Raw genomic sequence first — 113464 nt, forward strand, 5'->3', positions numbered from 1 at the left:
GCGGCTTCCGCGGCGGCCTGGACATTGGCGAGAATGACGCCGGCTTCGACCGTCATCGTGTCGGAAGCGGGATCGACCTCACGAATCTTGTCGAGCTTTTGCAGCGACAGCACGATTTGCGCGCCGCTGTCATCCGGCGTCTGGCCGCCGACGAGGCCCGTATTGCCGCCCTGCGGAACGACGCCGACGCCGGCCTCGTTGCAGAGGGCGAGAACGGAAGCGACCTCGCGGGCGCTTCGCGGCTTGACGATGCAAGGAGCGCGGCCGAAAAACGCGTCGCGCGGCTCACGGAGATAGGCGGCCATATCGCCGGGATCGACGATGACGCCGCCACTTCCCACGATCGCGCTCAGGCGATCGAGCAGCCCCGTGTCATCGCGTCCTTTTTCGACGGCGGTCAGCGAAGATTGCCTCGATTGTGGGAGACCCTTCGAAGAAGGTCACCAGTGGCGACGACGATGCGCTTCATCGGTGCGGCGGACCCGCACATAAGCGGCGGCGGCGACAGGAAGTCCGCCGAGGACGATACTGCACAATGTTGCGGCGAGAAGCGCATTCATGTGACCATCTCCTTCCAGATTCGAGCCTGGCCCCCCGAGGAGCCGGCTCCCCACGCTGGACATGGACGCAAATCCTATGCCCAACTCGACAGGGCTGGCAAGACAAATTCCCCGCCCAGCCCCGAAACACTTTCTGAAAACGGTCCGTCGTCACATGAAATGCAACGATTGAATGTAGGATTTGCGGGCCATTCCGCCATAGGCGGACCTACGAAAAATTGCGCGCCGCCGGCGCTCGCGTCAGCGCGACAATAGCCGCCGGCGCGGCGTGGCCTCGGACGCCCGCTCGAAGAGAGCGACGAGCTCGAGATGCGGCGAATGCCGAAATTGGTCGATCGGCGTGATGAATTTTGCGGCATATCCACCCTTGCTCAAAACAGCGGCGTCACGGGCGAAGCTCTGCGGATCGCAGGAGACGGCGACGATGCGGCGCACGGCGGAGGCGGCCAGCGCCTCGGCCTGCGCCAGCGCGCCGGCGCGCGGCGGATCGAAGACGACAGCGTCGAAACGGCTCAGCTCCTGAGGGTCGAGCGGGCGGCGGAAGAGATCGCGCGCCTGGGCGATGATCGGCCGCAGCCCCCGCGCCGTGCGGGCGGCGCGGTCCAGCGCCTCCACCGCGGCCACATCCGAATCGATCGCCGTCACTTGCGCCTGCGCCGCGAGCCGCAGCGCGAAAGCGCCGACGCCGCAGAAGAGATCGGCCACGCGCTTGGCCTTCTCGCCGACGCCCTGCGCGACGAGGCGGGCGATGGCGGCCTCGCCCTCCGCCGTGGCCTGCAGAAAGGCGCCGGGCGGCGGGAGGACCTGCGTCTTGCCGATCATCACGCCGGGCGGGAGGCGCAGCGTCACCAGTCGCCCATGATTGGCGAGACGGGCGAGATCGAGGGTCTCGGCGAGCTCCAGCAGCGCCAGAGTCTCGCGCTCCTCCAGCTCGCCGGCGCCGCGAATGTCGATATCGAGGCCGCCGGTCGCCGCGGTCACGGCGAGATCGAGCGGCTTGCCGCGCCCGGCGAGCGCCTGCGCCAGAGCGCGCGCCGCGGCGGGCGCGCCGGCGAGGCGCGGCTCGAGCAAGGGGCAGGCGTCGATCTCGACGAGATCATGCGAGCGCGCGCGCATGAAGCCGACGCGCGCCACGCTCCGCTCGAAGCGGGCGTGAAAGGTCACGCGCCGGCGCCCCGCGCCATGGGCGTCGATCAGCGGCTCGACCGGCCAATCGAGCCCGGCGTTGCGCAGCGCCGTCTCGGCGAGGCTGCGCTTCCATTGCGCATAGGCGGGCGCGGCCAAGGTCTGCACGGCGCAGCCGCCGCATACGCCGTAATGCGGGCAGAAGGCCTCGATGCGATCCGGCGAGGGCTCGAGAATATCCACGACGCGGGCGCGCTCGCCCTCGACCTCGGCGAGGACAGTCTCGCCCGGCAGAGCGAAAGCCGCGAAGACGAGCCCCTCCTCCGTGCGAGCGACGCCCTCGCCCTTATGGCCGAGACGTTCGATGACCAATCTTTGCAACATCAGGCCCGCCGCGCATGGAGGAGAAATTCACGATTGCCGTCGCCGCCCTCGATCGGCGAGGCGATGACGCCGAGCACAGGCCAGGCCAAAGCCTCGACCTCCGTAGAAATGCGCGCGCAGACCTCGGCGTGGACCGCCTCGTCGCGCACGACACCTTTCTTGCCGGCCTTGCGGCCGGCCTCGAATTGCGGCTTGACCAGAGCCAGCAGGCTCGCCCCCTCGGCCGCTAGCGGCAGAACCGGCGGCAGCACCAGCGCCAGCGAGATGAAGCTGGCGTCGATCACGATCAGCGACGGCGCCTCGGCCAGATGCGCGCGCGTCAGGGCGCGCGCGTCCTGCCCCTCCAGCGAGGTGACGCGCGCATCGCGCCGCAGCCGCTCGTGCAATTGATCGTGGCCGACGTCCACCGCGACGACATGGCGCGCGCCGGCGCGCAGCAGCGCGTCGGTGAAGCCGCCGGTCGAGGAGCCGACATCGAGGCAATAGCGATCACGCGCATCGACGGCGAAAGCCTCCAGCGCATGGGCGAGCTTGACGCCGCCGCGCGAGACGTAAGGATGCGGCGCCCGGGCGACGATCTCCGCGCCGGGCGCGACGAGCTGCGAAGGCTTGGCGATCCTGCGGCCGTCCGCCTCGACGAGGCCGGCGAGTATCGCCTCGCGCGCCTTGGCGCGACTCTCGAAAAAGCCGCGCTCGCACAAAGCCACATCGGCGCGGAGCGGCCCCTGCGCGCTCACCATCTCAGCAGTCGCGCGCCGAGCGTCGCTCCCGCGAGCGTGACGATGCCGATGGCCAGCGAATACCAGACGGCGACGAAGAGCGGGCTGTCGTCGGTGCAATGCGTGGCGTAGAAGCTCGCCGCCAGCGCGCCGGCGACGAGGCCGGCGACCGCGCCGGCCAGCGTCGGCCGGCTGGGCGCGCCGCGCCGCAGCGCCAGCATGAGAATGGCGAGCGGCCCCGTCGCGATCAACGGAATGAGCAGGACGCAGGCGCGCGCATTATGTCCGACGAGCCGCGCGCCCCAGCTCTCCGCCGGCGCGGCGACGAGCTCGAGGCCGACCGCGATGAGGAGCGCGAGCAGCGCCAGCAACGGCGCGAAACGCCAATAGCCGGGCACTGCGCCCGGCGTGGCGAGCCGGCGCAGCAGGCCGACGCCGGCGGCGAGCAGGCAGAGCGTCACCGCGAATTTGGCGAGAAAGCGCAGCGTGCGCATGGCCACGCCGAGATCGGCCCGCACGCCGATGAAGGCGAGGAGCACGGCGCCGGCGACGAGGGCCGCGGCGACGAGCGCGCCGGCGAAAATCTGCGCGAAGCGAAAGCGCGAGGGCGCATGGTCCGCGACGAGCGCGCCGATCAGCTCTTCCGTTCTCATTTCTCGCCCCTCCGATAGAGCGCCGCCAGAGCCTTGATCGCGCGATGCAGAGCGACGCGCACCGCGCCCTCGCTCATTCGATAGCGCTCGGCCGCCTCCTTCACCGAATGTCCGTCGATCGAGAGGTAGCGCACGAGATCGCGCTGACGCTCGCCGAGCTCGCCGAGCAGACGATCGACATCCTGCCGGTCGACGCCCTCGTCCGCCGCCTCGGGCGCCGCGAGATCGAAGGCGTCGTCGATCGGCAGCGGCGATTTGGCGCCGCGGCGACGGCGCGCGTCGATCAGCTTGTTGCGCGCAATGGTCATGATCCATGGCCCGATCGGCCGGTCCATGTCCCAAGTGTCGCGCTTGAGGTGAATGGCGAGCAGCGTCTCCTGCACGATATCCTCCGCCTCTGCGACATCGACGCCGAGCCGCGCGCAATCGCGCCGAGCGACGCCGCGCAGCGTCGGCGTCAGCGACAGCAGCAGCCTCTTATAGGCGCCCGAATCGCCCGCTATGGCGGCGCGCATCAGCACGGCCCATTCCTCCTCGGCGTCTCGCGCTCCCAAATGCCCACCTTGCCATTCGTGAAAAAGCGCTCTCTCGTTACGTCATGCGCGGGGGATGCGTCGAGAGGCGCGTTTTCGGTTCTCGGATTTTCGTTTTTCGGTTCTCGGATTTTCATGGCGCGTCACAAAAACGCCGGACTATTCGCGCCTTCTTAACGAAAGAATCGCAAATCTATCGACGCGCCGCGCGACAGCGGCCTCGCCCGCTGCGGGCGCAGTCGGATTGGAGCTCCCCCTTGCGTAGGTTTTCGAAGTCCGTCTTTTCGTTGAGCGTTCTCGCTCTCGCCGGCGCCGGGACGACTGCGGCGATCGCCGCGGGCGACGCCTATGACGGCCAGGCCGAATGGGCGCAGCGCTATGACGCCGACCCGAGACTGACCGTCTCGCGCTCGACCACCCCCATCCTCTCCGCGCAGACCGTCGCCGCGACCGAGGCCGCCATCACGCAGCTGCAGGAGATCGTCGCGCGCGGCGGCTGGCCCATGGTGCCGGCCGGCCAGCAGCTGCGGCTCGGCTCCAACGGCCCGGCCGTCTCGGCGCTGCGCCGCCGGCTCATCGTCTCCGGCGACATCGGCGCCGAGGCCGGCGTGAGCCCCGTCTTCGATTCTTTCGTGGAAGCCGCGGTGCGGCGCTTCCAGGCGCGCCACGGCGTCAACGCCACGGGCGTCGTCTCGACGCAGACCTTCGCCGCGCTCAATGTCTCCGCCGAGCTGCGCCTGCGCCAGCTCGAGACCAATCTCGTGCGCCTGCGCAGCTTCTCGCGCGATCTCGGCAATCGCTATGTGACGGCCAACATCCCGGCCGCCACTGTGGAGACGGTGGAGAACGGCGCCGTCGTCACCCATCATACGGCCGGCGTCGGCAAGATCGACCGCCAGTCGCCGGTGATGCAGACCAAGGCGATCCAGGTCAATTTCAACCCGTTCTGGACCGTGCCCGCCTCCGTCATCCGCAAGGATCTGATCCCCAAGATGCAGGCGGACCCCAATTATCTCTCGGACAATCACATCCGCGTCTACAACAAGGAGGGCGTCGAGCTCTCCCCGCAGCAGATCAACTGGAACTCGCTCGAGGCGCTGAACTACAAGTTCCGCCAGGACACGGGCGGCGACTTCAACTCGCTCGGCGTGGTGCGCATCGACATCGCCAATCCTTACGGCGTCTATATGCACGACACGCCGGCCAAGGGCATTTTCGGCGACGACTTCCGCTTCGTCTCCTCCGGCTGCATCCGTCTGCAGAATGTGCGCGACTATGTCGCCTGGCTGCTGAAGGAGACGCCCGGCTGGGACCGCGACCATATCGACGAGGCGATCCGCTCCGGCGAGCGCATCGATGTGAAGATTTCCCCCGCCGTGCCGGTCTATTGGGTCTATGTCACCGCCTGGGCGACGCCCGACGGGGTGATGCAGTTCCGCGAGGATATTTATCAGCGCGATGGTCTCGGCCTCGCCGCCTCCATCCCGCAGCAATCGGGCCCCGCGCCGACGCCGGCGCCCTCGCGCCAAGCCTCCCGCTCGCCGCAGCTGCTGCCGGTGTTCGGCGAGGAGGAGAACTGAGCGCATGCGTTGGGAGCAGGCGCTCACGATCCTGCTCCTGCTCGCATGCTATCTCATTCCATTCGCCTCGACGCTCGCGATGCGCGGGCGGCGGCCGCTCGCCGCCGTATCGATCTTCTGGCTCGCGATCATCGCATTTTTGGCGCAGCCACTCCTCGACCGCCCATCCGAACCGAGCTGCGGGCTAGGCGCGATGATCTCATTGATCGTCGCGGCGCTGGTCGCCGCAGCCTTCGCCACGGGCTTCATCGGACGCGTCCTGCTGTCGCGTGATCCGGCCATGACACGCACGCGCGCGGCGACAATCACCGTCGCGCTGGGTCTCACAGGCGTCGCCGGCGTCGCTCGGCTGTTTCAAGGCCTGTTCCGCTGAACGCGCAGGAGGCTCGCAAGGCTCTAAAGCCGGATCGACGAGCGGAGATGTTCCAGCGTCGCGCTTTGCGTCGGCATGGCCGAGGCGGCGGCGGCGCCGGCGCCGCTCCTCTTACAGCAGGCAATCCGTGAAGGCCGGGTCGACCGAGCGGCCCCAGCTTCCGTGATAGGCCTCGAGCCGCCGTTCCGCGAGCGTGCGGCCCGTCTCGGCGATCTCCTCCAGCGGCGCGAGATAGATGGTCTCGTCGCGGGCTTGCGCGTCCAGCCTCGCCCGACGAGCGAGGCCGCCGCGCGCCAGAGCCAGCATGTCGCGCGCAATATCGAGCGCCCGCCGTCCGCCGATGCGCGCCTCCAAGGCGAGGCGCGGAACATCGGCGCGCAGCGCCTCGCGCTCCTCGGCGCTCCAGCCCTCGATCAGCGCCAGCGCGCCGTCCAGCGCCGCGCGATCGTAGAAGAGGCCGACGAAGAGCGCCGGCAGAGCGGTCATATGGGAGCGCGGGCCGCCATCGGCGCCGCGCATCTCGAGATAGCGCTTCAGCCGCGCCTCCGGGAAAATCGCGCCGAGATGATTGGCCCAGTCCGACATTGTCGCGCGCTCGCCGGGCAAGGCCGCGAGCTTGCCGTCCAGAAGGTCGCGGAAGCTCGCGCCGGCGACATCGTGATAGACCTCGCCGCGCTTCACGAAATAGAGCGGCACGTCCAGCGCGTAATCCACATAGCGCTCGAAGCCCATGCCGGGCTCGAAGGCGAAGGGCAGCATTCCGGTGCGGCCGCCGTCGGTGTCGCGCCAGATTTGCGAGCGCTGCGACAGGAAGCCGCTCGGCTCGCCGTCGATGAAGGGCGAATTGGCGAAGAGCGCCGTGACCATCGGCTGCAGCGCCAGGCCGACGCGCAGCTTGTCCACCATGTCCTTCTCGGACGTGTAGTCGAGATTGACCTGTATGGTCGCGGTGCGGAACATCATGTCGAGGCCGAGCGAGCCGACCTTCGGCATATAGGCGGCCATGATCCCATAGCGCTGCTTGGGCATGGCCGGCGTCTCGCTGCGCCGCCATTTGGGGCTCGCGCCGAGATCGAGGAAGGAGACGCCGTAACGGCGCGCCACCGGCTCCAGCGCCGCGAAATGGGCGTCGAGCTCGGCCTTCGTCGCATGGACGGTGGCCAGCGGCGCGCCGGAGAGCTCGAACTGTCCGCCCGGCTCCAGCGACACGGCGCCCATGCCATGCGGATCATAGAGGCCGATGATGGCCTCCCTGTCGGTTATCGGCTCCCAGCCGAGCGCGGCGCCCAGACCTTCCAGCAGATCCTTTATGCCGCCGGCGGGCGACGTATAGGGAACCGGCGCGCGGCTTTCGTCGAAAAACGCGATTTTCTCATGTTCCGTCCCGACATTGAGATCGTCGGGCGCCTTAACGCCGGCCTCGAACCACTCCACGAGCGCATTGCGCGACGTGATCGGCGTCGTATCGTTTACGTCGCGAGCCATCAGCAACTTTCAGTGAGGACCGGCGCAGCGGTCCATATAGGTCGACTTCCCTTTCGGCGGGCGCGAAAGGGCGGGCGCGAACCACAGCGCTTCCGGCGTGGGCGCCGAAGCAATATGCGTTCCGGCTGCTGAATTGGCGGAAAAGCCGCCCGCGCGCAAGACCGCCCCGCCGCGCCCGGCGCCCGGGCGGCGCATGGCTTAACGCTTTCGAGACGAATTAAGCTTATGTTTCTGTTACCGAGACGGCCGTGTTTTCGTCAAATGAAATGCGACGCCCGCTCCCCGGCCGGCCCGCCCGAGGAATTTGATCCATGCCGAATTGCCTGCGCCGATTTCTGGCCGACGAGAGCGGAGCGACCACCCTCGAATATGCGATGATCGGCTTTTTTCTCTCGATCGTGATCCTGGCGGCGACGCGCATCATCGGCACAAAGCTCTCGGCGGCCTATTATCTGCCCGTCGCCAATAATCTGACCTGAGCTCTCAGACCTTCGCCGAGGCGAAGATCCGTCCCAGCAATTCGTCGAGATCGGCCTGCCGCTCGGCCGCGGGCGCGAGCGTCTCGCGAATTTTTGTTCGAGCGGCTTCCAGCGCGTCCACGGGCTCGGCGGCGGGCGCGGCCTGCGGCGGCGGGGCCGCCGGCTTCGTCCCGAACAAAGTTCCAAAAAGCGCGCTCAGCCAGCCGCCCGAGGGCGCGGGCGGCGGCGCCGGCGTGGGAGCCGGAGGCTCGGCGGCGCTCTGACGCTCCAGCGTCGAGCCGAGGCCGCCGGCGGCGACAGAGACGAGAATCGGCAGCAGGCGCTGCAGCACATCGGCGCGCAGGCCGCTGTCGCGCGCGACGAATTGCGAGACCTCGCCGGCGGCCGAGGCGGAGCCGAAGAGATGCGCGACAATGGCGTCGCCGCCCTCGACGCTGGCCTGCGAATGGGCCTCCTCGGCGCTCTCGAAAGCGGCGCGATGGGTGGAATCATTGGCGGCGTCGATGACGGGGCGCAGCGAATCGGGCTCTTCGGCCGCCTTGCTCAGCGCCGCGACCAGCGCCGGCAGCAGCGATTCGACCGCCGATCGCGTCTGCCAGGACGCGAGGCCGAAGCGCTCGGAGAGATTTTCGATGATCTGGCCGCCCTGGGCGGACTGTATTATATCGACGATATTCGACATATTCGCCCCCGTCCCCTCAATGGGCCGCGAGACACTCCGGCATTGGCGCGGCCAGTCTTCGTCGATCGCCTGTGTAGCAGATTTTTCGGCAGGCCGCGAGGGAGCGTGCAGAGCGTCGGGCCATCGTCCCCCAATGGCGCGCCCTCGGCTTGACACCTTTCCCTATGCGGGACACACAAAGCGGCGCGCTTCGGCCGCCCCCTTTTCGATCGAGAGGCGCTAGAGGATGAATATTCAGCATCGCCCGTCGTCAAAGCCGCCGTTGAAGATTCTGCTGTGCTCGCCGCGGGGCTTTTGCGCCGGCGTCGTGCGCGCGATCGACGCGGTGGAGCGGGCGCTCGCCAAATTCGGCCCGCCCGTCTATGTGCGGCACGAGATCGTCCATAATCGCTATGTGGTCGAGGCGCTGAAAGCCAAGGGCGCGATCTTCGTCGAGGAGCTGGAGGAGGTGCCGGACACCAAGGCGCCGGTGATCTTCTCCGCCCATGGCGTCGCCAAATCGGTTTCCGCCGAGGCCGCCGCGCGCAATCTTCTGGCGATCGACGCCACTTGCCCGCTGGTGACGAAGGTGCATCGCGAGGCGGAGATTCATCACAAGCGCGGGCGAAAAGTGCTGCTCGTCGGCCATTCCGGCCACCCGGAAGTGGTCGGCACCATGGGCCAGCTGCCGCCGGGCGCGGTCGTGCTGGTCGAATCGGTGGAGGCGGTGGCCGAGCTGCGGCTCGAGGATGTGGCCGATCTCGCCTATGTGACGCAGACCACTCTGTCGCTCGACGATTCGCAGGAGATCGTCAGCGCGCTGACGCGGCGCTTCCCGCAGATCGTCGGTCCGCACAAGGAGGACATCTGCTATGCGACCACCAATCGCCAGGGCGCGGTCAAGCAGGTCGCGCCGCAGGTCGATGCGGTGATCGTGGTCGGCTCGCCCAATTCCTCGAACTCGCAGCGCCTGCGCGAGGTGGCCGAGCGCGCCGGCGCGCCCGCCCAGCTGGTCCAGGGCCGCAGCGAGATCGACTGGAGCATGTTCACCGGCATCGGCTCGCTCGGCATCAGCGCCGGCGCCTCGGCGCCGGAGGTTCTGGTCGAGGAGATCATGGAGGCTTTCGCCGAGCGCTATGAAATTTCGGTCGAGACCGTCTCCGCCGCGCTGGAGGATGTCGCCTTCCCGCTTCCCAAGGAGCTGCGCGCGCACGCTTGACGCGCCCGGCATTTCTCCAACCGCGCGGAACTCATGGCCGTCTACACGGATGTCGACGACGAGGAGCTGATCGGCTTTCTCGCCGGCTACGACCTCGGCGCGCTCTTGTCCTGCAAGGGCATCGCCGAAGGAGTCGAGAACTCCAACTACTACCTGCATACGAGCGCCGGCAGCTTCATCCTCACCCTCTATGAGAAGCGCGTCGCCGAGGCCGATCTGCCCTTCTTCCTGGGGCTGATGGAGCATCTCTCCGCCAAGGGCCTCGGCTGTCCGCAGCCGGTGCGCGACCGCGCCGGCGCGGCGCTCGGGCGCCTCGCCGGGCGGCCGGCGGCGATCGTCACCTTTCTCGACGGCTATTCCATCCATCATCCCGAGCCCGCCCATTGCGCGCGGCTGGGCGAGGCGCTGGCGCAGCTGCATCTGGCGGGCGCGGATTTTCCGCTGCGCCGCGCCAACGCCCTCTCGGTCGGCGGCTGGCGGCCGCTCTATGCGCCTTTTTCCGCCCGCGCCGGCGAGGTGGCGGAGGATTTGGGCGCGATCGTCGCCACGGAGCTGGAGACGCTGGAGCGCGATTGGCCCAGCGGCCTGCCGGAGGGGGTGATCCACGCCGATCTCTTCCCGGACAATGTGTTCTTCCTCGGCGATCGCGTCTCCGGCCTCATCGATTTCTATTTCGCCTGCGTCGATTCGCTGGCCTATGATCTCGCCATCTGCCTCAACGCCTGGTGCTTCGACGCCGCCGGCGCCTATGACGCCGAGAAGGGCGCCGCGCTGCTGGCGTCTTACGCACGCGCGCGGCCGCTGACGGCGGCGGAGGCGGAGGCGTTTCCGCTGCTCGCGCGCGGCGCGGCCCTGCGCTTTCTGCTGACGCGCTTCGTCGATTGGCTGAATGTGCCGCCGGGCGCGCTGGTGCGGCCCAAGGACCCGCGCGAATATCTCGCCCGTCTGCGCTTCCACCGGACGATCCGCTCCGCGCGCGACTATGGCCTGAGCCCATGAGCGGGCGCGTCGCCATTTGGACGGATGGCGCCTGCTCCGGCAATCCCGGCCCCGGCGGCTGGGGCGCGATTCTGCGCTTCGGCGAGCGCGAGAAGGAGATTTGCGGCGGCGAGACGGGGACCACCAACAACCGCATGGAGCTGACCGCCGCGATCGAGGCGCTGGAGGCGCTGACGCGGCCCTGCAATGTCGATCTGCACACGGATTCGCAATATTTGCGCGACGGCATCACCTCCTGGCTCAAGGGCTGGAAGGCGCGCGGCTGGAAGACGGCCGACCGCAAGCCGGTCAAGAATGTCGATCTGTGGACACGGCTCGACGCTGCGGCCGAGCGTCACGAGATCGCCTGGCATTGGGTGCGCGGCCACGCCGGCGACGAGATGAACGAGCGCGCCGACGCCCTCGCCCGCAAGGGCATGGCGCCGTTTCAGACGAAAACGCGCTGATCGGGCGAGCGCGCCGATCGCCCCTTGTCGAATGAGACTCTAAATACCATATCGAAGAATGCAGAGCTCTTCTTCTTACTGGGCGCGGCCCTCGGGCCGCGCCCTTCTTATTTTTTGGAGTGTTTTCAGAACAAGGGAAACGAGAGCCTCAATCCAGCTTCAGCGGCAGCTCCACCCCGCCCTTTTCGGTGCGGATGGTCGCGCGGGCTTCGATTGCGCCCTGCTGCTTTCCTTCGCCGAGCTTCAGCTCGAAGCCGCCTTGGCCGTCGGCGGCGCTGTCGATGATGTAGGGCTCCGGCACCTCGATGAAGACATCCGCGGCCTTGCCCGGCCCGAGATAGCGCAGCCGCCACGCGCCTGCGCCGGCCCTCGCGACCTCCACGATTTTCTGCGCCTCGCCGGCGCCGATCGGCCGGGGAACCAAAGTCTCCGCCGCCGCCAGCCGCTCGGCGAAGGGCGAGGCCCCCGACTGCGGCAGCGCCAAGGAGAGCTTCGCCTTGGCAGGAAGGCAGATTTGCGCGCAGGCGGCATAGTCCAGCGCCAGCTTCAGCACGACGGGCGCGCCCGCCTTTTTCGCGGTGACGCGCAAGGGAAAAACCAGGCTCTCGTCATAGCCGGCGACCGTCATTCCGGCCTCGGCGATATGCTTGGGCGCCGGATACAGCGTATCCACGGCGGCGACATTCTCCGAGCCGGAAAAATCGAGGACGGGCGGCGCGCCGGCGTCGCCGGGGCTGCGCCAATAGGTGACGGTTCCCGGATCGAGCGCGATCTCGACGCCGAGCCGATAGACGCCGCCGCTCGGCGCGCCGGCCGAGAGGAGACGGGCCGACGAATGCGCCGCGCGAGCGAAGGGGGTGGCGAAGTCGGCGTCCTGCGCCGCCGCCGGCCCGGCGAGCGACGCCAGCGCGAGCGAGGTCGCAGCGAGCGCCGCCGCCAGATTTCGTGACTGCATTTCGAGGTCCTCGGGGCGCCCCCCGCGCCGGTTTTTACGTCGTCGAACGGCGCTTGTTATGCGTTTGCGCCGCGCGTAGTATGACCCTATGAGCCCGGTCGGCAAGAAACAAGGCCTCGAGAAATCGGCCGCCCGCGCAGCCCGGCGGCCGGCGGGCTCGCGCGTCGCCGGCTCCTCCGTTCCCATCATCCGCGGCGTCGAGAGCGCGCGCGAGACGGGCGCGGGCTCCAAATCCTCTGGCAGGCGCTATCTCGACGGGCAGATGCTGGTGGCGATGCCCGGCATGGTCGATGAGCGTTTCGCGCGCTCGGTCATCTATCTCTGCGCCCATTCGGAAGACGGCGCCATGGGCATTGTCGTCAATCAGCCCTCGCAGGTCCGAAATTTCCCCGATCTTCTGGTGCAGCTGCAGATCATCGCGCCGCAGGAGCGCATCAGCCTGCCCAAGGAGACCGAGACGATCCAAGTGCTGCAGGGCGGCCCGGTGCAGACCGACCGCGGCTTCGTGCTGCATTCCTCAGATTTCTTCATCGACAATTCGACGCTGCCGATCGACGATGGCGTGTCCCTGACCGCCACTATCGACATTCTGCGCGCCATCGCCTCCGGCGAGGGGCCGAATCGAGCGCTGCTGGCGCTCGGCTACGCCGGCTGGGACCCCGGCCAGCTCGAGAATGAGATCCAGCACAATGGCTGGCTCAACTGCCCGGCCGATCCCGCCATATTGTTCGACACCGATCTCGAGTCGAAATATGCGCGCGCCCTGCGCCTCATCGGCATCGATCTGGCGCGGCTGTCCTCGGCCGCTGGCCACGCGTGACCGGCTAATTCCCCTCTTTCGCCCCCGGCGCGTCCAGCCCGAAGCGATAGGCGAGCGCGAGCCGAATGGTCTCCTCCTTCAGGCGGATGCGATAGAGATTGCCGTCGAAGCTCGACGACGCGAAGGCGATCTCGCCGGGGCGGCCATGGCGATACTCCACGCGCCCGCTCCAGTGATCGGCGAGCGCATATTCGACCCCGCCGCCGACGGTCCAGCCGGTCTGCGCCCGATCGAAGGGCTCGCCCATCGCGGTCGCCGAGACGTCGGCGACCGTGAGGCCGCCGGTCGCATAGAATAGGCCGCGGTCGCGAGCGAGGCCGACACGGCCGCGCAAGGAGGCGCGGGCGTCATTGCGCAACCGCGCGCCCGCACGCGATCCGAAGGTCGCGCCGGAGGCGCTTCCCGCCTCCACATCGGTCTCCACGCCGAGCACCGCTGAGCCGAGCTGCGCGTCATAGCCGGCGAAGCCGCCGAGCGTCGCTCCGCGTGATCCGCTCGGCGCGTCCGGCGTCGCGGAATAGCCGACGACGAGCGTTTCTCCCGTGCGGCGAAAGAGACCGCCGAGCGAAAGTCCGGCGTGAAATCCAGACCAGTCGACGGACGCGGAAGAGCGCGGCGCTTCGCTCGCGCTTTTCGAAGCCTCTTCGCCATCGGTGACCTGAAAGCCGAGGTACCAGGTGAATTGACCGGTCTCCTTCGGACGCGTCAGGGCGCGACCGAGCGACGCCAGCAAATGATAGCGGGGCGAGAGATCGTAGATCGCGCCGACGTTGAAGCCCGTCGTCGCAGCAGCTCCGACCTCGCTGCGCGTCTGGTGAAATATTTCGGCGCCGAGCGTCAGCCGCTCATCGAGCTTGCGCAGCAGCGCCCAGCCGAGAAAGCCGAAGTTCCGCGCGCCGGGGCCGGGATTGATCCAATAGCCGCCGCCGCCGAAGGTCGACCAGTCGCCGAAATCCTTCTGCAGCCAGACAGGGAGAAAGACGCGGGCGCGACCGCCGCTAAGGCCGCGCGATGCGTCTCCCGTCGGCGTTTCGATCAGCGGATAAAAAGCCGCGGATGGCGCGGCGCCGTCCTTGTCCTGCTCGAGGAAGCGATATTTGACGCCGAGCTCGACATCGCCGGCGCCCCAGAACAGATCGCCGCCGCCCGGCCGCCGGAAGGCCATGCCGGGCTGCACATGGAATTGCACATTGGGGAGCACGCCGAAATTGCAGTCGCAAGCGGGCGCGACGCCGCTCGTCTCGCCGCCGGCGCGTGCGCCTTGCGAGAAAACGTAGAATTCATAATGGCCGTATTCGACCGGCTCGGGATCGTCGGTCAGGAATGGCGGCCCCGCCTTCGCGGGGGAGAAGGCGAAGGGAAAGCCCGCGATCAGGGCGAATGCGAGCCGCCTTCTCGCGTGGCCGCGAAATCGGGCGCAGCGCCCTTCGCTTCGTTTCACCTTCACGCGACGCACGCCTTTCGCACGTCCGGGGACTGTGACAGTCCCCGGGCCGCCTCACTCCGCTTCTTGAATTGTCGGCGTCGCAGTCGCCGCCGCCACTTCCGTCTTCGGCGTGCGCTTGAAGGTGGATTTGCGGCCGCGCATCGTCTGCAAAATCTTCGCGCCATTGGAGAAGGCGAGATAGATCATCAGCGGCGGCACCGAGACCATGGTCTTCACATAATCGGTCAGCGAGCCGCGCTTCAGCGCCAGATAGGGCAGAAGCGTGAAGCCGAGCACGACGACCAGCGTCTCGAGGAAGATGAACTCCAGCACCGGCAGATAGGGCGCCAGCGAGCCGCGCAGGATCACGCCGAGCAGCAGGCAGATGAGGCCGATCGCCGCCGTCGGGAAGAAGATCTGATGCACGATGAGCACGATTGCGGCGACGCGGCGGGTCAGCGACCAGGGCGCGTTCCACAGCGGCAGAACGGTCTTCTGCGCCACTTGCACGAAGCCGTTGGACCAGCGGCGCTGCTGGCGGCGATAGTCGCGCAGCCCCTCCGGCACCTGGCCGGGAATGGGCGGCTCGGAAACGAAGATGCCATGCCAGCCGCCGAGCGCCGCGCGCACGGTGAGGTCCAAATCCTCGCAGAGCGAGTAATCGGACCAGCCGCCGGCGGCCTCGATCGTCTGGCGGCGCCAGATGCCGCCGGTGCCGTTGAATTGGAACAGCCAGCCGGCGAGCGCGCGCGTGCGCTGCTCGACGAGGAAATGGCCGTCCTGCACGAGACCTTGCGCCCGCGTCAGCCAATTCTTGCGATAATTGGAGAATTCGCAGCGCGATTGCACGAAGCCGGCGCGATCGTCCTTCACCAGCAGCGGCACGGTGCGGCGCAGCCAGTCGGCCGGCGGGCGGAAATCCGCGTCCAGCATGGCGATATAGGGCGCGTCGAAGAGCTTCAGCCCCTCGGCGCAGGCGCCGGCCTTGAAGCCGGAGCGATCGGCGCGGCGCACATGATGAATGTCGACGCCTCTGGCGCGCAGCTCGATCGCCACCGCCTCGGCGCGCACGGGCGTCTCGTCGGTCGAATCGTCGAGCAGCTGAATATGCAGCCGGTCCTTGGGCCAATCGAGCTCGGCGACGCAGCGCAGCGCCTGCTCCGTCACCTCGGCCTCGTTGAAGACGGGGATCTGCAGCAGCACATGCGGCAGCTCCTCCTCGGGCAGGACGATCGCCTCGGGATCGCGCGCGCCGCGCAATTGATCGAAGAGGAAGCGGGCGATGATCGCGACGAAGCCGGCGCCGATCAGGATCATGATCAGCGCCGCGACGAGCCAGACGCTATCGACGAGAAACTGCAGAAGAGCGAGGATCAAGCGGTTTTATCCTTCTTCCTTCGCGACTTGCGGCTCCGTCGCGGCGGCCGCCTCGCCGCAGGAGCGCGTGTCGATCGTCGTCTTGGCCCAGACGACCTTGGTGGCTGTCCAAGCGTGCAGCCACACGGCGAACATCAACGCCTCGCGCGTCAGAAAAATCACCGGCGCGGACCAAGATACCTTCCACCCCTTGGCGATGGAAAGCAGCGTCTCCGAGCTTAGCCACAGACAAAAAGTGACGGTCAAGGCCGTCATCGGCGTCACGCCGGCGAGCGGCGAGCCGATCGCCGCCGCCGCGAAGGCCGGCAGCGCCTGGCAGAAGGGCTCGGCCAGGAAAGAGAGGATCTCGTCGTCGCGGCGCACCACGCTCCAGCGCAATTGCCGATTATAGACGTCGCGGAGATCGCGCTCGCCCAATTCCTGGCGCACCAGCCGATGCGAGAAGACGGTGCGAAGCTTGATGCGGCCCAGCGCCTTGGCGGTGGCGTTGTCCTCGCCCACCGTATGGGCGATGGCCGCAAAGCCGCCGGCGCGCAGAAAATCGCTGCGGCGAAACAGCATGATCTTGCCGACGCCGAAGCCGCCGCCGAGCGCGGAGGCCGCGAACAGCATGCGCTGATGCGGGCCGTTCATTATGCCGGCCTCGACCAGCGCGGCGAAATTCTCCGGCCGCGCCGCATAGGGAATAGCGCAGACCATGCCGACGCCGGGCTTCAAATGGCGCATCGTCTCGGAAAGGTCGTCCGGCTCCAGCACGATGTTGGAGTCCTTCATGAAGATCACATCGTTGCGCGCCGCGTTGACGGGCGCGAAGAGATTGTCGACCTTGGGACTCGCGGCGAAACGCGCCGTGGAGTGGAGAATGCGCGACTCGATCTGCGGATGACGCGCGAAAATGGCGCGCATCGCCGCAATGGCGGGGGAGTCCGCCTCCGTCGCCGAGGCCAGCGCCTCCAATTGTGGATAAGTCTGCGCGAGAGCCGATTCTTGAGCGCGCTCGAAGCCCTGGTCCAGCATTTTCACCGGCAGGACGAGCGAGACGGGCGGCTGCTCCCGGCTGGTTCCGCGCATGGCGACGAGCCAGGGATGGATGAGCGCCGCCGTCACCGAGAGAAGCAGCAGCAAGGCGGAGCAGGCCCAGAACACAGCCGACAGAACGACGAGCGAAGACAAGATGCTGTCGATCACGGCTTCTCCCGTTCATGGGTCTGAGGCACGGACACTTCGAAGAGCCGCATGACCGAATCGACAGTGCGGGGCGGCAGCATCGCAAACAGCTTCATCGCATAATAGACGAAGAGCGGAAAGGCGATCACCGCGGCGCGTCTGTCCAGACCGCGCATGATGATCTCCGCCGCTTTCTCGTCGCTGACCTTGCCGGCCTGCCACGCCTTCAGCTTGTCCGTCATCGGCGTCGCCACGAAGCCGGGGACGATCAGGCTCACATGCACGCCATGCGGGGCGAGCGCGCCGCGCAGAGAATCCGCATAGAGGTGAACCGCCGCCTTGCTGGCGCAATAGGCCGGCGAATAGGGCAGGCCGCGCAGCCCGGCCATGGAGCCGACGACGGCGATCTGTCCGCGCCGGCGGGCCGTCATCGCCTCTATGGCCGGCTCCACCGTGTTGAACACGCCGAGCACATTGATCGACAGTGTGCCGCGAACCGCCTCGGGATCCTCGGCGATCTGGCCGCGGGAGAGGCCGGTGGAGACGCCGGCGTTGGCGATGACGAGATCGAGCGGCTCGCGCGCGTCCGCCGCGGCGATGCGCTCCGCCATTGCGGCGCGGTCGCGCACATCGGCGATGGAGACGTCCGCCTCGGCCCCCTTGGCCCGGCAGTCGGCGGCGACCGCCTCCAGCCGCGCGGCGTCGCGGCCGAACAGCGCGAGGCTGCGCCCCTCCTGCGCATAGCGCAGCGCCAGCGCGCGGCCGATGCCGCTGGATGCGCCGGTGACGAGAATGCGCCGCGCCCCGCGCTTCACCGGCGGAGCTTTCGCGGCAGGGTCATCAGCGCCTCGCCGACGATCGCCGGCGCGCGCGTTTCGCCATAGGCCAGAAGTCGCAAGAACACTCCCTCCTCGGGGGATGAGCGCAGCACGCGGGCGGTGAGCGTCACCGCCTCGCCGCGCAGCACCGGCTGCACGAATTTGCCGGAGAGCCGCGCCAGAAACAAATCGCGCCGCCAGGCGCTGAGCAGCGGCTCGAAGGCGGCGAGAAGCTTCATGCCATGGACGGGCGGCGCGGGAAAGCCGATGGCGCGGGCCAGATCATCGTCGAGATGCAGCGGATTGGCGTCGCCGGAGGCCTCCGCATAGGCGGCGAGCGCGGCGGCGTCGAAGGGGCCGATCCGCCAGTCCGGCAGGCGTTCGCCGACCGCGGGCAGATAGGCGCCGCTCACGGGGCGCCCCCGACGCCCGCCGGGCGCGGCACGATGCGCAGAAGCGTCTCGGCGTGCAGGCGCGGCTCGCCGCCGATCGTCATGAGATTGGCGTTGACGGCGAGGCGCGGGGGCTCCGCCTCGCGGCGCATGGAGACGGTCAGATCATAGCTCTCGCCGACGCGCAGCGGCGCGAAATAATGGAAGCTCTGCGACTCGTGCACCGGAACCACATCGGCGTCCGCCAAAAAATCGCGGATCGCGGAGTCGATCTCCTCGGCGGTCAGCCACACCGCCGGAAAAGCGACCGGCACGATCTTCTCCAGCGTATCGGGAAAGCCGGTCTCGCGGCGGTAGCGCGCGATGCGCTCTTCGTCCGCCACGACGCGCAGCGGGCCGATCCGCGTCTCGCCGCTCTCGGGCGCTTCGGCCATCTAGGCCTCTCCCGCGAGCGCGCGCACGATCAGCACGGCGTTGATCCCGCCAAAGGCGAAGGAGTTGGACATGGCCGTGCGAATCTCGACGCGGCGCGCCTCATTGGGCACGGCGTCTATCGGGCAGCGCGGATCGAAGCCGAGGAAATTGATGGTCGGCGGCGCGATCTGCTCCTGCAGCGCGCGGATCGTCAGCGCCAGCTCGAGCCCGGCGCTGGCGCCCAGAGCGTGGCCGTGGATCGGCTTGGTGGAGGAGACCGGCAGATGCGCGGCGCGCTCGCCGAACACGCGGCCGATGGCGGCCGCCTCGGTGACGTCATTGGCGTGGGTCGCCGTGCCATGGGCGTTGAGATAGTCGATCGCCTCCGGGCCGAGCCCGGCGTCGGCGAGGGCCGCCTGCATCGCGCCGGTCATTCCGTCGAGATCGGGCCGCACGAAATCCTTGGCGTCGCTCGTCGTGCCATAGCCGGCGAGCTCGCAGAGCGGCGCATGGCCGCGCTTTTGCGCCGATTCCAGCGTCTCCAGCACGAAGACCGCGGCGCCCTCGCCGAGGCTCATGCCGTTGCGGCCCATGGAGAAGGGCCGGCAGAAATCCGGCGTCATCACGCGCAGCCCTTCCCAGGCGCGGATGGTGCCATTGATGACGCAGGCCTCGGCGCCGCCCACGATGGCGCGATCCATGAGGCCGAAGCGGATCATCTGCGCGCCGAGCCCCACCGCCTGGCTGGCCGAGGAGCAGGCGCTGCCGAGCGCGAAAGTCGGGCCATTGGCGGAATAGCGCATGCCGAGCGTCGTCGGCGCGGCGCTCGGAATGAGGCGCGGGACGCTGAACGGATCGGGCCTTATGCGCTCCTGATAGTAATGGCGCAGGCCATTGTCGATCGTCGTCATCCCGCCGATGCCGGAGCCGACGATGACGCCGACGCGCGGGCCGGAGAGCTCCTCGCGCGCAAAGCCGGCCTGAGCGACCGCCTCATCGGCGGCGACCAGCGTGAATTGCGTGAAAGGATCGCAGAAGGTGAGAAGCGCCTTCTCGAGATATTGCGACGGATCGAAGCCGGGAACCTGCGCCGCGATCCTGATGCGGCCGTCATAGGGATATTCGGTCACGAGCGGCCGGATTTGCGAGACTCCGTCCCGGGCCGCCGTCCACAGCGCCGCCGCGCCGACGCCCGCTGCCGAGACGGCGCCCATGCCCGAAATCACCACCCGACGCTCGCCGACGCCCCCGGACGAAGCGGCCATATTATTGTTTCTCTCTCTCTTTCGACACATATTCGGCGATGGCGTCGATCAATCCCTCGACATTCTTGGCGTCCTGAAGCGCGCCATCCATCGGGATATAGACGTTGAACTTTTCCTCGAGCGCCGTGAGAATCATGACGATATCGACCGATTTGAGGCCGAGGCTCTCGATCGTCGCATCGGGCGTGACCTTCGTGCGGTCGATCATGCCTTCCTTGGCGATGACCTCGATGATCTCTTCGACGAGCTTGGCCTTATCCTGCGGATCTTCAGCCACGTCCACCTCCGTTCAGGGTTTCTCAGCCAGTCGGGCCGCCTCCCTGCGGCGGGCGGCGTCGCGTTCTCGTTAAGGCGCCCGGAGGCGAAAATAAAGCCCGGCGCGGGAGAAGGCTGCGGATATGGGTGGCGGCGCGCGGCGCTTCATGCAAGAAGACGCCCGCAACCCCGTCATTGTTCGAGGCTCGCTCATGAGTTTGCAAGACGCGCCGCTGGCCGGCGTTTTTCCACCGGGAAACGAGGAGGGCTGGCGCAAAATCGTCGACCGGGCGCTCAAGGGCGCGTCCTTCGACCGGCTGATATCCAAGACCTATGACGGGGTGGAGATATCCCCGCTCTATCCGCGCGCGACCGCGCCGGGCCCGCGCGCGCTGCGCGCCGCGGCCGGCCGCTGGTCCATTTTGGCGCGGGTCGACGTTTCCGGCCCCGACGCCGCCAACGCCCTCGCGCTCGGCGATCTCGAGGGCGGCGCCGACGGCTTGCACATCGTCTTCGCTGGCGCGCAGGGCGCCTATGGGACGGGCCTCGCCGACGATGGCGAGGAGGCGCTCGCCCATGTCTTCGACAAGATCCGCTTCGACTACGGAATTCCCGCGCTGGTGGAGTTTTCCCCAGCCGCGCCGAAAGCGGCGGACGCGCTGCTGCGCATCCTCGATCGCGCCCATATAGAGCCGAGCATCACGCGCCTCTCCTTCGGGCTCGATCCGCTCGGCGCCAAGGCGCTGCACGGCTTTTCCCCCGCGCCTTGGGGCGAGGAGAGCAAATCCTTCGCGGCGCGCGCCAAGAGCCTCGCCTCCGCCGGCTATCGTTTCGGGACCGTCGCCGCCGACGCCCGCGTGATCCACGCCGCCGGCGGGACGGAGGCGCAGGAGCTCGGCTTCGCGCTCGCCGCCGCACTCGCCTATCTGCGCGCCCTCGAGGCGGGCGGCGTCGCGCTCGACGAAGCGCGCGCGCTGCTCGCCTTCCGCCTCGCGGCGGACGCCGATGAATTCGTCACCATCGCCAAGTTCCGCGCTCTGCGGCGCCTGTTCGCGCGCGTGGAGGAGGCTTGCGGCCTCGCGCCGGCGCCGATCTTCGTCCACGCCGAGACGGCGTGGCGCATGATGACGCGGCGCGATCCCTGGACCAATCTGCTGCGCGCCACGCTCGCCTCTTTCGGCGCGGCGATCGGCGGCGCCGACGCCGTGACCGTTCTGCCCTTCACCCAGGCGCTCGGCGCCCCGGATGATTTCGCCCGTCGTCTCGCGCGCGACACGCAGCTGGTGCTGCAGGACGAATCCCACATCTATACGGTCGACGATCCGGCGAGCGGCTCCGGCGGCATGGAGGCGCTGACCGAGGCGCTCTGCGAGCGCGGCTGGGCCGAGTTCCAGAGCCTCGAGGCCGAGGGCGGCCTCGCCGCGGCGCTGGAGAAGGGCTCTTTCCAGGGCCGCGTCGCCGAGGTCGCCGGTAAGCGCGCGCAGAATGTCGCGCGCTCGCGCGACAAGATCACCGGCTCCAACGCGTTTCCCGATATCGGCGAAGCGCCGGTGGCGACGTTGGCGCCTTTCGACGCCGCGCTCGCAGAGGCGCCCGCGCCCGCCGGCGCGCTGAAATCGCCGCCTCTGCGGCCGCGTCGTCTCGCCGAGCCTTTCGAGACGCTGCGCGAACGCTCCGACGCCGCTGCGGCGAAGGGCGCGCGCCCGCGAATTTTTCTGGCCAATCTCGGCGCGGTGGCCGTCTTCACCGCGCGCGCCAATTTCGCCAAGAATTTTTTCGAGGCGGGCGGCATAGAGGCCGTGTTCGGCGACGAGGGCGCGGATGTCGCGGCGGGCTTTCGCGCGAGCAGCGCGAAGCTCGCGTGCATCTGCTCGTCCGACGCGATCTATGCGGAAAAAGCCGAGCAGGCGGCGCGCGATCTCGCCGCCGCCGGCGCGCGGGTCTATCTCGCCGGCCGGCCGGGAGAGCTCGAGGCGGCGCTGAGAGCGGCGGGCGTTGCAGAATTTATTTACGCTGGCGGCGATATGTTCGACACGCTGCAGCGTGCGTTCGAGGAGGCCGGGTGATGCGGGGGCTGGGGATTTTCATTTTTGCTTCGATGATGGCGATCGGCGCCGCCCGAGCGGCTCCGCGCGAATCGGCGAGCGCTGCGCCCGAGGCCGGTCGCTATGACGGCGGCTGGGCGTTCGAGGCGCGCACGACCGTCGGCTCCTGCCCGGGGCTTCTGCCCGACTCGATCGAGATTCGCGGCGATCTGCTCGTCGGCACGCAGGCCGGCGCCGCGGCGCTCGCCGCCGGCCGCATGGCGCATTGGGGCTATGTGGAAGGCGACGGCGCCATCATGACGCGCTTCACCACGCAAGACGGCCGCGTGGCGCGCGCCCACGGCCATTTGCACGGCAACGCCGGGCAAGGCGCGTGGTCCTCATCCACCGACAAATGCGGCGGCACATGGCGCGCCCATCGCGGCGGCGCTCAGCGCGCGGGGAATTGATCTTTCGCGACCTTCCCTGTCTTTAGCGCGCGCGCCACGAGAATAGCGCGCGCGCTTTTCTCGTAGCGGCGAGCCGTCATTCGGCGCGCCGCGCGACAACCCCGAGCATAGGCGCAGAGCCGCGCACACTCCAAAGTCATCGCGAGAATGATGACGCGCGGCGCCTTTTGTTTTCAGCGCCGCCGATCTGTCTCTCGTGATCGCGCGCCGAGCAGCGCCGCGCTTCATTGCGGCGACGTCCACGACGTCACCCTTGTCGCATCGCAGCGACGCTGCGCACGCGCGCGCCATTGCTTCGGCGCGGGAGTCCTTTATGGACAGCACCGGCGGCGCCATGAGATAAACGGCCGCTTTCAGCTTTCGGAACGATGGTGGCCTATGCCGAAGATCGTCGACTGTGTTATCGGATTCAATGAAATCGACATGCTCATGGTGCGGGTCGCCGAGCTGACCAATGTCGTAGACGCTTTCGTCGTCGTTGAATCCTCGAAGACGCATACAGGCGCGCCCAAGCCGATATTGCTTCGTGACGCGGTCGCCGAGCTGCGCGACGCCGGCTATGACATTCTCCATTATTTGATCGACGACATGCCCGGCGCCTTCGGCAGCGCGCGCGAGCTCGGATGGATCGTCGAAAATCTGCAGAGAAACTGCATTCTGCGTCCGCTCTCCTTGATGGGCCTTCCCGACGACGCCATCATCATGGTGTCGGACATAGACGAAATCCCGCGCGCCGAATGCGTGAAGCAGCTTCCCGCGCTGCTCGACAATCCGCGCAACATCGCCATCTTCGACATGGTGATGAAGAAATACTTCGTGAACAATGAGACGATCAGCCACTTCAACAATCTGCCTTGGCTCGGCACTGTCGCCTGCGGATACGGCCTGCTGAAGAACATCATGCCGCAAGGCGCGCGCATGGGCGATCCGATCAGCCCGCGCAGCGGCTGTCTCAATCTCGGCTATGATCGCGAGCTCTATTCCTACGAGCGCCGCGTGCCCAATGGCGGCTGGCATTTCTCCAGCATGGGCGGCATGGAGGCGCTCGCGCTGAAGATGCAATCGATCGTCGAGCGCACACGCGACAATACGGAAGTGGTGGCGAAGCCGACTCGCTTCGGCAAGCACAATTATCGCGGCTTCCGCGAGTCGAACGCCGAGGTCGTCGCCAAATTCCTGGCCGAGCATACGCCCGAGCTGAAGAATGTGAACGCGCCGACATTGAAGGACGTCGCCGAGCTCGACATTCCCGACGTGCTGAAGACGTCGCCGCGCCAATTCGACTTTCTGTTCTATTTCACCGAGGCGATCGACGAGAACAACGCGCCCGTCGACGAGCTGCCGCCGATCGAGAAGCTTCCCTATCCCGGACCGCTGCTCAATTACGCGCCCAATTCCATCGAGCGGATTCGCGGGCATGTGAGCCTCGCCGGCAAGAATGTGCTGCTCGTCGGCTATTCGGAGGCGCAGGCGCAATCGCTGATGGCGCAGGAGCACATCGCCTCCGCCAAGCGCCTCGCTCTGTGGGAAGACCACATCGACGCGCAAGGCTCCGCCTTCCCGGTCATCATCGGCGATATTTGCAGCCGCACCTCATTCGACGACAACTCCTTCGACGCCGTGATCTTCATGTCGGTGTGGGAGCATATGCACGATATCGAAGGCGCCTGCCGTGAATCCGCGCGCCTCACCAAGAATGGCGGCGTCGTCTTCACCGAATTCGGCCCGGTGTGGACGGGCGCGACCGGCCATCATCTCTATCTCGACGGCGGCAATCCAGCGCTCGATTTCACGCAACGCCAGCTGCCGAGCCATATGCATCTTCTCTATGATCGCGAGACGATCGCGCGCTATCTCTCCGATCATCGCGGCATTCACCCGCATCACGCCGATCAAGCGGTGGAGTTCATCTTCGACTCCGACAATTTAAACCGCCAGCCCGCGCCCGCCTATTTCAAGGCGGCTCAGCACTTCCGTCCGATCGTGACCGAGGATTATGTGTCGCCGGTGCGGCTGGACATTCTGCGCCATTTGCGCGCGCGCTGGCCGCAGATCGATCGCTTCGATCTCGACGGCGGCGCCTGGGCCTTCGCGGTCGAAAAGCCGTCCTGACGGAGCGCTTCTCCGACGCGGAGCCCCTTACGGCCCCCCACCCCCGGCGAGAGCCGGCCCTGCGCAGCAGCGTCATGCCCGGGCTCGTCGTGGACGAGCCCGGGCATGACGTCGCGAGCGCAAAAAGGACCTCGAGAGCGGGCGCGCCTTCAGCGCGCGTAGAGGCCGGGGGCGCTCGGCGCGCGCACATAGGAATGGCCGATCGGCCGCACGCCCGCCTGCCCCCAGCCGGGGCCGAGATCGCCGGCGCGCACATGGCCGCCGAGACGCACGCAATTATCCGAGCCGGAAACCGGGACGAAGCCCTCGCCGAAACGGGCGCAGCGCCCGCCGGAGGGAATCGAGCCGGTCGTCTGCGCCTCCGCGGCCGGCGCGCCGAAGGCGGCGCAAAGGCATAGGCAAGCGAAAAGACGGCGGACGTCGAGCCCGCGAGCTTCGGCGGTGAAAACGGTCATTCGCAGATCAGCCTCGAAAATGTCTCGCATCGCAACAACCGAGTCGACGCGCCTTGCGCGCCTCCCGATGTTGCCGCCGGATGTTTACCAACTCGTTACTTCGCACGCTTCGACGCGAGGGGTCACGCGACGGCGACCACTTAGGTCCAATAAGGTCGAACAATCGTGGCAGGATCGTGTCGCTCGAGGTCGTCATCAGCGCCAATCGCCGAGAACCGCCTGCACGACCGTCAGCGCCGCGACGGCGGCCGTGTCCGCCCGCAAGATGCGCGGGCCGAGCGAGAGGCGCGCGACCAGCGGCGCCGCGAGGATCGCCTCCCGCTCGGCGGGATCGAAGCCCCCCTCCGGGCCGACCAGAACATCGACGCCCGCATGCGCCGGCGCCGCGCGCAGGGCCGCGACGGGATCGGCGCGCTCGGCGTCCTCGTCGCAGAAGACGAGCAGCCGCCCCGCCTCGCGCGCGGCGAGATAGGCCTCCAGCGCGACCTCCTCCGCCACCTCCGGCACGCTCAGCACGCCGCATTGCTCGGCCGCCTCCACCACATTGGCGGCGAGGCGCTCCAGATTGACGCGGCGCGCCTGTGTGCGGCGGGTGATGATCGGAGCGAGGCGCGCAGCGCCCATCTCTGTCGCCTTTTGGGCCATATAGTCGAGCCGCGCATGCTTGAGCGGCGCGAAGCAGTAGTGGAGATCGGCGGCGAGGGTCTGCGCGCGCAGGCGCTCCTTGGCGACGAGAATCGCCTTGCGCTTGGCCACCTCCTCGAGATTCGCGCGCCATTCGCCGTCGCGGCCGTTGAACAGCAAGATCGCGTCGCCCTCGCGCAGGCGCAGCACATTCAACAGATAATTGAGCCGGTCGGCGTCGGGAATGATACGCGCTCCGGCCTCGAGGCGCGCCTCGACGAAGAGCCTCTGCGCGGAGAAATCGTAACGTGACACGAGCTTTCCCGGAGGGTGAGAGCGGAGCGCCATCAAGCCGCCGCTTTATCCGCGAAACTGCCGGATGCTTGCAAGAGGCGCAAGTCTCTTGCTAAGACCGCATAAACCATAACAAGGGGATCGCCGCCATGAGGGCCAAGGGTGCAATCGCGGCCAGGAGCAGACAGCGGGCGCGAAAAGTCGCAGGCATGATCGCCGGCGCGCCGATTTTGGGACTTCTTCTCGCGACGGCGGGAGCGTCGACCGCTCTGGCCCAGTCCTGCCAGGAGGATTTTCAGAAGCTCTCGCAGCGGCGCATGTCGCAGATCCAGACGCTCAACAATATCGGCAAGGCGTCCAAGGGCAAGATGGACCCGGTCGCGGCCTGTCCGGTGGCGCGCAAGCTCGTCGCCATAGAGACCGAGATGGCCGCCTATATCGATAAGAACAAGGACTGGTGCAACATACCGGAAGCCATGGTCGACGGCTTCAAGCAGGCGCGCGGCAAGACGCAGACTTTCGCCGCCCAGGCCTGCGCGGTCGCCGCCAAGGCGAAGAAAATGCAGGAAGAGGCGGCCGCCGGCATCGGCCCGCAGGCGCAGAAGCTGCCCGCCGGCCCGCTGTGAGCGCTGCGGAACGGCCTCAGGACGAGCCGCGGCTGCCCGACGCCGTCGCCGACCATCCGCTGTGGCGCCTCGCGCCGGACCCGCTCCGTCCCTATGTGCAGCTCGCCCGCCTCGATCGTCCGATCGGCTGGTGGCTGCTGCTGCTGCCCTGCTGGCAAGGCAGCGCGCTCGCCGCAGCGGCGCTCGGCGCGCCGCTCAATGTCTGGCATTTGCTGCTCTTCTTCATCGGCGCGGTCTCCATGCGCGGCGCCGGCTCCACCTATAACGACATCGTCGACCGCAAGATCGACGCGAAGGTGGAGCGCACGCGGCTGCGTCCGCTCGCCAGCGGCCGCGTCTCCTTGCGCGCCGCGATCGCCTTTCTCGTGGCGCAATGCCTCGTCGGGCTCGGCGTTCTTCTGTCCTTCAACGGCTTCACCATCGCGCTCGGCTTCGCCTCGCCGCTGATCGTGCTGATCTATCCTTTCGCCAAGCGCGTCACCTCCTGGCCGCAGGCGGTGCTGGGGCTGGCTTTCGCCTATGGCGCGCTGCTCGGCTGGACGGCGCTCGCCGGCGGGCTCGGCCTGCCGGCCGTCCTCCTCTACGCCTCGGCGATTTTGTGGACGATCGGCTTCGACACGATCTATGCGCTGCAGGACAAGCGCGACGACGCCATTGCGGGCGTGCGCTCGACGGCGCTGCTGTTCGGCGCGCGCGTGCGGCTCGCGGTCGGCGCGCTCTATCTCGGCTCTGCGGTCTTCGCGGAATTGGCGCTGCTGTCCGCCGATGTCGGCGGCTTCGCGCAGATCGGCCTCGCCGCCTATGCGGCGCATTTTTGCTGGCAGGTCTATCGAACCAGCGCCTCCGCCGCGCCGGAGACGGCGCTCATGCTGTTCCGCTCCAATCGCGACGCCGGTCTGCTGCTGTTCGCCGGCCTCGCGGCGCAGAGCGCCATCCTCGCTTATTCATAGCAGACGATCTCGCGCTCGCCCTCATAGACCGTCGCCATGCGCTCGCCCTCGCCCTGCTTGCGGCGCGCGCAGAAGCGCGGACGGCGCTTGATGACGGTGGCGTTCTTGCGGCGCGCGATCGTCTCGCGCAGCGCGACGCCGCCGAGGCGCGGATCGATGGTCTCCAGCTCGCCGCCGCGCGCCGCGAGGCGCGGCAGATCGAGATAGGACGCCCAATATTTCCAATCCGCCGAGATCGCGCCGCCATCGGCCGTCTCGGTGAGAACGACGTCGAGATCGGGGTCCTGATGGGCGAGCGACAGGCGATAGGAGGCGCCGCCGTCCAGCCTCGGCTCGACATCGAGAGCGACGCCGCGATAGGCCTGCACGGGCACGCTGATCATCATGGACATTCCGGCGAAACGCCGGGAAATCAGAATGTCGCGACGGCCGACGCGCACCTGGCGCTGGCCGCCGTCGGCGCGCCGATCGCGCTGAACGGCGAATTGAAGCTGCGTCTCCGCCATGACTTTGGTCTCGAACATGCGCTCGCTCCCCGAGATGTGACCTTCGCGACTGATCTCGCGTTTCATGGGTCGCATGTTGGGCGACGGTTGCGGCAAAGCTCGCTAACAAGGCTGGTGAATCGCCCGTAAACCATTGCCTTTTCGACCGATTCGCGAGCTTTGGGTTAGCGCCCGGCAAACGAGATCGTCGAAATTCGCGGCAATTCGCCGAAAAGACCGCCTTGCGGGAGGGGCTCCGCTCGCTTAACGACTATAGCAATGGCCGACAATGCAACCGACTTCGCGGCTCAGCTGCCGCAGCTCGAGGCCGTCGCGCGGCGAGCGGGCGAGATCGCCATGGGCTTCTTCCGCCCGGGCGAGAAGACCAGCGCGGCCGTCTCCTATAAGGACGGCGGCTCGCCCGTGACCGAGGCGGACATGGCGGTCGACCGCTTCCTGCAGGAGGCGGCGCTGGCGCTGTTCCCGGACGCCGCCTGGCTCTCCGAGGAGACGGCCGACAATAAGGAGCGTCTGCTTCGCCCCCGGCTGCTGGTGGTCGATCCGATCGACGGAACCCAGGCTTTTCTGCGCGGCGACAGACGCTGGGCGGTCTCCATCGCGCTGATCGACCAAGGGCGGCCCAAGCTCGGCGTCATTCATGCGCCGGCGCTGGAATGGACCTTCGCCGCCGCCGCCGGTCGTGGCGCGGCGCTGAATGGCGCGCCGATCCGCGTCGCCGCGCGCGCCGTTCTGGCGGGCGCGCGGCTGGAGGCGCCGCGCGGCTTGGCGGCGCGCTTCGCCGGTTCCGAATATAAATTCGCGGTTCAGGACCGCACGCCCTCGCTGGCTCTGCGCGTCGCCGACGTCGCCGCCGGCCGCAATGATCTCACCATCGCTTCCGCGGATTCGAAAGACTGGGACATTGCCGCGGCCGATGTGATACTCACCGAGGCGGGCGGCGTCTTGTCCGAGCTCGAGGGGCTTCCCTTGCGCTATAATCGTCCGCAGCTGCGGCGCGATATGCTCGTGGCGGCGCCGCAATCGATCTTTCCCGAGAGTCTCGCGTTGGCGCGAGCCGTTTCCAAGGGCGTGATATGAGCGAAACGACGACACTGAACGGCGGCGCGCCGCAGGCGCTTCATCTCGTTTTCGGAGGCGAGCTGATCGACCTCCAGGGCGTCGCCTTCCGCGACCCGACGAAGCTCGACATCGTCGGCATTTATTCGGACAACGCCTCCGCGCTCGCCGCCTGGAAGGCGAAAGCGCACGCCACCGTCGACAACGCCCATATGCGCTATTTCGTCGTGCAGCTGCACAGCCTCCTCGATCCCGAGACGAATTGAGCCTCCTTCCGCGCGGCCGATCGACGGCGCGCCCGACGGCCCCGCTGGGCCGGGGCGTCGCGATCGGCCCTTTCATTCGAACACGGCGCGGCGAGAGCTCGGCCGTGGCATTATTGGCGAGTTCACCGGGGCGTCGATGCCGGTCTTGACGATTTATCGGTTGCTGACCATCGGTTTGGCGCCACTCGCCGGCGTGGCGCTGGGCTGGCGCGCGAGACAAGGCAAGGAAGATCCCGCGCGGCTCGGCGAGCGCATGGGCGCGCCGAGCCTCGAGCGTCCCGCCGGACGGCTCGTTTGGCTGCATGGCGCGAGCCTCGGCGAGAGCCTCGCTCTTTTGCCGCTGGTGGAGCGCTTCATTCAGCGCGGCGTCGAGGTTCTCGTCACCACGGGCACGGTCTCTTCCGCCAAAGTGCTGCGGGCGCGGCTGCCGGCCGGCGCCGTGCATCAGTTTCTGCCGCTGGACGCGCCGCAATTCGTCGAGCGCTTTCTCGAGCATTGGCGTCCCGACATCGTGCTCTTCGCCGAGTCGGAGCTGTGGCCCAATATGATCCGCGCCATTCATGCGCGGCGACTGCCGCTCGTGCTCGTCAACGCCACCATCTCGCGCCGCTCCGCCGCGCGCTGGCGGCGCCTGCCCGGCGGCGCGCGAACCTTGTTCGGCGAGATCGATCTCTGCCTCGCGCAGAACGCCGAGAGCGCCGCGCGCTATCTGGGCCTCGGCGCGCCGCGCGTGCGCGTTTGCGGCAATCTGAAATTCGATGTGCCGCCGCCGCCCGTCGGCGCCGGCCGGCTCGCCGAATTCAACGGCGCCATCGGCCCGCGTCCCGTCTGGGCGGCGATCTCCACCCATGCGGGCGAGGAGGAGATCGCGATCGACGCGCATCTCTCGCTTTCCAGCGAGGTCCCGTCGCTGCTGACCATCATTGTGCCGCGCAAGCCCGAGCGCGGCGCCGAGATCGCCGCTCTCGCCAGCGCCAAAGGTCTCGCTGTGGGCCTGCGCTCGCGCGATGGCGAGCCGCGCCGCGGCGTGCAGATCTATGTCGCCGACACAGTGGGCGAGCTCGGCCTGTTCCTGCGCGCCGTCAGCGTCGTGTTCACAGGAAAATCGCTGACCGCGGAGGGCGGGCACAATCCGATAGAGCCGGCCAAGCTCGGCTGCGCGATCCTGCACGGGCCGCATGTCGAGAATTTCGCCGATATTTATGGCGAGCTGGCCGCCGCCCGCGCCGCCGCCCGCGTGAGCGACGCGGAATCGCTGGCGCGCGCGTTGCAGTTTCTGCTGTCCGACCCCTCTCGCATGCGCGCGATGGGCCGCGCCGGCGCCGAGGTGGTGCGAAAGCTCGGCGGCGCCTCGCAGAGCATTATGGCGGCGATCGAGCCTTATCTCGCGCAATCGGCGCTGGAGCAGAAATGAGCCCGCGGCGCCGCATCGCCAATGCGCGCGCCTGACTTCTGGCGACGCGCGCCGGCCTCGCCGCTGGCGCGCGCTCTGGCGCCATTGGGCGCGCTCTACGGCGCTGCCGCTTCAGCGCGCATGAGACGGAGGGGCGCGCGCGCCGATCTTCCGACGATCGTGATCAGCGGCCCGACGCTCGGCGGCGACGGCAAGACGCCGGCCGCGCTCGCCATCGCCGCTCTGCTCGCGGAAATGGGCGAGCGGCCCTTCTTCCTCACCCGCGGATATGGCCGCCGCAATGCGCGGCGCGCGCCTTTTCTCATCGATCCGGGCATTCATGACGCGCGCGAGACGGGCGATGAAGCGCTGCTGCTGGCGCGCTGCGCCCCGACCATCGTCGGCGCCGATCGCGTGGCCGGCGCGCGGCTCGCGCGCGCTCTCGGCGCGACGGCGCTGGTGCTGGACGATGGCTTGCAGAGCCGACGGCTCGAGCCCGATCTCGCATTGATGGTCGTCGATGGCGCCTATGGCGCCGGCAATGGCCTATGCCCGCCCGCCGGCCCGCTGCGCGCGCCCTTGCGGCGCCAACTCACGGCTGTGGATGCGCTCGTGCTGATCGGCGAAGGCGCGCCGGGAGAAGGGGTCGCCCCACATGCGAGCGCGGCGGGAAAGCCCGTTCTGCGCGCCAGCGTCGCGCCCCTCCCCGCGCGCCTCCCGCAGCGCGCGCTCGCCTTTGCGGGGATCGCGCGGCCGGAAAAGTTTTTCGCGACTCTGGAGGCTTTGGGGCTCGAGATCATGGGCCGAAAAAGCTTCGCCGATCATCACGCCTTCACGGCGCACGAGATGGCGGCGCTCGAGCGCGAAGCCGCGCGTCTTCGCGCGACGCTGGTCACGACAGAAAAAGACGCGGCGCGTCTTTCGCCCGACATGGCCGCGCGCGTGGACGTTGTGCCGATTCGTCTGATCCTGGAAAGGGACGAGCCGCTGCGCGCGCTTCTACGCCGCGCGCTGACGCGGAGTTGAGAAGGCTCAGGGCTTCTTCGGGAAGCTCACGCCAATGCGGATGAGCTTGGCGTCGGTGCTCGAATAGGCCTCTTGCAGGTCGACGTTCCAATAGCGGAGCTCTTCCAGCAGTATGGGCTCGCCGGTCACGGCGCAGCGCACGAAGGCGCCCGGACGGCGAATGCGGAAGTCGCCGTCGCGATATTCGACCTCGGCCTCGACCGCGGCCTGCGGCTGTCGTTCGAACCGGTTCATGCGGATCCTGCGTCTCGCCCGCTCGGTTAAGCGGCGTACTGACGAAATAAACGAGGTCATGCCGAATTTTCAATAGGAGAGACGCGATTGGCAAGGCCGAATCGCATTTGGGCGGCAAAGCTTGCGCCAGCGCTCGCCAAAAAACCCGCGCCCGCGCCAGAAGCCGTCTCGGACGAGCGTCATTGGAAAGGAAATCGCCCCAAAACGCGAATGGCCGCCCCAAAGGGGCGGCCATGAAGATCGATTCGATGTTGTTTCGACACGCTCTCACCAGAAGACGTTGGCGCGGGCAAGGAACAAGCTCGGATGCTCTCCGTTGAGATAGGGGCGGTCGGAGGGCGCAACCAGCGTCAGCGCCTTCGTCCAATTGGCCTGCAAGCGGAAGCCGTTGACCGGATACCAGTTCAAGCCAATCGTCAGATTGTCCTGACGGCCGCCGAGCGTCGCTGTGCTGGCGAGCGCTTTTTGAGCCGCCGTGCCTGCCGCCGTCGCCGCATAGACGAAATTGCCATCGACGAGGCCGCCATTGTTGAGATTGATCTCGCTGTAGCGCGCGGCGAGCTCCCAGGCGCCCCAGCCGCCCTTGTTGACGGGGTCCTTGATCTGAATCGGGCCGAAAGTGCCGGGCGTGAAAAAGTTCTTGTCGTAGCTGCCATAGACGGCGGCGCGCGATTCTCCGGTCAGGAACCACGAACCTTGGACATAATAGCCGCTGTATTGGAGGCTCGAGCCGCCGCCATTGCCGAGCAGGAGGCCGTTGAGCGGATCGCGCTCATATCGCGTGGCGATATATTCGCCCTGCAACGAGACGGGGCCATAGCTGGCGGCGGCTTCGAAGCCGTAGCTATAGGCGTATTTCAAGCAGCCGTTCTTCAGGACGAAAGGCGCGGACAGGAGACCGAGGCCGGTCGCGTTCGTCGCCAGGCTGCCCGAGGCCGCGCAAGTCAAATCCTGCGCCGCGGACACGCGCGTCCACGTGCCGCTGCCGCCCAGAACATCCGCCTCCTCGCGCTCCGTGCCGGCGCCCGGCCGCAGGAAGGCGGAATCGGTGGCGGCCGTCGTGTTCTCCGGCTTGTGATAACGGAAGGACGAGCCGAGATGCAGCAGCTTGTCCTCCTCCTGAATGGGCGCATAGGTGGCGCGCACCGCCGCGTCCCAATATTGCGCGCCGCCAGTGGGCGGAGCGACCGCTGTATCCTGCGGCGAGGTGGAGAAAATGCCGGTCTTCACCGTCCACAGCTTGTCGCCGATGGTGACGGCCGCGCCCGTGTGACGGCTCGGCGCGAGCACGGTCGGCAGCGCGCGCTCGAGGAAGGTGATATTGCTCGTTGAGCTGTTCGTCTCCATGCTGAACGGCTCGAAGAAATTGCCGACCTGGAAGGTGACGGGCTGCTTGGAGATCTCTTCCGGCAGCAGCTTGGCGCGATAGCCGATATAGGCGTCGCGTATGCCGGTCACGCCGGAGTTGGTGAAGTCGTATTGGAAGCGATAGTACCAGTCTTTGTAGGCCTTGCCCTCGAGCCAGATCTGCGCGCGGCGGAAGCCCACATTGCTGCGCGACATCGTGTCGGCCGAGCTGGCGAAGCCGCCGTCGATCTGCATGCGGCCGCCGAGCTTGAAGCTGAACGCCTTGTCCTCGGTCTCGACGAAGAGGCCGTTGCGGAAGCTGACGAACACCGGCGGCGGCGCGACGAGGCCCGGCTGGGTCTTGGCGGAATTCAGCGCGTTCTTGACCTGGGCGTTGGTCTTGGCCTGCTCGGTCATCCGAGCCTCTAGGCGCTTGATCTGCTCCTTCAGCGCCTTGATCTCGCTCGCCGTGTCCGCCAGCGCCGACGCCGGAGCGCCCACCATCCCGCAGAAGGCGGCGAGCGCGACGCCGCCCGAGAGCCGCCGCGTCATTTTCGACCCGATAGTCTGTTCTCTCATCTCAGCCCCCTGCGCTCGGCGATTGCATGGCGCCTCGGACGTCCGCTCGCCGGACGAGATTTGCATTCCGGTCGAATGAATATCTCGCGTCGACGACAGGTCTCCCCAGCCCGAAGAATACATGCAAGGCGCGCGACGATTGCACATTTTGCCTACTAAACATCTGATGATGCCCAAATTATCGCCAGATGCGCCCGCATGATGGGCTTCTAACAGCGAAATGTTCTTTGGATACACCACATGTAATTGTCTTACATTTCGATCGGCCGTCCGCGCAAGGCCGGAATCGGCTTCTCTTAAGGATTTTCACGTATGTGTTGCCGATTCGACACAATCGCAATGTGGCGTCGCTGTGAGGCCCGACGATATTGCGGCGCGCGACCGGACGCTCGGGCGGGATCGAAGGCGACAGCTTTATCGCGGGCTTATCACGGACTTGCCGCTCTCCCGTCACGCCGACGACGTGGCATTTGGGCAACACCCTACGTGGAAACCGATGTCACAATCCGCCGCCGCCGTCTTTTGTGATGATTGTGTCACACAACGCCTCTAGCCGTGCCGTAGCGGTAAGCAATTCAAGGCAGAGGCTGACATGAGACAGGTACCGAACGTTCAGACGATCGCGAAGGGCGCGACGCCTTCGAAGCTGCTGGGAGGCGTAGCGGTCCTCGCCCTCGGCGCGTTCGGCGCGCCCGCGGCGGCCCACGCCGACACGGCGAGCGAGATCAAGGCGCTCAAGGCCGAGCTGAAGCGGCTCGAGCATCGGCTCGAGGAGCAGGCCAAGACGACCCATCAGGTCAAGAACGCGCTGAACTCGGCCAAGGCTGCGCCGGGCGGCAACGCTCCGCCGCCGGTGTTCGTCAGCTTCAAGAATGGTCTCTATGTCGAGACCGAGGACAAGAGCTTCGACTTCAAGGTCGGCGGCCGCATCCAGGCCGACGGCGGCTTCACCAGCTATCCCTCCGCCTCCGGCGCCCGCAGCAACGTCGGCTTCCGCCGCGCTCGCCTCGAGGTCGAGGGCAAGGCGTATAAGAACTGGTTTTACAAGTTCCAATACGACTTCACCGGCACCGGCGTGACCGGCATTCGCGACGCGTTCGTCGCCTATCGTGACACGCTGCTGCCGGAGTCCATCACCAAGCAGCCGGTCACCTTCCAGGTCGGCAGCCAGTACGAGCCGTTCAGCATGGAGACGGTGACCTCCTCGAAGCACATCACCTTCATCGAGCGCGCGCTTCCCGGCGCTCTGGCCCCGGATCGCCATGTCGGCGCCAAGGTCGGCCTCGGCGACAAGAATTGGAGCGTGCAGGCGGGCGTGTTCTCGACCAGCTTCGGCCAGGACTCCGCGCAGGCTCCCGCCGTCACCGGCCATCAATATTGGGACCTGACGACGCGCGCCACCTATGCGCCGATCGTCGAGGAGGACAAGCTGCTGCATTTCGGCGGCTCGTTCATGTATCATAAGCCGAACGACTCGACCGCCGCCCAGGACCCGAACAATCTGCTGCCGGGCACCGGCTCGCGCGACGAGACCGACATTCTCAACAACCGCTATGTCGTCGTTCCGGCGGCGCAGGCGCTCAATTGCAGCCCCGCTTTCAAGGCGGCGTCCGGCGTCGCGCTGCTGTGGACGCCCGGCTATCTGCAGAACGGCTGCTTGAAGTCGAGCTTCAACTATAACTTCGAAGTGGCGGCCTCTTACGGGCCGTTCTCGGTCCAAGGCGAATATTCCGGCGCTCATTACGAGCGTGATGCGGGAACGGCCTTGGCGCTCGGCACCAATGGCGGATCGAGCCTCAATTACAGCGGCTATTATGTCCAAGGCTCGGTGTTCCTGACCGGCGAGTCCCGCGCGGCCTCTTATAGGGGCTACGACAAGGACTGGAACACGCCCGGCACCTTCAGCGACGTCGCGATCCTCAATCCGCTCAGCAAGGGCGGTCTCGGCGCCTGGGAATTCGCCGCGCGCTACAGCGAGCTCAACCTCAACAATGGCGGTCTCGTCGACGGCAATTTCGCCTATTTGGCGACCGTCGCCGGCAATGCGGCGCAGAAAGCCCTGGCGAGCACGGCGACGCTCGGCGGCCGCGAGGAGAACCTCACTCTGGCGCTCAACTGGTATCCGGTGAAGGGCGTCCGCTTCCAGGCCAATTGGACGCGCGCCATGACGCTCGTCGCTCCGTCCGACAAGCCTTATCTCAACGGCCAGCATCCGAGCACCTTCCTCGCCCGCGCGCAGGTCTTCTGGTGAGCGAAATCTCCGGCCTTCGCAGGCTCGGCGAGACGATCGAATCACGAAAGGCCGCCCTTCGGGGCGGCCTTTCTTCGTTATGAAACTGATATTTATAACGTGACATTTCCGCAACAGAGGCGGCGGAAACGCCGCCGCGGCGGCGCGGCTCGGCCCCACATCTCTAGTCAATCCCTATAGTCCATGGTTAAGGAATTTTACTGATCCGTTCATATGGGGACGAACATGAAGAAACACGGCGATATCGGCGGCTCGACCGCGCGCCTCTCGGGCGGAGTCGCCCTCGTCGCATTTTGCGGGCTGCTGGGCGTTCCGGCCACGGCGCTGGCGGATACGGCGAGCGAGATCAAGGCGCTGAAGGCGGAGCTCAAGCGGCTCGAGGCCAAGGTCTCGCAGCAGGCCAAGGACAATGCGCAGGTCAAGAATGCGCTGAATTCCGCCAAGGCCGCGCCCACCAACGCCCCGCCGCCGGTCTTCGTCTCCTTCCGCAACGGCCTCTTCGTCGAGACCGAGGATCAGGACTTCAATTTCAAGGTCGGCGGGCATCTGCAGATCGACGGCGGCTTCGCCTCCTCGGCCGACACCATCTCCCGCTCCAATGTCGGCTTCCGCCGCGCCCGCCTCGAGATCGAGGGCAAGGCGTTCAAGAACTGGTTCTACAAGGTCCAGTACGACTTCACCGGCGCCGGCGTCGCCGGCATTCGCGATTTCTATCTCGCCTATCGCGACAAGCTGCTCCCCTCGGAGATCAGCTCGCAGCCCGTCACCTTCCAGATCGGCAATTTCCGCGAGCCCTTCAGCCTCGAATCGACCGAATCGTCGAAATATTTCACCTTCATCGAGCGCTCTCTGCCCTCCGTTCTCTCGCCGAGCCGCCACACCGGCGCCGCGGTCGCCGTCGGCGACAAGCAGTGGAGCGTCAAGGCCGGCATATTCTCGACCAGCCCGCAGGACACGGCGACCGCCCCGCCCACGGGCGAATCGCAATATTGGGATGCGGCCGTGCGCGGCGTCTATGCGCCGATCACCGAGGAGGACAAGCTGCTCCATCTCGGCGGCTCCTTCAAATATCACAAGCCGAACAACACCACCGCGGCGACCGACGCCGCCAATCTGCGCCCCGGCCAATCGCCCGAGCGCGAGGAGACCGACGTGCTCGGCGGCGGCGGCGCGCTCACCCGCGTCTCCGCGGCGCAGGATCTCTCCTGCGGCGCCTCGGCGGCCAGCCTCAACATCACGACCACCGGAGCGGGCCAGCTCATCGCCCCCTTCGCCCGTCGCTCGAGCTGCCTGAAATATTCCTACAACTACGGCTTCGAGGCCGCCGCCGCCTATGGCCCGGTCTCGCTGCAGGCGGAATATATCGCCGCCCAATATGAGCGCGACTTCACCAACGCCCTCATCTTCGGCAATGGCGGCGGAACCAGCCTGCGCTATAGCGGCTATTACGTTCTCGGCTCCCTGTTCCTGACCGGCGAGTCCCGCGCGGCCTCCTACAAGGGCTACGACAAGGACTTCAACACGCCGGGCAGCTTCGGCGAGGTTCAGATCAAGAACCCGCTGAACAAGGGCGGCTATGGCGCCTTCGAGCTGGCGGCGCGCTACAGCGAGATCAATCTCAACAATGGCGGTCTCGTCGACGGCAGTTTCGTCTATGCAGCGACCGTGGCCGGCAACGCCGCGCAGAAGGCTCTGGCCAGCACGGCGACGCTGGGCGGACGCCAGGACAATTTCTCCCTCGCGCTGAACTGGTATCCGGTGAAGGGCGTGCGCTTCCAGGCCAATTGGACCAAGACGCTGACGCTGGTCGCGCCCTCCGACCGCCCCTATCTCAATGGCGACCGGCCGAGCCTCTTCCTCGCGCGGGCGCAAATCTACTGGTGAGAGGCGCTCGATCGAGGCGTCTTATATTACGCCCCAATTCATGCGGCCGCCCCTTCGGGCGGCCGTTTTTTTGGGCGATGCGACGCAGCGGCGGACGTTTGCATCCTGTAGAAAACATAATATCAAATTAAGAAATTCGCGTCGCCGATTCGGCGCAGCGTAGGTAATCGGCCTATTTACTTAAGCGTAAATACGTAATTCGATTCCTTTTTGCTGCGGCGGATCTCGAATATGTCCAATATATTCCGTATTTTTATTGTCATCGTGACAGTCGCGCAAAGCGTCGCCGCGGGGCGCGCCGAAGAGCTTCCGAAACGGCAGGCCGCGCCCGTCGAATATGTCCGCATCTGCGACCAATATGGCGCGGCCTTTTTCTATATCCCCGGCAACAACACCTGCCTGCGCATCGGCGGCACCGTCGTCGCCGAATGGCGCTCTTGGAGCACCTCCTACCGAATGTCGCGCAGCATCATCGCGACCGACAATCCTTTCGCCTTCGGCCCCAGCATCAACTCGAATCCGCTCGGCATTCCGGGACATGTTCCCATCCTGGGCTATTCCAATCCGCGCAGCGGCGACAATTCCGGCTTCGTCGGCCTCGGCCGGGTGGAGATGGACGCGCGCGCGCCGACCGACTACGGCACGATGCGCGCCTTCGTGCGGCTCGAATCGCAATTCGGCTCGGACAGCAGCGCCGCGACCGGCTCGATCAGCGGCTCGCAATATTTCGGCGCCGCCAATTACTCCAATGGCACTGTATTCCGCACGACGGCGCGCGAGACGACGATCCTCAACAAGGCCTTTGTGCAATTTGGCGGCGTTACCGCCGGCCGCGTGCAGTCCTTCTTCGATTTCTACACGGACAATATCGATTGGGAGGCGCTGCGCGGCTCCAACGCCACCGTCGGCGCGCTGGCCTATACCTACAGCTTCCGCGACGGTGTCTCTCTGAGCTTTTCTCTCGAGGACAATGTCTCGCGGCGCGGCTTCGTCGGCTCGACCATCGGCGCCTTCAATTATGTGGCGGCGGTCTACGGCCTCTCGGGCGCGGCCGCGGACGCCGCCGCAGCGGCCTGGGGAACGCGCTTCACCGGCGTGCCGGACGGCGTGCAAATTCCAGAGATCGTCGGCGCCTTCCGCATCGACCAGCCCTGGGGCGCCGTGCAGCTGTCCGGCGCGGCCCATCAGCTGCGCACATCCACCTACACGCGCAACGCCACAGTGGCGACGCCCGTCACCGGCCTGCCGCTCGGCACCGCCATCCCCGTCGTTTCGCAGGAGGATTACGGCTATGCGTTTCAGCTCGGCTGGCAGTTCAATCTCGACAAATTCGCCCCCGATATTTTTTCCGAGGGCGACAAATTATGGGTGCAGGGAACCTACGCCCGCGGCGCCGTCGGCTATCTGATGGGCAATAATCTCAGCTTCAACGGCGGCCCCGTGAACGGCAACGCCTTCTACGGCTATGGCAATGGCGGCGTGAAAGCCAGCAACGGCTGGGAGTTTCTGAGCTTCGACTGCATATGGACCGCCGCCGCCCATTGCGACAAATCGATCGGCTGGGTGGGGCTGGCCGCCTTCAAGCATTATTGGACGCCGACGCTCTCCTCCGGCGTCTACGGCTCGCTGATGGAGCTCTATTACAGCCCGAGCTCCATCGCCGATTTCGGCGGCGGCGTCGGCGCCGTGAACACGACCGAATATCGCGTCGGCTCCAATCTCGTCTGGACGCCGATCAAGAATTTCGACCTCGGCGGCGAGCTGATGTATCTGCGCGACAATCATCACAGTCGGCCGGTGGGGCTCGCGCCGGACATAGCGCTGTGGTCGGTCGGCCTGCCGTCATGGAAGGGCGCGAATGCGACGGTGGAGGGCCGCCTGCGCCTCCAACGCTCCTTCTGACCTGCTGGGCGTCGCCTCAACCCGCGCGCGGCGTGAAGACGCCGTCCGCCTCCATCATCTCGAGCAGCATGCCCTCGCGCAGGCCGCGATCGGCGATGCGGGTGCGGGCCGCGGGGAAGACGCGGCGTATCGCCTCGAAGATCGCGCAGCCGGCGAGCACGAGATCGGCGCGCTGCGGGCCGATGCAGCCATTGGCGGCGCGCTGATCGAAATCCATGGCGCGCAGCGAATCGATGGCGCGCGTGGCGTCCTCGTCCGAGAGCCAGAGCCCGTCGACGCGCCAGCGATCATAGCGCTCGAGGCCGAGATGCACGCCGGCGAGCGTCGTCACCGTGCCGGAGGTGCCGAGCAGATGGAAACGCTCGCAGCGCCGCTCCGCCGCCGTGCGCTCGGCGAAGGCGGCGAGCCCCTCGAGCGCGCGCGCCGTCATCGCCTCATAAATGTCCGGCGTCACGCTCTTGCCGCCGAATCGCTCCGCCAGCGAGACGACGCCGAGCTCGAGCGAGGTCCAATGGCGCAATTCGCCGCCCTGCGCGTCGCGCGTCAGCCACACGAGCTCGGTGGAGCCGCCGCCGATGTCGAAGAGCAAAATGCTCTCCGCGCGCGGATCGGCGAGCGAGCCGCAGCCGCGCGCGGCGAGGCGGGCCTCGGTCTCGCGATCGATGACCTCGAGCAGCAGGCCGGTGCGCTCGCGCACGCGCTCGACGAATTCCGCGCCATTATCGGCTGCGCGGCAGGCCTGGGTGGCGATCAGCCGGGCGCGGGAGACGCCACGGGCGCTCATTTTCTCGCGGCAGACGTCCAGCGCCTCCAGCGTGCGCTCGATCGCCTGCTCGCAGATGCGGCTCGAGGAGCCCATGCCTTCGCCGAGCCGCACGATGCGCGAGAAGGCGTCGACGATGCGCAGCATGTCCGTCTTGCGCCGGGAGCGCTGCTCCGGCCGGGCGATCAGCAGCCGGCAATTATTGGTGCCGAGATCGAGCGCCGCATAGACATGATCGTCGCGCCGCTCGCCCGGAAGGCGAGCGCTCCGCGCGGAGACGTCCGCAGCGCAAAGGGGATCAGATGGGCGGACAGGATCGCCCGCGCCGTCCACGGATGCGCGCGCCCCCGCTCCAGCGCGCGGCGCCTCGCCTCCGCCCAGGCCCCCGCCCCAATGTTCCGGCTTTTTCAACCCGCCTCCCGATCGGCCTTTTTTCCTTCGCGCCGCCGCGCCGCCGATCCCCGTCTCGACGAACTCTCATGGCCGATCGCGGGAAGTGTAGCAAGGCCGGCGCGAATGCCAAGGAGCGCGTTTACGGGCCGCGCCGGCGGGCGCGAGCGAGGCCATCGTGAAAACCAGCAAAGGCCGCGCCACGAACCGCGCCGATCAAACCGCGCCGATCATGTTGACAGAGGCGCATCCTCTCTTTAGATCACCGCGACGCGCCGCTTCGCCGCGCGACCGTTGGGGGATAGTTCAACGGTAGAACAGCGGACTCTGACTCCGTTAATCTTGGTTCGAATCCAGGTCCCCCAGCCACAAATGCTTGCCCTTTAAAATCAGCTTGTTATGCAAATGCCGCGAAGAGATGCATTCTTTGGGGGGCTTGATCTTGCTTGTTTTTCTCGTTTGAATCCAAGTCCCTTGTCGATTGCCGAGGTTCATTGAGCCCAATTGAAAAGGCCGCTCATAATGAACTGACCCCATTTAGTTGGACGGTTTAAGGCTAAAGCCGCGCACGACAGAGCTCTATGGTCGCGCCGGCGATGTTGAATATTGAGGAGCGCTGGAGGAGCTCAATCTTCGGAAAGATCGGCGAATTTTGGCGATACGCATTTGCGTATAAGGCGCAATTATACGGTTGCGCGTATAAAATGTGTATATGCGCAATTGCGTATATTGGCAATTTATCGTCTCTATGTCATATTTCTCAAATGGATATGATTGCCCGCACGACAAAGCAGGTTGGGACCGTTTTGCGCCGTTGCCGTCGCCAGCAGAAGCTGACGCAGGACGAGCTGGGGCGCAAAGTGTCCGTGCGGCAGGCGACGATCTCAAAACTGGAAGCGGGCGAGCCTGCGACGCAGCTACGCACGCTGATGGATACACTCGCTGCCCTTGATCTCGAATTGGTCATTCAACCCCGGAGCAAGGCAGCAATTACGGAGATTGAGGAGGGCTTCTGATGGCTCGCCGTCCTCGACCGCCGCTCAACGTCTATTTGAATAACCGCCTTGTTGGCCGCCTTCGCCGCGAAAGCAGCGGAGCCATCGATTTTCGCTATGACGAAAGCTGGCTCGATTGGGAGGGGGCCATTCCCGTATCGCTTTCTTTGCCGCTGCGCGAAGATCGCTATATCGGCGCGCCAGTGATCGCGGTCTTTGAAAATCTTTTGCCCGATAATTTAGATATTCGGCGACGCATCGCCGAGCGATCAAACGCAGGCGGTTCCGACGCTTACAGCCTGCTTGCCGCGATTGGGCGCGATTGCGTCGGGGCTCTCCAGTTCGTTCCCGAAAATGTGGAGCCTACACATGCGGGACAAATCGACGCGCGTCCGGTCTCCGATGACGAGGTTGCGGCGATCATCGCTGATCTCGGACGCAATCCGCTTGGGGTGGGGAGCGACAGCGAATTCAGGATTTCACTCGCCGGCGCGCAAGAGAAGACAGCCTTGCTGTTCCTTGATGGCCGCTGGCATGTCCCGCACGGCACGACGCCGACCACCCACATCATCAAGCCAGAAATAGGCCTATTGCCGAACGGCCTCGATCTCTCGTTGAGCGTCGAGAACGAGTATTTCTGCCTCCGGCTCGCTGCCGCCTTCGGGCTTCCGGTAACTAACGCTGAAATGGCGGAGTTCGCCGGGAAAAAGGCGCTGGTCGTCGAGCGCTTTGATCGCTTGTGGACCAAGGATCAACGGCTGCTGCGGCTGCCGCAGGAAGATTGCTGCCAGGCTTTGTCGGTGCCACCGTCGCTGAAATATCAATCCGACGGTGGCCCCGGACTTGTGGACATCGCAGGCTTGGTGAAGGGAAGCGACACGCCGCTGGACGATCTGCGGCTTTTACTCAAAGCTCAAATCGTTTTCTGGCTGCTCGGCGCGACCGACGGGCATGCGAAGAATTTCAGCCTGCGGCTCGCGGCGGCCGGGCGGTTCCGGCTCGCGCCACTTTACGACATCATGTCGACGCAGCCGAACCTGGACGCTAGCGAGATCGACCGAAAACAGATGCGCATGGCTATGTCGGTCGGCAAGAACAGACATTATATCGTCGACACAATCGTCGGGCGGCATTTCGAACAGACGGCGGCACTTTGCGGTTTTCCGGTGCAAGAGCTGTCATTGATTATGGACGAATTGACGGAAGCGGCATCGTCGACGATCGAGGCCACTCTTTCTCGTTTGCCGGCGAATTTTCCGGAATCACTCGCCGCCTCGATTGTCGAAGGTGCGACGAAACGACTCAAGTCGTTGCATGCGTCCGGAGACGAGTGAGGAGATCGGGCAGCTCATTTTGATGCGTCAAAAAAGCGTACGGCGTGGCTCTGTTTTGACGAGTTCGAGAGTCTTTTGTTGGCCGGCGTCGATTTTACGAAAAAATTGGCATCATGGAGCTGGTCTTGCGCCGATCTCAAATGCGCCTTCGTTCCAAAAGTGTTGAATCATAACGCGAATTTTCTGTATGTAATCAAGTGTTGCAGCCATTTACGTCCGAGCTTTCGCAGAAAGCTCGCGGCCGAGCTCTCCTCGCCCGCCTCTCGCCTCCTCACTCGAAGGTCACGCTCAGCCCGTGGCGCTCGAGCTCTTCTTCTATCGCTTCGAGAATCGACTGCAGCTCGACGATGTCGATGGGGATTTCCTGGTCGGGCGCGTCCCAATGGTCGATGTCGTCGAGGCGAATGAAGAAATCCGTGTCCTCCTCGGCGTCCGGGGGCGGCGCGCTATTGGCGATGGTCAGCACATGGCCGCCGGAGAGGACGCGAATCGCGCCTTCCGTCATCTCGATCTGGATCGATTTGCGCCGCGCCATGCAAAATGCTCCCGCTTCAGCTCACTCTACGATCAAACCGGCCCGCACCGCCACTTTTCGCATCAAGGTCGGCAGCCCTTCCTCGGAAAGGCGCGCCAGAGGCGTCCAGCGGCCGTTCTCGATATGGGGCGGCGGCGCCGGAAGCGTCGCGGCGAATATGGTCAGCCGCAGCGAAAAATGCGTGAACACATGCTCGACCTCCCCCGGCAACGCGCGCCAGCGCGCCGCGGCGGGCTCATGGGCCTGGGCGCGGGAGGGGTCGAAATCGACGCGAAAGGGCGTCGAGGGAAATTCGCTCATGCCGCCGAGCAGGCCGCGCGGCGGCCGCGTGCGCAGCAGGGCCGCGCCGCCGCAGGTGAGGACGAAGGCCGCGCCGCGCCGCAGCGGCTTCTCGAGCTTTTGCGCCTTTACCGGGAAGCGCTCGGTCTCGCCGCGCCGCGCCGCCTCGCAGCCGGATGCGAAAGGGCAGAGATCGCAGCGCGGCCCGCGCGGCGTGCAGACCGTCGCGCCGAGATCCATCAAGGCTTGCGTGAAATCGCCGGAGCGCGCGGCTGGAAGCAGCGTTTGCGCCGTCTCGCGCAATTCGCGCTTGGCCTCGCGGATCGGGCGGTCGATGGCGAAGAGCCGAGCGACGACGCGCTCGACATTGCCATCGACGGCGACGCAGGGCGCGTCGAATGCGATGGCCGCCACCGCCGCCGCCGTATAGGGGCCGACGCCGGGCAGAGAGAGGAGATCGCCCTCCTCCCGCGGGAAGACGCCGCCGCGCTCGAAAGCCACCTGCTGCGCGCAGGCGTGGAGATTGCGGGCGCGGGCGTAATAGCCGAGGCCGGCCCAGGCTTTCATCACCTCCTCCAGCGGCGCCGCGGCGAGCGCCTCCACGCTCGGCCAACGCGCGAGAAAGCCGAGGAAATAGGGCTTGACCGCCTCGACCGTCGTTTGCTGCAGCATGATCTCCGACAGCCAGACGGCGTAAGGGTCGGCCCGCTCGCCGGGCGCTGCGCGCCAGGGCAGATCGCGGCGACGACGGTCGTACCACGACAGCAGCGCGCGCGGATCGGGCCGCGGCGGCGATTTTGCGGGCGACCTTGCGGCCGACGACTTGGCGGGGGCTCTCGGCATGGGCTAACCTGTCCTTACCGAGATCAGAGCCGATCGCGCAAGGAGAGAGCATGACCGAAGCGGCGGCCGGACGCTCGAAAATGCGGCGATCGCGCCTCCTCGGCGAATTCGTCGACAAGACGCTCGATCCTCTCGCCGCGCGCCAGGGCTTCAGCGAAAGCTCGCTGCTGCTCCGCTGGGAGGCGATCGTCGGCGCGCGCGTCGCCGCCATTTGCGAGCCGGTGAAGCTGCAATGGCCGCCGCGCGCCAAAAGGCGCGCGACCGACGAGAACCAAGCCGGCGGCAAAAGCCGCCCGGCCGAGAAGACAGACGAGCCGGCGACTCTGGCGCTGCGCGTCGAGCCGGGCTTCGGCCTCGACATTCAGCATATGAGCGCCGCCATCATCGAGCGCGTGAACACGCATCTCGGCTGGCGCTGCGTCGCCAAGATCACGATGAAGCAGGAGCCACTCGCCCCCCGCCGCGTCCGGCCGACGAAGCCGCCGGTCGATCTCGCAGCGCGCCGGCAGGCGGAAGCCGTGACCGAAGGCGTCGCCGACGAGAGGCTGCGGGCCGCGCTGGTGGCGCTGGGCGAGCGCGCGCTGGCCAAGCCGGCCCGCTGATTATTGGATGATCCAATAAGCGTCGGGATCGCCGCGCATATGCACCTTCACCAGCCGGCTGAAGGGCGGAACCACCTCGACGATGATGTCGCCGCCGAGCACGCGGCAATCCTTGCTCTTCAAGCCGCGACGGATGATCTCGCGCGCCGCCTCGAGATCATATTGCTCGGCGAGATCGACGACGCGCTGCATATCCGCGCGCTCCTTGCAGCCGGCATAGCCCGGAAAGCCTTCGTAGATGACGGCGACCTCGACGGCCGCCGCGGGCGCCAGAAGAAAAGGCGCGAGCGCCGCGCCGAGAATGAAAGAGAGCTTCATATTCGTCTCCAATGAAAAATCGGCTCGCCGTCAGGGGACGCGCACGCATTCAAAAAAGGACAGCCGGACGATCATCGACGCCGAGGCGAATCACTGCGCGCCATGGTCGCTCATTCGGCGAAAAAATTCCGTTGTGGATTATCGAAATCGCTCGACCGCATAGGGCGCCGGATCGGTGAAGGGCGCCTCCCCGGTCATCATCTCGGCGAGCAGCCTGCCGCTCACCGGGCCGAGCGTGAAGCCATGATGCTGATGGCCGAAATCGAACCAGAGGCCCTGATGGCGGGGCGCCTTGCCGATGATCGGCAGCATGTCCGGGAAGCAGGGCCGGCAACCCATCCAGGGCTTGGGGTCCAGCCGCTCGCCGAGCGGGAACAGCGTGCGCGCGAGCGCTTCGTCCTTTCCCACCTGCACGGGCGTGGGCTTGGCGTCGCGGCGAGCGAATTCCGCGCCAGTGGTGAGGCGCACGCCGCGCGTCATCGGCGCCAGCACATAGCCATTGTCGGCGTCGAGAACGGGATGGAAAAGCCGCGCGCCCTCCTTGGTTCCGTAATGCATGTGATAGCCGCGCTTGACCGCGAAGGGCAGATCATAGCCGAGCGGGCGGAAAATCTGGTCGGACCAGGGGCCGAGCGCGACGACGACATCGCGGACAATCAGCGCGCCATCATGCGTGGGCACGCTCCAATGTCCGTCGCGCGTCTGCGCGAGGGCGCGAACGTCGCCGGCGAGGAAACGCCCGCCGCGACGCTGGAACAGCTCCGCATAGGCCTGCGCCACGGCGCAAGGATCGGCGACCGAGGCGGTGTCACGAAAATGCACGGCGCCGACGACAGGCGCTATGTCGGGCTCCAGCGCCGAGAGGCCGGCGGCGTCCAGCTCCTCGACGCGCAGCGAAAAGTCGCGCAGCCGGGCGGCGTCGACGAGCCCTTTGGCGAGGCTTTTCTCGCTGCGATAGAGCTTGATCCAGCCGGTGCGGCGCACGATGTCGCCGGCGCCCGAGAGCTGGATCAGCGCGTCATGCTCCTCGAGGCAGCGCTCGACCAGCGGCAGCGCGTCCAGAGCGTGATGCTTGGCGCGCTCCGGCGCGCTCTCGCGAAAATAGCGCCACAGCCAGGGCGCGACGCTGGGCAGGGCCGAAAAATGATAATGCGCCTGCGGCGAGAGATTGAGCGCATAGCGCAGGAGATCGCCGAGATCGCGCGGGAAGAGATAGGGGAAGACGGAGGCGCGCTCGATGAGCCCGGCGTTGCCGAAGCTCGTCTCCAATCCGGCCGCGCCATGCCGATCGACGAGGACGACGTCGCGCCCCCGCGCCTGCAGATGCAGGGCGGCCGAGACTCCGACCATTCCCGCGCCCAGCACGGCGACATCGGCGGTCTGCTGCATAAGGTCCTCCGGGCGAACACATTCTGAAACCGAGATATGGCGGCCCGAGCGGGCGAACGCCAGCGCTGGCGTTGGTTCATCCGCAGCAATATTTCGGCCAGAGAGGGTGTCTCGAATTCCGGCGGTCCGGCCGGCGAAGGCGGCTCAAATGACCTCGATGAGGCTTTCGCCTCGCTCCAACGCCGCCAAAATCTCGGGAAGCATCGTCTCGAACCAGGCCAGAAGCTCCCGCTTCCGCGTGTTCGGAACCCGCACCCAGACGACTGGCGGTCCGCCACTCTCGAGCGCTTTCCGCTGCGCAAAATCCTCGTCTTTGGAGATAACGACGGCGCCGGCCGCGAGAGCATAGCTCCAGATCGAACTGTCGCTGGCGTCTCCGAGACCGACATCCCCGACGTGCTCCGCCTCATGTCCCGCCGCGGAGAGCCAACGCGCAAGCGCCGGCGGCAGCTGCGCATCGACGAGAAAACGCATCAGGCGACGCGCAGGATCGGATGATCGCTCTGGCGCGCGGCGAATTCGAGGACCGCAATGATATCCGCCGCCTCGAGCAGCGGATAATCCTCGAGAATCTCCTCATTCGAGGCCCCGGCCGCCAGAAGGTCCAGAACGTCTTTGACGCGAATGCGCAGCGAGCGGATACAAGGGCGTCCGCCGCATTGCTGCGGATCGACAGTGATACGCTCGAGCTGGCTCATTTCGACCTCCGGTTCCCTTTCAATATATCGCGAGGCGCGCTCGGGGTCACCCGGGCCTTCGCCCGGAACGCCAGCCCCGCACCGCGCCTTGCTATCTTTAGGATATGTTCACCACGAAGACTGGAAGCGGAGCCGGCCCCGCCCCCTTCACTCCACCCGCGGAAGGGCCTAAACGATCGTCTTCCCGCCGAACCGGCCGCACGAAGACTTTTCCAAAGGACGCCCGAGCCCATGATCCCTCGCTATTCCCGCCCCGAGATGACCAAGATTTGGGAGCCGCAGGCGCGCTTTCGCATCTGGTTCGAGATCGAGGCCTATGCCTGCGACGCGCTCGCCGAAATCGGCGTGATCCCCAAGGAGAGCGCCAAGGCGATCTGGGACAAGGCCGATTTCGTCACTTTCGACGTCGCCCGCATCGACGAGATCGAGCGCGTGACCAAGCATGACGTCATCGCCTTCCTCACCCATCTCGGCGAGTTCATCGGGCCGGATTCGCGCTTCGTGCATCAGGGCATGACCAGCTCCGACGTGCTCGACACATGTCTCGCCGTGCAATTGGCGCGCGCCGCCGATCTTCTCATCGCCGACGTCGACGGTCTGCTCGCCGCGATAAAGCGCCGCGCTCTCGAGCATAAATATACGCCGACCATCGGCCGCTCGCATGGCATTCACGCCGAGCCGACGACCTTCGGCTTGAAGCTGGCGCAAGCCTATGCCGAATTCACGCGCTCGCGCGAGCGGCTCGTCGCCGCGCGCAAGGAGGTTGCGACCTGCGCCATTTCCGGCGCCGTCGGCACTTTCGCCAATGTCGATCCGCGCGTCGAGGAGCATGTGGCGAAGCAGCTCGGCCTCGCGGTGGAGCCGGTCTCCACGCAGGTCATTCCGCGCGACCGTCACGCCGCCTTTTTCGCGACGCTCGGCGTCGTGGCGTCATCGGTGGAGCGGCTCGCGATCGAGATTCGCCATCTGCAACGCACAGAGGTGCTGGAGGCGGAGGAATATTTCTCGGCCGGGCAGAAGGGCTCCTCCGCCATGCCGCATAAGCGCAACCCCGTGCTCACCGAAAATCTCACCGGCCTCGCGCGGCTCGTGCGCGGCATGGTGACGCCGGCGCTGGAAAATGTCGCGCTGTGGCATGAGCGCGATATTTCGCACTCTTCCGTCGAGCGCAATATCGGCCCCGACGCGACAGTGACGCTCGACTTTGCGCTCTCGCGTCTGACCAGCGTCATCGATCAGCTCATGATCTATCCCGAGAACATGCAGAAGAATCTCGACCGCCTCGGCGGGCTCGTGCATTCGCAGCGCGTGCTGCTGGCGCTGACGCAAAAGGGCGTCTCACGCGAGGATGCTTATTCGCTGGTGCAGCGCAACGCCATGCCCGTGTGGCGCGGCGAAGGCGAGTTCCGCAAGCTGCTCGGCGCCGACGCCGAGGTGATCGCGAAGCTCTCGCCCGCGGAGCTCGATGAATTGTTCGATCTCGCCTATCACTTCAAGCATGTCGACACGATCTTCGATCGCGTGTTCGGCAAGGCGTGACGCTGCTCGCGGACGCTCGCTCCGCAAAACCCGACAATCGCCGCGCGTCATCGCGAGCGGAGCGAAGCGATCCAGAGCCATGGGGCGGCTCCTGGACTGCTTCGTCGCTACGCTCCTCGCAATGACGGCGAACCGATCGTCCGCAAAAGCCTTCCTGCTCGCGCGCTCCGCCCGACCTACGCCGCCCTCACGCCACCGTCTGCTTGCCATTCTCGTCGAACAGCACCTCGGTCTCGTCCTCGCCCATCAGAATGAGCGCGCGGGCGAGACCGCCCTCGGCGCGATATTCATATGCGTGGCGCAGCTCCACCTCGCCATAGACCATCTTCTCGCACAGAAGCAGACGCTCGGCCTCGTCATAGCGGGCGCGAAAGAATGTGTTGCGATTGTTGAGGTCGTTCGGATCGAGCGGCGACGTCAATTTGAGCGGAAGGCTCACGCCGCTATAGGTAAGGAAATAGTAATAACCGTCACTGTCCGCTTGCATGCGCTTCTCTCCCGTCGGACCGGCATTGGCGCTCCCGCCGGCCTCGTCGGAGCCATTGCGTAGCGCGCCGCGCGCAAAAAGAAAACCGCCTCGCTGCGACCAATTCTGCGCTTGACGAAATCGAGAATCGAGATCACCATTTCATCATCGCGTCACAGGGGGCCGCGGGAAACGGCGAGGAGCCGAGAACCGTGCGAACCGATCGAGCGGGACCTCGAGGGATGAGAACGCGATGGGCGGGCCGGCGTGGCAACGCACGCAGGCCTCGAGTCGAGCGATACATGCGAGAGGAGCATGACGCCACCGGGTCACACCGTTTGACCTCAGCCGAGGTCGATGGCGCAGCGAAGAAATCGAGCGCAGATTTCCTCGGGCGCCGACATTCGTGACATCCCGACGGGCGGCGAAACGCGAAGGCCAAGCGCGACGCCTCCCAATCTTCCGAATCTGGAGCTTTCCGGAGATTCGCATTCTGCGAAACAAGCGGCCCCGCCAGCCTCAGCGCTGCGGGGCCATCTCATGACATCCCCTCTTCTACCCTCGCCCGCCGAAATCATTTGTAATTGGTCCGCATATTCGCTAGCGCCTGCCTGCGGCGCAGCGTCGCGGAGGCGTCGGTTTGAAAATCGTCATCGTCGATGAAAGTCCGGTGCGCGCTGCGATCCTCGAGGATGGATTGCGCGAGGCCGGCTTCACCAATGTCGAGCGCATCGCCGAGATGCGCAGCCTGCTCGCGCGCATCTATGCGATCGACCCCGACGTCATCCTCATCGATCTCGAAAATCCGAGCCGCGACATATTGGAGCAGATGTTCCAGGTGAGCCGCGCCGTGCGCCGGCCCGTCGCAATGTTCGTCGATCAGAGCGACGCCGCCTCCATTCAGGCCTCCGTCGACGCCGGCGTCTCCGCCTATATCGTCGACGGGCTGAAGAAAGAGCGCATCAAATCCATTCTCGATCTCTGCGTGTCGCGCTTCAACGCCTTCTCGCGTCTGCAGGACGAATTGGCGCGCGCCAAATCGGAGATCGAGGAGCGCAAGACGATCGACCGCGCCAAGGGTCTTTTGATGAAGGCGAAGAACCTCAGCGAGGAGGACGCCTATCGGCTGATGCGCAGCACGGCCATGCGCGAGAAGAAGAAGATTTTCGAGATCGCCCAGGCGATCATCACCGCCTCGGAGCTGTTCAAATGACCGCGGAGCGCGAACATTTACGCATCGGCTTCATTCCGCTCGCGGACGCCGCCTCGCTCTTCGTCGCCGTGGACAAGGGTTTCGCCGCGCAGGAAGGGCTGGACGTCGAGCTCGTGCAAGAGATCTCCTGGTCCAATGTGCGTGACAAGCTCAATATCGGAATGTTCGACGCCGCGCATCTTCTCGCGCCCATCGCCGTCGCTTCCAGCCTCGGCGTCGGCCATGTGAAGACGCCGATTGTCGCGCCCTATAATCTCGCCATGAATGGCAACGCCATCACGATCTCTCCCACGCTGCATGAGGCGATGCGGGCGCGTCTCGACGGCGATGCGCTCGATCCGCTGGCCACGGCGCGCGCGCTCGCCCGCGTCGTCGCCGATCGCAAGGCCGCGCAGGCGGAGCCGCTGACCTTCGGCATGACCTTCCCCTTCTCCGGCCATAATTACCAATTGCGCTATTGGATGGCCGCCGGCGGCGTCGACCCGGATGAGGATGTGCGCCTCGTCGTGCTGCCGCCGCCCTATATGGTCGGCAGCCTGGCGCAGGGACATGTCGACGGCTTTTGCGTCGGCGCGCCGTGGAATTCGGTCGCGGTCGATCTCGGCGTCGGACATATTCTGCATTTTTCTGTCGAGCTGTTCTCGCGCTGCGCGGAAAAATCGCTGGCCATGCGCGAGAGCTTCGCGCTCGAGCACCCGAATGTCGTCGCCGCTCTGCTACGCGCTCTGCATCGCGCCGCGCGTTTCATCGGCGAAGCGGATCCGCATGAGATCGCAGCGCTGCTCGCCCGGCCAGATCGCGTCGGCGTCGGCGCAGATGTGATCTTGCGGACGCTGCAAGGCCGGCTCAAGATCACGCCCGGTGGCGCGACGCGCGAGAATGCGCGCTATCTGCTGCTCGGCCAGGAAGGCGCCGAGCGGCCGGACCCCACCCAGGCCGCATGGCTCTATGCGCAAATGGCGCGCTGGGGACAGGCGCCCGTCTCGGCCGCCCTTCTCGACGCGGCGAAAGCCGTGTTCCGCGCCGATCTCTTCGACGCCGCTTTGCCTGCAGCGCCGCGCCCCGGCGACGCCATCGGCGCCTTTTGCGGCCCGGAATTCGATGATCGCGACCTCGACGCCTATCTCGCCGCCTTCCCCATTCGCCGCGCGCCATAGCCTGTTTTTTATCGGTTCGGCGCCCGCCTATTGGGCAAGGCGCCGATACAGACGTCGCGCCTCGCCGTGACGGTTCCGCCGAAATACGTTGAATTACAAATGAATGCAGGCTCACGGCCTTTTGGCGCGCAGCTTGCTATATTCTTCTCGACGATGCGCCTCGCGCATCTTTCCATTTGTCCAACGACGGACGAACAGCAACGCCGCTGTCCCAGGGAGCTCGAGCGCCATGCGCTCTCCCGAGGGAAGCGGCTTTTTGCGTTTCGCGCCGTCGACCAAAGGACGGCGCCGACTCGCCCTGACCGATGCGCTCGCAGCGCGAAGAGGACGACGGTGACGATGACAGACGAAACAAGCTCAGCGAAGACCAATGCGGCCATGACGCTCGATCGCCGCGCGCTGCTGCGTGGCGCCGCCGGCGCCGCCGCGAGCTTCGCCGCCATTCGTGCGGCCTTCCCCGCCGGCGCCTTCGCGCAAGGCGCAGGGCCGGAAACGACGAAAGCGATCCTCGGCTATATCGCGCTGGTCGACGCCGCGCCGCTCATCATCGCCAAGGAAAAAGGCCTTTTCGCCAAGCATGGCATGCCGGATGTCGAGGTCGTCAAGCAAGCGTCCTGGGGCGCGACGCGCGACAATCTCGTGCTCGGCGGCGCCGCGAACGGCATAGACGGCGCGCATATTCTCACGCCCATGCCCTATCTCATCACCACCGGCAAAGTGACGCAGAACAACACGCCGACGCCGATGTACATACTCGCGCGCCTCAATCTCGACGCGCAGGGCATTTCCGTCGCCAATGAATATAAGGATCTGAAGATCACGACCAACGCCTCGGCGCTGCGCGACGCCTTCGCCAAGAAGAAGGCTGAAGGCAAGGAAGTGAAGGTCGCCATGACTTTCCCCGGCGGCACGCATGATTTGTGGCTGCGCTATTGGCTCGCCGCGGCCGGCATCGATCCCGACAAGGATGTCTCGACCATCGTCGTGCCGCCACCGCAAATGGTGGCGAATATGAAGGTCGGCAATATGGACGCCTTTTGCGTCGGCGAGCCGTGGAACGAGCAGCTCGCCAATCAGAACATCGGCTACACCGCCTGCGCGACCGGCGAAATTTGGTCGAAGCATCCAGAAAAAGCGCTCGGCCTGCGCGCTGATTGGGTCGACAAAAATCCACGCGCCGCACGCGCGCTCACCGCCGCTGTTCTGGAAGCGCAGCAATGGTGCGACAAAATGGAGAACAAGGCCGAGCTCGCGGAGATCGTCGGCAAGCGCCAATGGTTCAACGTGCCCGTCGCCGATATCGTCGGCCGCCTGAAAGGCGATCTCAATTACGGCAATGGACGCATCGAGAAAGGCACGAAGCAGTTCATGAAATTCTGGCGCGACGCCGCCTCCTATCCGTTCAAGAGTCACGACGCCTGGTTCGTCACCGAGGACATTCGCTGGGGCAAGCTCGAGCCGACGACGAATATCAAAGCGCTGGTCGACAAGGTGAATCGCGAGGACATTTGGCGCGAGGCGGCGAAGTCCATCAATGTCCCCGCCAAGGAAATTCCGACATCGACGTCGCGCGGCAAGGAGACCTTCTTCGACGGCAAGGTCTTCGACCCTGAAAATCCGCAGGCCTATCTGAAGAGCCTGTCCATCAAACGCGCGCAAGTCTGATCGAAGAGGCCGAAATGACGATGCAAATCACCAAGGACGCTCTCGTCGACGCGGCGCAGGCCGACGATCGCTCGATCGACGAGCTCTATGCGCGCCGGCGCACGCCGCTCATCGAGAAGCATGGCGCGCGCATTCGCGCTTTCTTCGCCGCCGTGCTGCCGCCGATCATCGTGCTCGCGATATTGCTCGGTCTCTGGCAGCTTCTCTGCATCAAGCCGACATCGGCTCTGCCGTCGCCGTCGCGCATATGGAGCGAGGCGAATGATCTCATCCTGCACCCGTTCTTCGTCGCTGGACCGCAGGATATCGGCCTCGGCTGGCGCGTGCTCACATCGTTGCAGCGCGTCGCCGTCGGCTTCGGCCTCGCCAGCGTCGCCGGCGTGCTGCTCGGCGTCATCGTCGGTCAATCGCGCTGGGCGATGCGAGGGCTCGATCCGCTGTTCCAAGTGCTGCGCACCGTGCCGCCGCTCGCCTGGCTGCCGATCTCGCTCGCGGCGTTTCGCGACAGCCATCCTTCGGCGATCTTCGTGATCTTCATCACCTCCATCTGGCCGATCATCATCAACACCGCCGTCGGCGTGCGCAATATTCCGCAGGATTATCGCAATGTCGCCGCCGTGCTGCGGCTCAATCACCTCGAGTTCTTCTGGAAGATCATGATTCCCTCGGCCGCGCCGTATATTTTTACCGGTCTGCGCATCGGCGTCGGCCTCTCCTGGCTCGCCATTGTCGCGGCGGAAATGCTGACCGGCGGCGTCGGCATCGGCTTCTTCATCTGGGACGCCTGGAACTCCTCGCGCCTGTCCGACATTTTCGTCGCCCTCGCCTATATCGGCGTCACCGGCTTCGTGCTCGATCGCATCGTCGCCGCGATCGGCGCATTCGCCACGCGCGGCGCGCAAGCTTCCTGAAAGGATTCGCCATGAGCTATCTTCGCATCGATCATGTCGACAAAATCTTCGCGAGCGGCGCCCGCACGACGAAAGTGCTCGAAGCCGTCGATCTTTCCGTCGAGAAGGGACAATTCGTCACCATCATCGGCCATTCCGGCTGCGGCAAATCCACTCTGCTCAATATCGTCGCCGGGCTGGTGAGCGCGAGCGCCGGCGGCGTCGTGCTGGAGAATCGTCAGGTCGATACGCCCGGGCCGGATCGCGCCGTCGTCTTCCAGAACCACTCACTACTGCCTTGGCTCACCGTCTACGACAATGTGCGCCTCGCGGTGGACAAGGTGTTCTCGCGCAAAAAAAGCCGCGCCGAGCGCCATGATTGGACCATGCGCAATCTCGAGCTCGTGCAGATGACGCATGCGAAGGACAAGCGTCCGAGCGAGATTTCCGGCGGCATGAAGCAGCGCGTCGGCATCGCCCGCGCGCTCGCCATGGAGCCGAAGGTTCTGCTGCTCGACGAGCCCTTCGGCGCGCTCGACGCGCTCACCCGCGCGCATCTGCAAGATCAGGTGATGGCGCTGCATCGCACGCTCGGCAATACGGTGATGATGATCACCCATGATGTGGACGAAGCCGTGCTTCTCTCCGACCGCATCGTGATGATGACCAATGGCCCCTGCGCCACCATCGGCGAGACGCTGGATGTCGCTCTGCCGCGCCCGCGTGATCGCGTGGCTCTTTCCACCGATCCTCTCTATCTCGAATGCCGACGCCGCGTGCTGCAATTCCTCTATGAGCGTCATCACTACGTCGAAGCGGCGTGAGGCGAGCGAAAAATGAGCGAGCCTCTCGTCATCATCGGCAATGGCATGGCCGCCGCGCGTCTCGTCGACGAATTGTCGAAGCGCGCGCTCGGCCGCTACGCCATCGCCGTCATCGGCGAGGAGCCGCGCCTCGCCTATAATCGCGTGCAGCTCTCTTCCGTGCTCGCCGGCGACGCGGACATGGCCGAGATCGAGCTGAGGCCCGCGAGCTGGTGGCGCGACCGCGGCGTCACGCTTCTCTACGGCGCCAAGGCGCGCGCCATAGACGTCGCGACGAAGAGCGTGTCGCTGGAGAATGGCGAGAACATCGGCTTTTCCAAGCTCGTGCTCGCAACCGGCTCCCGCGCGCTGCGTCTGCCGCTCCCCGGCGCGCAGCTATCCGGCGTTCACGTGTTTCGCGACGGCGCCGATGTCGACGCGCTGAAGCGCCTCGCGGCGCAGCGCAAGAAAATCATCGTCATCGGCGGCGGCCTGCTCGGCCTCGAAGCCGCCTATGGCCTCGCCAAAAGCGGCGCCGAGGTCACGCTCGCGCATGTCACCGATCGGCTGATGGAGCGGCAGCTGGACAAGGAAGCAGCCGAGCTGCTGAAGCTGCTCATCGCGAGCCGAGGAATAGAAATTCTGCTGGAAGCGCGCACGACAGGCATCATCGGCGACGAATGCGTCCGCGCGATAGAGCTCGCCGATGGCCGCCGGCTCGCGGCCGATGGCGTCGTCTTCGCCGCGGGAATTGCGCCCAATATGGAGCTGGCGCGCGACGCCGGCGTGAGCGCGCAAAGAGGCATCATCGTCGACGATCATATGGAAACCAATATCCGCGACATTTTCGCGCTCGGCGAATGCGCTGAGCACAGAGGCGTCTGCTATGGCCTCGTCGAGCCCGCCTATGAGCAGGCGCGCATCCTCGCCGCGAGACTCTGCGGCGAAAGCGATATTTACGAGGGCAGCGTCGTCTCCACCAATCTGAAGGTCTCCGGCGTCAATGTCTTTTCCGCCGGAGATTTTATGGGAGGCGACGGCGCCGAGACGATCTCCTGGCGCGACTTTGGGCTCGGCCTCTACAAAAAGCTCGTCATAGAGAATGGCCGTCTCACCGGCGCCGTGCTCATCGGCGACACCAGCGCGGCGCTCTGGTGCCTCGAGCTCATTCGCTCGCGCGCCGATGTGACGCAATGGCGCGATGCGCTGATCTTCGGCCGCAGCCTCTGCGAAAGAAAGGCGGCATGACCATGGCCGGCGATTTCACTGCCGAGCAGAAACGCTATCTCGAAGGATTCGCCTCCGGCTTTCAGGCCTCGCGCGCGCGACGCGATGCGCCGACGAAGGAAACGCCAATCGGCCCCGACGCCATTCATTTCGCGGCGCAGGATCGCGCAATCGCCAATGGCGGCGCGCTCAACGAGCAAGAGAAGATCAAGCGCGAGGAGCATCCATTCGACGCCTATGCGCGTCTCGTCGCGCAGGCGAAGCGCAATGAGCCGCCAAAGCCGGCCGATAATTTTCGTTGGCGCTATCATGGGCTGTTCTATGTCGCGCCGACGCAATCCTCCTATATGTGCCGCCTGCGCATCCCCAATGGAATTCTCACCCATTGGCAATTCGCCGGCCTCGCCGATCTCGCCGACGGCCATGGCGGCGGCTATCTGCATGTGACGACGCGCGCCAATCTGCAAATTCGCGAGATCGAGCCCAAGAGCGCCGTCGCGATGATCGAAGGCGTGCAGAGCCTCGGCCTGTGGACGCGCGGCGCCGGCGCCGACAATATTCGCAACATCACTGGCGCGCCGACCGCCGGAATCGATCCGCAGGAGCTCATCGACACGCGCCCCTTCGCGCGCGCGATGCATTTTCATATTCTCAATGACCGCTCGCTCTCCGGCCTGCCGCGCAAATTCAACATCGCTTTCGATGGCGGCGGCCGCATCGCCGTGCTCGAGGAGACCAATGACGTCGCCTTTCAGGCGATCGAGATTCGCGACGGACATGGGATCGCGCCGGGCGTCCACTTTCGTCTCGCGCTGGGCGGCATCACTGGTCACAAGGATCTCGCGCGCGACACGGGCGTGATCGTTCCGACGGACGAGGCCATCGAGATCGCGGACGCCATATTGCGCGTCTTCATCGACGCAGGCGACCGCACCAATCGCGCGCGAGCGCGATTGAAATATGTGCTCGATCAATTGGGCTTCGATCGATTTCTGACGCTGGTCGAGGAGAAGCTCGGCCGTCCGCTGCTGCGCGCGCCGCAAGAAGCGATTGCGCAACGGCCTGGCTTCGACAGGCTCGCGCACATCGGCGCGCATGCGCAGAAAGAGGCGCAGAAGAGCTGGATCGGCGTCGCATTGAAGCTCGGTCGCCTGACGAGCGACGAAGCGCGCGGTCTCGCGACGATCGCGCGCGAGCTCGGAGATGGCGACATAAGGCTCACTGTCTGGCAAAATCTGCTCATTTCTGGAATTGCCGACGCGCGGATCGACGAGGCGCTCGCGCGGATCGAAGCGCTCGGCCTTGCGACAAAGGCGTCGCCGCTCCGCGCCGGTCTCGTCGCCTGCACGGGCAACGCCGGCTGCCGTTTCGCCGCCGCCGACACCAAAAAGCACGCGGACGAGATCGCCACGCATTGCGAGGAGAGAATAGAGATCGACACGCCGATCAACATACATTTGACCGGCTGCCGTCACTCCTGCGCGCAGCATTACATCGGCGACATCGGCCTTGTCGGCGCGCGCGTGCCGATCAATGAAGAAGGCGATACGGTCGAGGGCTATAATATGGTCGTCGGAGGCGGCTTCGGGACGGAAGGCGCGATCGGCCGCGAGCTGCTCGAGAATGTCGCGGCGACAGATGCGCCGCGCAAGATCGAGAGCCTGTTGCGCGCCTATCTCGCACATCGCGCGACCTGCGCAGAGAGCTTCGCCGCCTTCACGCGGCGCCATGACGCAGAGGCATTGCGACGATTGATCTTTGAGGCGGAGCAATGACCAAGATCACGCAGCCGCAACGTCTCGATCTCATTCCGCCTTCGGCTCCCTTCTCCGAGGAGCAGCGCGCGTGGCTCAATGGCTTTTTCGCTGGTCTGATGTCGATGGACGACGCCGGCGTCGTCGCTCTGTCGCCAGCGGAAAATGCGGCCCTCGCCGGCGACGCCGATGACGGCGCCGCGCCCTGGCATGATCCGACGCTGCAATTGCAAGACCGCATGACGCTCGCGCAAGGCCGTCCGTTGCATCGAAAGATGATGGCCGCAATGGCGCAGCAGGATTGCGGCCAATGCGGCTATGATTGCCAAAATTATGCGGAGGCGCTGTTCGCCGGCAAGGAGGAGCGTCTCAATCTCTGCGCGCCCGGCGGCAAGGACACAGCGCGCATGTTGAAGACGCTCGCGCAAGAACGCGACGCGGCGCCATCCGCCGAAGATGCGAGCCTGAAGGCGCGCGGTGCAGAGCCGAAATCAGACCACGCGCTTTCCAGCGCGCATCCCAAGTCCGCGCCCGGCCATTCGCGCGACAATCCGGTCGAGGCGATATTTCTGTCGCGTCGGAGGCTGAACAAGCCGGCCTCGGAGAAGGAGACATGGCATATAGAGCTCGATCTTTCGAAGAGCGGGATCGATTACAGCGTCGGCGATTCGCTCGGCGTCTTCGCGCAGAATGATCTCGGCCTCGTCGATCAGATCATCGCCATGATCGGCGCCTCGCCGCTCGCGCCGGTGAAGGGCAAAAGCCTGCGTGAAGCGCTGCGTGACGATTGCGCGCTTTCGCCTGCGCCCGATCGGCTGTTCGAGCTGATCTCCTTCCTCACCGGCGGCGAGACGCGCGCAATGGCGCGCGCGCTGGCGCAAGGCGAAGATAGCGACAATGACGCCGCCGATCTCGACGTGCTGGCGGCCTTGATGAAATTTCCCGGCGTGCGGCCGCATGCGGAAGCTTTCGTCGAGGCGCTCGAGCCTCTGCAGCCGCGGCTCTATTCCATCTCCTCCTCGCCGAAAGCGGCGCCGGGGCGCGTGTCGCTCACGGTCGACGCCGTACGCTACAAAATCGGCAAGCGCCTGCGCAAAGGCGTCGCCTCCACTTTTCTCGCGGAGCGCATCGAAAGCAACGCGCCGCTGAATGTCTATGTGCAGGCGTCGCACGCCTTCTCGCTTCCGAATGACCCGAATGCGCCGATCATCATGATCGGTCCCGGCACGGGCGTTGCGCCGTTCCGCGCCTTTCTGCAGGAGCGGCAGGCGATCGGCGCGCGCGGGCGCAATTGGCTGTTCTTCGGCCATCAGCGCAGCGATTGCGATTTCTTCTACGCAGACGAGCTGAACGCGATGAAGTCATCCGGCCTGCTGACACGCCTCTCGCTCGCCTGGTCCCGCGACAGCTCCGAGAAATTCTATGTGCAGGACCGCATGCGCGAGGTGGGGCGCGATCTCTTCGCCTGGCTCGCCGATGGCGGGCATATCTATGTCTGCGGCGACGCCAAGCGCATGGCCAAGGACGTCGAGCGCGCGCTCGTCGATATCGTTGCGCAATATGGCGCGCGCGCGACGGATGAGGCCGTCGCCTTCGTCGCCGAATTGAAGAAGAGCGGCCGCTATCGACAGGATGTCTATTGATGCAGCGGGTCGATCCACGCAGCGCCTCGGTCGCGACCATTTGCCCCTATTGCGGCGTCGGCTGCGGCGTGCTGGCGACGCCGGATGGCTGCGGCGGCGCGGCAGTCGCCGGCGATCCCGCGCACCCGGCCAATCACGGGCGGCTGTGCTCCAAAGGCTCCGCTTTGCATGAGACGCTGTCGCTCGACGAGCGCCTGCTGCATCCTATGCTGCGCGACGGGGATGGGCTGCGACGCGCGACATGGGACGCGGCGCTGGATCATGTCGCGCAGGGCTTTGCGCGCATCATCGAAACGCATGGACCGCAGGCGGTCGCCTTCTATCTCTCCGGCCAATTGCTGACGGAGGATTATTACGCGGCCAACAAGCTCATCAAAGGCTTCATCGGCTCGCCGCATGTCGACACCAATTCGCGGCTGTGCATGGCCTCGACAGTGGCGGGACATAAGCGCGCCTTGGGCTCCGATGTGGTGCCGGGATGCTATGAGGATCTCGACTGCGCCGATCTCATCGTCCTCGTCGGCTCCAATGCGGCCTGGTGTCATCCGATTCTGTTTCAGCGCATGTTGCGCAATAAGCAGGAGCGTGGCGCGAAGATCGTCGTCATCGACCCGCGCCGCACGGCGACGGCGGAAGAGGCCGATCTCTTTCTGCCCATCGCGCCCGGCGGCGACGTCGCGCTCTTCTGCGGCCTGCTCGTGCATCTCGTCGCCAATGGCGCGACCTGCGACGACTATATCGCGCAGCATACCGAAGGCTTCGCGCAGGCGCTCGACGCCGCGCGCGAAATCGCGCCGACCATCGCGGCGACAGCAACGGCGACCGGGCTGCGCGAGGTCGATGTCGCGGCTTTCTTCGAGCTCTTCGCGACGACGCCGAAGACTGTCACGGCATTTTCCCAGGGCGTCAATCAATCCGCGCAGGGAACAGACAAGGTCGACGCGATCATTCATTGTCATCTCGCGACGGGACGCATCGGCGCGCCGGGCGCCGCGCCCTTCTCGCTGACCGGCCAGCCCAACGCCATGGGCGGACGCGAGGTCGGCGGCCTCGCCAATCAGCTCGCCGCGCATATGGGTTTTTCGAGCAAGGAAGTCGATCGTGTGCGGCGCTTCTGGAATGCGCCACGCATCGCTGCGCATGAAGGCCTCAAGGCCGTGCAAATGTTCGAGGCGATTGCGCGCGGCGAGATTAAGGCGCTGTGGGTGATGGGGACAAATCCCGCCGTCTCGCTGCCTCGAGCCGATGATGCGCGCGCGGCGCTGGCGAAGCTCGATCTCTTCGTCGTCTCCGACAATGTGCTGTCGAACGACACGATAAACGCCGGCGCGCATGTGCTGCTGCCGGCGCAAGCCTGGGGCGAGAAATCCGGCACGGTCACAAATTCGGAGCGGCGCATCTCGCGTCAGCGCGCCTTTCTGCCATCGCCCGGCGAGGCGAAGCCGGATTGGCGCATCGTCAGCGACGTCGCGACGCGCATGGGTTTCGGCGACGCCTTCTATTTTCGGTCGGCCGCGGATGTGTTTCGCGAACATGCGGCGCTCTCCGCTTTCGAGAATGACGGCGCGCGAAGCTTCGACATAGGCGGGCTCGCAACGCTCTCGGATGAAGCCTATGACGCGCTGCATCCGACGCTATGGCCGATCCGCGCGGGAGAGACGAAAGGGCGCGAACGATTTTTCGGCAAAGGCGGCTTTTTCACCGCCAATGGCAAGGCGCGCTTCGTCGCGCCGGAGCCGCCGTCGCTGAAAACCGCGACGACGGCGGCCTTTCCCTTCCGCCTCAACACGGGGCGCATTCGCGACCAGTGGCACACGATGACGCGCACGGGCAAAAGCCCGCGTCTCGCGCGGCATTCGCCCTTTCCCTTCGTAGAGATTCATCCGGCCGACGCGGCGCCGCTCGGCCTCGTCGACGAGAGCTTCGCCTGCGTTTCGACGCGCCATGGCGAGTGCCTGCTCACAGTGTCCGTCACCGATCGGCAGCGGCGCGGGCAATTATTCGCGCCCATTCATTGGAGCGACGAGACGGCTTCTTTCGCGCGCGTCGGCTCGCTCGTCGCCGCGATCGTCGATCCGCATTCGGGACAGCCGGAAGCGAAGGCGACGCCGGCGCGCATAGATGCGGTCGCATTCAAATCGCGCGGCTTTCTGCTCTCGCGCGCGCCGCTGCGGCCGACGATCGCCGCGCTCGGAACCAAAGTCGCCGTCGCTGGCGGCCATGGCCTTCTCTTCGCCTCGGACGCCGCTCTCGCGTCATGGCGCGATTATGCGGCGTCGCTCGGCTGTGAGGCCGATATTGCGGAATATCTCGACGAGGCGCGCGGAATCTATCGCGTCGCGCGCTTTCGTGAGCAGCGCGTCGATTTCTGTCTCTTCGTCGGAAAAGAGGATGCGCGCGGCGCCTTCGACGCGGCGACGGCGCTGTTCGAGACAGAGACGCTCGGCGTGGAGCAGCGCAAGGCGCTTTTGTCGGGGCGCTCGCCCGACGGCGCGGCGCAGGATGGTCCGATCGTCTGCGCCTGCTTCGGCGTCGGCGCCAGGGCGATCGATACGGCGATCGCGAATGGGGCGCGCAGCGTCGCCGCGATCGGCGAGACGCTGCGCGCCGGCACGAATTGCGGCTCCTGCATTCCAGAGCTGAAGCGCGCCATCGCCGCGGCGCGCGCCTGTTGCGCCGAGTGACGCCCCGTCATTGCGAGGAGCGTAGCGACGAAACAATCCAGAGACCGCTCCACGGCTCTGGATTGCTTCGCTCGCAATGACGGGTCGGGTCGTTATTTCGTCAGCGCCGCGACGCCGGGAAGCTCCTTGCCCTCGAGCCATTCGAGGAAAGCGCCGCCGGCGGTCGAGAGGTAGCTGAATTCCTGGGCCGCATGGGCCTGATTGAGCGCGGCCACAGTGTCGCCCCCGCCGGCGACGGAAAGGAGCTTGCCTTCCACGGTCAAACGCGCGGCCGTCTGCGCGACGGCGTTGGTGCCTTCGTCGAAGGGCGGCAGCTCGAAAGCGCCGAGCGGGCCGTTCCAAACCAGCGTCTTGGCCTTGGCGAGCAGGCTCTCTATATGGGCGATGCTCTTCGGCCCGACATCGAGGATCATGTCGCTTTCGCCGACATGCTCGATCGCGACGATATGCGAGGGCGCATGCGCCTCGAATTTCTGCGCGACAGTGGCGTCGATCGGCAGCACGATCTCGCAATTGGACGATTGCGCATCGGCGAGAATGGCGCGCGCCTTCTCGAGCAGATCATGCTCGCACAGCGATTTGCCGACCGGCTTGCCCTGCGCGGCGAGGAAAGTATTGGCCATGCCGCCGCCGATGACGAGAATATCCACCTTGCGAATGAGATTGCCGAGCAGATCGAGCTTGGTGGAGATTTTCGCGCCGCCGACGATCGCCATGACGGGACGCGCGGGATGTTCCAGCGCCTCCGAGAGCGCCTGCAGCTCCGCCTGCATGGTGCGGCCTGCATAGGCCGGCAGAAGATGCGCGAGCCCTTCCGTCGAGGCGTGCGCGCGATGCGCGGCGGAGAAGGCGTCGTTCACGTAAATATCGCCGAGCTTGGCGAGCTGCGCCGCGAAGGCGGGATCGTTCTTCTCCTCGCCCTTGTGGAAGCGCGTGTTCTCGAGCAGCAGAATGTCGCCATTCTTCAGCTGCGCGATCGCCGCGCCGGCGACATCGCCGACGCAATCATCGGCGAAGGCGATTTTGCGCTTGGCCGTCTCCTCTATCGCGGAGACGATTGGCTTCAAGGAATCCTCTTCCTTGCGCTCGCCCTTGGGACGGCCGAAATGGGCGAGAAGGATGACCTTGCCGCCCTTTTTCGAAATATCCTCTATCGTCGGCAATACGCGCTCTATGCGCGTCTTGTCGGTGACGACGCCATTCTCGGTCGGCACATTGAGATCGACGCGCAACAGGACGCGCTTGCCGTCGAGATCGGCGGAATCGAGCGTTTTGAAAGACGGCATGATCGTGCCCCGGTGAATGAGGAAAAGAATCGCATCTAGATGAGCCTGGCGATCGTCGCGGCGACATCCGTCATGCGGCCGGAGAAGCCCCATTCATTGTCGTACCAGGACAGGACGCGCACCAGCTCGCCCTCGATCACCTTGGTCTGATCGAGATGAAACACGGATGAACGCGGGTCATGGTTGAAATCGACCGAGACATTCTTGTCGCTCGTGTAGCCCAGAACGCCTTTCAGCGGGCCGTCGGCCGCGGCGATGATGGCGGCGTTGATCTCTTCCACGCTCGTCTTGCGCTTGGGGACGAATTTGAGATCGACGGCCGAGACATTGGGCGTCGGCACGCGAATGGCGGCGCCGTCCAGCTTGCCCTTCAGCTCCGGCAGCACCAGGCCCACGGCCTTGGCCGCCCCGGTGGAAGTGGGGATCATGGACAGAGCGGCGGCGCGGGCGCGGTAGAGATCCTTGTGATAGGTGTCCAGCGTCGGCTGGTCGCCCGTGTAGGAGTGGATCGTCGTCATGAAGCCGCGCTCTATGCCAATGGCGTCATTCAGCACCTTGGCGACGGGCGCGAGGCAATTGGTGGTGCAGGAGGCGTTGGAGATCACGAGATCGTCCTTCGTGATCTTGTCCTGATTGACGCCATAGACGACGGTGATGTCGGCGCCTTCGGAGGGGGCGGAGACCAGCACGCGGCGCGCGCCGGCTTCGAGCAGCGCCTTCGCCTTGTCGCGGGCGGTGAAAAGGCCCGTGCATTCGAGCGCAATGTCGACGCCGAGCGCCTTATAGGGCAGCTCGGCCGGATTTTTGATCGCCGTCGCCTTGATCGGCCCCTGGCCCACGTCGATCGAATCGCCTTCGACCTTCACCTCGCGGGGGAAACGGCCATGCACGGAATCATAGCGCAGCAGATGGGCGTTGGTCTCGACAGAGCCGAGATCGTTGATCGTCACCACCTCGAGGTCGGTGCGGCCGGTCTCGACGATGTAGCGAAGAATATTGCGTCCGATGCGTCCGAACCCATTGATCGCCACTCTCACGGCCATAGCGGTGCTCCTTCTCATCTGCTCGCTCGGGCGGGGCCGGGCGGTCGCCGAACCGCCCAAAATCGGGGCTTTGCCCATATTGCCGCATTTTCTGGCGGCGAACGCCCGCTCGAATGAGCGGCTTGATAACAGGTCGCGCCCCCCTGTCAACGCGGTCTCCGGTCGCTCCGCGGCGGAGTCGCGGCTCGGATTGGGGTTTACGCGATTGCTGCTAGGCGTTAACGATTCGTACGTGCGAATCTAATCGCGATCGGTCCGGTTTCCATATGACACAAGTCCCACACAGGCTCGACGATGCGCTGCAAAGGCTGTCCGCCGCGCTGGAGCGGCTGGAGGAGACTGTCGCGCGACGCATGGAGGTCGAGCTGTCGCAAGCGGATCTCGAGGAGGAGCTCGCCGTCATGCAGGACGACCGCAGCCGACTCGGCCTCGAGCTCGACGCCGCCCTCGCGCAGAACAGCGCGCTGGAGAAGGCGCGCGACGAGGTGCTGACGCGTCTCGACCGCACGAGCCTCGGCATTATCGCCGTGCTCGGCGACGAGGACCGGGCGCAGACGTAGCGAGAGGCGGCGAATGGCGCATGTTGTGGTGACGATCGCGGGCCGGACCTATCGCATGGCCTGCGAGGATGGCGAGGAAGCCCATCTCGACGAGCTGGCCAAGCTCGTCGAGAACAAGATTTTGACCTTGCGCGAAGGCTTCGGCGACATTGGCGAGCAGCGCATCACCGTGATGGCGGCGCTCACCCTCGCCGATGACGCGTCGATCGCGACGCGCAAGCTCGAGGCCCTGCAGGCGGAGCTGGCGACGCTGCGCGAGAACGCCGCCGCGGCGCAAGAGGCCGAAGCCGCTCTGGTGGAGAAGCTCGCCGCCGCGCTCGAGGATGCGACGACCCGCGTCGAGCGTCTCTCGCGCGATCTTCAGCACGGGGGCGCGGAGGCGCCCCCAATGCTCTGAGATCAGCGGCCCCAGGCCTCGAAGGCCGGCTCGTGCTTGACCTTCTCGAGATCGTCGGCCTGCTGCGACAGCTGAATATGCCGGCGCTCGGCCGCGTCGCGCTCCGCGCCGTCCTTGAGAATGGCGATCTTGAGCTGCTCGGTCGCCTTGCGGGCGAGGCCGTTGATCCAGCGGTTGATATTGGTGACGACCAGATTCTTGCGCGCCAGCTCGGCGTCGCGGCCGGTCTCGTCGCTCTTCAAAATGTCGCGCTCCTTGACCGCCGCGGCGAGCTGCGCGTCGAGATCGGCGAGCTTGTCCGGCGCGGCGCCGGCGCGCGCCTTCTCGATGGCGGCGATGCCGTCCTCCAGCCAGGAGATCTGCTGCGCGAGCACGCCGTCCTTGATCGGCCCTTTGACGTCGAAGGAATTGGGCAGCGGAAAGAAGGGGCTGATCTCCACCGCACGCGCCGGAGCGGCCGCGAAGGGCGCCGAGATCATTACGGCCAGAGCCAGTGTGGCGAATTTCGACATGTTTCTCTCCCATGCCGGCGGGTCGTTGCGTCATGAAGGCGCGCGTTTTCCCCAGCGCGCCGCCGCCCGCGGCTGCGCAAGACTGGGCCAATGACGTGACCAAGGCAAGTCGGTCCGCGCGCCTTACGCCGCGCCGCCCTGCGAGGCGCCCCAGAGCTATTGCGCGCGAGCGCTGACGGAGCCGGACCTGCGCCCACGATCATCTTGATCCAACGGCGATATATTGCGCTCCAGCTCCGCCCTACACAACGGCTGGCGGACATGCGATAATAGGTTTTGTCGAAGCGCACGCTCGGCGGCCACGATCGACAGGACCGCGCCGGCGCATTATTTTCACCGACGTGAGGATCATCGTCTCGCCGCCGACCCTGGCGGCTGCTTTTCAATTCTTATGGTTACGATCGAGATACGCAGAAAATAATGAGATTGTCTTCAAAGGCGAGGCCAATGCTAGAACTCGACTGTGGTAGCTGCTCGAACGCCACTATGCAGGGTCTCCGAGCGCTTCAGCATGATGTGCTCGAGCGTCTGGCGCGCGGCAAGCCGCTGCGCGAGACCATGGCGGAGCTGTGCCTTCGCGCCGAGCAGCTCGCGCCGCAGGCCACATGCTCCGTTCTCACGGTCGATCGCGAGGGCCGTCTGCATCCGCTGGCCGGTCCGAGCCTGCCGTCGCATTATTCCGACTCGCTCGACGGCCTTCGCATCGGGCCGGACGTCGGCTCCTGCGGCGCCTCCGCCTATTTCGGCGAGCCCGTCGAGGTCACGGACATGGCGAATGATCCGCGCTGGGCCGCCTTTCGCGCCCAGACCGCTCCGCTCGGCCTGCGCGCCTGCTGGTCGTCGCCCATTCGCGCCTCGGACGATCGCGTCATCGGCACTTTCGCCTTTTATTATCGCACCTGCCGCGGCGCGAGCCCGCTCGAGCGCACGATCGTCGAGACCTGCGTGCATCTCTGCGCCATCGCGCTCGAGCAGGAGGAGCGCAAGGAGCGCATCCGGCGGCTCGCCTATTTCGACGCCATCACCGGCGTCGCCAACCGCGCCTCCCTGGAGCAGCAGGGCGAGATCGTCATCGCCGCCGCGGTGGCCAATGGATTCGGCGCCGCGATCCACTGCATCGACCTCGATAATTTCAAGGAGATCAACGACACTCTGGGGCACAGGGCCGGCGATATTCTGCTGCGATCGGTGGCCGAGCGCATCTCCTCCATCGTCGGCGCCGCCGATATCGTCGCCCGCATCGGCGGCGACGAATTCGCCGTGGTGCAATCCCACGCCGGCTCGCTCGCCGATGTCGGCGCCTTCGCGATGCGATTGATGGAGGCGATGGCCGCCCCTTTCGATCTCGAGGAGGCGATGGCGACGGTCGGCGTCAGCGTCGGCATCGCCCGCGCGCCGGAAGACGGCCTCGATCTGCGGACGCTGATGCGCAAGGCGGATTTCGCCTTGTACGAGGCCAAATCCAGCGGCCGCGCCCATTTCCGCTTCTTCGATCCCGACATAGAATCGCGCATCGCCGCCAATCGGCGCATTTGGCAGGATTTGAGGGAGGCGGTCGGCGCCGGCGAGTTCGAGCTTCATTTCCAGCCCATTGTCGCGCTCGGCGTCACGCGCGTCTGCGGCTATGAGGCGCTGCTGCGCTGGCGGCACCCGCGCGACGGCGTGCGGACGCCGGAAGATTTCCTCCCCGTCGCGACAAAGGCCGGCCTGCTCTATGAGATCGGCGCCTGGATATTGAACGAGGCCTGCGCCAGCGCCGGCGCTCTGCCGCCCGACGCGCGCGTCAGCGTCAATGTCACCCAGCCGCAATTGGAGAAGACCGGCTTCGCCCGCGACGTCGCCGAGGCGCTCGCGGCCTCCGGCATGGATCCGAGCCGGCTGGAGATCGAGATCGCCAGCTCGGTCCGCCTCGCCGACAATGCCGAGATTCTGGGCTGCCTCGCCGCGATCCGCGCGCTCGGCGTCTCCATCGCGCTCGACGATTTCGGCGGCGGCGGCGCCCTCGCGCATCTCCACGCCCTGCCGATCGATCGCATCAAGCTCGGCCGTTCGCTGACGCAGCAGGCGCAGGCCGATCCGCGCGCGGCGACCATTGTGCGGTCGGTCGTCGCCCTCGCGCATGAGCTCGGCGTTGTGGCGACGGCCGAAGGCGTCGAGTCGGACGCGCAGCTGCGCGTTCTGCGCCAGCTCGGTTGCGACGAAATTCAGGGCTATGTCATCAGCCCGCCACAACCACTCCGCGCATTCGTCGAAGGCGTCGCGCCGGTCGGCCGCGTCCACCCGCCCGTCTCGCTCGCCTGAGAGTATCGCTCGCGCCATCCGCGCCCTTCTCGGGCGCGGACTCCGCTCCCGAGCGCAATGCGCTAGATTCCTCCTTCGGAGAAACATCTTCGGAACGCGATACGGACATTTTGCAAACAAATCGCGCCGCCAGCCTCCTCCAGCGGCGGGAGGCGCGTCGAAGGGTCGGGCATGTATCGGTATGAGCGCGACTCGCGTTCCGAGGAGCGGGACCTCGATCCCGAGGAGCTCGCCGCCGCGATCCGCGCGGATCAAGCGCAAATGCTCGCCACCGGACAATCGGTGCTGGTCTTCAACGCGGCCAACGCCGCGATCGTCGCGAGCATTTTTCACGATTTCTACCCGCGCGCGCTGATCGTCGCCTGGCTCGTCGCCATCGCGCTCCTCGTCGTCGCGCGCATCGTCCATGCGCGCCGCTTTCGCGCCATGCATCCCACGCCCGAAGCCGTGCGGCGCTTCCTCGCGCTGTGGACGCTCGGCTCGACGCTGACCGGCTGCCTCTGGGGAGCGGCTTCATCGGTCCTGTGGCTGACGCCGGACCCCGGCTATCACGCCTTCGCGCTTTTCGCCGCCGGCGGCATGGCGGCGGGCGCCATCGTCACCAATTCCGCCTATCTGCCGGCCATGTTCGGCTATATCGCGCCGGATGTGCTGCCCGCCATCGTCGGGCTCTTCGCGCGCGCGGAGCCGACCGCGCTGGCGATGGGCGCGCTGCTCACGGCCTTCACCGCCGTGCTCGTCATCATCGGCCTGCGCGCCCATGGCTGGCTGGTCTCGGTGTCGCGGCGCCGGCTGCAGCAGGAGGCGCTGTCGGCGGCGCTGCATCAGCGCAACGCTCTGCTGCACGCGGTCTCCACCGCCGCGACCGAGCTCACCACCGCGGCTCCCAGCGCCGCCGCAATTCCCGATCTGCTCGAATCCGTCGGCGCGGCCATCGACGCCGATCGCATTCTCGTCTTCGAATCCGGCGCGGCGCCGGATGAGCCCCCGTCCCTGCTGCATTTCTGGCGGCGCGCGGACTCTCCGGTCGCGCTGGACGCCTCCTTCTTCGAGGCCGATGGGAGGCGCGCCTTTCTCTCCGGCCCTCTGCTCGTCGCTCTCGCCGAGCGCCGGCCGGTGACGGCCGCGACGCGCCTGCTCGAGCCCGGCCCCGCCAAGAGCTTTCTCGAGCGCGCCGGCGTGCGCTCGGCGCTGTTCGCGCCCATCGTCGTCGACGACGCGCCCTGGGGCTGGGTGGAGGTGGAGGATTGCCGCAGCGAGCGCATTTGGAAGCCGGCCGAGATCGACGCGCTGCGCATACTCGGCGATCTCATCGGCGGCTCGCTGGCGCGGCAGCGCTATGTCGACCGGCTCCGCGACGCCAATGAGGTGGTGGAGCGCAGCCCGACTCTGCTGTTCCGCCTGCGCATGGACGGCAAAAGGCCGCGCCTCGTCTATGTCTCCCACAATATCGCGCTGTTCGGCTATGATCCCTGGGAGCTGACCGATCCGGCGCGCAGCCTCGCCGATTGCGTCCACCCCGAGGATCTCGACAAGGTCGGCGCCTCGCTGGCGCGGGCGGCGGCGGACGGGCGGCGCGGCGGCATGGTGGAGTTCCGCTTTCGGCGCCGCGACGGCGGCTATCGCTGGCTCGACGCCCGCTACGCCGCGCGCGATCGGGCCGGCCGCTCGCAGCTGATCGAAGGCGTCGCGCTGGACGTGACCGAGCGCAAGGAGGTCGCCGATCAGATCGCCATCCTCGCGCAGACGGATGCGCTCACCGGCCTCGCCAATCGCCGCAGCTTCATCGACGCGCTGCGTCACGCCTTCGCCGGCGCCGAGGCCGGCGGCGAGCCCTTCTCGCTGCTCTATATCGACGTCGATCATTTCAAGGACGTCAACGACCGGCTGGGCCACGCCAGCGGCGACGCGCTGCTGGAAGCGCTCGCGACGCGGCTGAGGAGCCATTGCCGCGCCGGCGATGTCGTCGCGCGGCTCGGCGGCGACGAATTCGCGATATTGCAATCCAGCTCGCGCGACGCCGCCAGCGCCTCCGTCATGGCGACGAAAATCTGCGCGCTCTCGGCCGAGCCCTATCGGCTGCCCGGCGGCGCGCGGCGCGCCACGGTGAGCGTCGGCGTCGCTCTCTTCGCCTCTGCTCTGGAGGGGCCGGACGCCATGCTGGCGCGCGCCGACCGCGCGCTCTATCGCGCCAAGGAGAATGGCAGAAACCAATATCGCATCTATTCCGAGACGCAGGAGCCGGCGAATAGCTTCTCGATTTGAATTTTGCGGACCGCGCCGCCATCATAGGGGCGCGCAAGCACGCAGCTGATTTCACACAGGCGATTTCATTCAGGTGACTTCATGCCCCCGACGCTCTCCACTTGGGCCTTTGTGCTCGCCGTTCCCGATCTCGACGCCAGCGCCCGCTATTTTCGCGACGTGCTCGGCTTCGAGCTGCTGTGGCCGGAGGCCACGGATTGGCGCCTGGTCCAGCGCGACAATTTCCGCGTGATGCTGGGCCATTGCCCCACCGACGCGCCGCCCGCCACGCTCGGCTCCCACAATCTGTTCGGCTATGTGAATGTGGACGACATCGACGCGCTCCACGCCGAGATCGCCGCCCGCGGCGCGCTCTGCACACCGCCGGCCGATCGCCCCTATGGAATGCGCGAGATCGTCGTGACGACGATCGACGGGCATCGCATTTTGTTCGGGCAGGCGATCGGCGGCGGGGCGGGATGATGGCTGCGATGCGCCGATTTCGGCCGTCCAGCGATCACGGCGTAAATTTCTGCTTGTCACCGAAACCAGCCATTATCTCGTCAAGGAGCGGAACTTCCATTTCGCGCAATCTTCAAAAATACTGTTTGCGTTGCAATGCTGGCGGTACCGGCCATATCGGGCTAGCCTCGCTCTCATGATTGGAATAGTTATGCCGCCGAGTCGCCGTCTACATCGTGCGGCATATTATATATAGCCGGAGGCGTGTTTGGAGGGCTTTCTACGGAAGCGCGCTGGACTGCGGGGACAAGAGTCGCCCATTCGGCTGCGAGCGGAGAATGGGGATGTATTGATGGCGGAGCGTAAGGCAATACCGGCTGCAACACGACTACGTTTATTTGCTGCGGCATCAGGCCACTGCCAGAAGCCGGATTGCCTTGACGCCCTGTTCCCAGTCGAAATGGGCGGCGACAAGCACATTGCTGAAATGGCGCATGTCATCCCCCATGGCGATGCCGGGCCGCGCCACGAAGATCGACCGCATGGGGATTTCGACGCGGATTCATTTGAGAACCTGATCCTTTTGTGCCCGACATGTCATACGAAGATCGACAAGGACCCCGAGGCTTTCCCTCGCAATATGCTGCTCCATTGGAAGCATAATCACCTCGCGAACTTGGCGCACAAGCAAGGGATCAGGGAATATGACGATCGTGGGCACGCGAGGGATGCGGTCACCGGCATACTGGCCGAAAACAGGGCCATTTGGGAAAGATATGCGCCCGCAGACGGAACCAACTTCGACTATGATCCAGAGTCCGAGGCTGCGAAGGTGTGGAGCCAACGAATGAGGAGCGTGATCCTACCCAATCACTACCGCGTTCAGGCGATCATCAAGGCCAATCTGAGATTTGCCGTTGACGAAGAGCGTCGAACCTTCGCGGAATATCAGGAACATGTGCGCGGCCTGTCGGAGCGACACGTTTGCGGCGTCGCAGGTCGTGCAATTCGTTTCCCAAAATTGATGGAAAGCATCTTCTCGTGAAATGGCAAGTAAATTACGCGCTGGCTAATTTCGCAGCGTCGGCGACTTCATCCGCGGAGCATGTAGAGGGCGACCTGATCAAGGTCATGACTGGAAACCAACCGGATGTGCTGGCCGCAATATCGCCCGATGAGACTATCGATTTGCCTACGGCGACCCGTTACAGAGAGCGATTACCAGGATTGGATTTCCTGTGTGGCTATCGGGCGAGTTGCGTTTGGGAGGGTGACGCGATCAATTACCTTGAAGAAAATCGCGTGGGCTGGGGAAATTTCGGGACGCTTTGCTCGGCGGCCCTAGACGGAAATGCCAACACTGCATCCCACAAGGTCTATAAGTTTTCCGACAGGCTTCTGCGGCAATTTCGTCGCCTGGAGCAGGTCATCCGGGAGTTCGACCGCGTTCACCGTGTCACTATCAGGGGCGGGGGCACTCTCAGGATAGGCATGATCGCGGAGTATGAACCCACCGCTGATGCTGTCCGCAGCCTTTGGGCGCGGTTCGGTCCGGTAGATATTGCGTGGAACATCAATCCCAACGGAAATCCTACGGTAGAAGCGGTTGATGCGGGACGTGAACTCGGATGCGAAGTGATAAAATGGGACGAGTTGAAGAACCGCATCACGAATGTCTGATGACGGCTAGTGAGATTGCCGCCCATCTATTGGGGTCTTGCGAATCACTGGCGCATTTCGATTCATACATGTTCGGTTCGACACTGAGCGGAATCGGCGAGGATATAGACATTCTAGTCGTAGGCCCCGACGGCGAAGATCTTTTCCGGCTCAAAGAGGAGATGCGGTTGGCAGGGGAAGACTTGCCACTGCACGTTCTCTACATGCGGCCGTCCGAAGCGCGCTACACCGGGTTCGTGGCTAAAGAGAAGTGCGTCCCGCTTGCGCAGCTGGCTTTGCCTACGACTTCATGTAGTGGGCGCAGCTAATCGTCGGCGGCTCAGTGCAAATGGCTGTATCGCGTCACTCCGCCGCCCCCATTCCCGTCCCCGCCTCGTCGCGATAGACTCTCCCCCATGACCGACTCCCCCATCCGCTATGTCGAGCCCGTGTTTCGCCCGCCCAGCGAGGCGGAGTCGCTGATATTGCCCGTCACCGATGGATGCTCGTGGAATCGTTGCAGCTTCTGCGAGATGTACACCGCGCCGCAGAAGCGCTTCCGTCCGCGGGACGAGGCGGAGGTGATGGAGAGCATAAAGCGCTGCGGCGAGATTTATGGGGCCTCGGTCGCGCGCGTGTTTCTGGCCGATGGCGACGCCATGACCTTGTCGAGGCGCCGTCTCGCCGCCATTCTCGAGGCGATCCGCCGCGAGCTGCCGGGCGTGCGGCGCGTGTCGAGCTATTGCCTGCCGCGCAATGTCAGCCGCAAATCCGTCGCCGAGCTGCACGATCTCGCCGCGCTCGGCCTGTCGCTCGTCTATGTCGGCGCGGAATCGGGCGATGACGATGTGCTGGCGCGAGTCCAGAAGGGCGAGACCTTCGCCTCCAGCCGCGACGCGCTGGAGAAGCTCGGCGCGGCGGGAATCAAGCGCTCGGTGATGATTCTCAACGGGCTCGGCGGCGCCGCGCTCAGCGAGCCGCATGCGGAAAATTCCGCCGCGCTGATCAACGCCGCGCAGCCGGAGTTTCTGGCGACTCTGGTGGTCAGCTTCCCCCGGGGCGAGGCGCGGTTTCGCGCCGATTTCCCTGATTTCGCGCCGCTCGACGTGCCGGGGCTGCTGCGCGAGATGGAGCGCTTCCTCTCGCGGCTGGAATTGCGGCGCACCGTGTTCCGCAGCGACCACGCCTCCAATTGGCTCGTGCTGCGCGGCACGCTCGGCGCCGACAAGCCGCGCCTGCTGGAGCAGCTCCGCGCCGCCATCGCCGCGCCGGAGGCGGCCCCGCTGCGGCCCGCCTGGGCGCGGGGGCTGTAGGCGTCCTTCCGCACTATGCGCCAGCGCACATCGCCCTCGGCGAGCAGAACCTATGCTGCCATTCGGTCGATCGGAATCGGCCGGTCGATGAGGAAAGATGCGCGCATGATCAGAATCGAGCTCGAGCCGCAGATCGCCAAGGAGCTGCTGATCGTCCTGGAACGGCGCCTGATGACGATTCACGAGGTGGAGCAGCGGCTGAAATCCGCCGAGTTCGGCTCGGCCGAGCAGGAGAAGGAAGCGCTCATTCCGATCATCATCGCGCTGGAGACCGCGCTGAAGATCCCGCCGCATCAATAGGGCGCGTGCGCCCGCGCGAGAGAGCGGCTATGCTCGCCGTCTCTCTCCCCGCAAGAGGCGCCAATATGCAATTTCTCCACACGATGATCCGCGTCGGCGATCTCGACCGCTCGCTGGACTTCTTCTGCAACAAGCTCGGCCTCGTCGAAGTGCGCCGCACCGAGAATGAGAAGGGCCGCTTCACCCTCGTCTACCTCGCCGCGCCGGACGATCTTCCGCAGGCGAAAGACGCGGGCGCGCCGCTCGTCGAGCTCACCTATAATTGGGACGAGCATGACTATGCGGGCAGCCGCAATTTCGGCCACCTCGCTTTCGCCGTCGACGACATCTACGCCCTATGCGCGCGGCTGCAGGCGGCCGGCGTTACGATCAATCGTCCGCCGCGCGACGGCTATATGGCCTTCATCCGCTCGCCCGATCAAATCTCGATCGAGCTGCTGCAGAAAGGCGCGCCGCTGCCGCCGGCCGAGCCCTGGAGTTCCATGCCCAACACCGGCGCCTGGTGAACGCTCGAACTTTCGTTCGTTGGAGCGAATTCTGATCGATCGAACGATTCCGTTCGATCGGAAAGCGCCCCAAAAAGCGCTCAGTAATAATAGTAGCGACGGCGACGCCAGTAACGCGGCCGATAATACCGGCGCCAGTAGCGGCGACGCCAGCGCGGCCGCCAGACGCGGCGGCGATAGTACCAATAGGTCTTTTCGACCTGCGCCCGCTCGATATCCTCCGCCGTCGCCACGGCGGCCTCGGGAGCCGGCTCCGGCGCCCGCGGCGCCTCGAGCGGCGCGATCGAGGTGAGGGCGTCGGCAGGACCGGCGACCAGCGCCGCCGCCGCGCCGATGACGAAAAATTTCATGAAAGAGCGACGTTCCATCGACTTTCCTCCGTAAAAGCCGTCGCGACCGGCGCGGGACGCGCCCGCGCGAGCGGCTCATCCTCAAAGAAATCGGGCCGTCCCGGCGGCCGGCAAGGCCTTCGCCGTTTTTCCGCCGCGCGCCGGGGGTAAAAGGGCGGATGACGATGAAACCTTTTTGGAACTACGGCGTTTTGCTTACGCGGCGCCGGGCGGGACAGCCGAATGATCGAATAGATTCGAATGAAACGGAGTTTTGTGACGATAGAGCGGTAAACATGACGACAGCGCTTCTCGAAATTTGGTCCGGCTTTTGCGTGGGCGTCGCGGTTCAGGCGGCGGAGCGGCGTCTCGGACGGAAGCCGACAATCGGACGCCATGAGAAGACTATGGGAATTCCGAAAATGCATTCCGACGGAGCAGGAGAGTTTCGTTCGCAGGACGGAGAAAAGGTCATGCTCGTCACCGATCTCATCCATTCATGCTCGAACGACAAGGTCGCGCAGGCGGCGACTTTCTGCATCGGAGGCGTTTTCGCCGAGAGAGTCCGCGCCGTCGCGCAGGAGAATGGCGTCAGCGAGGGACGTTTCGTCTCTGTCGTGGTGCGCGATTTCGCGCAGAGGGCCGATGAGGCGGAGCGCGCGCAGCTGGCGCGCGAGATGGCCGGCTCCGATCAGCCGATCCTCAGTGGGCTGCGCAAGGTGGTCGAGAAGGCGCTGGAAGGCGGCGCGCAATTCGCCGATGACGTGAAAGGCTTCGGTCTGCCTTTCCTGCGCGACGGCGGGCTCTCCTTCGACGCCGCGGCTCGCCTGCAGCGCGCCGCGCGCTGAGGCGCGCTTCGCGCTTCTCGCCAGCGGCCTCTCTTGCCGTCGGCGCGCCGAGCGGCGACAATAGCGCCGCTCGGCCGTCTCATGGTCGAATCGGCAAAGGCGGGGCATGGCCGGACTGATCGACGAAGCGCAGATCGTCTCCATTCTGACGACCTATGGCTATTGGGCCATATTCTTCATCGTCGCGCTGGAGAGCGCCGGCATACCGCTCCCCGGCGAGACGACATTGGTCGGCGCGGCCATTTACGCCGGCCACTCCGGCAATATGGACATTCGCTTCGTCATTCTGGCCGCGGCGGCCGGCGCGATCTTCGGCGACAATATCGGCTTTTGGGTCGGGCGCGAGTTCGGCGTGCGGCTGCTGATGCGCTATGGCTCGCATATCGGCGTCGGGCCGCCGCAATTGCGGCTCGGGCAATATCTCTTCATGCGCTGGGGCGGCGCCATCGTGTTCTTCGGCCGCTTCATCGCGCTGCTGCGCATATTGGCGGCCGTGCTCGCCGGCGCCAATCGCTTCGATCCGGTGAAGTTCCTGGCCTACAACGCCGCGGGCGGCATTTGCTGGGCGTTGGTCTTCGGCCTCGGCGGCTATGTCTTCGGCGCGGCCATCCATCGCATCGCCGGCCCGATCGGTTGGCTCGGCCTCGCCGGCGCGATTCTCGGCGCCTTCCTGCTGTGGCGCTATTGGAAAATCCACGAGGAGCGGCTGACGAAGGAGGCCGAGGCGCATTTCGAGCGCATCGATCATCGTCCGCCGTGACGCCAGACGTCAGCTATGCGCGAGGCGAGCGAGCGCCAAAACAGCTCCGAGAATGACGAGCGTCTGAAAGCCGATCGTTCCGAACAGCCATTTGATGATCTCGGCTTTCGTGGCCTCGATCTTCGCCTCGAGGCGCAGCTCGGCTTTTTCGATCTTCGACTCCAGGTCCGTCTTTACGGTGGCCAGATCGGCTTTCGTCGCCAGCTCCTGGCTCGTCGCCTCGGCGAAAGCCTCCGCTGTCGCCTTGGCCTGAGCATGCGGAACGCCCGCGGCCTCGAGCTTCTCCATGCCTCACGCCTCGCTGTCGGCCGGCCGCGGCGCGAGGCGCCCCGCCTCCCAGCCGATGATCGCCTGCTTTCGCGTCAGCCCCCAGTGATAGCCGGTGAGCGCGCCGCTCGCTCCGAGCACGCGATGGCAGGGCACGATGAAGGAAACGGGATTGCGCCCGACAGACGCGCCCACCGCTCGCGCGGCGCCGGGCTTGCCGAGCCGTCGGGCGATCACGCCATAAGTGGTCGCCCGGCCCATGTCGATGTCGAGCAGCGCCTCCCAGACCGAAACGTCGAATTCCGAGCCGATCAGCACGAGGCGCAAGGGCTGGTCCGGCCGCCATTCCGCCGGATCGAAAGCGCGCCGCGCATAAGCCGCGGTCGCCGCGCCATCGAGCGAGAATCGCGCCTTCGGCCAGCGGCGGCGAAGATCGTCCAACGCCTCCGCGCGCGCGCCGTCGACGAAGCCGAGCCCGGCGAGGCCGCGCTCTGTCGCGACCAAAATCGCCTCGCCGAAAGGCGAAGGGTGGAAGCCGTAGCGCATCTCCAGCCCCTCGCCGCCGCGCTTATATTCGCCCGGCGTCAGCGCCTCATGCGTCACGAAGAGATCATGCAGGCGCGAGGGGCCGGAAAGGCCGAGCGATAGCGAGGCGTCGAGCAGGCTCGTCTCGCCGCCGAGCAGCGCGCGCGCATGGCGCAGAGTCAGCGCCTCGAGGAAGGCCTTGGGCGAGAGTCCCGCCCAGCGCCGGAACAAGGCGCGCAAATGCGCTTCGGACAGGCCCGCCGCCTCCGCCATTTCCTCGACCGAGGGCTGCCGACGCCAATTCTCGCCGATGAAGCGGATCGTCTCCGCGACCTTGGCGTAATCCTCCTGCGGCCGCGTTTCGGCGAGAGGAGGGATGATGTCGGTGCGCAGGGTCATGCGGCGCATCATGGCGCGCGCGGCCGAGCGCCGCCACCCGAAAACGAGCCGCCACCCGAAAACGCGTCAGGAATAGAAAGGCCCGCGCTTGGCCGTCGCCAGCGCGCGCGAAAGCTCCTCGGCGAGCGCGGCCTTTTGCTCCGGCGCGAGAAAGCCGCCGATCTCGATACGCTCGCCGCGCGAGACGAGCAGCACGCGCTGCATGCCGAACTCCTCGTCCTCTTCCGTCTCGAGCCGCAGCCAATAAGTGTCGAAGCGCCGCTCCCGCCGCAGGCCATAGGCGCTCTTCTTGACGATGACGAGCTCGAAAGGGGTGAGGCTGATGCTCTCGAAAGCTCTGGCCGAACGAAAGCTCACGCGCAGCGCGACATAGAGCGCCAGCACGTCGAGCCCCATGAAGCCGACGACCGGCCAGGCGCCGAGAATATAGAAGGGAACCGACAGCGCGCATGTGCCCGCGCCGAACAGCAGGATGAACACATGCGCCTGCCGCGGCGTCATCGAGCGATGCGGGATCAGCCGCGTCTGATAAATGGCTTCCGCAGAAGGTGCGCTCGCTGTCACGCCGCCGCCTTTCGTTCTCCAGAATGCCGAGTTATAACGCCTTTATGCCGAACGAAAAGAGCTCGCTCGCCAAGGCGCGGCGTCCCGCATCGCCGCGCAGCCGCGAGGCTGCGCGCATCGATGAGATTTTCGCGCGTCTCGAGGCGGCCGATCCGCATCCCAAAGGCGAGCTCGAGCATGTGAATGTCTTCACTCTGCTCGTCGCCGTGGTGCTCTCCGCCCAAGCGACCGACGTCGGCGTCAACAAGGCGACGCGCGCTCTGTTCCAAATCGCCGACACGCCGCAAAAAATGCTCGCGCTCGGCGTCGAAGGACTCTGCGGCTATATCAAGACGATCGGCCTCTATCCCACCAAGGCGAAGAATGTCATCGCCCTCTGCGCGCAGCTGATCGAGAAGCACGGCGGCGAGGTTCCCTGCGACCGCGAGGCGTTGCAGGCGCTGCCCGGCGTCGGCCGCAAGACCGCCAATGTGGTGCTCAACATCGCCTTTCATGTGCCGGTGATCGCGGTGGACACGCATATTTTCCGCGTCTCCAACCGGCTGCCGCTGACCAAGGGCAAGACTGTCGAGCAGGTGGAGGCCGGCCTCGAGAAAATCGTGCCCGAGCGCTTCAAGCTCCATGCGCATCACTGGCTGATCCTGCATGGCCGCTATGTGTGCAAGGCGCGCCGGCCGGAATGCGAGCGCTGCATCATCGCCGATCTCTGCCGTTTCGAGGGCAAGACGATCTGAGAGGGCAAGACGATCTGACGGCCAGCCCGCCCTTTTCGGGCCGGAATGTGCGCCAGCGCACGAACGCCGCCCCGCTCTCCCGCTAAACCACAGCCATAGTCCGGCCGCGTGGAGGGAGGGGTCATGGGTTTCGAATTCTCCGCCCCTCGCGCGCGCCGCATGCAGGCCACGAATCAGAAACCAATCATTAACGTAGCCCATAAAAAAGGCGGGTCGCGGCCGGTTTCGCAGGCGCCTGCGCGGACCGGCCTGAAGTGGATTATTTTCAGACAATTAGAGAGAAACCAAAGGCCGGCCGAGCACAATCTCTGCGCTTGTCGCGCCGCGCGCGCCGACTTATACGAACGTCTCCGCTTTCGCGCGGCCAGGCGCAGTTTCCAGCGTTTCGCCGTCACATCACGGCTCCATGCCCACTCTCTATCATCATCCGCTCTGCCCCCATTCCCGCTTCGTGCGGCTGATTCTCGCCGAATACGGGATCGAGACGACGCTGGTCGAGGAGCGGGCGGCCGAGCGGCGGCGGGAGTTTTTGACGCTCGACCCGGCCTGCAAGACGCCGGTGCTCGTCGACGACGACGGGACCGTGATTCCGGGCGCGAGCGTCATCGTCGAATATCTCGAGGATTGCCTGCCGCCGGATTTCCGCGGCTTGCGGCTGATGCCGCTCGGACTGCACGAGCGCATAGAGACGCGCCGGCTGATCGAATGGTTCAATGTCAAATTCTTCGACGAGGTGACGAATTATCTGGTCACCGAGAAAGTCTACAAGCGCTTTCTCGCGCCGGAGATCGGCGGCGGCGCGCCGGACATGGATCTGCTGCGGGTCGCGCGCGCCAATTTGCGTCCCCATATTCGCTATATCGGCTATCTGACCGAAGCGCGGCGCTGGCTGGCGGGCGAATCCCTCACCTATGCGGATTTCGCCGCTGCGGCTCATCTCTCCTGCGTCGACTATCTGGGCGACGTGCCATGGGACGAGGACGAGACGGTCAAGCATTGGTATCAGCGGATCAAGTCGCGGCCGGCCTTCCGTCCCCTGCTGGCCGATCGCGCGCCGGGCATGACGCCGGGGCCGGTCTACGCCGAGCTGGACTTCTGAGCCTCGAGCAGACGCTGCGCGGCCGCGCGGCCGCGCTCGGCTTCGATCTCTGCGCCATTACATCCGCCGACGCTCCCGCCGAGGCCGGCGAGCGCCTCGCCCAATGGCTCGAATCCGGCGCCCATGGCGATATGGAGTGGATGGCGGAAACCGCCGAGCGCCGAGCTGCGCCGAAGGCGCTGTGGTCGCAGGCGCGCTCCATAATAATGCTCGGCGTCGATTATGGCGCGTCCGGCGATCCGCTGGCGACGCTGGAGAAGCCCGATCGCGGCGCCGTCTCGCTCTATGCGCGCCGACGCGACTATCACGAGGTCATCAAGGGTCGGCTGAAGCAGCTCGCCGGCTTTCTGCTGGCGCAGGCCGGCGGCGGCGAGGTCAAGGTCTTCGTCGACACGGCGCCGGTGATGGAAAAGCCGCTGGCGCAGGCGGCCGGGCTCGGCTGGCAGGGCAAGCACACCAATCTCGTCTCGCGGCGCTTCGGCTCCTGGCTGCTGCTCGGCGCGATCTTCACCGATCTTTCGCTCACGCCCGATGCGCCGGAAGAGGATCATTGCGGCTCCTGCCGCGCCTGTCTCGACGCCTGCCCGACCAAGGCCTTTCCGGCGCCCTACCGGCTCGATGCGCGGCGCTGCGTCGCCTACCTCACCATAGAGCACAAGGGCCAGATCCCGCGCGAGTTCCGCGAAGCCATCGGCAATCGGATCTTCGGCTGCGACGATTGCCTCGCCGTCTGCCCCTGGAACAAATTCGCGCGAGCGACGCGGGACGCCAAGCTCGCCCTGCGCGAGGATCTCTCCGCGCTCCCCCTCGCCGATCTCGCCGCGCTGGACGACGCCGGCTTTCGCGCGCTCTTCGCGGGAACGCCGGTGAAGCGGCTCGGCCATGCGCGCTTTCGGCGCAATGTGGCGATCGCCATCGGCAATTCGAAAAACCCACGGCTCGCCGCCGCTCTCCGGCCGCTGCTCTCCGATTCGTCGCCGCTCGCGCGTGGCGCATCCGTCTGGGCGCTGGCGCGGCTTCTCCCTGCGGGAGATTTTTCCGCTCTCGCCGGGAAAGCTCTCGCTGAGGAAAAAGACGTAGCGGTGCGCGACGAGTGGGCAAAAGGACACACCTGACGAAAAAGTGACGCCGCGACGCAGATTGCCGCGGCGCAACGCCGGCGCATCCATGGATTCGCCACAGCACAAACAGTAGAGTTCTCTGCGCCGCCCTCGGGCGCGCGCCTCACGCCGAACGCCGCCGCCATGCCCAATGTTTCGCGACGCACAATAGATGATCCAGCCGCCGAGGCGGCGCGCCTTTTGGCGCGTCTCAGCATCATGCTGCTGTTCATCATCTCGCAGCTCGCGCCGATCCTGACGCGGCAGACCATCTATATTCTGCTGCCCATCGGCGCCGCCCTGCTGCTGCTCTCGGCCAGCCTCGCGCCAGAGTCGCGGCGGCTCCGCGAGATCGCCGTGCTGGCGCTGACGCCGACCGCCCTCGCCGCTTTCTTCTTCGTCGGCTGGACGGGATTGTCGCTCGCCTGGACGCCTTTCGGCGCCGGCCCGGCGGAGCGCTACGCCAAGAGCGCCGCGACCTTGGCGCTGGTCGCCGCCGCCTGCGCTCTGCTGCCGGCGCGCACCAAGACCTCCAATCTCAATCTCCTGCCGATCGGCACGGGCGCCGCCGCCGCGGCCCTCGCCGCCGTCGCTCTGCTCTCGGCGAATGGCGGCGATCCGCCGCTCGATCTCGACAGCAATGCGCTGCAGCGCGCCGGCCTCGGCCTGGCGCTGGCGATCTGGCCTGCGCTCGGCGCGCTGGCGCTGCGCGGACGCTGGGTGTCCGCCGCCCTTCTCGCTCTCGTCAGCGTCGCCGCCTGCCTGCTGGCGCGCGCCCCCAATGCGCTGCCCGCGCTGATGGTCGGCGCGCTGGCGCTGGCGCTGTCCTTCGGCAAGGCGCGACGCGCCGGCTCGCTGCTGGCGATCCTCTCGGCGGCGCTGATCCTGCTGGCTCCGCTGGCGCCGATTCTCGTGCATCTCGTCGCGCCCGAGCGGCTGCCGGCCTTCGCCGCCCCGCTCGAGACATGGGGACGAATCATCGCCAATGACGGGCCGCGGCTCCTCATCGGCCATGGCTTCGGCGCGGCGGTCTTCGGCGTCGCCGGGCATTATCTCTACCCGGACACGCCGCGCAGCCTGCTGTTCCAAGTGTGGTTCGATCTCGGCGTTCTCGGCGCGCTCGGCCTCGCCGCCGTCGTCGCCCGCGCCTTCTATGTCATCGGACGGACGCGGCCGGTGCTCGCGCCATTCCTGCTCGGCGGCCTGGCGACGGGTCTGACGATCTGCGTGCTGGGACCGGCGGCCGAGCAGCTCTGGTGGCTGACGCTCGCCGGCCTCAACGCGATCGCCTACGCTCTCGTGCTGAAGGGGCAGTTCCGCACGCGCCGCCCGCGCCTCGAGCCCAATGGCGGCATGGGGCGGCTCGTCGTCCGCTGAAACGGGCTCGTTATTGCGGGCAGGCGATTCCGCGGGCGACGCTGACCTGACCGTCCGAGCCTTCGACGCGAGTGACCGCCAGCACGCAATCCTCGTCATCGGCGCCATAGGCGCGGCCGATCAGAATCGCCGGACCATCGCCGAAGGGACGCAGCACGGTCGCGCTGTCGCCGAGCGTCGTCCTGGTGATGAGAGAGGGCGTAGCAGGCGCCTCGAAACGCGCGCCGAGCGACGGCGTGGCGGCGACGGACGCGCCGAGGCTGGCCGCGACCGTCACGGCGAGAAGAATTCGTGAATTTCTCGACAGGACCGAATTTCTCGACAGGACCATGATTCGACGCTCCCGGCGAAGGGCCGACTGGAGCGAGGAACTCTCCCCGAAGCGTCGGCCGCGCCTCTCATGGGCTGTAACGCGGCGACGTCGGCGATGGTTGCAGAGACCGTAGAAACCGAAAGGCGAGGCCGGAGCCTCGCCTCAATGCCTCGCCTCGCGCCTCACTCGCAGACGCGAGTGGGACGATAGCCGACGACGACGCCATATTCGTCGAACACCGGACGACGCTCGCGCCAGCAGCGATAGGGCGGCGGCGCTTCATAGACCGGGGCCGGATAATAGGCCGGCGCGCCATAATAGGGCGGGGGCGGCGCAACCGGACGCGCTGCGCCGCCGGCGAGCGCGCCGAGCGCGAAGCCGCCGATGCCCGCGGCGATGGCCGCGCCCGGATCGCCCGCAGCGGCCGGCGCGGCCGTCACGATCGGCGCGACGCCGAGGCCGAGCGCGACGAGCGCGCCCGCGATTTTTCGTGCCGAAATCTCCCTCATGACTCTCTCCATCACACCAGGGGCGTCGCTCGAACGGCCTGTCCCCGAGTCGCGCCCACTAGCCGCGCGCCGAGCGCGTCGATGAAAGCCAGAAAACGTAAATGAACGGCGAAAACGTGGCCGTGCCCCGCGCGTTTTTCTAATTTTCGACGGGTGATGCGCTCACGCCACAGCGTCGCGGCGCGGCGGCTCGGGAATGGGAAAACGCAGCGCGATTCGCGTGCCCTTGCGACGGATGGCCGGGCTCTGCGCGACGATGGAGCCGCCCATCGCCTCGACGAGGCCCCGGCAGATGGAGAGGCCGAGGCCGGTGCCGGCCTTGCGCCCGTCGATGCGCCCGCCGCGGTAGAATTTCTCGAATATGCGCTCGAGATCGGCCGGCTTCACCCCCGGCCCTTCGTCGGTAACGGTGAGCAGCAGCTCGTCGCCGTCGCGGCGGGCGTAGACCGAGGCCTGGCCGCCGCCATATTTATGCGCATTGTCGAGCAAATTGAAAACGATCTGCCCCAGCAGGCCGGCGTCGCCGCGAATGGCCGGCAGATCGGGCGCGAGGCTCGCCGAAACCTTCAGCTGCGGAAACTCCTTGCGGCTGCGCTCCATCGCGGAGCGCACGGCGTCGCCGACATCGACGAGCTCGCGCCGCGGCGCCAGCGCGCCCGATTCGATGCGCGACATATCGAGCAGATTGACGACGAAGCGCGACAGCCGCGCAGCCTCCTCCTCTATGGACACGAGCAGATCGAGCCGATCCGTATCGGCGAGCCGATCGCCGAGCTGGCGCAGGCTGGTGACGGCGCCGGTGATGGAGGCGAGCGGCGTGCGCAGATCATGCGAGAGCGAGGCCAGCAGCGTGCTGCGCAGCTTCTCATTCTCCTCGAGCGCGGCGGCGCGCACCGATTCCCTCACCAGCAGCGCGCGATCGACCGCTATGGCGGTCTGCTCGAGAATTGCCGTCAGCATGCGCTCATTCTGCGCCGAGGGCGTCTCTTGCGCATTCTTCGGCTCGAGGCCGATCACCGCCACGACGCCGCGGGTCGTCGCCAGCGGACGAAACGCGAAACGAATGTTCGGCAGCGTACCGCTGCGCAATCCCGCCGGTTCGGCGCGCTCATAGGCCCAGCGCGCGGCGCCCGCCTCCTTGGCGTCCAATTGGTCGATCGGCGGCCAGGCGGCGGCGATCGTCAGCTCGCCGTCGTCGGGCGCGAGAAGCACGGCGCTCTTGGCGTCGAGCGCCTTTTGCGCATGCATGGCGGCGGCCCACATCACCTCGTCGAGCGAGGCCGCGCTCGACAATTTGCGCGAGAATTCGAACAGCGATTGCGCCGCCTCCGCCCGCGCGCGCATGGCGCGCGACTGCTCGCGCACGCGGCCGGCGAGCGTGCCGGTCACTATGGCGACGAAAGTATAGACGAGCAGCGACAGAAACTCGTGCGCCTGCGAGATGGTGAATTCATAGCGCGGATCGACGAAGAAAAAATCGAAGGCGAAGAAGGAGAGAATGGAGGCCGCGACGGCCGACCACACGCCGGCGGCGAGCGCGCAGAACACGACGGAGGCGAGAAAGATCATCCCGAGGTTGGGAAGATGCAGCCACATGTCGAGCGGCCAGGCGACGAGCGTGGCGCAAGCGACGGAGGCGAATGTCGCGCCGACGCCGCGCCAGAATTCGCCATGAGCGGAGCGCGCCTTGCGCGGCCGCGCTTCTTCCTCGGCCTTCGCGCGGCTCTCGGTGATGACCTGCACGGCGATATCGTCCGAGCGCCGCACGATCTCATCGGTCAGCGATTTGCGCCACAGCCGCGCCAGCTGACCAGCGCGCGAGCGGCCGACGACGATCTGCGTGATGTTCTCGCGCCGCGCGAATCTCAGCGCCTCGCCGGCGAGATCATGGCCGGAGACGCGCTCCACCGTCGCGCCGAGACGCTCGGCCAATCGCAGCGCCTCGTCGATGCGCCGCGCGCGCTCGGCGTCCTGCTCCTCTTCGCCCGCGCGCTCGAGATGCAGCGCGATCCAGGGCGCATTGAGCCCGGTCGCGAGACGCGCGCCGGCGCGCACGACGAATTCCGACAGACGATCGGAGCCGACGCAGACGAGCAGCCGCTCCGATGTCGCCCATGGCCCTTCGATCGCGTTCTGCCGCAGATAATCGACCATCTGATCGTCGACGCGCTCCGCCGTGCGGCGCAGCGCCAGCTCTCGCAACGCCGTGAGATTGCGCGGCGTGAAGAAATTCTGCACGGCGCGGCGCGCCATGTCGGGCACATAGACCTTGCCCTCTTTCAAACGCTGCAGCAGCTCGTCCGGCGTCACATCGACGAGCACGACATCGGCCGCGTCCTGCAGCACGCGATCGGGAACCGTCTCGCGCACGGCGACGCCGGCGATGCGCGAGACGACATCGGCGAGACTCTCGAGATGCTGAATATTGAGCGCGGTCCACACGTCGACGCCGCTGTCGAGCAGCTCCTCGACGTCCTGCCAGCGCTTCGGGTGTCGGCTGTCCGGCGCATTGGTGTGCGCGAGCTCGTCGACGACGATGAGCGCGGGATGACGCGCGAGCGCGGCGTCGACGTCGAACTCCTCGAGCGTGCGGCCGCGATATTCGATCTTGCGGCGCGGCAGAATCTCGAGGCCTTCCGTCAGCGCCTCCGTCTCGCGGCGCCCATGCGTCTCGACGAGGCCGATGACGACATCGACGCCATCGGTCTTCAAGGCGCGAGCGCGGGCGAGCATTGCGTAAGTCTTGCCGACGCCCGGCGCCGCGCCGAGAAAGACGCGCAGCTTGCCGCGCTTCTCGCGATCGGCGAGCGCGAGCAGCGCGTCCGGGTCCGGCCGACGTTCGAATTCGCTTCCCGTCTCCGCCATTGTCCTTTAGCTCTCGCACACGCTGCGTCACGACAAAATGCGGGAGGCGCGCCGCACGCGCAAGCGCGGACACGGCGAAATCTCGCGCTCACGCCCGATCTTTACGCAGCCCTTATGCGCCTCCCGCAAATCGCGAATGGCTTCCTTACGGCGAGGCGACGCATCGTGCGGCCGTCCACCCTTCTCGAGGAGACGAGCATGTTTCAGATCATCAGCGCGGCGATCGCCGGCTCTGCGCTCATCGTCGCCTATGCCGCGGCCTGGCGCATCTATCGAAGCGCCTGGGAGCGAAAGGCGACGCCCGCGCTCGCCCCAAGACTCGTCCCAAGACCCGCGACCCGCGCGGGCGCACTCATCCTGCTGCTGCGCCGCCGTCGCCTGATGAGGGCCCGCCACGCCGGGCCGCGCGGCGGAGATCTCGCAAAGGCGTGATATCGCAGAGCGCGGGCGGCGCGATGCGCCGCCCTCTTCCGTCCGGCGACGCGAGGCCCTATTGAAGGGCCGACCTCAATTGTCCCGGATCACAGGATGAATGTTCTCCTCATCGGCTCCGGCGGCCGCGAGCATGCGATCGCCCGGGCGCTCTCGAAAAGCGCGCTTCTCACTCGACTCTACGCCGCGCCGGGCAATCCCGGCGTCGCAGAGATAGCGGAGCTCGCGCCTCTCGATGTTTCGGATCACGCGGCCGTCGCGGCTTTCTGCGCAGAGCGGCGCATAGAGCTCGTCGTCGTCGGGCCGGAGCAGCCGCTCGTCGAAGGGCTCGCCGATTTCTTGCGCGCAAAGGGAGTCGCGGTCTTCGGACCGTCCAAGGCTGCGGCGCAGCTCGAGGGCTCCAAGGGATTCGTCAAGGATCTCTGCCGCGCCAACGCCATTCCGACCGCCGATTATCAGCGCTTCGACGATGAGGCGAAAGCGCTCGCCTATTTGCGCGCGAAGGGCGCGCCGATCGTGGTGAAGGCGGACGGTCTCGCGGCCGGCAAGGGCGTCGTCGTCGCCGAGACTCTCGAGGAGGCGGAGGCGGCGGTCGCGGCCATGTTCGCCGGCGCCTTCGGCAAATCCGGCGCGGAAGTCGTCATAGAGGAGAAGCTCGAGGGCGAGGAAGCCTCCTTCTTCGTGATCTGCGACGGAGAGCGCGCGCTGCCTTTCACATCGGCGCAGGATCACAAGCGCGTCGGCGACGGCGACACGGGGCCGAACACGGGCGGAATGGGCGCTTATTCTCCGGCGCCCGCCTTCACGCCGCAGATAGAGGCGCGCGTGATGCGCGAGATCGTCGCGCCGACTCTGCGCGCCATGCGCGAGATGGGCGCGCCGTTTCAGGGCGTGCTCTTCGTCGGGCTGATGCTGACGAAGGATGGGCCGAAGCTCATCGAGTTCAATGTGCGCTTCGGCGATCCCGAGACGCAGGCGATGCTGCCGCGCCTCGAGGATGATCTGCTGGCGCTGATGCGCGCCGCCGCCACGGGCGCGCTGCCGGAGAAGCCGCTGCGCTTCTCGCCGCAGACCGCGCTCACCGTGGTGCTGGCGGCGAAAGGCTATCCGGGAACGCCATTGACGGGCGCGGCGATCAACGGACTCGCGCGCGCCAGCGAGATCGACGGCGTCTTCGTCACCCATGCGGGCACGCGGCGCGAGGGCGACGCGCTCGTCGCCGCCGGCGGACGCGTGCTCAATGTCACCGCGCTCGGCGACACGGCGCAGGCGGCGCAGACGCTCGCCTATCGCGGCGTCGACGCGATCGACTGGGCCGAGGGCTTTTGCCGCCGCGACATAGGCTGGCGCGCGATCACGCGCGAAACATGAAACGCGAGAGGAGGAGGCCGCATGGACAAGATCGCGCCCAATCTCACCGGCGTGCCGGAAACCATGTTGTGGACGCTGCACAATCGCGCCGGCGAGGCGTTGCGGCCGGACGGATTGCTGCATGATCCGCGGCTCGTCGAAATCTATCACGCGCTCGACTATGATTATGAGGCGAGCTTCGGCAAGGCGCAGCCCTCGCACGCCAATCGCGCCGTCGTCTTCGACACTGCGCTGCGCGCCTTTTTGGCGGCGCATCCAGACGGCGTGATCGTCAATCTCGGCGAAGGCCTGGAGACCCATAGATTCCGCGTGGCCGACACGGGCGAGGCGCTGTGGATCACCGTCGATCTGCCGGAGTCGATCGCCATACGCGAGCGCTTCATAGAGCCCGACGAGCGCCATCGCCATGTCGCGCTGAGCGCGCTCGACCGCCGCTGGTTCGAGGAGGTTCCGCGAGAGCGACCCGTCTTCGTCACGGCGCAAGGGCTGTTCATGTATCTTCCGCCGGAGGAAACAGCGTCGCTGCTGCGCGACATGGCGCAGCGCTTTCCGAAGGCGAGCCTCTTGTTCGACCATGTGCCGCGCTGGCTCTCGAAAGAGACGCTGAAGGGCCGCAAGCTGACGCCGAATTTCACCATCCCGCCCATGCCCTGGGGGATCGACCGCAGCGAGATCGCGCCCACATTGCGAAGCTGGGCGGCGATCGAGACGGTGGAGCATTTCGACTACAGATTGTATCGCGGATGGCGCGCGCTGCTGTTCGGCGGACTCATGCGCCTCGCGTTTTTCCGCGAGCGCATGCCCGCGATCACGCGCGTGACCTTCGCCTGACGCGCGACCGAGCATCGGCCTTATTGTCGCCACGGTGAAGCTGAAAGGCTTCGATGCGTTACGCCCTTCGACAAGATTGACGAAATTTGTCCGAACGCCATTTCGACGATCGAAAAGCTCCTTACGGCGCATGTCGATCGGAATTTCGTAAGGAGCCGATTCATGAGCGACGACAGCTGGGATCATGACGAAGCAGCCGATTTCGTGAAGAAAAGCGCGCAGCCGGGCATGGCGCGGGAGCTGCTGCGCGCCGCCTCGGCGCCGCTCGACAAGAATTATCCCAATATTTTTATCGCCTATTACTCTTTGCCCGATTGGCTCGCCACCTACAGCCAGCCCGGCCCGTCACGGTTCCTCGCCTCGTCGCAACCGCATTTCAAACGCACGGCCGTCCGCCGACGTCCATTCCCGCAAGTCGTTCACGAATACCGATTTGCCGCGCATAAATATCAGCAGGATGTCGTCGACGCATTCGCGCCGATCCGGGGCGCCAAGACCGGGCAGGCGCTGCTCGGGGAGATCGCCGCCAATAAGCGTCGCTCCGTTTCGATCATGCCGCATGATCATTGGGCGCATGTGTTGCTGCCCGGCCCGCTCAACGCCACGCCGCGGCCGATTTTTCCCAAGACGGACCTCGGATATGTGACCGACGGCTTGCGCGGCAATAATGCGGATTCCTATGCGAAAGGCGCGCCGATCCGTGACGACGACAACGCGCCCGCCGGCGGCGTCGGCACGGGGAGAGGCTCCGATGTCGTGCTCTACTATTCGCCCGCGGATTGGCTGGCGAAAAACGCCTCTTCCACTGGAGCGCTGCCAGACGAAGTGCTGTTTCACGAGCTTATCCATGTGACGCGGGAGCTGCGCGGCCTGCAGACGCGGCTCCCCGTGGACGGAGGCGGCGGTTATGGAAACGAGGAAGAATATCTCGCCACGATGCTGACCAATCTCTATCTGTCGGAAAAGGGCGTGGCTCTACGCGGAGCCTATGACGGCCCTGGCGGCCGCCCGGGCAAAGTCGAGGTGAATGGCGAGACCATGTTCTATGTGATCGCCGCTCCGCCGAAGAACTGGGATGTCATGACGAACCCGGACGCGTTCTACGACAATCCCGGCAAGACGAGCATGTCTCCCGAGGCTCTCATCACGCGCTTCATGAACGGCCAGACCGGCTTTTATCGCGATTTGGCGATGCTTCCCGAAAGCCGGCCCAAGTTCAATCCGATCCGGCAATATGAGTTTCGTCATCGGCCGAGATCGGGCGCGCGTCGTTCCTATTTCATCGACGGCGTCTGAATTTCTATCCGAGACTGAGACTTGACAGTTCGGGGCGGCTGCCGATTATGCAGCCATGACGAAGCGACGGCAGAGATTCAGCGCGAGAGGGCTCCCGACATTCGGGCGCATCGTCGTGATTTTGTCCCTGCTTCTCGGACTTGCGATCAGCGTCGCGCCCGGCTTCGCCGCGCGCGCGGCCTATGTCGACGAGGCTTCGCTCGTCGCCGCGGAGCCGGAAATCTGCGCGCTCTCGCATCACGCATCCGACTCCGACCATAGGCGCGAAGGCTCGGGCTGCTGCTGCCTGCAGGCGACGACACGACGCGATGTGACATTCTTCGTCGCGATCCTGTGCGGCGTCGCCAAATTCGCCGCTCCCGACACGCCGTCATTCGCGGCGCGCGCCGACGCCACGCGTCGCGCCGGCGTCGCTCTGCCGACCACGCCCTGGCTTTCGCGGGCGCCGCCCTCCTTCTCCTGATCGGTCCGCTGCGGCTTCGCCGCCACACCCTTTAGACCCGCGCGCGCTCACGCCGCGCCAGGAGATAATTCGTCATGACCAGAAGCATTCTCTCGCGCGGCGTTTCCGCCGGCGCGCTCATCGTCGCGTCTCTTTCCTCCGCCATGGCGCAGGAGGCGCTTCCCTCCATCGACGTCGCCGGCGAGGGCGTCCCGCGCGATGCGGGACAAACCATCGCCGCGCCGGGATTTTCTCCCGAGAAAAAGGCGCTGCCCATCTATCGCGATCCGACAGGACAGACCTTCACCACCGTCAAGCGCGAGGATTTCAAGACCTCGCCGCTCGTCACCATCGGCGATCTCGTCGAATACAGCCCCGGCGTCTCCTTCAAGCAGGGCAATGGCCCGCGCGACATGACGCTTTCCATCCGCGGCTCCGGCGCGCGCATCGGCGGCGCCTTGCGCAATATCGTGCTGCTCGAGGACGGCTTCACCATGACGCAGCCGGACGGATTCTCGCGCACCGACACCACCGATCCGCACGCCTATGCGGCCGTCGACGTCTATCGCGGCCCCTCCTCCGCTCTGTTCGGCAATTGGGCCAATGGCGGCGCCATCAACTTCCGCACGCGCACCGGCGCGGAGATCGACGGCGTGGAGACGGGCCATGAGGCCGGCAGCTTCGGCTATCTCACCAATTACACCGCCATCGGCAAGAAATACGGCGATTTCGACATCGCCCTCTTCGCCAGCGACGCGCGCGGCGAAGGCTCCACCACCCATACGGATTTCAACACGCAGACGGTGAATCTGAAGGCGAGCTACGAGGCGACGCCGACCGATCGCTTCACCTTCAAATGGGTCCATAATCAGCTCTACGGCAATGTGCCGGCGCGCATGTCGCTCAATCAGTTCTACTTCAATCCCTATCAGCGCGGCTGCTACGGACTGCCGACGCCCTCCACCGCGATCAGCCGCAGCCTCTGCGGACAGACGGCCGTCTTCCTCAACGGAACCAATGGCGCGACGGCGCAGGTCTCCGCGCTGCAATCGGGCTGGCATCGCAACGACCGGCGCGACATGCTGGGCCTGCGCTGGGAGCACGACATAGACGCGCAGACCGTTCTGCGCACGCAATTCATCTATGACGACAAGGATTTCTACCAACCGATCGACACGCCGGTCACTTATGGCGACGCGCCCTCGATCAACATATCGTCCGACCTCACCCATCACGGCGCGCTGCAGGGCCAGCAGCTGACCAGCAATTTCGGCGTCTGGTACAATCACGCGCGCTTCACCACCTATTCGCAAAATCTGCTCGGCTGGGGCAATGGCGATCTCGGACCGCTGCTCACCAATAAGCAGGAGATCATGCATTCCAATCTCGGCGCGCGCTTCCGCGAGGAGCTGGAGCTGGCGCCGGATGTGACCGGCGTCATCGCTCTCGCGAGCGAGATGAGCAAGGTCGCCGCGCTGTCCTCCTCCGTCTCCTATCCCTCCGGCGCGCTGACCGCCGTGCCGGCCAATCGCACCTATTGGAATTTCGCGCCGGAAGCCTCGGTGACATGGCGGCCCGATCGCGAGTGGAAATTCTACGCCCGCGCCTCGAGCGGCTATGGAACGCCGCAATATGGCTTCCTCTTCGTCAATCAGCAGGGGCTCGACGGCAATAACACCGGCCTCAAATCGCAGCGCAACTCGGGCTTCGACGCCGGCTTCGACTGGACGCCGACGGAGACGTTGAAAGTCACGCTCAACGGCTTCTACGAATGGTATCAGAACGAGATGCTGACGCAGTCGCCCGGCAACGGCCTCAAGAACTACACTTATAATGCGCCGGGCTCGGTCCATCGCGGCGCGGAATTCCTGCTCGACTGGCGGCCTTTCGACGGTTGGCGGCTGCTCGCCAATTACGCCTACAATAATCAGATCTTCACGAGCTTCATCGAGCAGCGCGGGCCGAGCTCTTACTTCGACCGCGCCGGCTATAAGATTCCCGGCGTCGCTCCGCATGAGCTGACGACGCGCATCGGCTACGACATTCCGCAAGGCGACTTCAAAGGCGTCGGCGCCTATTTGGAATATGTGCTGAAGAGCTCCTATTTCATCGACAATGGCAATCAGCTCACCATTCCGGGCTATGGCCTCGTCAATCTCAACTTGCATTATGATCGCGACGTCTCGATCGGCTTTCTGAAGAACATCTCCGCCTTCGTCGAGGTGCGCAATGTGTTCGACCGGACCTATGTCGCCTCGGCGACGGTGATCTCCAACTCGCTCACCTCGGGCTTTCAAAATCCCGGCTTCGTGCTCGCGCAGAATGGGACCAGCTCGATCTATGCGGGCCAGCCGCGCGCGATACAGGGCGGGGTGCGGTTCAAATTCTAAAAACTGTCAAATCGGTGGCGTGAGCGCTAGATCAGGCGCGCGCCGCCGCTCCGCGCGCGCATCATTCACACGCCCCGCTTATCCCCAATTCTCCTCATCGACATGCGCCGACAATCCGAAGAGGCTCGGCGCAACATCGTCTCTCAACCTGCGCCGATCGAGATAATCGCCGCCATTCTGCGATCGGAACGGAATGGGCGCATCCTCGAAGAGGCCTTCGACTCGACGCCGCCAAGCTTGTTTCGTCATTTCAGCCTCCGCAGCGGTCGCGATATGGGCCGCGCCATAGACGACATGAGTCGGGAGCACGTCCATTCCCGGATAGAACAATGCGCCATGCGTCAGCGGAAACAGAATATGCTCTATCGGGCCATTGACGCCGCGCAATCCGTAATCCGCCGCGGCTCCCCCGGCGCAAACCGAGACGAGCGCTCTCTTGCCTTTCAGCGCGCCGTCGCCGTATCGGTATCGGTTGCTTCCGTCCTTATAGCCATAGCCGAATCCAAACGCGTAGACGCGCTCGATCCAGCCTTTCAAAATCGCCGGCGCGCCGAACCACCAGAGCGGAAATTGTAGAATGACGGCGTCGGCGCGCTCGAGCTTTTCCTGCTCGGCGACGACATCGGCCGGCTGTCGCCCGGTCGAATAGGCGTGACCCGACTCCGCAATGAACGACAGCCGATCCGGGTCGGCGCGGCTCGGAAAATCATCGGCGTCGAGCACGGCTTTCCAGCGCATGCCATAGAGGTCCGACAGCATGACCTCACAACCTCGCGCGCTCAGCGTCTCGACAGTGACGTCGACGAGCTGACGCGTCAGCGAGGTCGGTTCGGGATGGGCAAAAACGACGAGCGCCTTCTTGGTCATAGATTTTTCTCCACACGGCGGCGAAATTTGTCGCCGCCGCCGTTCGGAGCCTGTTTTGAGCGATGGGAAACCATATGTGAAATCGATTATTTTCTGAGCTATGATCCATAGGATGGATATCAGCCGCATCGACCTCAATCTGCTGGCGACGCTCGAAGTCCTGATTTCCGAGCGCAATGTGACCAAAGCGGCGGCGCGGCTCCATCTCAGCCAGCCCGCCGTCAGCGCCCAATTGAACCGTCTGCGAGACCTGTTCGGCGACCCGCTGCTCATTCCCGCGCGTCGCGGAATGATCCCCACGGCCAAGGCTCTGGCGCTGATGGAGCCATTGCGCCAGTCGCTGGACCAATTGCGCGACACGCTGCAAAGCCATGACGATTTCTCGCCTGCGCGCGCCGAGCTGATCATCGCCATCGCCTGTACCGATTATGTTCAGGCCGTAGTCGTCATGCCGCTCGTCCTCGCCTTACGGGAAAAGGCGCCTGGCGTGAGAGTCGCCGTTCGCAATTTGAATCCGGCGCTGTTGGATCAGCAGCTGGCGGCCGGCGACGTCGATTTGGCCATAGCGACGCCGAAGCCCGGCCAGCCGCATCTGAGAACCCGCCGCCTTTTCGACGAAACCTATGTGCTCATCGGCCGACGCGATCATCCGGGTCTCGAAGCCGACTTGACTGTCGAGCAATTCGTCGCATTGGAGCACGTAATCGTCTCGCCGTCGGGAGGCGGCTTCGCTTCGCCGATCGACGACGCTCTCGCCGCGCTCGGACATAGGCGCAAAATCGTCATGTCGGCGGCGTCCTTCCTCTTCGTCCCGGAAATCGTGTCGATGAGCGACCTCGTGGCGCTCGCGCCGCGAAGACTCTTGCGCGGCCGACAAGACCGGCTGTCCTGCATCGAGCCTGCATGGCTCACGGAGCAATTCGCCGTCGACCTGATCTGGCACGAGCGCAACAATAGTCACGCGGGTCAGCGTTGGATTCGCGAATTGATCGTCGAGCTGACCGCCCCGACAGAAAAAAAGGAGCACCCGGCTCCGGCCCGGCTCTCTCGACCCCGCCGCAGGACCCCGTAACGGGCCGCGAGGACCGGCGTCGACTGGTAGGTCCGCCGCCGTTTCGCCAAACGAACGTCGGAAATACTCCCGAGATGACGGGCGCCCCGGCGCCGGCTATCGTTGTTGCAGCGCAACGAATCGCGCGCGCCAGCTCGATCGGGGGTTGAACCTGCGGCCGGTTTCGTGTGATTGCTCTCTCGTCTCTTCTGGATCGTCGGCTCGATGACGCGCAGCTTTTTCATCGTCGCGCCCGGCGTCGCCGGAGATTCTCGCGGAACGGAGGCGGGCGGCGCGTCCTTCCTCGCCGAATCGAGCTTTTCTGGCTCGAACGCGAAGCTCTCGCCGTCGTTTTTCCGCAATGCGGCGTTCGAATGTCGCTTCTGACATGAGCTTGAGAGCGGACCCGGCCGAACGTCTGACAACGCCGCCCGCGAGCGAGGCGCCTGCGAGGCGCCGGCTCGCGCCCATCATCCTGTCCGCTCTCGTCCATATTCTCGTCCTGGCGGCTTTTCTGCTCGAGCAATTGCTGCTGTCGAGCGAGAGCCCGACGACCGAGCAGGAAATTCCGCTGGAGGTGGTCGCCGAGGCGCCGCAGCCGCCGCCGCAGGAGCCTCCGCCGCCGGAGCCCGAGAAGGAGGAGCCGAAGCCGGAGGAGAAGCAGAAGCAAAAGCCGCCGCCGCCGCAAAAGCTCGTCGACGACGAGAAGCCGGCCTTCGACGCGCCGCGCGCGCCGAATCAGGAGAAGGCCGATCGCGACGCGCCGGATCAGGAGACCAAATCCGCCCGCCGCGAGCCGCCGAACGAGCAGCACGCCGCCAAGCCCACGCAGGAAAAATCCGCCGATCCGCAAAAGCAGCAGGCGGCCAAGGCCGAGCCCGCGCCGGCCGCCCCCAAGGCGGAGGAGGACAAGGCCGACGCCGAGATCGTCGAGCAGGCCGAGCCGCAGAAGGAAGCGCGCATCGACGACAAGCAGGGCGAGGTCGAGATCAAGGCCTCGCCGGAGCCCAAGCCCAAATCCATCGCCGATCAGCTCGCTTCGCTGGAGCCGCTGCCGGACTTCAAGCTCTCCGGCTCCTCCAAGCCGGCGCCGGTCAGCGGCGGCACGGCGAAGACCACCTATCTCTCCGTGCTCTTCGGCCTCATCATGCGGCATATGAATGTGCCGCCGTCGCTGCGCAACAAGACGACGCCCAATCACGGCGTCGTCGTGTTCTTCATCGACGAGGGCGGGCATCTCACCCATCAGGCGGTCTATCGCTCGAGCGGCTTCGCCGAGCTCGACAACGCCGCGCTCGCCGCCGTGCGACGCGCCGCGCCTTTCCCAGCGCCGCCCTACGGCCATCCGCGCGGCATTCAATTCCACTTCGATCCGAAATGAGGGCGTTTTGAGCGTGATGTCGGCGCCCGCGCGTGATGCGGCAGTAGAGAGCGCGCTGCTGCGCGTGACGGGGCTTTCCAAATCCTATCTCGGACCGCAGGGACCTCTGCCCGTGCTGCGCGGCGTCGATCTCGCGCTCAGCGCCGGCGAGAGCCTCGCGCTGATGGGCGAGTCGGGCAGCGGCAAGAGCACGCTGCTGCATCTCGTCGCCGGGCTCGACCATGCCGATGGCGGCGCCATTCACGTCGATGACGCCGAAGTGACGAAGCTCGACGACGAAGGCCGCGCGGCGCTGCGCCGCAAGACGCTCGGCGTCGTGTTTCAGCAGTTCAATCTCGTGCCGAGCCTCACCGTCGGCGACAATCTCTCGCTGCAGGCGCGGCTCGCCGGGCGCTACGATCGCGATTGGCGCGACGCGCTCACCGAGCGCCTCGGCCTCGCCGCTCTGCTCGATCGCTATCCCGAGCAATTGTCGGGCGGGCAGCAGCAGCGCGTCGCAGTCGGCCGCGCGCTGGCGCCGCGTCCGCGCCTCTTGCTCGCCGATGAGCCGACCGGCAATCTGGACGAAGCCACGGGCGACGCGGTGCTCGATCTTTTGCTCGAGCTCTCCGCAACGGCGGGTGCGGCGGTGCTGATGGTCACGCATAGCGCGCGGCTCGCGGCGCGACTCGACCGCCGCGCCACGCTCGCAGGCGGAAGGCTGGCGCCGTGAGGCAATTCTTCTATGCGCTCGCCACGCTCGCCAGCCATTGGCGTCGACGCCCCGGCCAATTCGCCGCGCTCTTCGTCGGCCTCGCCGTGGCGACGGCGCTGTGGAGCGGCGTCGCGGCGCTGAACGATCAAGCGCGCCGCAGCTATGATCGCGCGGCCGGCGCGCTCGGCCTCGGCGGCGCGCCGAGCCTCGTTGCGGCGAGCGGCGGATTTTTCGCGCAGGACGCTTTCATCGCTCTGCGGCGCGCCGGCTGGAAGGCGTCTCCCCTTCTCGAGGGGACGATCCGCCTCGGCGACAAATCCATTCGCCTGCTGGGCGTCGAGCCGCTGACGCTGCCGAAAATCTCCAGCGACAAGCTGCCGGCGGGCGAGGATCTGAATGACTTCCTCGGACCGCCCGGCCGCGCGCTGATCGCGCCGCAGACATTGCGCGCGCTCGGCCTCGTCGAAGGCGCGACGCCGACGATCAGTGAAGCCGATCGGCTGCCGCCGCTCGCCATCGCCAAAGATCTCGCGCCGGGGATGATCGTCGTCGATATCGGCGTCGCGCAAAACCTGCTGCATCGGCCGGGGCGGCTGTCGCGCCTGCTGCTCGCCGAGGAGCCCGCAGCGGGCGCGCCGCCGCTCGAATCCATCCTTGACGAGCCTCTTCGCCGCGTGGAGGCGGATGAGGCGCCGGAGCTCGCCAAGCTCACCGAGAGCTTTCATCTCAATCTCACCGCCTTCGGCCTTTTGGCCTATGTGGTGGGCCTGTTCATCGCGCATGCGTCTTTCGGCCTCGCCTTCGAGCAGCGCCTGCCGATCATCCGCACGCTGCGCGCCATCGGCGCCTCCTTGCGCGCGCTCACATTGGCGCTGGTCGCGGAGCTGACGCTGCTCGCCCTGCTCGCCGGCGCTGCGGGAATGGCCGGCGGCTATCTCATCGCCGCCGCGCTGCTGCCCAACATGGCCGCCAGCCTCGAGGGGCTCTATGGCGCCGAGCTCGACGGCGCGCTCGGTCTCGCGCCTTCCTGGTGGCTCTCCGGCGTCGGCATGGCGCTGCTCGGCGCCGCGATCGCCGCAGCGAGCGGGCTCGTCAAGACTCTGCGCCTGCCGGTGCTCGCCATTGCGCAACCTTTCGCCTGGCGCGAGGCGCAGCGACATTGGCTCTACCGCCAATCCGCGCTCGCCATTGTCGCGCTCATGGGCGCGGCGGCGGCGCTGCTCTTGGGCGAGGGAATGGAGGCGGGCTTCGCCTCCATGGCGGGGCTGCTGCTCGGCGCCGCGCTCGCATTGCCGCTGCCGCTCGCCGCAATGCTGCGGCTCGGCGAAAGACGCGCGCAGGGACCGCTCGCAAAATGGTTCTTCGCCGATGCGCTGCAGCAGCTCCCCGGCCTCTCGCTGGCGCTGATGGCGCTGCTGCTCGCGCTCTCCACCAATATAGGCGTCGGCTCCATGGTGGAGGGATTCCGCCGCACATTCGTGCAATGGCTCGACCAGCGCCTCGTCGCGGAAATCTATTTCGAGGCCGCGAGCGACGCGCAAGCGCGCCGTATCGAGACATGGCTCGCCGCCCGTAGGGACGTCGCCGCCGTCCTGCCGCTGTGCAAGGCGAAGACGACCCTTCGCTCCCTCCCCGTCGGAGGCTCTTGGCCCGTCGAGATCGTCGGCGCGCCGCCGCACGAAACCTTCAGCGCGCATTTTCCGCTGCTCGAAGCGCGCGCCGACGCTTGGGGCCACGTCGCGCGCGGCGATTCCGCGCTCGTCAGCGAGCAGCTCGCGCGGCGCCTCGGCCTCGCGCTCGGCTCGACCTTGGAGATACCGACGCCCACCGGCGATTGGCGCGTCGAGATCGTCGGAATCTATCCCGATTACGGCGCCGCCAAAGGCCAGCTCCGCGTCGATCACGACGCGCTCTCGTCGCGCTGGCCGGACGCGCGCCGGCTGGACTATATGCTGCGCGCGCGCTCCGAGACTGCGCCGGAGATCATGCTGACGCTGCAAGCGGAATTTAGCGCCGGCGTCGCGCGCATCATCGATCAGGCGGCGCTGAAGCAGCGCTCGACCGACATATTCGAACGCACATTCGCCGTCACCGCCGCGCTCGACGCGCTGACGCTCGTCGTCTCGGCGATCGCGCTTTTCGCCAGCCTCACCACGCTCGCCGCGGCGCGCGTCCCGCAGCTCGCGCCGCTGTGGGCGGCGGGCGTCTCGCGGCGCAGCCTCGCTCTGCTGGAGCTCGCGCGCGTCACGCTTTTCGCGGCGGCGACGGCGCTCGTCTCCGTGCCGCTCGGCCTCGCTCTCGCTTATGATCTCGTCGCCATCGTCAATGTGCGCGCCTTCGGCTGGCGCCTGCCCTTTCACATTTTTCCATCGCAATGGCTCGAGGTCTTCGCGCTGGCGCTGCTCACCGCCGCGCTGGCCGCGCTCTTGCCCATTCGCCGCCTCGCGCGCATCGCGCCGGCGTCGCTGCTCGCGGTCTTCGCCAATGAACGCTGAAGCGCTGCGCGCGCTTCTCCTCGCGCTGGCGCTCTGCGCGGCTGCGCCGGCGCGCGCCGCCGGCTTCGCAGGCCTCGGCGACGACGCGCAGGGCTTCGCCGAGCCGCAAAAGGGCCACGCGCTCGTCTTTCCACGCGATCATGGCGCGCATCCCGAGTTTCGTATCGAATGGTGGTATCTCACCGCCAATCTGACGGATGAGAACGGCAAAGCCTATGGCGCGCAATGGACCTTGTTCCGTCACGCGCGCGCGCCGCATGACGGCGAAGGCTGGGACAGTCCGCAAGCTTTCGTCGCGCACGCCGCCGTCACCACGGATGCGCTGCATCTCTTCGCCGAAACGCGCGCGCGCGGCGGCGTCGGACAGGCGAGCGTCGAAGCGGCGCCATTCCACGCCTTTATCGACAATTGGTCCTTTTCCGCGCGGGAGCCCAATCTCTCCGGCGGCAAAGTGTCCGCCATCGCGCCGCGCTTTCGCTACACGCTCGCGCTCACTGCAGACCGGCCGCTCGCTCTGCATGGCGAGGCGGGCTTCAGCCGCAAATCGGAGAGCGGCCAGGCTTCATATTATTACAGCCAGCCCTTCTTCACCGTCGAAGGCGCGCTCGCCATAGACGGCGCCGAGCGCAAGGTGAAGGGCCGCGCCTGGATGGATCACGAATGGAGCAGCCGGCCGCTCGCAGCGGATCAGAAAGGCTGGGACTGGTTCTCGCTGCATCTCGACGGCGGCGGCGAGCTGATGCTCTTTCGTCTGCGCAGCGACAAGACGCTTCCCTTCGTCTCGGGAAGCTTCATCACGGCCGATGGCGCGACGCGCGCGCTCACACGTGACGATATTTTCCTCGAGCCGCTGGAGCAGGGCCTCGTCGCCGGCCGCCTGCTGCCGCTGCGCTGGCACCTGCGCGTGGCGAGCCTGCATCTCGACATAGAGACGAAGCCCCTCAATTCGCAGAGCTTCATGGGCGTCGGCGTCGGCTATTTCGAAGGGCCGATCTCATTTTCCGGCGCGCAGAACGGCGTCGGCTATCTCGAGATGACGGGCTACTGACGCTTCGGCCTCGTTTGGCCGCCAAAGCTTGATCCGAATGTCATCGGCTCTATCCATACTGGGACGCTTTCTTCTGACGCAACGCTCGCGCTGGACCCGATCCGGCGGCGCTCCGCCGAGGGGATTTCACACATGTATCTATCGCCGACATTTTTCCTCGATCTCGGCCTGCGCACCATCGCGCGCAATCCTTTCTTCAGCCGCGATCGTCCCGTCCTCGTCGAAGGCGAGAGCGATTTTCGCTTGCTGGAAGGACAGGAAGGCCTCGTCGTCACGCTGGGGCCGAACACCTGCTTCTTCGATCGTCCCAATCGCTCCGTCTGCCGCTGGCCGGGCGTGAGGACAATTCCGCGCCAGAGCCCGCACGAAATTCCGCCGCGCTCCTTTTTCGCCAATGAGGGCAGCGCCTTTCTGCAAATCTTCTGCGGCGGCGGCGACGTGCGGCTCAACCGCGTCACCACCCTCGCCGATCAGCGGCAAATTCTCCTTTCCGCCGGCGACGGCAATGTCGTCGAGAAGATCGATCTCTCGGAACTCGCGCGCGACGGCGCGCCGCCGCTGAAGTTTCTGCAGCCCGCCTATCTCTGCTCCTCGGCCGAGGTGGCGATACGCTCGACGCCCTGCGACGCCGCCACGATGAGCTGGGCGCGCGCGCCCTATGTCTATCGCGCGGAAGAGACGGACGACGCGGAACGGCAGGCGATTCTCTGCCTTTCCGGCCGCACGATGGTGTGGTGCGAGCGCCTCGCGCCCGGCGAGAGCCGTGATTTCGCGCTCGGCAATGTCATCGCCGCGACAGAGAATATCGACTCCAAGCTGCGCCCGACGAGCCTGCGCCATCCCGACGACGCGGAGACGAGCGACGATGGGCCGATCGCCTTCGCGACCAAGCCCGTGCGCACGCGCTTGCGCGAGTTCGCCGAGGCGACGGGCATTTTATTCGAATCGATGCGCGCGCGCGAAGGCTTCCTGGTGTGCGAATTGACCAATCGCTCCGACCGACCGGCCTATGTCTATGTGCAGCTCAACAAGACCGGCTTTTATGGCGGCTCCGGCTTCGTCGGCTTGATGGTGAAGCTCGTCTCCGCCTTCTTGCGAATGTCGCATCTGCCGCTGCGCGCGTGACGCCCTATCCGCGATCGGGCAATGGCAGGCCATTCTCGACGAGCACGCTGCGCAGATCGAGGATCGCCGGAAATATCTCCTGATTGCGATCCTCGCCCTGCGCGTCGAAAGCCGCCTGCTCCAATTCGCAAATCCAGCGATCTTCCGCGAAAATGCCATTGGTGAACCAGACGATCGCGGGCCAGAAGAGATCGAGCAGGAAGGAATGCTTCGCCGGCCGCTTGATCATGATCATGCCGAAAGTGTGATTGATCTTCTGCCCGCGATCGACCGGAATATAGCAGTTCCACAGATCGAGCGCCGGCTCGCGCGCGCCCGCGGTAAAGAATTTCAGCGTCTGATAGGGATAGTCGGTGCGGATCACCATTCGATCGCCCGGCGGCGTCGCCAGCGCCTCGGCCGAAAGCGGCGCGCGCTTCAAGCGCCATTTGCCGCGATTGAGAATGAAATTCTCGCCGAAGGGCTGCCGGCCGCTGACGCGGCGAAAGCTGTAGGTCGCCTCCGCCCAGGCGTCGCCCCTGCGGCTGCCGAGAAAATAGGTCTTGATTCCGCCCATCAGCCGGCGATGCAGAAACTGATGATTCATATCCATCAGATTCTCGTGCATGAAGCTGTAGTGGCAGCCGGCGCGGCGGTTCAGATAGCGGATTTTGTAACGGCTGTCGGTCGCCGAAGGCACATCGGGGAAAGGCGTCAGCTCCGCGCGCGCGGCGTCGCCCGGAAAGACGAAGACGAGCCCATAGGCCTCGCGGCACGGATAGCTGCGCACGCCGGTCGCGGCGCGGCTGCAATCGGCCGCATAGGGCAGCGACACGCAGGCGCCGCTCGCGTCATAGGCCCAGCCATGATAGCCGCAGCGTATCGTCTCCTCCTCGACCACGCCGGCGCTGAGCGGCACTTGCCGATGCGCGCAACGATCCTCCAGCGCGAACACGCCGCGACGCCCGCGCGCCAGCACGATCGGATCGCCGGCGAAAGAGCAGCGATGCGTCTTGCCTTTGCGCACATCCTCGCTGCGCGCGACGGGATACCAGAAATTCGGATCGAGAGCGGTCTTGCGTATATCGCGGGACACAGCCGTCCGGGCATCGGTCGCAATCGTCGCCGCCGTATCGTCCGCCATGCCCGTTTCCACCGACCCGAAATCTCACGCAGCACGCCTCTTAATAAAAAAGCCTCCCGGGGTAAACCTCTCACTTCCTTCGTGAAAAAGCCGGACGCCTGTCATTCGATCGTCACTTCCACGATATGGGACGCGCCGGGGCGCAGCGGCAGGCGCGCTTGAATGCGGTGCGTTCCCGGCTGCATGGGCCAATAGACGGGCTCATCGGCGTCGGCGAGCCGAAACGGCCGGCCGTCCACCATCCAGAGTATCTGCTCCACGGAGCCCGGCGCCGATGCGCGCAATGCGAGACGATTGAGCTCCGGCGGCAGCTCTGGATTGCGCCAGACATGCGTTTTATGCTCGGGCGTCGTGATGGCGAGCTCGACAGCCTCGTCGCGCGACGCCGGCCGCGCGGCGAGCTCCATTGCGCCGCGCGTCGGCGGCGCCTTCTCGGGCCGCACCCATTCGACCAGCGTCTCGCCGCAGCGGCCGTCGCTGCGGCCGCCGGCGAGGCACATTTCCACCGGAACGCGCCCCTGCGGCGGCGGAAAGGATTCCGTCTCTATCTCGCCGGCCTTCGCGCCATGGATGAGCGTCAACGCCGCATGCGCGAGCCGCGCGCTGGATGCGGCGCCGCTCAGCCGATTCATCGCGCCGGCGTCGCCCCGCCCGATCCATACGCCGACAATGGCCTTGCGCGAATAGGCGATGGTCCAGGCGTCGCGATAGGCCTGCGAGGTGCCGGTCTTCACCGCCACGGCGAAAGGATATTCGAGCGGCCCATAGCGCGGAAAGCTTGGCAGGCGCGCGAGCGGATCGGCCAGCATGGAGGTGACGAGCCGCGCCGTGTCGCTCGACATCACGCGAATGGAGCGGCGCCGTCGCTGCTCTTTCGCAAAGACGAGATCGGAGAGCACGCCATCTTCCGCGAGCGCGCCATAGGCGCGCATCAGATGCTCAAGCCTGGTCGGCAATGCGCCGATCGCCATGGAGAGGCCGAAGGATTCGGCCGGGGCCTCGAGATCATGCAGGCCGAGATCGTGCAGAAATTGAAAATTCGCCTCGAGCCCGACGCGGCGCATGAGATTGGTCGCCGGCACATTGCGCGAATTGGCGAGCGCCTGGCGCGGCAGCATCGGCCCGAGAAACGCGCCATCGGCATTGTTGACGCCGGATGCGCCCTCTGGAACGTCGGCGAGGAGATCGGTGGGCTCCAGAGCGCCGCGCTCGAATGCGAGCGCATAGACGAAAGGCTTCAGCGTCGAGCCCGGCGAGCGCAGCGCGCGTGTGAAATCGATGGCGCCGTCGCGCCAGTCGCGATAATCGGAGGAGCCTATATCCGCGAGCACGGCGCCCGCGCCGCGCTCCACCACCATAAGCGCGACCTGCCGCGCGCCGGCGGAGCGCCAGAGCGAGAGATAACGCCGCGCAAGATGCGCGAGCTTGTCCTGCAATGAGAGATCGATGGTCGCGCCGATGCGCGGATCATACGGCGAGGCGGGCGCTATGAGGCCTTCTCGCGCCAGCGCCTCATAGCGCAGCGAGAGATGCAGCGCATCCGGCCGCCGCGCCGCGCCGACAGGACGCAAGCTCGCGAGCTGCTGTGTCGCGAGCGCGATCTGCGCGGGCTCGACGAGCGCCTCGCGCGACAGAAAAGCCAGCGCGCGAGCGGCGCGCGCCCGCGCGAGCACGAGCCCGCTCTCGCGAAAGAGATTCATGCGGCCGGGCGATTGCGGAACAGCGGCCAGCAGAGCGATCTCCGCGAGCGAGAGATCCTCGACCGGCTTGTCGAAGTAAAAGCGCGCGGCATGGGCGATTCCATGGCTGCCATTGCCATAGGGCGCGAGCCGCAGATAATGCGCGAGCACCGCCTGATGGCCATGGCGCGAGGCGAGCGCGATCCCCGTCGCCGCCTCCGTGATCTTGGCCGCAAAGCTGCGCGGCGCGGGATTTTGCATGCGCGCGACCTGCATGGCGATGGTGGAGGCTCCCTCGCGACGCTTGCCTCCGACGAGATTGCGCCACGCCGCGCGCAGCAGAGCCCGCGCATCGACGCCCATATGCGAGGCGAAGCGCCGATCCTCGAGCGCGAGCGTCGCGAGCGCGACACGCGGCGGAATTTCACGCAGCGGCCAATAGCCATAGTCGATCCGCGCCGCGTCGCGCGCGCCGATCTGCGTGAGAAAAGCGCCGTTGCGATCATAGACCATCGGCGTCGGCCGCGGCGCGACGAGCTGCGCGCGGGAAAGGGCGGCATGGGCGAGGAGGGCGGTCGGAAGAAGCGCGATGATAAAGAATAGCAACCAGAGCGCGGGCCTCCTCCTTCTCCCACTCGTGGGAGAAGGTGTCGCGCGAATGCGCGACGGATGAGGGTCCGGGTGGCCGCGAGAGCCCTCATCCGGCTCACTACGTTCGCCACCTTCTCCCGCAAGCGGGAGAAGGAATCCGCGCTGCTTCCTCACTGCGCGATTTCCACGCGCTTGCCGGCGCTCTGCGCTTGCAGGCCCTTCTTATACATCGTCTCGACGACGCCCGGCGGCTCGGTGAAGGCGCCCGCCGTCTGCGCCTTGGCGCGAAAGGCGAAGCGGTAACTTCCCTTCGGCAATCGGTCGTAAGCGTAGAACACGCGATCGTCGCCGAAGGAGACGCTGGTCGGCGCCAAAGTCGGCGCGATCGACGGCTGCGCCTCCGCGGGCGCCGTCGCGAGATTGGGATTCAAAGGCTCGAAGCCGGCCGGCAGCGGCAGCGAGATCGCGACATGGGTGCGATCCTGCGGATTGACGAGCTCCGCCGTCTCCTCGATCACATCGCCGATGGCGAGCTTAACGACGCCATTCTCCGCCGCGATTTTTTCCAAAGGCGCATCCGCCTTGCCGACGCGCAGAATGTCGCGCGTCAGCGCGAAGCCTTCGCTCACCGGCAGAGCTTTCGCGCCGCTCTCTTTCGGCTCGTAGCGCGTCTCGACCAGCGCCACGATCGGCGCCGTTCCACGATTGACGATCGTCAACGCCGAAGGCGCCGCGCCGCTCTCGCGCAGGATGGGATTATTGGCGTCCAGCGTCAGCAGGCGCGGCGGCGCGCCCTCCTGCGAGAGCTCGATCTGCAGAGGCGATTGCGGACGCCGCCACACTTCCGCCAGCGCGTCGATCGCCGCGGCGGTGGCGTTGGTCGAGCCCCAGCCGTCGCCCTCGCCCAATCGCAACAATGCGTCGCGCAACAGCCCCGCGCGCGGGTCGGACGGTGAAGCGACCGTGACGGCGCGCAGCATCTCCGCGAGCGAGCGCGTCTCGGAGGGGAGGATCACCGGATTGCCGCCGTCCGCCGCCTGGCCCGCATAATATTGCGCGCCATTGCGCGAGAGAATCTTCACGCGGCTCCACAGCGAATCGAGCAAGGAATCGACGATGCGCCGATCGCCAGATTGCGCGCGCACGGCGGCGCGCGTCAGCTCCGCCACGCTGGCATTGGCCATGAAATCGGCATGGCGCGACAGCTCGGCCACATAGGATTCGTCGAGCTTGCCGCCGTCGGCGAGCGCGATCAGCGCCTCGACACGCTCACGCAATTCCTCGCCGGAGAGCAGGCGCGGATAATCCGAGCGCAGCGACAGCTTCAGCACATTGGCGAGACGATCGGCGAGCGGCTTGTCGATCGGCTCGCCCGCGCGCTCTGCGCCGACGAGGAAAGAATAGGCCCAGGCGGTGAGCGACACATTTCCGCGCGCGCGCGGCCAGAAGGCGACGAGCCCATCGGCGTCGACGGCTTGATCGATCGCGCGGATCGTGTTGCGCACATCGCTGGAAAGACGACTCTCTAGCCCTGCGGCTGAGAGAATCGGCGTGAAATTCTTGAGCGCCAGCGCCGAGCGCGCGAGCGAGAGGCGCTGCTCGGTGCAGCCGTAAGGATATTCGACGAGCGCGTTCAATCCCGCGACGAGCCGCACCAGAGCGGGATCGCCGGCGATCGTCACGTCACGGCGGAAGGAGCCGGGCCGCGCGGCGTCGGTCGCGGCCACGAGGGCCTTGCTCTCGCCGGGCGCGATCTCGACGATCTCATAGCGTCGCACCGGCAGACGATCCGGCCTGATCGGCAATTCGATCTCCACCGCATCGCGCGCATGGTCGGCGTCGCGCTCCACGCGAAAATTCAGCGTCACGCTCTCCTTGCCGGGCGCCGGCTCCGGCACGCTCGCGCGAACGTCTATGCGCGCGGGCTTGCTCGCGATCCAGCTGAAAGCCTGCGGCGCATTGCTCGCCAACGTCAGCCCTTCCGCGGCGATCGAGGCTCTGCCGCCGCCGCCGGGCCCTTCGACGATGCGCGCGAGCACGGACACATCGAGCGCATCGCCCGGCCGCAGAAAGCGCGGCAGCACGGGCTGCGCGACGAGCTCCTGACGAATGAGCATCTCGCCGGTCGCATAGCCGAAGCGATCGGCGCCGCTCGCCGCTTTGGCGCGCAGCTTGAACACGGTGAGCGAGTCGGGCAGCTTCACCTTGATTTTGGCGATTCCATCGGCGCCCACTTTCACGCTCGGCAGATAGATCGGCACGGGCGTGAAATTCTTGCGCACGCTGACATTGGTTTCCGCGCCCCATTCGTCGAGGCCGGCGTCACCGCCGGGAATCTCCTCCAGCGGAATCTTGCCGAAGGCGAGATTGCGCGTGTCGCGCGCGGCGAGCTTCGTCTCGCGCTCGACGATGAAATCCGGCAGCGGATCGAGCGGCCGTTCCTTGGCGAGCGACAGCACCGCCTGATCCACCATCCAGAATGTCGCTTCTCCGGCGAGCGGCTTGCCGAGATCATCGGACAAGCGCAGCGTGACCTCCACCTCCTGCCCGGGCCGCGCCTTCGCGGGATAATCGAGCTTCGCGGTCACGATATTCTTGACCGGCGTGACCTCGATCCATTTGGTCGCGGCGATCGTCACCGGCTTGCCCTGGTCGATATTGGAGGCCGGCGCCGGCGCGCTGTCCTTCAAGCGTCCGCGCATGATGAGGAAATGCACGGCGAGCTTCGGCGTCTGCTCCTTGCGCAGCGCGAGCGTGTAGCGCCCGAAGCCATTGGCGATGTCGATGAGCTGATAATCGAACACGCCATTGGGCTGCTCGACGATGGCGAGCGCCTTGGCGTTCTGGAACGGCGATTGAACGATGAGCGTCGCCGTCTCCCCCGGCGCATAGGCTTGCTTGTCGGTCGTGATGGTCGCAGTGGAGGCCGGAGGACGCTGGAAGGTCACGGGCGTATTGCCGCCGACGAAGAAATCGACGCTCACCTGCTGACGGCGGCCGATGCGATCATAGGCTTCCAGCTGCACGACATAGACGCCGGCCTCGCGCGCCTCCAGCTCGATTTTCTGCGCCTCTTTCGCGCTCGTCAGTCTGCGCTCGAGGAGCGTCTCCTCGATCACCTGCGTCACATATTTCGCCGCGCCCTGCGCAAAATCGGACGCTTGCAGAGTCGACGCCCAATTGCGCTTGATGAAGCGCATGGTGACGGGAAGTCCTTCCACCGCCTCGCCCTTGCCGTCGAGCGCGAGAAATTCCGGCGTCACCGCGCCGGGCCGCTCCACATAGCGCGGCAGCTTCACGCCGAGCGTGAAAGGCGGAACGGCGATGACATTCTGCACATTGCGCACCTCTATTCCATCATCGCCGGTGACGGTCGCCTCGATCGAATAGCGGCGCGGCTGCGCGGTCGGCTCGATCGTCGTATCGAAGGTCATGCGCGAGGCGCCGCCGGCGTCTGTGCGCGCGTCGCGCTCCAGCACCGGCGAGGATTTGAACTTGCCTTCGCCGGAGAAGCGCGCGTCGCTCGAGAAGAGAAAGCCTTCGCGTCCCGGCGGCTGAAACACATGCGGAAACTGCACGGCGCGCCATTTCACCGGCCGTTCCGCGACGAGACCGCCGGCGAAATAGCGCGCGATGAGATCGACATTGAACTCGCCGTCGAGCGGAACGATCTGCGGCGCGTTCAGCGCCACCTCGAATGTCGGTAGCCGATAGGCCTCTTTCTTGAACGAAAACTGTCCGCAAGAGGCGGTCTGCGGCGCGTCGCCCTCGGCCTCCGCGCTCTCGCTCGGCTCGGCGTCTTCGCCTTTCGTCTCGCTCTTCTTCGGCTTTGCGCCATCGGGCTCGAAACGCAGCGAATAATCGCCGGTCGCCGGCGTCTGCGCGTCGAATTTGTGATAGAAGCTCCCCGCCGCGTCGAGCTTCACCGGAATGCGCCATTCCTGATTGCCGGGGCCGGAAACGACCAGCGTTCCGCCGGCTTTCGCAATGGAGAGAGCGCCATCGCGATAGGCGCGCACGAAGCCCTTTACATGCACTGCCTCCTCGGGCCGATAGATCGGCCGCTCGGCGAAGACATGGCAGAGCGTGCGCGGCTCTTCCTTGCGCGGCTCCTGCGGATTCGTGGTCCAGGCGAGCCAAGCGCCGTCCGGCTTCGTCCAATTCTCGCGCGCATATTCGGAGGGGCCGTCATTGGCGTCCAATAGGAGCGTGTCGAGGCCCTTGGTCACGACGATGCGGCGCACGTCGGCCTCCGCGCGCTTGCCGGGATCGAAGGCGAAGAAGCCGGAATTGTCGGTGGTCCCGCGCGCGAGCGTGACGAATTTCTCGCCCTTCACGCCTTCGAGCCGCACCTCTGCGCCGGAGACGGGCTGCGCGGTAGCGAGCGAGGTGACGACGAAGCGGACGCGCGCGCGCTCCTCTATCGCGCTCAGCGACAGATCGGTCACTTGCGCGCGCAGCCAATGGCGCTTCTTCTCATCCACGGCGCGCAGGCCGATGAGATAGGTTCCCGGCTGTCCGGCGCCGGCGATCTTGGCGAATTCGCTCGCGAGATCGAGGCCGAATTTCGCGTCGGCGCCATTGCGGCGGATCGGCAGATCGAGCAGCGCGGAAACAGCGGGCGAGCCCAGCGCCTTTATGCGCGCGGCGATCGCCTCGGCCTCCGGCGCATCCGTCTCCGCCCAATGCGCGGGCTCATTGCCGGGCAGCGGCGGCGCGGCGCTGTCCTGCGTCTCGACGCCGCTCTTGGGGAAAGGCCAGAAGTCGCGCGCGAGCGGATCGATCGCATGAATGCGAATGTCGGCGCGGTCGTAGCCGCGTCCGCGCAGCGGCAGCAATTGCGGTCCGAAACGCTCGACAAGCCCTTGCGCGGCGTCCCATGCGAGCGCTGGCCGGTCGCGATCGAAAGCGAAGCGCAGCGCGAAGCGCGAGGCGAGCGCGCGCTTTCTGACGTCGTTCAGAGCGCCCGGCGCGAGCGCCAGCTCATAGACGCGATCGGATAGAAACTTGCCGTAGACATTGAGGCGCTTGTGGTCGATCTCGACAGAGAGATCGTCGACCGGCGGCGAGATGCGCAGCGCCTCGCGCGCGCGCAAAATATCGATCTCGCCCGGCTGCTCGGTGAAGCTCAATGTCAGCCGGCGCCGATTTGCGGGCTGGTAATTGGAGACGGGCGCGGAGTCTTCCTCGCCCTCCGATGAAGTCGACGCCGGCGGGACGGCGTAGCCGAAGGTGCAGCGCAGCACGCCGTCCTGCTTGTCGTCGCTCCAGCCGCGGCCGCAGCTCGCCTCGGTGACGGCGAAAGGCGCGGCGGAACGCGCGCGCAATTCGAATATCTCATCGTCGAGGCCGGGCTCGTCGGCGAGCTTCAAGCGCAAGATCGCGACGCGCCCGTCACGGATCGACTCGCGCAGGCGTATGGCGACGCTCTGCGCGGCGTTGCGATCGGCGCGCTCGAGCGGGCGAATGTCATAGTCCTTCGGCGTCAGCAATTGTCCGCCGAGCGGCGAGATTCCGGGCGCGGGACGCAATTCGATCGTCAGCAGCCGCGCCAGCGCGGCGACGTCCACGGGCTCGGGAAAAGTGAGCGTGATCTGCTCGAGATCGGCGATCGGATCGGCGCTCTCGGTCGGATTGGTGGAAGAGGGCGTCGGCAGCAGCGCGACGAGCCGCATCGCCGCGGCGCCCGCCTCTATGTCGACGCGCTGCAGCGGCTTCCACGGCTCGGCCGGACGAAATTGCAGCGCGCGCGCGCCGATCCAGCGCCATTCGCCGGCGGGCTCGCCGGAGAGCTTGGCGAATTTCTCATGCGCGTCTTCCGGTCCGCCGGTCTTGGGGCCGATGTCACGATCGAAGAAAATGGTGATGGGATCGAAGCTGCGCAGAAATTTGTCCGGCACGATGCGCGCGCCATCGGCGCGGCGCAATTGATCGAAGGACGCCGGCTCGGCGCGCAGCGGCGCGGAGACGGAGAGACCAGAGAGAAGAAGCAGAGCGAGGAACGCGCGCGACAGAGCGCCTCTGCAAAGGACGCCCGTCATCGCGAGGAGCGAAGCGACGAAGCGATCCAGGGGTCGCCCTGCGACTCTGGATCGCTTCGCTCCGCTCGCGATGACGGCGGTGAGACTCGAGAAAAGAAAAAGAATGCGTTTCATCGCCGAGCCTCGAATGGGACTGAGGGCGTTTGTCGAATGCGGAAAGCTCATCTGCCGCTCTTCCTTCCGGCCTTTTCCAAAAACTCCGCCGCCACTTCCTGCGGCGGGCCGGAGGGCGGCGGCGCGAGGCCGCGTAGAGCGAGGCGCACGATCGTCGCTGGCGCGTCAGTGGGCGCGCGCGCCTCCACGAAATAGCGGCCGGGCTCGAGGCGTATTATCTGCGCGGCGCCTTCGCCGAGAGTTTTGCCGGCGGCGTCGAGGAGACGCAGAGCGGCGCGATCCGGCTCCGCGCGCAGGCCGAGGCCGATCTCGCCCGCCTTCGCCGCCTCGAAGGTGAAGAGCGCCACGCCGGCGGGGCCGAGCGCGATCGGATCATTGACGCCCTCTGTCACCGGAATGACCGGCGTCGTCGCAATGCTCAGCGCGCCGGAGAGCGCGCCGTCATGCGGCGAAAAAATCTCGATGAGCGCGCGGCCCGGCGCGGCGTAGCGATGCAGCTCCACGCCAGCGGGGAATGTCTCGACCTCGCGCGCGCCATTCCGCGTGAAGGCGAGAATCGCCGGCGCGCTCGTGCGAATGTCGACGACGACTGGCGCCCTGACATCGAGCGCGAATGCCTGCGCTTCTCCACCGAGCGTCGCGGCGAAAGGCGCGGTCACGTCGCGCGGCGCGGCGGCGGGCCAGGGCGATTTTCCAGCGCGCTCGATCCAGGCGGCGACGAGGCCCGGCGCATGGGCGATGGTCGCCTCGCCCGGACCGGCGAGCGTGAGCGAGCGGCCGCGCAGCACGCGTCCATCGACGCCGAGGAACACGGCCTCTCCACCGGCGGTGACCAGCCGATCGCCCGCCTGCGCCTCGACGAGATGCGCCGTCTCGCCGGCGGCGCCGTAGAAGCGCTTGATCGCTTTGCTCGCCGTGATCGGCTCATGG

104 protein-coding genes and 1 tRNA gene (2 of these 105 running past the window's edge) are annotated in these 113464 nt (G+C 66.1%); 61 read left to right on the forward strand and 44 right to left on the reverse strand.

Features of this window, described 5'->3' with window-relative positions:
• The 5 genes from ACT53T_RS19645 to ACT53T_RS19665 form a co-directional block, all read right to left on the reverse strand.
• On the reverse strand, positions 1–305 hold the beginning of the coding sequence (locus ACT53T_RS19645; protein ID WP_476162822.1) for an FAD-binding oxidoreductase. The gene continues 1030 nt to the left of window position 1, outside the view; only the first 305 of its 1335 coding nucleotides appear in the window; the start codon lies at positions 303–305; its stop codon lies off the left edge, out of view.
• A gap of 495 nt (positions 306–800) precedes the next feature.
• A complete protein-coding gene (locus tag ACT53T_RS19650) occupies positions 801–2069 on the reverse strand; it encodes a class I SAM-dependent RNA methyltransferase (RefSeq protein ID WP_476162519.1) in 1269 nt (422 codons plus the stop codon).
• On the reverse strand, positions 2069–2809 hold the full coding sequence (locus tag ACT53T_RS19655) for a TlyA family RNA methyltransferase (protein WP_476162520.1): 741 nt from the start codon (positions 2807–2809) through the stop codon (positions 2069–2071). Before ACT53T_RS19655 ends, ACT53T_RS19650 begins: the two co-directional genes overlap by 1 nt.
• Positions 2803–3441 carry an NrsF family protein gene (locus ACT53T_RS19660; RefSeq protein ID WP_476162521.1) on the reverse strand — a complete coding sequence of 213 codons (639 nt, stop codon included), beginning with the start codon at positions 3439–3441 and terminating at the stop codon, positions 2803–2805. The genes ACT53T_RS19655 and ACT53T_RS19660 overlap by 7 nt, the downstream gene beginning before the upstream one ends.
• Positions 3438–3956, reverse strand: a complete 519-nt coding sequence (locus ACT53T_RS19665) for a sigma-70 family RNA polymerase sigma factor (RefSeq protein ID WP_476162823.1) — start codon at positions 3954–3956, stop codon at positions 3438–3440. Before ACT53T_RS19665 ends, ACT53T_RS19660 begins: the two co-directional genes overlap by 4 nt.
• 305 nt (positions 3957–4261) lie before the next feature.
• On the opposite strand from ACT53T_RS19665, the gene ACT53T_RS19670 reads away from it, so the two are divergent.
• Both ACT53T_RS19670 and ACT53T_RS19675 read left to right on the forward strand, forming a co-directional pair.
• Positions 4262–5554 carry a L,D-transpeptidase family protein gene (locus ACT53T_RS19670; RefSeq protein WP_018266743.1) on the forward strand — a complete coding sequence of 431 codons (1293 nt, stop codon included), beginning with the start codon at positions 4262–4264 and terminating at the stop codon, positions 5552–5554.
• Between the two features lie 4 nt (positions 5555–5558).
• Positions 5559–5927: a hypothetical protein gene (locus tag ACT53T_RS19675; protein WP_476162522.1), complete on the forward strand. Its 369-nt coding sequence runs from the start codon at positions 5559–5561 to the stop codon at positions 5925–5927.
• Positions 5928–6038: 111 nt separating this feature from the next.
• On the opposite strand, the gene ACT53T_RS19680 is transcribed toward ACT53T_RS19675, so the two are convergent.
• Positions 6039–7412, reverse strand: a complete 1374-nt coding sequence (locus tag ACT53T_RS19680; protein ID WP_476162523.1) for a glutamate--cysteine ligase — start codon at positions 7410–7412, stop codon at positions 6039–6041.
• 311 nt (positions 7413–7723) lie between these two features.
• Between ACT53T_RS19680 and ACT53T_RS19685 the strand changes: the two genes are divergently transcribed.
• Positions 7724–7891, forward strand: coding sequence for a Flp family type IVb pilin (locus ACT53T_RS19685; RefSeq protein ID WP_018266747.1), 168 nt, complete (start codon positions 7724–7726; stop codon positions 7889–7891).
• 4 nt (positions 7892–7895) lie between these two features.
• Here ACT53T_RS19685 and ACT53T_RS19690 read toward each other — a convergent pair whose 3' ends face one another.
• Positions 7896–8573 carry a DUF937 domain-containing protein gene (locus tag ACT53T_RS19690; protein ID WP_476162524.1) on the reverse strand — a complete coding sequence of 226 codons (678 nt, stop codon included), beginning with the start codon at positions 8571–8573 and terminating at the stop codon, positions 7896–7898.
• Between the two features lie 226 nt (positions 8574–8799).
• Here ACT53T_RS19690 and ispH point away from each other — a divergent pair, with 226 nt between their 5' ends.
• The 3 genes from ispH to rnhA are packed head-to-tail and all read left to right on the forward strand — an operon-like array spanning position 8800 to position 11216.
• The gene (gene ispH / locus ACT53T_RS19695; RefSeq protein WP_400769782.1) at positions 8800–9771 is read left to right on the forward strand and encodes a 4-hydroxy-3-methylbut-2-enyl diphosphate reductase; all 972 of its coding nucleotides are present in this window, start codon (positions 8800–8802) and stop codon (positions 9769–9771) included.
• Between the two features lie 33 nt (positions 9772–9804).
• Positions 9805–10770 (forward strand): homoserine kinase, encoded by a 966-nt coding sequence (gene thrB / locus ACT53T_RS19700; RefSeq protein ID WP_476162525.1) that lies wholly within the window; start codon positions 9805–9807, stop codon positions 10768–10770.
• Positions 10767–11216 carry a ribonuclease HI gene (rnhA, locus tag ACT53T_RS19705; RefSeq protein ID WP_018266750.1) on the forward strand — a complete coding sequence of 150 codons (450 nt, stop codon included), beginning with the start codon at positions 10767–10769 and terminating at the stop codon, positions 11214–11216. Before thrB ends, rnhA begins: the two co-directional genes overlap by 4 nt.
• 148 nt (positions 11217–11364) lie before the next feature.
• On the opposite strand, the gene ACT53T_RS19710 is transcribed toward rnhA, so the two are convergent.
• Positions 11365–12171, reverse strand: coding sequence for a protein-disulfide reductase DsbD domain-containing protein (locus tag ACT53T_RS19710; protein ID WP_476162526.1), 807 nt, complete (start codon positions 12169–12171; stop codon positions 11365–11367).
• Positions 12172–12259: 88 nt separating this feature from the next.
• Here ACT53T_RS19710 and ACT53T_RS19715 point away from each other — a divergent pair, with 88 nt between their 5' ends.
• Positions 12260–12991 (forward strand): YqgE/AlgH family protein, encoded by a 732-nt coding sequence (locus tag ACT53T_RS19715; RefSeq protein WP_476162527.1) that lies wholly within the window; start codon positions 12260–12262, stop codon positions 12989–12991.
• 4 nt (positions 12992–12995) lie between these two features.
• Here ACT53T_RS19715 and ACT53T_RS19720 read toward each other — a convergent pair whose 3' ends face one another.
• From ACT53T_RS19720 to ACT53T_RS19755, 8 genes are read right to left on the reverse strand one after another with little or no spacing between them, the layout of a single operon-like run.
• On the reverse strand, positions 12996–14438 hold the full coding sequence (locus ACT53T_RS19720) for an outer membrane protein (protein ID WP_476162528.1): 1443 nt from the start codon (positions 14436–14438) through the stop codon (positions 12996–12998).
• A gap of 51 nt (positions 14439–14489) precedes the next feature.
• The gene (locus ACT53T_RS19725; protein WP_400769786.1) at positions 14490–15794 is read right to left on the reverse strand and encodes a glycosyltransferase family 2 protein; all 1305 of its coding nucleotides are present in this window, start codon (positions 15792–15794) and stop codon (positions 14490–14492) included.
• Between the two features lie 6 nt (positions 15795–15800).
• Positions 15801–16982 (reverse strand): glycosyltransferase, encoded by a 1182-nt coding sequence (locus ACT53T_RS19730; RefSeq protein ID WP_476162529.1) that lies wholly within the window; start codon positions 16980–16982, stop codon positions 15801–15803.
• Positions 16979–17776 carry an SDR family NAD(P)-dependent oxidoreductase gene (locus ACT53T_RS19735; RefSeq protein ID WP_018266756.1) on the reverse strand — a complete coding sequence of 266 codons (798 nt, stop codon included), beginning with the start codon at positions 17774–17776 and terminating at the stop codon, positions 16979–16981. The genes ACT53T_RS19730 and ACT53T_RS19735 overlap by 4 nt, the downstream gene beginning before the upstream one ends.
• On the reverse strand, positions 17773–18192 hold the full coding sequence (locus tag ACT53T_RS19740) for a MaoC family dehydratase (protein ID WP_036294606.1): 420 nt from the start codon (positions 18190–18192) through the stop codon (positions 17773–17775). Before ACT53T_RS19740 ends, ACT53T_RS19735 begins: the two co-directional genes overlap by 4 nt.
• Positions 18189–18605: a hypothetical protein gene (locus ACT53T_RS19745; RefSeq protein ID WP_476162530.1), complete on the reverse strand. Its 417-nt coding sequence runs from the start codon at positions 18603–18605 to the stop codon at positions 18189–18191. The genes ACT53T_RS19740 and ACT53T_RS19745 overlap by 4 nt, the downstream gene beginning before the upstream one ends.
• The gene (locus ACT53T_RS19750; protein WP_018266759.1) at positions 18606–19850 is read right to left on the reverse strand and encodes a beta-ketoacyl-[acyl-carrier-protein] synthase family protein; all 1245 of its coding nucleotides are present in this window, start codon (positions 19848–19850) and stop codon (positions 18606–18608) included.
• A 1-nt stretch (position 19851) separates the two neighbouring features.
• Complete coding sequence (locus tag ACT53T_RS19755; RefSeq protein ID WP_026191495.1) at positions 19852–20127, reverse strand: acyl carrier protein; 276 nt, start codon at positions 20125–20127, stop codon at positions 19852–19854.
• Positions 20128–20317: 190 nt separating this feature from the next.
• Here ACT53T_RS19755 and ACT53T_RS19760 point away from each other — a divergent pair, with 190 nt between their 5' ends.
• The 3 genes from ACT53T_RS19760 (at position 20318) to ACT53T_RS19770 (ending at position 24711) form a co-directional block, all read left to right on the forward strand.
• The gene (locus ACT53T_RS19760; protein ID WP_476162531.1) at positions 20318–22171 is read left to right on the forward strand and encodes a methylmalonyl-CoA mutase family protein; all 1854 of its coding nucleotides are present in this window, start codon (positions 20318–20320) and stop codon (positions 22169–22171) included.
• Positions 22171–22599, forward strand: a complete 429-nt coding sequence (locus tag ACT53T_RS19765; protein WP_476162532.1) for a hypothetical protein — start codon at positions 22171–22173, stop codon at positions 22597–22599. The genes ACT53T_RS19760 and ACT53T_RS19765 overlap by 1 nt, the downstream gene beginning before the upstream one ends.
• Before the next feature lie 378 nt (positions 22600–22977).
• On the forward strand, positions 22978–24711 hold the full coding sequence (locus ACT53T_RS19770) for a methyltransferase domain-containing protein (protein ID WP_476162533.1): 1734 nt from the start codon (positions 22978–22980) through the stop codon (positions 24709–24711).
• Positions 24712–24860: 149 nt separating this feature from the next.
• Here the strand turns inward: ACT53T_RS19770 and ACT53T_RS19775 are convergent, their stop codons facing one another.
• Both ACT53T_RS19775 and ACT53T_RS19780 read right to left on the reverse strand, forming a co-directional pair.
• Entirely contained in the window at positions 24861–25166 is a 306-nt protein-coding gene (locus ACT53T_RS19775; protein ID WP_157235120.1) for a hypothetical protein, read from the reverse strand.
• 195 nt (positions 25167–25361) lie between these two features.
• Complete coding sequence (locus ACT53T_RS19780) at positions 25362–26105, reverse strand: 16S rRNA (uracil(1498)-N(3))-methyltransferase (protein ID WP_476162534.1); 744 nt, start codon at positions 26103–26105, stop codon at positions 25362–25364.
• 188 nt (positions 26106–26293) lie between these two features.
• Between ACT53T_RS19780 and ACT53T_RS19785 the strand changes: the two genes are divergently transcribed.
• Together ACT53T_RS19785 and ubiA are read left to right on the forward strand one after the other, a co-directional pair.
• A complete protein-coding gene (locus ACT53T_RS19785) occupies positions 26294–26710 on the forward strand; it encodes a hypothetical protein (RefSeq protein ID WP_476162535.1) in 417 nt (138 codons plus the stop codon).
• On the forward strand, positions 26707–27660 hold the full coding sequence (gene ubiA / locus ACT53T_RS19790) for a 4-hydroxybenzoate octaprenyltransferase (protein WP_476162536.1): 954 nt from the start codon (positions 26707–26709) through the stop codon (positions 27658–27660). Before ACT53T_RS19785 ends, ubiA begins: the two co-directional genes overlap by 4 nt.
• On the opposite strand, the gene ACT53T_RS19795 is transcribed toward ubiA, so the two are convergent.
• Positions 27651–28184 (reverse strand): DUF6101 family protein, encoded by a 534-nt coding sequence (locus ACT53T_RS19795; protein WP_476162537.1) that lies wholly within the window; start codon positions 28182–28184, stop codon positions 27651–27653. The two genes, ubiA and ACT53T_RS19795, sit on opposite strands and share 10 nt — an antisense overlap.
• A gap of 240 nt (positions 28185–28424) precedes the next feature.
• On the opposite strand from ACT53T_RS19795, the gene ACT53T_RS19800 reads away from it, so the two are divergent.
• The 4 genes from ACT53T_RS19800 (at position 28425) to lpxK (ending at position 31907) form a co-directional block, all read left to right on the forward strand.
• Positions 28425–29243: a 3'(2'),5'-bisphosphate nucleotidase CysQ gene (locus ACT53T_RS19800; protein WP_476162538.1), complete on the forward strand. Its 819-nt coding sequence runs from the start codon at positions 28425–28427 to the stop codon at positions 29241–29243.
• The gene (locus tag ACT53T_RS19805; protein WP_018266771.1) at positions 29240–29488 is read left to right on the forward strand and encodes a DUF4170 domain-containing protein; all 249 of its coding nucleotides are present in this window, start codon (positions 29240–29242) and stop codon (positions 29486–29488) included. Before ACT53T_RS19800 ends, ACT53T_RS19805 begins: the two co-directional genes overlap by 4 nt.
• Before the next feature lie 136 nt (positions 29489–29624).
• Complete coding sequence (locus ACT53T_RS19810) at positions 29625–30902, forward strand: 3-deoxy-D-manno-octulosonic acid transferase (protein ID WP_476162539.1); 1278 nt, start codon at positions 29625–29627, stop codon at positions 30900–30902.
• A gap of 21 nt (positions 30903–30923) precedes the next feature.
• The gene (gene lpxK / locus ACT53T_RS19815; RefSeq protein WP_476162540.1) at positions 30924–31907 is read left to right on the forward strand and encodes a tetraacyldisaccharide 4'-kinase; all 984 of its coding nucleotides are present in this window, start codon (positions 30924–30926) and stop codon (positions 31905–31907) included.
• 6 nt (positions 31908–31913) lie between these two features.
• On the opposite strand, the gene ACT53T_RS19820 is transcribed toward lpxK, so the two are convergent.
• Positions 31914–32141, reverse strand: a complete 228-nt coding sequence (locus ACT53T_RS19820) for a DUF2093 domain-containing protein (RefSeq protein ID WP_400769802.1) — start codon at positions 32139–32141, stop codon at positions 31914–31916.
• 267 nt (positions 32142–32408) lie between these two features.
• Positions 32409–34067, reverse strand: a complete 1659-nt coding sequence (locus ACT53T_RS19825; protein ID WP_476162541.1) for an OprO/OprP family phosphate-selective porin — start codon at positions 34065–34067, stop codon at positions 32409–32411.
• Positions 34068–34659: 592 nt separating this feature from the next.
• Between ACT53T_RS19825 and ACT53T_RS19830 the strand changes: the two genes are divergently transcribed.
• The 3 genes from ACT53T_RS19830 (at position 34660) to ACT53T_RS19840 (ending at position 40104) form a co-directional block, all read left to right on the forward strand.
• A complete protein-coding gene (locus tag ACT53T_RS19830) occupies positions 34660–36318 on the forward strand; it encodes an OprO/OprP family phosphate-selective porin (protein WP_476162542.1) in 1659 nt (552 codons plus the stop codon).
• A 225-nt stretch (positions 36319–36543) separates the two neighbouring features.
• Positions 36544–38202 carry an OprO/OprP family phosphate-selective porin gene (locus tag ACT53T_RS19835; RefSeq protein ID WP_476162543.1) on the forward strand — a complete coding sequence of 553 codons (1659 nt, stop codon included), beginning with the start codon at positions 36544–36546 and terminating at the stop codon, positions 38200–38202.
• A gap of 231 nt (positions 38203–38433) precedes the next feature.
• Positions 38434–40104 carry a porin gene (locus ACT53T_RS19840; RefSeq protein WP_476162544.1) on the forward strand — a complete coding sequence of 557 codons (1671 nt, stop codon included), beginning with the start codon at positions 38434–38436 and terminating at the stop codon, positions 40102–40104.
• 16 nt (positions 40105–40120) lie between these two features.
• On the opposite strand, the gene ACT53T_RS19845 is transcribed toward ACT53T_RS19840, so the two are convergent.
• Positions 40121–41200 (reverse strand): Ppx/GppA phosphatase family protein, encoded by a 1080-nt coding sequence (locus ACT53T_RS19845; RefSeq protein ID WP_476162824.1) that lies wholly within the window; start codon positions 41198–41200, stop codon positions 40121–40123.
• 352 nt (positions 41201–41552) lie between these two features.
• On the opposite strand from ACT53T_RS19845, the gene ACT53T_RS19850 reads away from it, so the two are divergent.
• The 3 genes from ACT53T_RS19850 (at position 41553) to ACT53T_RS19860 (ending at position 43586) form a co-directional block, all read left to right on the forward strand.
• Positions 41553–41626 (forward strand) — tRNA-Gln (locus tag ACT53T_RS19850).
• 212 nt (positions 41627–41838) lie between these two features.
• Positions 41839–42273: a helix-turn-helix domain-containing protein gene (locus ACT53T_RS19855; RefSeq protein WP_476162545.1), complete on the forward strand. Its 435-nt coding sequence runs from the start codon at positions 41839–41841 to the stop codon at positions 42271–42273.
• Entirely contained in the window at positions 42273–43586 is a 1314-nt protein-coding gene (locus tag ACT53T_RS19860) for a type II toxin-antitoxin system HipA family toxin (RefSeq protein WP_476162546.1), read from the forward strand. The genes ACT53T_RS19855 and ACT53T_RS19860 overlap by 1 nt, the downstream gene beginning before the upstream one ends.
• Before the next feature lie 271 nt (positions 43587–43857).
• Here ACT53T_RS19860 and ACT53T_RS19865 read toward each other — a convergent pair whose 3' ends face one another.
• Together ACT53T_RS19865 and mutY are read right to left on the reverse strand one after the other, a co-directional pair.
• Positions 43858–44121 carry an Imm74 family immunity protein gene (locus tag ACT53T_RS19865; RefSeq protein ID WP_018266782.1) on the reverse strand — a complete coding sequence of 88 codons (264 nt, stop codon included), beginning with the start codon at positions 44119–44121 and terminating at the stop codon, positions 43858–43860.
• 21 nt (positions 44122–44142) lie between these two features.
• A complete protein-coding gene (gene mutY / locus ACT53T_RS19870) occupies positions 44143–45243 on the reverse strand; it encodes an A/G-specific adenine glycosylase (protein WP_476162547.1) in 1101 nt (366 codons plus the stop codon).
• Positions 45244–45293: 50 nt separating this feature from the next.
• On the opposite strand from mutY, the gene ACT53T_RS19875 reads away from it, so the two are divergent.
• The gene (locus tag ACT53T_RS19875; protein ID WP_476162548.1) at positions 45294–45845 is read left to right on the forward strand and encodes a DUF721 domain-containing protein; all 552 of its coding nucleotides are present in this window, start codon (positions 45294–45296) and stop codon (positions 45843–45845) included.
• On the opposite strand, the gene ACT53T_RS19880 is transcribed toward ACT53T_RS19875, so the two are convergent.
• From ACT53T_RS19880 to ACT53T_RS19895, 4 genes are all read right to left on the reverse strand, one after another.
• Positions 45846–46163 carry a hypothetical protein gene (locus ACT53T_RS19880; RefSeq protein ID WP_400769812.1) on the reverse strand — a complete coding sequence of 106 codons (318 nt, stop codon included), beginning with the start codon at positions 46161–46163 and terminating at the stop codon, positions 45846–45848.
• A gap of 138 nt (positions 46164–46301) precedes the next feature.
• On the reverse strand, positions 46302–47552 hold the full coding sequence (locus ACT53T_RS19885; RefSeq protein ID WP_476162549.1) for an NAD(P)/FAD-dependent oxidoreductase: 1251 nt from the start codon (positions 47550–47552) through the stop codon (positions 46302–46304).
• Positions 47553–47696: 144 nt separating this feature from the next.
• Positions 47697–48026, reverse strand: coding sequence for a DUF5615 family PIN-like protein (locus ACT53T_RS19890; protein WP_476162550.1), 330 nt, complete (start codon positions 48024–48026; stop codon positions 47697–47699).
• Positions 48026–48250 carry a DUF433 domain-containing protein gene (locus ACT53T_RS19895; RefSeq protein ID WP_476162551.1) on the reverse strand — a complete coding sequence of 75 codons (225 nt, stop codon included), beginning with the start codon at positions 48248–48250 and terminating at the stop codon, positions 48026–48028. The genes ACT53T_RS19890 and ACT53T_RS19895 overlap by 1 nt, the downstream gene beginning before the upstream one ends.
• A 231-nt stretch (positions 48251–48481) precedes the next feature.
• Between ACT53T_RS19895 and purB the strand changes: the two genes are divergently transcribed.
• A complete protein-coding gene (gene purB, locus ACT53T_RS19900; RefSeq protein ID WP_476162552.1) occupies positions 48482–49789 on the forward strand; it encodes an adenylosuccinate lyase in 1308 nt (435 codons plus the stop codon).
• A 187-nt stretch (positions 49790–49976) separates the two neighbouring features.
• Here purB and ACT53T_RS19905 read toward each other — a convergent pair whose 3' ends face one another.
• Positions 49977–50276: a DUF6156 family protein gene (locus tag ACT53T_RS19905; protein ID WP_024878631.1), complete on the reverse strand. Its 300-nt coding sequence runs from the start codon at positions 50274–50276 to the stop codon at positions 49977–49979.
• Positions 50277–50895: 619 nt separating this feature from the next.
• Here ACT53T_RS19905 and ACT53T_RS19910 point away from each other — a divergent pair.
• The 9 genes from ACT53T_RS19910 (at position 50896) to ACT53T_RS19950 (ending at position 63291) form a co-directional block, all read left to right on the forward strand.
• A complete protein-coding gene (locus ACT53T_RS19910) occupies positions 50896–51468 on the forward strand; it encodes an ANTAR domain-containing response regulator (RefSeq protein WP_108916027.1) in 573 nt (190 codons plus the stop codon).
• Positions 51465–52625 carry a CmpA/NrtA family ABC transporter substrate-binding protein gene (locus ACT53T_RS19915; RefSeq protein ID WP_476162553.1) on the forward strand — a complete coding sequence of 387 codons (1161 nt, stop codon included), beginning with the start codon at positions 51465–51467 and terminating at the stop codon, positions 52623–52625. Before ACT53T_RS19910 ends, ACT53T_RS19915 begins: the two co-directional genes overlap by 4 nt.
• A gap of 339 nt (positions 52626–52964) precedes the next feature.
• A complete protein-coding gene (locus ACT53T_RS19920; protein ID WP_476162554.1) occupies positions 52965–54290 on the forward strand; it encodes a CmpA/NrtA family ABC transporter substrate-binding protein in 1326 nt (441 codons plus the stop codon).
• A 14-nt stretch (positions 54291–54304) separates the two neighbouring features.
• Positions 54305–55201, forward strand: coding sequence for a nitrate ABC transporter permease (ntrB, locus tag ACT53T_RS19925; RefSeq protein ID WP_476162555.1), 897 nt, complete (start codon positions 54305–54307; stop codon positions 55199–55201).
• Between the two features lie 11 nt (positions 55202–55212).
• Complete coding sequence (locus ACT53T_RS19930) at positions 55213–56004, forward strand: ABC transporter ATP-binding protein (protein ID WP_400769819.1); 792 nt, start codon at positions 55213–55215, stop codon at positions 56002–56004.
• A 12-nt stretch (positions 56005–56016) separates the two neighbouring features.
• Positions 56017–57231: an NAD(P)/FAD-dependent oxidoreductase gene (locus tag ACT53T_RS19935; RefSeq protein WP_476162556.1), complete on the forward strand. Its 1215-nt coding sequence runs from the start codon at positions 56017–56019 to the stop codon at positions 57229–57231.
• Between the two features lie 2 nt (positions 57232–57233).
• Positions 57234–58985, forward strand: a complete 1752-nt coding sequence (locus ACT53T_RS19940) for a NirA family protein (protein WP_476162825.1) — start codon at positions 57234–57236, stop codon at positions 58983–58985.
• Positions 58982–60607 carry a sulfite reductase subunit alpha gene (locus tag ACT53T_RS19945; RefSeq protein WP_476162557.1) on the forward strand — a complete coding sequence of 542 codons (1626 nt, stop codon included), beginning with the start codon at positions 58982–58984 and terminating at the stop codon, positions 60605–60607. The genes ACT53T_RS19940 and ACT53T_RS19945 overlap by 4 nt, the downstream gene beginning before the upstream one ends.
• Positions 60607–63291 carry a nitrate reductase gene (locus ACT53T_RS19950; RefSeq protein WP_476162558.1) on the forward strand — a complete coding sequence of 895 codons (2685 nt, stop codon included), beginning with the start codon at positions 60607–60609 and terminating at the stop codon, positions 63289–63291. Before ACT53T_RS19945 ends, ACT53T_RS19950 begins: the two co-directional genes overlap by 1 nt.
• Positions 63292–63383: 92 nt before the next feature.
• Here ACT53T_RS19950 and ACT53T_RS19955 read toward each other — a convergent pair whose 3' ends face one another.
• The gene (locus ACT53T_RS19955) at positions 63384–64577 is read right to left on the reverse strand and encodes a phosphoglycerate kinase (RefSeq protein WP_476162559.1); all 1194 of its coding nucleotides are present in this window, start codon (positions 64575–64577) and stop codon (positions 63384–63386) included.
• Positions 64578–64612: 35 nt separating this feature from the next.
• Positions 64613–65620, reverse strand: a complete 1008-nt coding sequence (gene gap, locus ACT53T_RS19960; protein ID WP_476162560.1) for a type I glyceraldehyde-3-phosphate dehydrogenase — start codon at positions 65618–65620, stop codon at positions 64613–64615.
• 266 nt (positions 65621–65886) lie between these two features.
• On the opposite strand from gap, the gene ACT53T_RS19965 reads away from it, so the two are divergent.
• Positions 65887–66180, forward strand: coding sequence for a DUF4164 family protein (locus ACT53T_RS19965; protein ID WP_400769825.1), 294 nt, complete (start codon positions 65887–65889; stop codon positions 66178–66180).
• A gap of 13 nt (positions 66181–66193) precedes the next feature.
• A complete protein-coding gene (locus ACT53T_RS19970) occupies positions 66194–66577 on the forward strand; it encodes a cell division protein ZapA (RefSeq protein WP_476162561.1) in 384 nt (127 codons plus the stop codon).
• 2 nt (positions 66578–66579) lie between these two features.
• On the opposite strand, the gene ACT53T_RS19975 is transcribed toward ACT53T_RS19970, so the two are convergent.
• Complete coding sequence (locus tag ACT53T_RS19975) at positions 66580–67089, reverse strand: hypothetical protein (protein ID WP_026191503.1); 510 nt, start codon at positions 67087–67089, stop codon at positions 66580–66582.
• 486 nt (positions 67090–67575) lie between these two features.
• On the opposite strand from ACT53T_RS19975, the gene ACT53T_RS19980 reads away from it, so the two are divergent.
• From ACT53T_RS19980 to ACT53T_RS20015, 8 genes are all read left to right on the forward strand, one after another.
• On the forward strand, positions 67576–69390 hold the full coding sequence (locus tag ACT53T_RS19980; RefSeq protein WP_476162562.1) for a putative bifunctional diguanylate cyclase/phosphodiesterase: 1815 nt from the start codon (positions 67576–67578) through the stop codon (positions 69388–69390).
• Between the two features lie 171 nt (positions 69391–69561).
• Positions 69562–71655, forward strand: a complete 2094-nt coding sequence (locus tag ACT53T_RS19985) for a diguanylate cyclase domain-containing protein (RefSeq protein ID WP_476162563.1) — start codon at positions 69562–69564, stop codon at positions 71653–71655.
• Positions 71656–71736: 81 nt separating this feature from the next.
• Positions 71737–72117: a VOC family protein gene (locus tag ACT53T_RS19990; protein WP_476162564.1), complete on the forward strand. Its 381-nt coding sequence runs from the start codon at positions 71737–71739 to the stop codon at positions 72115–72117.
• Positions 72118–72448: 331 nt separating this feature from the next.
• Entirely contained in the window at positions 72449–73141 is a 693-nt protein-coding gene (locus ACT53T_RS19995; RefSeq protein WP_476162565.1) for an HNH endonuclease, read from the forward strand.
• Positions 73138–73776 (forward strand): hypothetical protein, encoded by a 639-nt coding sequence (locus ACT53T_RS20000; protein WP_476162566.1) that lies wholly within the window; start codon positions 73138–73140, stop codon positions 73774–73776. Before ACT53T_RS19995 ends, ACT53T_RS20000 begins: the two co-directional genes overlap by 4 nt.
• 395 nt (positions 73777–74171) lie before the next feature.
• Positions 74172–75068, forward strand: coding sequence for a radical SAM protein (locus ACT53T_RS20005; RefSeq protein ID WP_476162567.1), 897 nt, complete (start codon positions 74172–74174; stop codon positions 75066–75068).
• Positions 75069–75173: 105 nt separating this feature from the next.
• On the forward strand, positions 75174–75368 hold the full coding sequence (locus tag ACT53T_RS20010) for a hypothetical protein (RefSeq protein WP_400769832.1): 195 nt from the start codon (positions 75174–75176) through the stop codon (positions 75366–75368).
• A gap of 65 nt (positions 75369–75433) precedes the next feature.
• A complete protein-coding gene (locus ACT53T_RS20015; RefSeq protein ID WP_400769833.1) occupies positions 75434–75874 on the forward strand; it encodes a VOC family protein in 441 nt (146 codons plus the stop codon).
• An 80-nt stretch (positions 75875–75954) separates the two neighbouring features.
• Here the strand turns inward: ACT53T_RS20015 and ACT53T_RS20020 are convergent, their stop codons facing one another.
• Complete coding sequence (locus tag ACT53T_RS20020) at positions 75955–76242, reverse strand: hypothetical protein (protein WP_400769834.1); 288 nt, start codon at positions 76240–76242, stop codon at positions 75955–75957.
• Between the two features lie 368 nt (positions 76243–76610).
• Here ACT53T_RS20020 and ACT53T_RS20025 point away from each other — a divergent pair, with 368 nt between their 5' ends.
• Both ACT53T_RS20025 and ACT53T_RS20030 read left to right on the forward strand, forming a co-directional pair.
• Positions 76611–77051 carry a hypothetical protein gene (locus ACT53T_RS20025; RefSeq protein WP_476162568.1) on the forward strand — a complete coding sequence of 147 codons (441 nt, stop codon included), beginning with the start codon at positions 76611–76613 and terminating at the stop codon, positions 77049–77051.
• Positions 77052–77157: 106 nt separating this feature from the next.
• The gene (locus ACT53T_RS20030; RefSeq protein ID WP_400769836.1) at positions 77158–77811 is read left to right on the forward strand and encodes a DedA family protein; all 654 of its coding nucleotides are present in this window, start codon (positions 77158–77160) and stop codon (positions 77809–77811) included.
• 9 nt (positions 77812–77820) lie between these two features.
• Here the strand turns inward: ACT53T_RS20030 and ACT53T_RS20035 are convergent, their stop codons facing one another.
• The 3 genes from ACT53T_RS20035 to ACT53T_RS20045 all read right to left on the reverse strand — a co-directional run bounded on the left by ACT53T_RS20035 (position 77821) and on the right by ACT53T_RS20045 (position 79566).
• Entirely contained in the window at positions 77821–78099 is a 279-nt protein-coding gene (locus ACT53T_RS20035) for a DUF1640 domain-containing protein (protein ID WP_476162569.1), read from the reverse strand.
• A gap of 3 nt (positions 78100–78102) precedes the next feature.
• Entirely contained in the window at positions 78103–79002 is a 900-nt protein-coding gene (locus ACT53T_RS20040) for a methylated-DNA--[protein]-cysteine S-methyltransferase (protein WP_476162570.1), read from the reverse strand.
• A gap of 66 nt (positions 79003–79068) precedes the next feature.
• Positions 79069–79566, reverse strand: a complete 498-nt coding sequence (locus ACT53T_RS20045; RefSeq protein WP_476162571.1) for a DUF2244 domain-containing protein — start codon at positions 79564–79566, stop codon at positions 79069–79071.
• 44 nt (positions 79567–79610) lie between these two features.
• Here ACT53T_RS20045 and nth point away from each other — a divergent pair, with 44 nt between their 5' ends.
• From nth to ACT53T_RS20065, 4 genes are all read left to right on the forward strand, one after another.
• Positions 79611–80300 (forward strand): endonuclease III, encoded by a 690-nt coding sequence (nth, locus tag ACT53T_RS20050; protein ID WP_020493743.1) that lies wholly within the window; start codon positions 79611–79613, stop codon positions 80298–80300.
• 406 nt (positions 80301–80706) lie between these two features.
• Positions 80707–81399, forward strand: coding sequence for a glutathione S-transferase family protein (locus ACT53T_RS20055; protein WP_476162572.1), 693 nt, complete (start codon positions 80707–80709; stop codon positions 81397–81399).
• Entirely contained in the window at positions 81297–82514 is a 1218-nt protein-coding gene (gene queG / locus ACT53T_RS20060; RefSeq protein ID WP_476162573.1) for a tRNA epoxyqueuosine(34) reductase QueG, read from the forward strand. Before ACT53T_RS20055 ends, queG begins: the two co-directional genes overlap by 103 nt.
• Before the next feature lie 129 nt (positions 82515–82643).
• Positions 82644–83876: a hypothetical protein gene (locus ACT53T_RS20065; protein WP_400769842.1), complete on the forward strand. Its 1233-nt coding sequence runs from the start codon at positions 82644–82646 to the stop codon at positions 83874–83876.
• 10 nt (positions 83877–83886) lie between these two features.
• On the opposite strand, the gene ACT53T_RS20070 is transcribed toward ACT53T_RS20065, so the two are convergent.
• From ACT53T_RS20070 to ACT53T_RS20080, 3 genes are all read right to left on the reverse strand, one after another.
• Positions 83887–84207, reverse strand: coding sequence for a hypothetical protein (locus ACT53T_RS20070; protein WP_400769843.1), 321 nt, complete (start codon positions 84205–84207; stop codon positions 83887–83889).
• 164 nt (positions 84208–84371) lie between these two features.
• On the reverse strand, positions 84372–84698 hold the full coding sequence (locus tag ACT53T_RS20075; protein ID WP_245278269.1) for a hypothetical protein: 327 nt from the start codon (positions 84696–84698) through the stop codon (positions 84372–84374).
• Positions 84699–84860: 162 nt separating this feature from the next.
• A complete protein-coding gene (locus ACT53T_RS20080; protein WP_476162574.1) occupies positions 84861–87563 on the reverse strand; it encodes a DUF4118 domain-containing protein in 2703 nt (900 codons plus the stop codon).
• 198 nt (positions 87564–87761) lie between these two features.
• On the opposite strand from ACT53T_RS20080, the gene ACT53T_RS20085 reads away from it, so the two are divergent.
• From ACT53T_RS20085 to ACT53T_RS20110, 6 genes are all read left to right on the forward strand, one after another.
• Entirely contained in the window at positions 87762–87995 is a 234-nt protein-coding gene (locus ACT53T_RS20085) for a hypothetical protein (protein ID WP_476162575.1), read from the forward strand.
• Between the two features lie 96 nt (positions 87996–88091).
• Entirely contained in the window at positions 88092–89366 is a 1275-nt protein-coding gene (gene purD / locus ACT53T_RS20090) for a phosphoribosylamine--glycine ligase (RefSeq protein WP_476162576.1), read from the forward strand.
• A gap of 21 nt (positions 89367–89387) precedes the next feature.
• Positions 89388–90197, forward strand: coding sequence for a class I SAM-dependent methyltransferase (locus ACT53T_RS20095; protein ID WP_476162577.1), 810 nt, complete (start codon positions 89388–89390; stop codon positions 90195–90197).
• 162 nt (positions 90198–90359) lie between these two features.
• A complete protein-coding gene (locus ACT53T_RS20100; protein ID WP_476162578.1) occupies positions 90360–91493 on the forward strand; it encodes a M91 family zinc metallopeptidase in 1134 nt (377 codons plus the stop codon).
• 115 nt (positions 91494–91608) lie between these two features.
• Positions 91609–91956: a hypothetical protein gene (locus ACT53T_RS20105; protein ID WP_157235134.1), complete on the forward strand. Its 348-nt coding sequence runs from the start codon at positions 91609–91611 to the stop codon at positions 91954–91956.
• A gap of 74 nt (positions 91957–92030) precedes the next feature.
• Positions 92031–94325, forward strand: a complete 2295-nt coding sequence (locus ACT53T_RS20110) for a TonB-dependent receptor family protein (protein WP_476162579.1) — start codon at positions 92031–92033, stop codon at positions 94323–94325.
• 78 nt (positions 94326–94403) lie between these two features.
• Here ACT53T_RS20110 and ACT53T_RS20115 read toward each other — a convergent pair whose 3' ends face one another.
• Positions 94404–95192, reverse strand: a complete 789-nt coding sequence (locus ACT53T_RS20115; protein WP_476162580.1) for an NAD(P)H-dependent oxidoreductase — start codon at positions 95190–95192, stop codon at positions 94404–94406.
• A gap of 112 nt (positions 95193–95304) precedes the next feature.
• Between ACT53T_RS20115 and ACT53T_RS20120 the strand changes: the two genes are divergently transcribed.
• The 6 genes from ACT53T_RS20120 (at position 95305) to ACT53T_RS20145 (ending at position 102986) form a co-directional block, all read left to right on the forward strand.
• Positions 95305–96264 (forward strand): LysR family transcriptional regulator, encoded by a 960-nt coding sequence (locus ACT53T_RS20120; RefSeq protein ID WP_476162581.1) that lies wholly within the window; start codon positions 95305–95307, stop codon positions 96262–96264.
• Positions 96265–96631: 367 nt separating this feature from the next.
• A complete protein-coding gene (locus ACT53T_RS20125; protein WP_476162582.1) occupies positions 96632–97624 on the forward strand; it encodes a TonB family protein in 993 nt (330 codons plus the stop codon).
• A gap of 16 nt (positions 97625–97640) precedes the next feature.
• Entirely contained in the window at positions 97641–98336 is a 696-nt protein-coding gene (locus tag ACT53T_RS20130; RefSeq protein ID WP_476162826.1) for an ABC transporter ATP-binding protein, read from the forward strand.
• A complete protein-coding gene (locus ACT53T_RS20135; protein ID WP_476162583.1) occupies positions 98333–100813 on the forward strand; it encodes an ABC transporter permease in 2481 nt (826 codons plus the stop codon). The genes ACT53T_RS20130 and ACT53T_RS20135 overlap by 4 nt, the downstream gene beginning before the upstream one ends.
• Positions 100803–101861, forward strand: a complete 1059-nt coding sequence (locus ACT53T_RS20140) for a lipocalin-like domain-containing protein (RefSeq protein ID WP_476162584.1) — start codon at positions 100803–100805, stop codon at positions 101859–101861. The genes ACT53T_RS20135 and ACT53T_RS20140 overlap by 11 nt, the downstream gene beginning before the upstream one ends.
• A gap of 132 nt (positions 101862–101993) precedes the next feature.
• Positions 101994–102986 carry a hypothetical protein gene (locus ACT53T_RS20145; RefSeq protein WP_476162585.1) on the forward strand — a complete coding sequence of 331 codons (993 nt, stop codon included), beginning with the start codon at positions 101994–101996 and terminating at the stop codon, positions 102984–102986.
• A gap of 4 nt (positions 102987–102990) precedes the next feature.
• On the opposite strand, the gene ACT53T_RS20150 is transcribed toward ACT53T_RS20145, so the two are convergent.
• The 4 genes from ACT53T_RS20150 to ACT53T_RS20165 all read right to left on the reverse strand — a co-directional run.
• Positions 102991–104109, reverse strand: a complete 1119-nt coding sequence (locus ACT53T_RS20150) for a Rieske 2Fe-2S domain-containing protein (RefSeq protein WP_476162586.1) — start codon at positions 104107–104109, stop codon at positions 102991–102993.
• 101 nt (positions 104110–104210) lie between these two features.
• Positions 104211–106301 (reverse strand): transglycosylase domain-containing protein, encoded by a 2091-nt coding sequence (locus ACT53T_RS20155; protein WP_476162827.1) that lies wholly within the window; start codon positions 106299–106301, stop codon positions 104211–104213.
• Between the two features lie 248 nt (positions 106302–106549).
• Entirely contained in the window at positions 106550–112534 is a 5985-nt protein-coding gene (locus ACT53T_RS20160; RefSeq protein WP_476162587.1) for an alpha-2-macroglobulin, read from the reverse strand.
• 47 nt (positions 112535–112581) lie between these two features.
• Positions 112582–113464 carry the 3' end of a hypothetical protein gene (locus ACT53T_RS20165; RefSeq protein WP_476162588.1) on the reverse strand. It continues 4274 nt past the right edge of the window, so the window shows 883 of its 5157 coding nt (coding positions 4275–5157); its start codon lies beyond the right edge, outside the window; it ends in the stop codon at positions 112582–112584.

It is taken from the genome of Methylosinus sp. DMC45 (assembly GCF_056313885.1).

Bases quoted from the DNA above. Each gene is read 5' to 3' on its own strand.
- ACT53T_RS20070 (WP_400769843.1), bottom strand. From the start codon at position 84,207: ATGGTCCTGTCGAGAAATTCGGTCCTGTCGAGAAATTCACGAATTCTT.
- ACT53T_RS19745 (WP_476162530.1), bottom strand. From the start codon at position 18,605: ATGGCCGAAGCGCCCGAGAGCGGCGAGACGCGGATCGGCCCGCTGCGC.
- ACT53T_RS19930 (WP_400769819.1), top strand. From the start codon at position 55,213: ATGAGCTATCTTCGCATCGATCATGTCGACAAAATCTTCGCGAGCGGC.
- ACT53T_RS19680 (WP_476162523.1), bottom strand. From the start codon at position 7,412: ATGGCTCGCGACGTAAACGATACGACGCCGATCACGTCGCGCAATGCG.
- ACT53T_RS20015 (WP_400769833.1), top strand. From the start codon at position 75,434: ATGCAATTTCTCCACACGATGATCCGCGTCGGCGATCTCGACCGCTCG.
- ACT53T_RS19715 (WP_476162527.1), top strand. From the start codon at position 12,260: ATGAGCCCGGTCGGCAAGAAACAAGGCCTCGAGAAATCGGCCGCCCGC.
- rnhA (WP_018266750.1), top strand. From the start codon at position 10,767: ATGAGCGGGCGCGTCGCCATTTGGACGGATGGCGCCTGCTCCGGCAAT.
- ACT53T_RS20095 (WP_476162577.1), top strand. From the start codon at position 89,388: ATGGACAAGATCGCGCCCAATCTCACCGGCGTGCCGGAAACCATGTTG.
- ACT53T_RS20140 (WP_476162584.1), top strand. From the start codon at position 100,803: ATGAACGCTGAAGCGCTGCGCGCGCTTCTCCTCGCGCTGGCGCTCTGC.
- ACT53T_RS19990 (WP_476162564.1), top strand. From the start codon at position 71,737: ATGCCCCCGACGCTCTCCACTTGGGCCTTTGTGCTCGCCGTTCCCGAT.
- ACT53T_RS19665 (WP_476162823.1), bottom strand. From the start codon at position 3,956: ATGCGCGCCGCCATAGCGGGCGATTCGGGCGCCTATAAGAGGCTGCTG.
- ACT53T_RS19955 (WP_476162559.1), bottom strand. From the start codon at position 64,577: ATGCCGTCTTTCAAAACGCTCGATTCCGCCGATCTCGACGGCAAGCGC.
- ispH (WP_400769782.1), top strand. From the start codon at position 8,800: ATGAATATTCAGCATCGCCCGTCGTCAAAGCCGCCGTTGAAGATTCTG.
- ACT53T_RS19855 (WP_476162545.1), top strand. From the start codon at position 41,839: ATGGTCGCGCCGGCGATGTTGAATATTGAGGAGCGCTGGAGGAGCTCA.
- ACT53T_RS19660 (WP_476162521.1), bottom strand. From the start codon at position 3,441: ATGAGAACGGAAGAGCTGATCGGCGCGCTCGTCGCGGACCATGCGCCC.
- ACT53T_RS20080 (WP_476162574.1), bottom strand. From the start codon at position 87,563: ATGGCGGAGACGGGAAGCGAATTCGAACGTCGGCCGGACCCGGACGCG.
- ACT53T_RS20125 (WP_476162582.1), top strand. From the start codon at position 96,632: ATGAGCTTGAGAGCGGACCCGGCCGAACGTCTGACAACGCCGCCCGCG.
- ACT53T_RS19835 (WP_476162543.1), top strand. From the start codon at position 36,544: ATGAAGAAACACGGCGATATCGGCGGCTCGACCGCGCGCCTCTCGGGC.
- ACT53T_RS19945 (WP_476162557.1), top strand. From the start codon at position 58,982: ATGACCAAGATCACGCAGCCGCAACGTCTCGATCTCATTCCGCCTTCG.
- ACT53T_RS19915 (WP_476162553.1), top strand. From the start codon at position 51,465: ATGACCGCGGAGCGCGAACATTTACGCATCGGCTTCATTCCGCTCGCG.
- ACT53T_RS20145 (WP_476162585.1), top strand. From the start codon at position 101,994: ATGTATCTATCGCCGACATTTTTCCTCGATCTCGGCCTGCGCACCATC.
- ACT53T_RS20130 (WP_476162826.1), top strand. From the start codon at position 97,641: ATGTCGGCGCCCGCGCGTGATGCGGCAGTAGAGAGCGCGCTGCTGCGC.
- ACT53T_RS20040 (WP_476162570.1), bottom strand. From the start codon at position 79,002: ATGACCCTGCGCACCGACATCATCCCTCCTCTCGCCGAAACGCGGCCG.
- ACT53T_RS20020 (WP_400769834.1), bottom strand. From the start codon at position 76,242: ATGGAACGTCGCTCTTTCATGAAATTTTTCGTCATCGGCGCGGCGGCG.
- ACT53T_RS20115 (WP_476162580.1), bottom strand. From the start codon at position 95,192: ATGACCAAGAAGGCGCTCGTCGTTTTTGCCCATCCCGAACCGACCTCG.
- mutY (WP_476162547.1), bottom strand. From the start codon at position 45,243: ATGCCGAGAGCCCCCGCCAAGTCGTCGGCCGCAAGGTCGCCCGCAAAA.
- ACT53T_RS20005 (WP_476162567.1), top strand. From the start codon at position 74,172: ATGACCGACTCCCCCATCCGCTATGTCGAGCCCGTGTTTCGCCCGCCC.
- ACT53T_RS20100 (WP_476162578.1), top strand. From the start codon at position 90,360: ATGAGCGACGACAGCTGGGATCATGACGAAGCAGCCGATTTCGTGAAG.
- ACT53T_RS19840 (WP_476162544.1), top strand. From the start codon at position 38,434: ATGTCCAATATATTCCGTATTTTTATTGTCATCGTGACAGTCGCGCAA.
- ACT53T_RS19750 (WP_018266759.1), bottom strand. From the start codon at position 19,850: ATGGCCGCTTCGTCCGGGGGCGTCGGCGAGCGTCGGGTGGTGATTTCG.
- ACT53T_RS19995 (WP_476162565.1), top strand. From the start codon at position 72,449: ATGGCGGAGCGTAAGGCAATACCGGCTGCAACACGACTACGTTTATTT.
- ACT53T_RS19980 (WP_476162562.1), top strand. From the start codon at position 67,576: ATGCAGGGTCTCCGAGCGCTTCAGCATGATGTGCTCGAGCGTCTGGCG.
- ACT53T_RS19860 (WP_476162546.1), top strand. From the start codon at position 42,273: ATGGCTCGCCGTCCTCGACCGCCGCTCAACGTCTATTTGAATAACCGC.
- ACT53T_RS19765 (WP_476162532.1), top strand. From the start codon at position 22,171: ATGCGGGGGCTGGGGATTTTCATTTTTGCTTCGATGATGGCGATCGGC.
- ACT53T_RS19710 (WP_476162526.1), bottom strand. From the start codon at position 12,171: ATGCAGTCACGAAATCTGGCGGCGGCGCTCGCTGCGACCTCGCTCGCG.
- ACT53T_RS20075 (WP_245278269.1), bottom strand. From the start codon at position 84,698: ATGAGGGAGATTTCGGCACGAAAAATCGCGGGCGCGCTCGTCGCGCTC.
- ACT53T_RS19965 (WP_400769825.1), top strand. From the start codon at position 65,887: ATGACACAAGTCCCACACAGGCTCGACGATGCGCTGCAAAGGCTGTCC.
- ACT53T_RS19950 (WP_476162558.1), top strand. From the start codon at position 60,607: ATGCAGCGGGTCGATCCACGCAGCGCCTCGGTCGCGACCATTTGCCCC.
- ACT53T_RS19885 (WP_476162549.1), bottom strand. From the start codon at position 47,552: ATGCAGCAGACCGCCGATGTCGCCGTGCTGGGCGCGGGAATGGTCGGA.
- purB (WP_476162552.1), top strand. From the start codon at position 48,482: ATGATCCCTCGCTATTCCCGCCCCGAGATGACCAAGATTTGGGAGCCG.
- lpxK (WP_476162540.1), top strand. From the start codon at position 30,924: ATGCGCGCGCCTGACTTCTGGCGACGCGCGCCGGCCTCGCCGCTGGCG.
- ACT53T_RS19975 (WP_026191503.1), bottom strand. From the start codon at position 67,089: ATGTCGAAATTCGCCACACTGGCTCTGGCCGTAATGATCTCGGCGCCC.
- ACT53T_RS19905 (WP_024878631.1), bottom strand. From the start codon at position 50,276: ATGCAAGCGGACAGTGACGGTTATTACTATTTCCTTACCTATAGCGGC.
- ACT53T_RS19970 (WP_476162561.1), top strand. From the start codon at position 66,194: ATGGCGCATGTTGTGGTGACGATCGCGGGCCGGACCTATCGCATGGCC.
- ACT53T_RS19830 (WP_476162542.1), top strand. From the start codon at position 34,660: ATGAGACAGGTACCGAACGTTCAGACGATCGCGAAGGGCGCGACGCCT.
- ACT53T_RS19820 (WP_400769802.1), bottom strand. From the start codon at position 32,141: ATGAACCGGTTCGAACGACAGCCGCAGGCCGCGGTCGAGGCCGAGGTC.
- ACT53T_RS19795 (WP_476162537.1), bottom strand. From the start codon at position 28,184: ATGTTCGAGACCAAAGTCATGGCGGAGACGCAGCTTCAATTCGCCGTT.
- ACT53T_RS20110 (WP_476162579.1), top strand. From the start codon at position 92,031: ATGACCAGAAGCATTCTCTCGCGCGGCGTTTCCGCCGGCGCGCTCATC.
- ACT53T_RS19890 (WP_476162550.1), bottom strand. From the start codon at position 48,026: ATGCGTTTTCTCGTCGATGCGCAGCTGCCGCCGGCGCTTGCGCGTTGG.
- ACT53T_RS20030 (WP_400769836.1), top strand. From the start codon at position 77,158: ATGGCCGGACTGATCGACGAAGCGCAGATCGTCTCCATTCTGACGACC.
- ACT53T_RS19940 (WP_476162825.1), top strand. From the start codon at position 57,234: ATGGCCGGCGATTTCACTGCCGAGCAGAAACGCTATCTCGAAGGATTC.
- ACT53T_RS19775 (WP_157235120.1), bottom strand. From the start codon at position 25,166: ATGACCGTTTTCACCGCCGAAGCTCGCGGGCTCGACGTCCGCCGTCTT.
- thrB (WP_476162525.1), top strand. From the start codon at position 9,805: ATGGCCGTCTACACGGATGTCGACGACGAGGAGCTGATCGGCTTTCTC.
- ACT53T_RS20150 (WP_476162586.1), bottom strand. From the start codon at position 104,109: ATGGCGGACGATACGGCGGCGACGATTGCGACCGATGCCCGGACGGCT.
- ACT53T_RS20055 (WP_476162572.1), top strand. From the start codon at position 80,707: ATGCCCACTCTCTATCATCATCCGCTCTGCCCCCATTCCCGCTTCGTG.
- ACT53T_RS19875 (WP_476162548.1), top strand. From the start codon at position 45,294: ATGACCGAAGCGGCGGCCGGACGCTCGAAAATGCGGCGATCGCGCCTC.
- ACT53T_RS19690 (WP_476162524.1), bottom strand. From the start codon at position 8,573: ATGTCGAATATCGTCGATATAATACAGTCCGCCCAGGGCGGCCAGATC.
- ACT53T_RS19760 (WP_476162531.1), top strand. From the start codon at position 20,318: ATGAGTTTGCAAGACGCGCCGCTGGCCGGCGTTTTTCCACCGGGAAAC.
- ACT53T_RS19865 (WP_018266782.1), bottom strand. From the start codon at position 44,121: ATGGCGCGGCGCAAATCGATCCAGATCGAGATGACGGAAGGCGCGATT.
- ACT53T_RS19935 (WP_476162556.1), top strand. From the start codon at position 56,017: ATGAGCGAGCCTCTCGTCATCATCGGCAATGGCATGGCCGCCGCGCGT.
- nth (WP_020493743.1), top strand. From the start codon at position 79,611: ATGCCGAACGAAAAGAGCTCGCTCGCCAAGGCGCGGCGTCCCGCATCG.
- ACT53T_RS19655 (WP_476162520.1), bottom strand. From the start codon at position 2,809: ATGGTGAGCGCGCAGGGGCCGCTCCGCGCCGATGTGGCTTTGTGCGAG.
- ACT53T_RS19805 (WP_018266771.1), top strand. From the start codon at position 29,240: ATGAGCGAAACGACGACACTGAACGGCGGCGCGCCGCAGGCGCTTCAT.
- ACT53T_RS19920 (WP_476162554.1), top strand. From the start codon at position 52,965: ATGACAGACGAAACAAGCTCAGCGAAGACCAATGCGGCCATGACGCTC.
- ACT53T_RS19895 (WP_476162551.1), bottom strand. From the start codon at position 48,250: ATGAGCCAGCTCGAGCGTATCACTGTCGATCCGCAGCAATGCGGCGGA.
- ACT53T_RS19770 (WP_476162533.1), top strand. From the start codon at position 22,978: ATGCCGAAGATCGTCGACTGTGTTATCGGATTCAATGAAATCGACATG.
- ACT53T_RS19650 (WP_476162519.1), bottom strand. From the start codon at position 2,069: ATGTTGCAAAGATTGGTCATCGAACGTCTCGGCCATAAGGGCGAGGGC.
- ACT53T_RS20010 (WP_400769832.1), top strand. From the start codon at position 75,174: ATGATCAGAATCGAGCTCGAGCCGCAGATCGCCAAGGAGCTGCTGATC.
- ACT53T_RS20155 (WP_476162827.1), bottom strand. From the start codon at position 106,301: ATGGTCTATGATCGCAACGGCGCTTTTCTCACGCAGATCGGCGCGCGC.
- ACT53T_RS19675 (WP_476162522.1), top strand. From the start codon at position 5,559: ATGCGTTGGGAGCAGGCGCTCACGATCCTGCTCCTGCTCGCATGCTAT.
- ACT53T_RS20085 (WP_476162575.1), top strand. From the start codon at position 87,762: ATGTTTCAGATCATCAGCGCGGCGATCGCCGGCTCTGCGCTCATCGTC.
- ntrB (WP_476162555.1), top strand. From the start codon at position 54,305: ATGACGATGCAAATCACCAAGGACGCTCTCGTCGACGCGGCGCAGGCC.
- ACT53T_RS19985 (WP_476162563.1), top strand. From the start codon at position 69,562: ATGTATCGGTATGAGCGCGACTCGCGTTCCGAGGAGCGGGACCTCGAT.
- ACT53T_RS20160 (WP_476162587.1), bottom strand. From the start codon at position 112,534: ATGAAACGCATTCTTTTTCTTTTCTCGAGTCTCACCGCCGTCATCGCG.
- purD (WP_476162576.1), top strand. From the start codon at position 88,092: ATGAATGTTCTCCTCATCGGCTCCGGCGGCCGCGAGCATGCGATCGCC.
- ACT53T_RS19800 (WP_476162538.1), top strand. From the start codon at position 28,425: ATGGCCGACAATGCAACCGACTTCGCGGCTCAGCTGCCGCAGCTCGAG.
- ACT53T_RS20035 (WP_476162569.1), bottom strand. From the start codon at position 78,099: ATGGAGAAGCTCGAGGCCGCGGGCGTTCCGCATGCTCAGGCCAAGGCG.
- ACT53T_RS19825 (WP_476162541.1), bottom strand. From the start codon at position 34,067: ATGAGAGAACAGACTATCGGGTCGAAAATGACGCGGCGGCTCTCGGGC.
- ACT53T_RS19880 (WP_400769812.1), bottom strand. From the start codon at position 46,163: ATGAAGCTCTCTTTCATTCTCGGCGCGGCGCTCGCGCCTTTTCTTCTG.
- ACT53T_RS20025 (WP_476162568.1), top strand. From the start codon at position 76,611: ATGGGAATTCCGAAAATGCATTCCGACGGAGCAGGAGAGTTTCGTTCG.
- ACT53T_RS20120 (WP_476162581.1), top strand. From the start codon at position 95,305: ATGGATATCAGCCGCATCGACCTCAATCTGCTGGCGACGCTCGAAGTC.
- ACT53T_RS19810 (WP_476162539.1), top strand. From the start codon at position 29,625: ATGCCGGTCTTGACGATTTATCGGTTGCTGACCATCGGTTTGGCGCCA.
- gap (WP_476162560.1), bottom strand. From the start codon at position 65,620: ATGGCCGTGAGAGTGGCGATCAATGGGTTCGGACGCATCGGACGCAAT.
- ACT53T_RS19685 (WP_018266747.1), top strand. From the start codon at position 7,724: ATGCCGAATTGCCTGCGCCGATTTCTGGCCGACGAGAGCGGAGCGACC.
- ACT53T_RS20065 (WP_400769842.1), top strand. From the start codon at position 82,644: ATGCCCAATGTTTCGCGACGCACAATAGATGATCCAGCCGCCGAGGCG.
- ACT53T_RS19785 (WP_476162535.1), top strand. From the start codon at position 26,294: ATGATCGCCGGCGCGCCGATTTTGGGACTTCTTCTCGCGACGGCGGGA.